This is a genomic window from Kistimonas ophiarachnellae, from assembly GCF_057552235.1.
This window is the reverse complement of sequence record NZ_BAAJPA010000003.1, coordinates 230,687-346,029: the sequence shown is the minus strand read 5'-3', so window position 1 is coordinate 346,029 and position 115,343 is coordinate 230,687. Positions and strand designations below refer to the sequence as shown.

95 protein-coding genes (2 of these 95 running past the window's edge) are annotated in these 115,343 nt (G+C 50.2%); 26 read left to right on the top strand and 69 right to left on the bottom strand.

What is annotated here, in order from left to right:
• Positions 1 to 161, bottom strand: the 5' portion of a protein-coding gene (locus AC27K1_RS05560; protein WP_487148928.1) for a bacteriohemerythrin. It extends 337 nt beyond the left edge of the window; the window shows 161 of its 498 coding nt (coding positions 1-161); it begins with the start codon at positions 159 to 161; its stop codon lies off the left edge, out of view.
• Positions 162 to 379: 218 nt separating this feature from the next.
• Between AC27K1_RS05560 and nfsA the strand changes: the two genes are divergently transcribed.
• Both nfsA and AC27K1_RS05550 read left to right on the top strand, forming a co-directional pair.
• Complete coding sequence (gene nfsA / locus AC27K1_RS05555) at positions 380 to 1,135, top strand: oxygen-insensitive NADPH nitroreductase (protein WP_487148926.1); 756 nt, start codon at positions 380 to 382, stop codon at positions 1,133 to 1,135.
• Between the two features lie 268 nt (positions 1,136 to 1,403).
• Positions 1,404 to 2,072 carry a hypothetical protein gene (locus AC27K1_RS05550; protein WP_487148925.1) on the top strand — a complete coding sequence of 223 codons (669 nt, stop codon included), beginning with the start codon at positions 1,404 to 1,406 and terminating at the stop codon, positions 2,070 to 2,072.
• Between the two features lie 304 nt (positions 2,073 to 2,376).
• On the opposite strand, the gene AC27K1_RS05545 is transcribed toward AC27K1_RS05550, so the two are convergent.
• From AC27K1_RS05545 to AC27K1_RS05535, 3 genes are all read right to left on the bottom strand, one after another.
• Positions 2,377 to 2,655, bottom strand: coding sequence for a hypothetical protein (locus AC27K1_RS05545; protein WP_487148924.1), 279 nt, complete (start codon positions 2,653 to 2,655; stop codon positions 2,377 to 2,379).
• Positions 2,656 to 2,765: 110 nt separating this feature from the next.
• Positions 2,766 to 2,930 (bottom strand): hypothetical protein, encoded by a 165-nt coding sequence (locus tag AC27K1_RS05540; protein WP_487148923.1) that lies wholly within the window; start codon positions 2,928 to 2,930, stop codon positions 2,766 to 2,768.
• 214 nt (positions 2,931 to 3,144) lie between these two features.
• Positions 3,145 to 3,867 (bottom strand): SDR family oxidoreductase, encoded by a 723-nt coding sequence (locus tag AC27K1_RS05535; protein WP_487148922.1) that lies wholly within the window; start codon positions 3,865 to 3,867, stop codon positions 3,145 to 3,147.
• Positions 3,868 to 4,128: 261 nt separating this feature from the next.
• On the opposite strand from AC27K1_RS05535, the gene AC27K1_RS05530 reads away from it, so the two are divergent.
• The gene (locus AC27K1_RS05530) at positions 4,129 to 5,004 is read left to right on the top strand and encodes a LysR family transcriptional regulator (protein ID WP_487148921.1); all 876 of its coding nucleotides are present in this window, start codon (positions 4,129 to 4,131) and stop codon (positions 5,002 to 5,004) included.
• On the opposite strand, the gene AC27K1_RS05525 is transcribed toward AC27K1_RS05530, so the two are convergent.
• From AC27K1_RS05525 to AC27K1_RS05505, 5 genes are all read right to left on the bottom strand, one after another.
• Complete coding sequence (locus AC27K1_RS05525) at positions 4,969 to 5,385, bottom strand: hypothetical protein (RefSeq protein WP_487148919.1); 417 nt, start codon at positions 5,383 to 5,385, stop codon at positions 4,969 to 4,971. The genes AC27K1_RS05530 and AC27K1_RS05525 overlap by 36 nt on opposite strands.
• A gap of 46 nt (positions 5,386 to 5,431) precedes the next feature.
• Positions 5,432 to 5,827, bottom strand: a complete 396-nt coding sequence (gene cueR / locus AC27K1_RS05520) for a Cu(I)-responsive transcriptional regulator (protein ID WP_487148918.1) — start codon at positions 5,825 to 5,827, stop codon at positions 5,432 to 5,434.
• A 141-nt stretch (positions 5,828 to 5,968) separates the two neighbouring features.
• Positions 5,969 to 6,763 carry a hypothetical protein gene (locus tag AC27K1_RS05515; protein ID WP_487148916.1) on the bottom strand — a complete coding sequence of 265 codons (795 nt, stop codon included), beginning with the start codon at positions 6,761 to 6,763 and terminating at the stop codon, positions 5,969 to 5,971.
• Between the two features lie 464 nt (positions 6,764 to 7,227).
• Positions 7,228 to 7,731 (bottom strand): hypothetical protein, encoded by a 504-nt coding sequence (locus AC27K1_RS05510; RefSeq protein WP_487148914.1) that lies wholly within the window; start codon positions 7,729 to 7,731, stop codon positions 7,228 to 7,230.
• 282 nt (positions 7,732 to 8,013) lie between these two features.
• Positions 8,014 to 10,449, bottom strand: coding sequence for a heavy metal translocating P-type ATPase (locus tag AC27K1_RS05505; protein ID WP_487148912.1), 2,436 nt, complete (start codon positions 10,447 to 10,449; stop codon positions 8,014 to 8,016).
• A 245-nt stretch (positions 10,450 to 10,694) separates the two neighbouring features.
• Here AC27K1_RS05505 and AC27K1_RS05500 point away from each other — a divergent pair, with 245 nt between their 5' ends.
• Positions 10,695 to 11,381 (top strand): hypothetical protein, encoded by a 687-nt coding sequence (locus tag AC27K1_RS05500; RefSeq protein ID WP_487148911.1) that lies wholly within the window; start codon positions 10,695 to 10,697, stop codon positions 11,379 to 11,381.
• Between the two features lie 254 nt (positions 11,382 to 11,635).
• Positions 11,636 to 13,027, top strand: coding sequence for an autotransporter outer membrane beta-barrel domain-containing protein (locus AC27K1_RS05495; protein ID WP_487148910.1), 1,392 nt, complete (start codon positions 11,636 to 11,638; stop codon positions 13,025 to 13,027).
• Positions 13,028 to 13,079: 52 nt separating this feature from the next.
• Here the strand turns inward: AC27K1_RS05495 and AC27K1_RS05490 are convergent, their stop codons facing one another.
• Positions 13,080 to 14,462: a cytosine permease gene (locus AC27K1_RS05490; protein ID WP_487148908.1), complete on the bottom strand. Its 1,383-nt coding sequence runs from the start codon at positions 14,460 to 14,462 to the stop codon at positions 13,080 to 13,082.
• A 616-nt stretch (positions 14,463 to 15,078) separates the two neighbouring features.
• Between AC27K1_RS05490 and yddG the strand changes: the two genes are divergently transcribed.
• Positions 15,079 to 15,963, top strand: a complete 885-nt coding sequence (gene yddG / locus AC27K1_RS05485) for an aromatic amino acid DMT transporter YddG (RefSeq protein WP_487148907.1) — start codon at positions 15,079 to 15,081, stop codon at positions 15,961 to 15,963.
• Between the two features lie 38 nt (positions 15,964 to 16,001).
• Here yddG and allB (AC27K1_RS05480) read toward each other — a convergent pair whose 3' ends face one another.
• The 4 genes from allB (AC27K1_RS05480) to AC27K1_RS05465 form a co-directional block, all read right to left on the bottom strand.
• On the bottom strand, positions 16,002 to 17,372 hold the full coding sequence (gene allB / locus AC27K1_RS05480; protein WP_487148906.1) for an allantoinase AllB: 1,371 nt from the start codon (positions 17,370 to 17,372) through the stop codon (positions 16,002 to 16,004).
• 83 nt (positions 17,373 to 17,455) lie between these two features.
• Complete coding sequence (gene allB, locus AC27K1_RS05475; protein ID WP_487148905.1) at positions 17,456 to 18,835, bottom strand: allantoinase AllB; 1,380 nt, start codon at positions 18,833 to 18,835, stop codon at positions 17,456 to 17,458.
• Between the two features lie 69 nt (positions 18,836 to 18,904).
• Positions 18,905 to 20,329 (bottom strand): YfcC family protein, encoded by a 1,425-nt coding sequence (locus AC27K1_RS05470; RefSeq protein ID WP_487148903.1) that lies wholly within the window; start codon positions 20,327 to 20,329, stop codon positions 18,905 to 18,907.
• Between the two features lie 256 nt (positions 20,330 to 20,585).
• On the bottom strand, positions 20,586 to 22,025 hold the full coding sequence (locus AC27K1_RS05465; RefSeq protein WP_487148902.1) for a YfcC family protein: 1,440 nt from the start codon (positions 22,023 to 22,025) through the stop codon (positions 20,586 to 20,588).
• A gap of 530 nt (positions 22,026 to 22,555) precedes the next feature.
• On the opposite strand from AC27K1_RS05465, the gene AC27K1_RS05460 reads away from it, so the two are divergent.
• Positions 22,556 to 23,785: a hydantoinase/carbamoylase family amidase gene (locus AC27K1_RS05460; RefSeq protein WP_487148900.1), complete on the top strand. Its 1,230-nt coding sequence runs from the start codon at positions 22,556 to 22,558 to the stop codon at positions 23,783 to 23,785.
• A gap of 33 nt (positions 23,786 to 23,818) precedes the next feature.
• Here AC27K1_RS05460 and AC27K1_RS05455 read toward each other — a convergent pair whose 3' ends face one another.
• The 7 genes from AC27K1_RS05455 to AC27K1_RS05425 form a co-directional block, all read right to left on the bottom strand.
• On the bottom strand, positions 23,819 to 24,067 hold the full coding sequence (locus tag AC27K1_RS05455) for a ribbon-helix-helix protein, CopG family (RefSeq protein ID WP_487148899.1): 249 nt from the start codon (positions 24,065 to 24,067) through the stop codon (positions 23,819 to 23,821).
• A 200-nt stretch (positions 24,068 to 24,267) separates the two neighbouring features.
• Complete coding sequence (locus tag AC27K1_RS05450; RefSeq protein WP_487148898.1) at positions 24,268 to 24,939, bottom strand: glutathione S-transferase family protein; 672 nt, start codon at positions 24,937 to 24,939, stop codon at positions 24,268 to 24,270.
• Between the two features lie 145 nt (positions 24,940 to 25,084).
• Positions 25,085 to 26,116 (bottom strand): aspartate/ornithine carbamoyltransferase family protein, encoded by a 1,032-nt coding sequence (locus tag AC27K1_RS05445; protein WP_395180670.1) that lies wholly within the window; start codon positions 26,114 to 26,116, stop codon positions 25,085 to 25,087.
• A 100-nt stretch (positions 26,117 to 26,216) separates the two neighbouring features.
• Positions 26,217 to 26,987: a (S)-ureidoglycine aminohydrolase gene (gene allE, locus AC27K1_RS05440; RefSeq protein ID WP_487148897.1), complete on the bottom strand. Its 771-nt coding sequence runs from the start codon at positions 26,985 to 26,987 to the stop codon at positions 26,217 to 26,219.
• Between the two features lie 270 nt (positions 26,988 to 27,257).
• Complete coding sequence (locus AC27K1_RS05435; protein ID WP_487148895.1) at positions 27,258 to 27,941, bottom strand: GntR family transcriptional regulator; 684 nt, start codon at positions 27,939 to 27,941, stop codon at positions 27,258 to 27,260.
• A 145-nt stretch (positions 27,942 to 28,086) separates the two neighbouring features.
• Entirely contained in the window at positions 28,087 to 29,139 is a 1,053-nt protein-coding gene (gene ansB / locus AC27K1_RS05430; RefSeq protein WP_487148994.1) for an L-asparaginase 2, read from the bottom strand.
• A gap of 398 nt (positions 29,140 to 29,537) precedes the next feature.
• Positions 29,538 to 29,678: a hypothetical protein gene (locus tag AC27K1_RS05425; RefSeq protein WP_487148995.1), complete on the bottom strand. Its 141-nt coding sequence runs from the start codon at positions 29,676 to 29,678 to the stop codon at positions 29,538 to 29,540.
• On the opposite strand from AC27K1_RS05425, the gene AC27K1_RS05420 reads away from it, so the two are divergent.
• Complete coding sequence (locus AC27K1_RS05420; protein ID WP_487148993.1) at positions 29,619 to 30,368, top strand: protein kinase domain-containing protein; 750 nt, start codon at positions 29,619 to 29,621, stop codon at positions 30,366 to 30,368. The two genes, AC27K1_RS05425 and AC27K1_RS05420, sit on opposite strands and share 60 nt — an antisense overlap.
• Here the strand turns inward: AC27K1_RS05420 and AC27K1_RS05415 are convergent.
• Complete coding sequence (locus AC27K1_RS05415; protein ID WP_487148894.1) at positions 30,365 to 31,441, bottom strand: potassium channel family protein; 1,077 nt, start codon at positions 31,439 to 31,441, stop codon at positions 30,365 to 30,367. The two genes, AC27K1_RS05420 and AC27K1_RS05415, sit on opposite strands and share 4 nt — an antisense overlap.
• 255 nt (positions 31,442 to 31,696) lie before the next feature.
• Entirely contained in the window at positions 31,697 to 32,362 is a 666-nt protein-coding gene (locus AC27K1_RS05410; RefSeq protein WP_487148893.1) for an SDR family oxidoreductase, read from the bottom strand.
• Between the two features lie 315 nt (positions 32,363 to 32,677).
• Between AC27K1_RS05410 and AC27K1_RS05405 the strand changes: the two genes are divergently transcribed.
• Positions 32,678 to 33,202 (top strand): hypothetical protein, encoded by a 525-nt coding sequence (locus AC27K1_RS05405; protein WP_487148891.1) that lies wholly within the window; start codon positions 32,678 to 32,680, stop codon positions 33,200 to 33,202.
• Positions 33,203 to 33,286: 84 nt separating this feature from the next.
• Here AC27K1_RS05405 and AC27K1_RS05400 read toward each other — a convergent pair whose 3' ends face one another.
• A complete protein-coding gene (locus AC27K1_RS05400) occupies positions 33,287 to 34,522 on the bottom strand; it encodes an OmpP1/FadL family transporter (RefSeq protein WP_487148890.1) in 1,236 nt (411 codons plus the stop codon).
• Between the two features lie 207 nt (positions 34,523 to 34,729).
• On the opposite strand from AC27K1_RS05400, the gene AC27K1_RS05395 reads away from it, so the two are divergent.
• Complete coding sequence (locus AC27K1_RS05395) at positions 34,730 to 35,653, top strand: LysR family transcriptional regulator (protein ID WP_487148889.1); 924 nt, start codon at positions 34,730 to 34,732, stop codon at positions 35,651 to 35,653.
• Positions 35,654 to 35,929: 276 nt separating this feature from the next.
• Here the strand turns inward: AC27K1_RS05395 and AC27K1_RS05390 are convergent, their stop codons facing one another.
• Positions 35,930 to 38,686, bottom strand: coding sequence for a hypothetical protein (locus tag AC27K1_RS05390; protein ID WP_487148888.1), 2,757 nt, complete (start codon positions 38,684 to 38,686; stop codon positions 35,930 to 35,932).
• A 203-nt stretch (positions 38,687 to 38,889) separates the two neighbouring features.
• Here AC27K1_RS05390 and AC27K1_RS05385 point away from each other — a divergent pair, with 203 nt between their 5' ends.
• Positions 38,890 to 39,876 carry a PfkB family carbohydrate kinase gene (locus tag AC27K1_RS05385; protein WP_487148887.1) on the top strand — a complete coding sequence of 329 codons (987 nt, stop codon included), beginning with the start codon at positions 38,890 to 38,892 and terminating at the stop codon, positions 39,874 to 39,876.
• Between the two features lie 93 nt (positions 39,877 to 39,969).
• Here AC27K1_RS05385 and AC27K1_RS05380 read toward each other — a convergent pair whose 3' ends face one another.
• From AC27K1_RS05380 to AC27K1_RS05360, 5 genes are all read right to left on the bottom strand, one after another.
• Positions 39,970 to 40,344, bottom strand: a complete 375-nt coding sequence (locus tag AC27K1_RS05380) for a hypothetical protein (protein ID WP_487148886.1) — start codon at positions 40,342 to 40,344, stop codon at positions 39,970 to 39,972.
• A 229-nt stretch (positions 40,345 to 40,573) separates the two neighbouring features.
• A complete protein-coding gene (locus AC27K1_RS05375; RefSeq protein ID WP_487148884.1) occupies positions 40,574 to 41,251 on the bottom strand; it encodes a condensin complex protein MksE in 678 nt (225 codons plus the stop codon).
• Positions 41,238 to 42,710, bottom strand: a complete 1,473-nt coding sequence (locus AC27K1_RS05370) for a hypothetical protein (RefSeq protein ID WP_487148883.1) — start codon at positions 42,708 to 42,710, stop codon at positions 41,238 to 41,240. The genes AC27K1_RS05375 and AC27K1_RS05370 overlap by 14 nt, the downstream gene beginning before the upstream one ends.
• Positions 42,707 to 45,673, bottom strand: a complete 2,967-nt coding sequence (locus AC27K1_RS05365; RefSeq protein ID WP_487148882.1) for a hypothetical protein — start codon at positions 45,671 to 45,673, stop codon at positions 42,707 to 42,709. Before AC27K1_RS05365 ends, AC27K1_RS05370 begins: the two co-directional genes overlap by 4 nt.
• Positions 45,670 to 46,503 carry a Wadjet anti-phage system protein JetD domain-containing protein gene (locus tag AC27K1_RS05360; protein ID WP_487148881.1) on the bottom strand — a complete coding sequence of 278 codons (834 nt, stop codon included), beginning with the start codon at positions 46,501 to 46,503 and terminating at the stop codon, positions 45,670 to 45,672. The genes AC27K1_RS05365 and AC27K1_RS05360 overlap by 4 nt, the downstream gene beginning before the upstream one ends.
• A gap of 478 nt (positions 46,504 to 46,981) precedes the next feature.
• Here AC27K1_RS05360 and AC27K1_RS05355 point away from each other — a divergent pair, with 478 nt between their 5' ends.
• Positions 46,982 to 48,280 (top strand): SLC5/6 family protein, encoded by a 1,299-nt coding sequence (locus AC27K1_RS05355; RefSeq protein WP_487148880.1) that lies wholly within the window; start codon positions 46,982 to 46,984, stop codon positions 48,278 to 48,280.
• Positions 48,281 to 48,363: 83 nt separating this feature from the next.
• Positions 48,364 to 49,644 carry an L-cysteine desulfidase family protein gene (locus AC27K1_RS05350; RefSeq protein ID WP_487148879.1) on the top strand — a complete coding sequence of 427 codons (1,281 nt, stop codon included), beginning with the start codon at positions 48,364 to 48,366 and terminating at the stop codon, positions 49,642 to 49,644.
• Between the two features lie 216 nt (positions 49,645 to 49,860).
• On the opposite strand, the gene AC27K1_RS05345 is transcribed toward AC27K1_RS05350, so the two are convergent.
• The 3 genes from AC27K1_RS05345 to AC27K1_RS05335 all read right to left on the bottom strand — a co-directional run bounded on the left by AC27K1_RS05345 (position 49,861) and on the right by AC27K1_RS05335 (position 57,593).
• Positions 49,861 to 51,666, bottom strand: coding sequence for an ankyrin repeat domain-containing protein (locus AC27K1_RS05345; RefSeq protein ID WP_487148878.1), 1,806 nt, complete (start codon positions 51,664 to 51,666; stop codon positions 49,861 to 49,863).
• A gap of 189 nt (positions 51,667 to 51,855) precedes the next feature.
• The gene (locus AC27K1_RS05340; protein ID WP_487148877.1) at positions 51,856 to 56,745 is read right to left on the bottom strand and encodes a hypothetical protein; all 4,890 of its coding nucleotides are present in this window, start codon (positions 56,743 to 56,745) and stop codon (positions 51,856 to 51,858) included.
• A gap of 695 nt (positions 56,746 to 57,440) precedes the next feature.
• Entirely contained in the window at positions 57,441 to 57,593 is a 153-nt protein-coding gene (locus tag AC27K1_RS05335) for a hypothetical protein (protein WP_487148876.1), read from the bottom strand.
• Between the two features lie 505 nt (positions 57,594 to 58,098).
• Between AC27K1_RS05335 and AC27K1_RS05330 the strand changes: the two genes are divergently transcribed.
• The gene (locus AC27K1_RS05330) at positions 58,099 to 58,485 is read left to right on the top strand and encodes a RidA family protein (protein WP_487148875.1); all 387 of its coding nucleotides are present in this window, start codon (positions 58,099 to 58,101) and stop codon (positions 58,483 to 58,485) included.
• 50 nt (positions 58,486 to 58,535) lie between these two features.
• On the opposite strand, the gene AC27K1_RS05325 is transcribed toward AC27K1_RS05330, so the two are convergent.
• The 10 genes from AC27K1_RS05325 to sigZ all read right to left on the bottom strand — a co-directional run bounded on the left by AC27K1_RS05325 (position 58,536) and on the right by sigZ (position 73,528).
• The gene (locus tag AC27K1_RS05325; protein ID WP_487148874.1) at positions 58,536 to 59,573 is read right to left on the bottom strand and encodes a C2H2-type zinc finger protein; all 1,038 of its coding nucleotides are present in this window, start codon (positions 59,571 to 59,573) and stop codon (positions 58,536 to 58,538) included.
• Positions 59,574 to 59,726: 153 nt separating this feature from the next.
• The gene (locus tag AC27K1_RS05320) at positions 59,727 to 60,035 is read right to left on the bottom strand and encodes a hypothetical protein (protein WP_487148872.1); all 309 of its coding nucleotides are present in this window, start codon (positions 60,033 to 60,035) and stop codon (positions 59,727 to 59,729) included.
• A 151-nt stretch (positions 60,036 to 60,186) separates the two neighbouring features.
• Complete coding sequence (locus tag AC27K1_RS05315; protein WP_487148871.1) at positions 60,187 to 62,580, bottom strand: hypothetical protein; 2,394 nt, start codon at positions 62,578 to 62,580, stop codon at positions 60,187 to 60,189.
• Between the two features lie 818 nt (positions 62,581 to 63,398).
• A complete protein-coding gene (locus AC27K1_RS05310; protein ID WP_487148869.1) occupies positions 63,399 to 64,850 on the bottom strand; it encodes a restriction endonuclease subunit S in 1,452 nt (483 codons plus the stop codon).
• A 3-nt stretch (positions 64,851 to 64,853) separates the two neighbouring features.
• Positions 64,854 to 66,503 carry a class I SAM-dependent DNA methyltransferase gene (locus tag AC27K1_RS05305; RefSeq protein ID WP_487148868.1) on the bottom strand — a complete coding sequence of 550 codons (1,650 nt, stop codon included), beginning with the start codon at positions 66,501 to 66,503 and terminating at the stop codon, positions 64,854 to 64,856.
• A 101-nt stretch (positions 66,504 to 66,604) separates the two neighbouring features.
• The gene (locus tag AC27K1_RS05300; protein ID WP_487148867.1) at positions 66,605 to 67,057 is read right to left on the bottom strand and encodes a type II toxin-antitoxin system death-on-curing family toxin; all 453 of its coding nucleotides are present in this window, start codon (positions 67,055 to 67,057) and stop codon (positions 66,605 to 66,607) included.
• Position 67,058: 1 nt separating this feature from the next.
• Positions 67,059 to 68,069: a hypothetical protein gene (locus tag AC27K1_RS05295; RefSeq protein WP_487148866.1), complete on the bottom strand. Its 1,011-nt coding sequence runs from the start codon at positions 68,067 to 68,069 to the stop codon at positions 67,059 to 67,061.
• Positions 68,070 to 68,148: 79 nt separating this feature from the next.
• Positions 68,149 to 71,697 carry a type I restriction-modification system endonuclease gene (gene hsdR / locus AC27K1_RS05290; protein ID WP_487148865.1) on the bottom strand — a complete coding sequence of 1,183 codons (3,549 nt, stop codon included), beginning with the start codon at positions 71,695 to 71,697 and terminating at the stop codon, positions 68,149 to 68,151.
• A 394-nt stretch (positions 71,698 to 72,091) separates the two neighbouring features.
• Positions 72,092 to 72,859: a glutathione S-transferase family protein gene (locus AC27K1_RS05285; protein ID WP_487148863.1), complete on the bottom strand. Its 768-nt coding sequence runs from the start codon at positions 72,857 to 72,859 to the stop codon at positions 72,092 to 72,094.
• 129 nt (positions 72,860 to 72,988) lie between these two features.
• A complete protein-coding gene (sigZ, locus tag AC27K1_RS05280; protein WP_487148861.1) occupies positions 72,989 to 73,528 on the bottom strand; it encodes an RNA polymerase sigma factor SigZ in 540 nt (179 codons plus the stop codon).
• A 139-nt stretch (positions 73,529 to 73,667) separates the two neighbouring features.
• Between sigZ and AC27K1_RS05275 the strand changes: the two genes are divergently transcribed.
• On the top strand, positions 73,668 to 74,321 hold the full coding sequence (locus AC27K1_RS05275; RefSeq protein WP_487148860.1) for a glutathione S-transferase family protein: 654 nt from the start codon (positions 73,668 to 73,670) through the stop codon (positions 74,319 to 74,321).
• A gap of 139 nt (positions 74,322 to 74,460) precedes the next feature.
• Here AC27K1_RS05275 and glmS read toward each other — a convergent pair whose 3' ends face one another.
• The gene (gene glmS / locus AC27K1_RS05270) at positions 74,461 to 76,293 is read right to left on the bottom strand and encodes a glutamine--fructose-6-phosphate transaminase (isomerizing) (protein ID WP_487148859.1); all 1,833 of its coding nucleotides are present in this window, start codon (positions 76,291 to 76,293) and stop codon (positions 74,461 to 74,463) included.
• 94 nt (positions 76,294 to 76,387) lie between these two features.
• A complete protein-coding gene (gene glmU / locus AC27K1_RS05265) occupies positions 76,388 to 77,770 on the bottom strand; it encodes a bifunctional UDP-N-acetylglucosamine diphosphorylase/glucosamine-1-phosphate N-acetyltransferase GlmU (RefSeq protein WP_487148857.1) in 1,383 nt (460 codons plus the stop codon).
• Positions 77,771 to 77,994: 224 nt separating this feature from the next.
• On the opposite strand from glmU, the gene AC27K1_RS05260 reads away from it, so the two are divergent.
• On the top strand, positions 77,995 to 78,735 hold the full coding sequence (locus tag AC27K1_RS05260; protein WP_487148856.1) for a TrmB family transcriptional regulator: 741 nt from the start codon (positions 77,995 to 77,997) through the stop codon (positions 78,733 to 78,735).
• An 87-nt stretch (positions 78,736 to 78,822) separates the two neighbouring features.
• On the opposite strand, the gene AC27K1_RS05255 is transcribed toward AC27K1_RS05260, so the two are convergent.
• The 3 genes from AC27K1_RS05255 to AC27K1_RS05245 are packed head-to-tail and all read right to left on the bottom strand — an operon-like array spanning position 78,823 to position 82,756.
• Positions 78,823 to 79,476 carry a hypothetical protein gene (locus tag AC27K1_RS05255; RefSeq protein ID WP_487148855.1) on the bottom strand — a complete coding sequence of 218 codons (654 nt, stop codon included), beginning with the start codon at positions 79,474 to 79,476 and terminating at the stop codon, positions 78,823 to 78,825.
• On the bottom strand, positions 79,473 to 80,804 hold the full coding sequence (locus AC27K1_RS05250) for a hypothetical protein (protein WP_487148854.1): 1,332 nt from the start codon (positions 80,802 to 80,804) through the stop codon (positions 79,473 to 79,475). Before AC27K1_RS05250 ends, AC27K1_RS05255 begins: the two co-directional genes overlap by 4 nt.
• Positions 80,741 to 82,756, bottom strand: a complete 2,016-nt coding sequence (locus AC27K1_RS05245) for a hypothetical protein (RefSeq protein WP_487148853.1) — start codon at positions 82,754 to 82,756, stop codon at positions 80,741 to 80,743. Before AC27K1_RS05245 ends, AC27K1_RS05250 begins: the two co-directional genes overlap by 64 nt.
• A gap of 545 nt (positions 82,757 to 83,301) precedes the next feature.
• Between AC27K1_RS05245 and AC27K1_RS05240 the strand changes: the two genes are divergently transcribed.
• The 3 genes from AC27K1_RS05240 (at position 83,302) to AC27K1_RS05230 (ending at position 87,157) form a co-directional block, all read left to right on the top strand.
• Positions 83,302 to 84,522: a cellulase family glycosylhydrolase gene (locus AC27K1_RS05240; RefSeq protein WP_487148851.1), complete on the top strand. Its 1,221-nt coding sequence runs from the start codon at positions 83,302 to 83,304 to the stop codon at positions 84,520 to 84,522.
• 70 nt (positions 84,523 to 84,592) lie between these two features.
• Positions 84,593 to 85,234, top strand: coding sequence for a DUF4377 domain-containing protein (locus AC27K1_RS05235; protein ID WP_487148850.1), 642 nt, complete (start codon positions 84,593 to 84,595; stop codon positions 85,232 to 85,234).
• Positions 85,235 to 85,732: 498 nt separating this feature from the next.
• The gene (locus AC27K1_RS05230) at positions 85,733 to 87,157 is read left to right on the top strand and encodes a hypothetical protein (RefSeq protein WP_487148848.1); all 1,425 of its coding nucleotides are present in this window, start codon (positions 85,733 to 85,735) and stop codon (positions 87,155 to 87,157) included.
• 220 nt (positions 87,158 to 87,377) lie between these two features.
• Here the strand turns inward: AC27K1_RS05230 and AC27K1_RS05225 are convergent, their stop codons facing one another.
• The 3 genes from AC27K1_RS05225 to AC27K1_RS05215 all read right to left on the bottom strand — a co-directional run bounded on the left by AC27K1_RS05225 (position 87,378) and on the right by AC27K1_RS05215 (position 91,211).
• Positions 87,378 to 88,619: a hypothetical protein gene (locus AC27K1_RS05225; RefSeq protein WP_487148847.1), complete on the bottom strand. Its 1,242-nt coding sequence runs from the start codon at positions 88,617 to 88,619 to the stop codon at positions 87,378 to 87,380.
• Positions 88,620 to 88,962: 343 nt separating this feature from the next.
• Positions 88,963 to 90,210 carry a hypothetical protein gene (locus AC27K1_RS05220; RefSeq protein WP_487148846.1) on the bottom strand — a complete coding sequence of 416 codons (1,248 nt, stop codon included), beginning with the start codon at positions 90,208 to 90,210 and terminating at the stop codon, positions 88,963 to 88,965.
• A 95-nt stretch (positions 90,211 to 90,305) separates the two neighbouring features.
• Positions 90,306 to 91,211, bottom strand: a complete 906-nt coding sequence (locus tag AC27K1_RS05215; protein ID WP_487148845.1) for an oxygenase MpaB family protein — start codon at positions 91,209 to 91,211, stop codon at positions 90,306 to 90,308.
• Between the two features lie 236 nt (positions 91,212 to 91,447).
• Between AC27K1_RS05215 and AC27K1_RS05210 the strand changes: the two genes are divergently transcribed.
• Together AC27K1_RS05210 and AC27K1_RS05205 are read left to right on the top strand one after the other, a co-directional pair.
• Positions 91,448 to 92,920: a DUF945 family protein gene (locus AC27K1_RS05210; RefSeq protein ID WP_487148844.1), complete on the top strand. Its 1,473-nt coding sequence runs from the start codon at positions 91,448 to 91,450 to the stop codon at positions 92,918 to 92,920.
• 121 nt (positions 92,921 to 93,041) lie between these two features.
• A complete protein-coding gene (locus AC27K1_RS05205; RefSeq protein WP_487148843.1) occupies positions 93,042 to 93,440 on the top strand; it encodes a DUF2721 domain-containing protein in 399 nt (132 codons plus the stop codon).
• A 107-nt stretch (positions 93,441 to 93,547) separates the two neighbouring features.
• On the opposite strand, the gene AC27K1_RS05200 is transcribed toward AC27K1_RS05205, so the two are convergent.
• The 5 genes from AC27K1_RS05200 to AC27K1_RS05180 all read right to left on the bottom strand — a co-directional run bounded on the left by AC27K1_RS05200 (position 93,548) and on the right by AC27K1_RS05180 (position 97,423).
• Positions 93,548 to 94,873: a hypothetical protein gene (locus AC27K1_RS05200; RefSeq protein ID WP_487148841.1), complete on the bottom strand. Its 1,326-nt coding sequence runs from the start codon at positions 94,871 to 94,873 to the stop codon at positions 93,548 to 93,550.
• A 138-nt stretch (positions 94,874 to 95,011) separates the two neighbouring features.
• A complete protein-coding gene (locus AC27K1_RS05195) occupies positions 95,012 to 95,413 on the bottom strand; it encodes a hypothetical protein (RefSeq protein WP_487148840.1) in 402 nt (133 codons plus the stop codon).
• A gap of 46 nt (positions 95,414 to 95,459) precedes the next feature.
• Positions 95,460 to 95,966, bottom strand: coding sequence for an ImmA/IrrE family metallo-endopeptidase (locus AC27K1_RS05190; RefSeq protein ID WP_487148839.1), 507 nt, complete (start codon positions 95,964 to 95,966; stop codon positions 95,460 to 95,462).
• A gap of 87 nt (positions 95,967 to 96,053) precedes the next feature.
• Positions 96,054 to 96,326 (bottom strand): PadR family transcriptional regulator, encoded by a 273-nt coding sequence (locus AC27K1_RS05185; protein ID WP_487148838.1) that lies wholly within the window; start codon positions 96,324 to 96,326, stop codon positions 96,054 to 96,056.
• Positions 96,326 to 97,423: an RICIN domain-containing protein gene (locus AC27K1_RS05180; RefSeq protein WP_487148837.1), complete on the bottom strand. Its 1,098-nt coding sequence runs from the start codon at positions 97,421 to 97,423 to the stop codon at positions 96,326 to 96,328. Before AC27K1_RS05180 ends, AC27K1_RS05185 begins: the two co-directional genes overlap by 1 nt.
• Positions 97,424 to 97,739: 316 nt before the next feature.
• Between AC27K1_RS05180 and dsdA the strand changes: the two genes are divergently transcribed.
• Positions 97,740 to 99,095: a D-serine ammonia-lyase gene (gene dsdA, locus AC27K1_RS05175; RefSeq protein ID WP_487148836.1), complete on the top strand. Its 1,356-nt coding sequence runs from the start codon at positions 97,740 to 97,742 to the stop codon at positions 99,093 to 99,095.
• Between the two features lie 82 nt (positions 99,096 to 99,177).
• Here dsdA and AC27K1_RS05170 read toward each other — a convergent pair whose 3' ends face one another.
• The 3 genes from AC27K1_RS05170 to AC27K1_RS05160 all read right to left on the bottom strand — a co-directional run bounded on the left by AC27K1_RS05170 (position 99,178) and on the right by AC27K1_RS05160 (position 101,425).
• Positions 99,178 to 100,410 (bottom strand): BaiN/RdsA family NAD(P)/FAD-dependent oxidoreductase, encoded by a 1,233-nt coding sequence (locus tag AC27K1_RS05170; protein ID WP_487148835.1) that lies wholly within the window; start codon positions 100,408 to 100,410, stop codon positions 99,178 to 99,180.
• A gap of 148 nt (positions 100,411 to 100,558) precedes the next feature.
• The gene (locus tag AC27K1_RS05165) at positions 100,559 to 101,122 is read right to left on the bottom strand and encodes an RBBP9/YdeN family alpha/beta hydrolase (protein WP_487148833.1); all 564 of its coding nucleotides are present in this window, start codon (positions 101,120 to 101,122) and stop codon (positions 100,559 to 100,561) included.
• Between the two features lie 78 nt (positions 101,123 to 101,200).
• On the bottom strand, positions 101,201 to 101,425 hold the full coding sequence (locus tag AC27K1_RS05160) for a hypothetical protein (protein WP_487148832.1): 225 nt from the start codon (positions 101,423 to 101,425) through the stop codon (positions 101,201 to 101,203).
• A 462-nt stretch (positions 101,426 to 101,887) separates the two neighbouring features.
• Here AC27K1_RS05160 and AC27K1_RS05155 point away from each other — a divergent pair, with 462 nt between their 5' ends.
• A complete protein-coding gene (locus AC27K1_RS05155; protein ID WP_487148831.1) occupies positions 101,888 to 102,730 on the top strand; it encodes a hypothetical protein in 843 nt (280 codons plus the stop codon).
• 69 nt (positions 102,731 to 102,799) lie between these two features.
• Here the strand turns inward: AC27K1_RS05155 and AC27K1_RS05150 are convergent, their stop codons facing one another.
• The 9 genes from AC27K1_RS05150 to AC27K1_RS05110 form a co-directional block, all read right to left on the bottom strand.
• The gene (locus AC27K1_RS05150) at positions 102,800 to 103,228 is read right to left on the bottom strand and encodes a F0F1 ATP synthase subunit epsilon (protein ID WP_395180619.1); all 429 of its coding nucleotides are present in this window, start codon (positions 103,226 to 103,228) and stop codon (positions 102,800 to 102,802) included.
• A 108-nt stretch (positions 103,229 to 103,336) separates the two neighbouring features.
• Entirely contained in the window at positions 103,337 to 104,713 is a 1,377-nt protein-coding gene (gene atpD, locus AC27K1_RS05145) for a F0F1 ATP synthase subunit beta (protein WP_395181881.1), read from the bottom strand.
• Positions 104,714 to 104,751: 38 nt separating this feature from the next.
• Positions 104,752 to 105,612, bottom strand: a complete 861-nt coding sequence (gene atpG / locus AC27K1_RS05140; RefSeq protein ID WP_395180618.1) for a F0F1 ATP synthase subunit gamma — start codon at positions 105,610 to 105,612, stop codon at positions 104,752 to 104,754.
• Between the two features lie 60 nt (positions 105,613 to 105,672).
• Complete coding sequence (gene atpA / locus AC27K1_RS05135; protein ID WP_487148830.1) at positions 105,673 to 107,217, bottom strand: F0F1 ATP synthase subunit alpha; 1,545 nt, start codon at positions 107,215 to 107,217, stop codon at positions 105,673 to 105,675.
• 31 nt (positions 107,218 to 107,248) lie between these two features.
• Positions 107,249 to 107,782, bottom strand: a complete 534-nt coding sequence (locus AC27K1_RS05130) for a F0F1 ATP synthase subunit delta (protein ID WP_487148829.1) — start codon at positions 107,780 to 107,782, stop codon at positions 107,249 to 107,251.
• 13 nt (positions 107,783 to 107,795) lie between these two features.
• Positions 107,796 to 108,266, bottom strand: coding sequence for a F0F1 ATP synthase subunit B (locus AC27K1_RS05125; protein WP_487148828.1), 471 nt, complete (start codon positions 108,264 to 108,266; stop codon positions 107,796 to 107,798).
• A gap of 100 nt (positions 108,267 to 108,366) precedes the next feature.
• A complete protein-coding gene (gene atpE, locus AC27K1_RS05120) occupies positions 108,367 to 108,633 on the bottom strand; it encodes a F0F1 ATP synthase subunit C (protein ID WP_487148827.1) in 267 nt (88 codons plus the stop codon).
• Positions 108,634 to 108,753: 120 nt separating this feature from the next.
• Positions 108,754 to 109,629 carry a F0F1 ATP synthase subunit A gene (gene atpB / locus AC27K1_RS05115; RefSeq protein WP_487148825.1) on the bottom strand — a complete coding sequence of 292 codons (876 nt, stop codon included), beginning with the start codon at positions 109,627 to 109,629 and terminating at the stop codon, positions 108,754 to 108,756.
• A 13-nt stretch (positions 109,630 to 109,642) separates the two neighbouring features.
• Entirely contained in the window at positions 109,643 to 110,011 is a 369-nt protein-coding gene (locus tag AC27K1_RS05110; RefSeq protein ID WP_487148823.1) for a F0F1 ATP synthase subunit I, read from the bottom strand.
• Positions 110,012 to 110,413: 402 nt separating this feature from the next.
• Between AC27K1_RS05110 and AC27K1_RS05105 the strand changes: the two genes are divergently transcribed.
• Both AC27K1_RS05105 and AC27K1_RS05100 read left to right on the top strand, forming a co-directional pair.
• Entirely contained in the window at positions 110,414 to 110,560 is a 147-nt protein-coding gene (locus tag AC27K1_RS05105) for a hypothetical protein (protein WP_487148821.1), read from the top strand.
• Between the two features lie 142 nt (positions 110,561 to 110,702).
• A complete protein-coding gene (locus AC27K1_RS05100; RefSeq protein WP_487148819.1) occupies positions 110,703 to 112,715 on the top strand; it encodes a leucine-rich repeat domain-containing protein in 2,013 nt (670 codons plus the stop codon).
• Positions 112,716 to 112,838: 123 nt separating this feature from the next.
• Here AC27K1_RS05100 and AC27K1_RS05095 read toward each other — a convergent pair whose 3' ends face one another.
• Positions 112,839 to 113,750: a LysR substrate-binding domain-containing protein gene (locus tag AC27K1_RS05095; RefSeq protein WP_487148818.1), complete on the bottom strand. Its 912-nt coding sequence runs from the start codon at positions 113,748 to 113,750 to the stop codon at positions 112,839 to 112,841.
• Between the two features lie 270 nt (positions 113,751 to 114,020).
• On the opposite strand from AC27K1_RS05095, the gene AC27K1_RS05090 reads away from it, so the two are divergent.
• Positions 114,021 to 115,343, top strand: the 5' portion of a protein-coding gene (locus AC27K1_RS05090) for a hypothetical protein (protein WP_487148816.1). It continues 255 nt past the right edge of the window; the window shows 1,323 of its 1,578 coding nt (coding positions 1-1,323); its start codon is at positions 114,021 to 114,023; its stop codon lies beyond the right edge, outside the window.

Here is a 115,343-nt window from a genome sequence, read left to right as displayed (position 1 = left end):
TGCCCGGTAATAGCACTGTGCAGCTCGTTGAGCAGATCCACCAGCACCTTGTGCTGTTCATCAATCTCCTGGATACCAACGCTGAGAGAGTCATTCCAGGGTATCAGCACATTGCCGCTTTTATTCTCTGTCCGATGACCGTCTGCAACGGCGTTTTCCATGACAAACCTCGCTATTATGCCAAATGTGTCGCTTTTAAAGGCCTGTGGCCAGGCGACCATTCGGTGTGTTGTGTTTATTGGCAAGTAACCGGTACTTTAGAGACAAACCCGCCGGACAAACATTGACCCAGATCAATATTCAGAGAAAGACCCCACAAACATGCCATAATATGCCGCGATCACACGCGAACTTACGACAACTGGATAACGGAGACCCTATGCAACACGATCCCGCTACCGAGGCCAGCCTGTTGAAGCTGTTGGGCAATCACCGCTCCATCCGGAAGTTCACAGACCAGCCGATGACAGAACAACAACTCCAGAGAATTATTCAGGCGGGACAGGCCGCTGCCACCTCGAGCTTCGTTCAGGCCCGCAGTGTCATTCGCGTACGTAATCCAGAAGCCAGAGAACAACTGGTGACCCTTTCCGGTGGTCAGCCCTATGTGGCGTCTGCCGCCGAATTCCTGGTGTTCTGTGCCGATCTCCGCCGGGCAGAGCAATGTTGTGGACGGCACAATATGACGATGCCGGCAGGCATGACTGAACCCTTTATCATCGCGACCGTCGATGTCGCCCTGATGGCCCAGAACTGCGTCATCGCCGCCGAGGCCATGGGACTGGGCGCCTGTTACATCGGCGGTATTCGCAATAACCCACGCGAGGTCTGCGACCTGCTGCAACTGCCGCAACAGGTCTACCCTGTCTTCGGTCTCTGCCTGGGATATCCGGATCAGAATCCTGAAATAAAACCCCGCCTGTCTGCTGACGTTATTTTAAAAGAGGACGTCTGGTCCGATGATGATCCCGGGACTCTGGAAGCCTATGACGACACCATTCGCGACTATTACCAGACCCGAACCGGCGGCAACAAAACGATCAGCTGGAGTGAGCAGGTCAGTGGCCTGATGTCTGAGAAAACCCGCCCTCATATGCGGGCTTTCCTGGAAGAACAGGGGTTTAAAATGAAATAGTCCGGTATGCCGACTAACCTCCTGCCACAGTGCATCCCTTACAAATAACGGGATGCCATTTCATTCGATCGATATATTCGACTATCTGTCAATTTCCCCCGTTTTTTTTACGCTGAAAGGATTGGATTCAAGAGGCAACCCGAATATTTTTGACTACAAACAAAAAAACATTAATTAATTATCGTTTAGTTTCAGGAAAAAACCCCGCCCCGCCTATAAATGTCTACCCTAAAAAATACAATCCTAAACAATTGAACAGGATTATTGAATGATTAATTCCTCAAAGAAATTTCTGATTCAAACATTAGCGATAATCACCGCCATAATCATTGCTGTTTGCATTGCATTGCATCTTTATATAAACAGCAAAGAGATTGTCTATAAAAAATGGAAAGAAGGTGAGCAACTGCCCTATAGCGGTAAACTCACCCGTTACAGTTATACGGTTGGATTTGATGAACTCGCTTTTGTTTATAACACCCATACGCAGCAATATCGGCTATATAAAGAATCTGAACAAATTCATCGCTCACATACAGATACAGGAAAACGAACCAAAGTTATTATTATCGATACCTCTATGGGCCACCATTCTTACCATAGCCATTACGAGGAAGAAAAAAATGGCCGCCACTTCACAAAAACCATCTATTTTTCCTTTGTACTTGGCATCAATCCTTCAGAAAAATTAGCCGAAGAAGTGAGCCACCTGGTGAATGATGTTCCCCTGAAATCCATGGCTTATTCCGAAAAAATAGCCCTGTATCAATTATCCATGAAAGATATTTTCAGAAACAAAGTGGTACCAAACCTTGATGAAGCATTACATGCAATGGAGCATAAAGAGTCCGCTGATAAAAAGCTGATTGCAAAGAAATGGATATACAGGAATGAAATAAAAAATTGTTGCGGGCATTACGTGAAAGTTTCTGAATAATGAATGTTGAAACTATCGCCTGGTTCAGCATTCACCGGATATTCCCACTACCGCAACAAAACCCGTTCTCACTCATTCATGAAAGTACCTGGTTACCACGATTCCCCAGCTGTCTTGTGAGGCTTCCAGTAACACGCGGCATACCGGATCGATAAGCCTCTTCGTCCTGATGTTTTCAATGTGAATAGACTGGTCTTTTCGTTCGCCTGACAAAGGTGTCAGGCAATGCGTTGCTACAGGGGCTGGGGAATCGCGGTAACCCGGTCAGTTTCAGAGTGTCCGCAATGGTGCATTGAGAGCATTATCAGGAAAAACCGCTATCCAGGCCCAGCAACATACCGACCACAAATCCGATGACCGTGAGGAACGCACTGCCGATGGTGAGGCTGAGCACCACCATTTTCATGTGATCCTCCCGTTCCCGGCGGTTCCATTGCTTGAGACAAAGCATGCGGTCATCATCAAGCTCGGTGGATAATCCACAGCGACGACAGGTTATCTGCCATAACAGGCTGCCGGATACCGGAACATCCACAAACTCGGCTTCAGACTGACAGCAGGGGCACTTACGCAGTATTTCCATGTTACACCGACCTACCGATACCCTGAGACGCCAACCAGACACATCAGGAAGACAAAGACCTGTCTTGTTTTATCGGCAGCCGATGACTGAATTGGAGTGGGAAACGGGGGTCAGGCGGTACGGATATTTGACGATTCCCGGGAAGAATCATCACCGTTTTCCGGCTTGCTGGCTGCACGTCTTCTCAAGCCGCTGAAAGAGAAGAAATGGGCGTTCTTTTTGTCCTGCTTTGAACTGTCGTCCTGTTCAACGTGTTTCGTATCTTTTCTTTTCATTACTTAACCTCATGGTACCTGATTACAATCATTCGCTGGTTATATGACAGTTGTACGTCAGTCAAAGTTCCCGTGACTGGATAACCCCATCATTTTCAAGCGAAACAGTGATATCGGCAGAGGTCGATCATTACTGAGGACAAATGGCATAACCGCCCGAATCTCCGGGCGGTTATTTGAAGCATTTCAATAGATTAAAACGACGTCTCAATCATCAAGGCTGCTGACGGGTTGCTGCAATAACAACCTCACGCACACACACGTTTTGTGGTTGGTTATAGGCATAGCTGATAGCACCTGCAATATCTTCCGGTGCAATAGCGCCGCCGATGCTGTCTTTCCAGGATTCATAGCCCGCCTTGATGTCATCACTGGTGGTATGACCGAGCAGTTCGGTTTCCACCGCACCGGGCGCAATGGTGATCACACGAACATTGTCGTCAGCCACTTCTTCCCGGATATTTTCGCCCATCGCGTGTACGGCAAACTTGGTGCCGCAGTAAGCCGCATGATTGGGGAATGTCTTACGGCCCGCAATGGAGCTGATGTTGATCACAGTGCCGGACTTGCGCTCCCGCATGCCCGCCAGCACCAGGTGGATACCATTCAAAAGACCAAGCACGTTCACATCAAACATGCGCTGCCATTCTACCGGGTCCTGGGTATCCGCATTGCCCAGCAGCATCACACCCGCATTGTTGACCAGGCAGTCCACCGGACCAAACTTGGCCTGGGCTTCTTCCAGTGCCTGGCGGAAGCTTTCCCGGTCCGTGACATCCACCTGGCGACACAGGGTGTCAGGCAGTTCAAGACTTTCCAGTCGCTCAATTCTGCGCGCCAGCAGTAACAGCGAATAGCCTTCTGCCGAGAGTTTACGTGCGGTTGCTTCGCCGATACCGGAACTGGCGCCGGTGATCACTACCAGTGGTTTTGTCATGGTGCTGCCCATTCAATAAAGAGTTTGCACACGTCATACGCCGTGCATTAACAGACGGCACTATAGGCACTCAACCCCGGAAGATAAAATTGTCATTTCTGAGGCTTACCATAAGTCAGACCTATGGATAACCTGTCTGCAACGATGTCGGTACAACGATCAAGCGGCAGTCAGCAAGCATTTTGACCGTAACACTTATAGACGCCCAACCTATAATCGCTATTCTATGCAGCCTTTATTCACTGACACCTCGTTAGAGCTATGGATCTTCGCCTGTTGCGCTGCTTTGTCGCGGTGTATGAAGAAAAGTCCATTACCGCTGCGGCCAGACGCCTGTTTCATTCCCAGCCAGCCATTTCCAGCGCCATCAAATCGCTGGAGGAAATGTTGGGCACAGCGTTATTCCTGCGCCACAAGAAAGGTGTGGACCTGACCGATGAAGCGCACTACCTCTATCCACTGGCGCTGCGCCTGCTGTCAGACGCCGACCGTCTGCCGGGCCTGTTCCAGCAACGGAAACAACAACTGCCCTGCCGGTTGGCGACTTATCCTGACCTGAGCCAGTTATCACTGGCCCGGGTGTTGGCCACGCTGCAGGATGAAAACCCCGAGTTACTGCTGGAACTGGTCGATCCTGCCAGCGCGCCGGATGCCAGCATCACGCTGGACTGTCAGAAAGGGGAAGACGAGATATTCCTGCCGCTGTGGGAGGAAGATTATGTCCTGTGCATGCGGCCTGAGCATCCGCTGGCCCAGCGGCAATCCATCGAGCCGCGCGAGCTGCACCAATACCGCTTTGTGGAATGTCCGCCCTGTGAAGCCCATCAGCAAACCCTGGGGCTGCTGGCCTGCAACGGACTGAGCGTGAACCTGGTCGCCAAGGCGGAATGCAAGACACAGGTCATGCACCTGGCCCAGGCGGGCCTTGGCATCTCCTTCCTGCCGACCGGTGTGCTGGAATCCGCCAGGGAACTGGTGACACGCCCGCTTGTCGGCCCCAGGATGTTCCGACGCATCGGACTTTGTTATCCAGCCAGCAAAAGCCTCAAGCCGGCGCTGAGTGCCGCGATTGCGACACTGGGCCGGTATCAGCAGGATCGCTCAGAAACCGCCGTGGACACCCAGGCCGATGTTTAACCCGGGGCCGCTGGATGCCGGACGCAAGGCTTCGAGTGTCAGCCCTGCCGAGCCGTAAGCGCTGCCTTCATAGATCAGGTAATGCCCCTGCCAGAGGAAAGACAGGGTTTCCCCCTGATCCAGGGTCAGGTCAATGTAGCTGCCGGAACGTACCCAGTGACCGGCACGCACCGCCTTCTCCTTGGGATGGTCCAGGTAGGCTTCCACGAACAGGGCGTCACTGTCCGGAAACAGCATCAGCTCGACAAAGCGACCGGAGCCCGAGGCGCTGGGCAAGGAGGCGGCATACACATGGGTGGCAGGCACCGAGGCACCGCTGATCCCGTTACCGGCACAACCGGTCAGTATTGCCAACACCATCAAAATACCGGGCCAGCGCATGGAAGATGCTCCTGTTATGTAACGTAAAAGGGCAAAAGGTCTGTGATTATTGGTCGGGGCTGGCCAGGTTATCCAGAATGGGACAATCCGGCCGTTCATCCCCGTGGCAGCAGTCAGACAGGGCCATCAGGCTGTCCCGCATGGTTTCCAGTGCACGGATTCTATGGTTGATGTCATCGATCTTTTCCCGGGTCAGGGCTTTGACATCGGCACTCCGGCGGGACGTGTCACGGTAAAGCCCCAGCAGTTCACGACACTCCTCCAGGGTAAACCCCATATCCCGGGCATGGGCGACAAACCGCAATTCCCGCAGATGCTTTTCGCCATAATTCCGGTAACCATTCGCTTGCCGAATGGCTGGCTGAATCAGTCCTATGGATTCGTAATAACGGATCGTCTTGCTGGTCAGCCCGGTTTTCTGTGCCGCCTGGGAGATATTCATGGGTAGTCCGGGGTAACGGCCTGTTGTGCCATTCTAACGGCCATAGCCGTCTTTGAATACGATCGCCGCCCTGTTTCAGGGAGTATTCGACTGGATACCGATGAAAAATACATCAGGCAGGGTGAGACACCGGCCCGATCTCTACAACATGCGAATCAGCAATACAGCCAGTGCCATCGATAAAAGCACACCGGCAACACCCAGGCAGATAAAGCTGCGCAGCTGATAGGAACGGATCAACATGCCCTGGGGTATCGTCGACAGAATAAACGGCTGTTTCCAGCTATTCGGGTCACCCATGACGTTCAATTGCCGAAGGCCGTTCTTATGGCGATATTCGCTCAGCACCGCACGATCAAGGCGTTTCTCAAGATCATGCAAATCGCTATCATCCAGTATCCCGTCATCATTATGGTCAAACTGATCCAGCATCTCGGGATCCTGCTGTGCCATCTGCATTTTGACAACGCCATCAATCACGCCGCCAAAATCCAGCCGACGTAGCGCTTTGCCTGTTTCATCCACAGCCTCTTCCGTCGCCTTTTCCCATCGTTCCTTATAGGCCAGCAGCTTTTCTTTCATCTCCGGCTCATAAGGCAAGTCGCTGGCATCCAGACAATTGAACTGCCCTAACGCATATAAAGCATCATCTTCCCGGATAATTTCTTCGGTATACCGGTATCTTGGAACAAACGGCACATTCGACCAGAACAGTTGTTTCAATCCTGTCAAAATATCAGGGCGGGTATTGCCTTTGGGCGCATCCTTACTCCGGCCAGTAAATCTATGTTTAATTTTGAAAAGCGGTTGATCACCCGTATTAATCACACAGAAACCCGTATGATCTCTCAATAACAGAAATGGATGGCTGGTTTCATACAATATCGTACGCCATTGCGGCCTGGACTTCGATTCCCCGCTTGAGCGGGCGTTCATGTAACGCTCAACCGTGTAGGAATACCAAATACAAGGTTGATCGGTCAGAGGACCTTTATGTCGTTTTTTTTCAAATCTTTCAGGCCGACCGATTAACTCAACATAACCGTTCCTCGCTGCTCCCACCCGTGATGTCGGCATTTTATTGACTGCGTGGTATTCCCTGAAAAAAATAACCCCGAAAACAATAAAAAAATAGAAGGAATAGCAATAAAACCTATCAGGAGGCCAGCGCTATTTTTATCTAACCCCTGAATCAACTGAATAAACTCTTGAACCTCATACATCATTATTATTTATCCTGAAACATCACAAGAATAGATTAAAAAAACAACAATTATTTCCTTCATCTATATCTCACAAAACTGATCCCAATCACTGACACTTAAAATATAAATGATTACATTCATCAGAAATAAAAAAATCCCATACAAAGATGGGATTTTTTAAGTTTTACCTTAGTTTCAAGCAATAAGATTTCCCATTTTAGCTGTCACTACCTCTGTCACTCCGGTTACCTTATCTTTGGCATTAGCACATAGGTTTTTTCCTGCTTCAGCCAGGTCGCCATTTTGCATTTTTTCAACCACAGGCCTACCAGGCTTCATTATTTTTTCCTTACCTTTCCGTTCAAGTATATTGTTATTTAACTTAGTGATATCATGATCAAGTTCTTTAATAGCATCTTGGTCTTTTGTGAAGATGCGATAACCGATACTTACCAAATTCAGAAAACCAATATGAATCCAATCCGCACCATTCTCACAACGCATACAAAATCTTTCAAATAAAGATTTATCTGACGTTTTCTTAGTGGGCTCAATAGATGCCATAACTGCATCATTTACTCTCTGATTAGAAACCTTTCTCCCTTGTCGAAAAAACGACTTCTTTTGTTTCGTTTTATCAGGCTTGGTATTCGTACGATTCCTACCGTGGGTAGTGAATTTTCTGTCTACATTCCTCATGGGATATTCTCCTCTATGAATCTGCTATTTATTGTCTGCATCTACCTCTTGCAATCTTCAAAAACAAAGCAGTTTTCTCCACAACAACAATATAAATAAATCAACAAACAAAAGACATTAGACTTTGGTTTAAACACGCGAATATTTAAATCCAAACCCTATGATTCTTAAATCAGCATTAGAATGAGAAAACAGCTAACCAACGATTATATTTACAGGCAAACTTCACGAGAAAAACAGGGTACAGCCTAATATAGGCTGCACCCAGGCTCAGATTTTCTGTTATTTAGTCCCTGGTTTGAATAACCGTAAACGGTTGGCATTGCTGACCACCGTTACGGAAGAAAAAGCCATGGCTGTCCCTGCAACTACCGGACTCAGCAACAAGCCTGTCAGCGGATAGAGAACCCCTGCCGCAATCGGTATTCCCAGCGTGTTATAAATAAACGCACCAAAAAGATTCTGTTTTATATTCTTTAGTGTTGCCCGGGACAGCTCGACCGCATCCGCGACACTATGGAGCGATGAGCGCATCAACGTAATGTCCGCGGCTTCAATAGCAACATCAGTGCCGGCCCCAATGGCCATTCCCACATCCGCGCGGGCCAATGCAGGTGCATCATTGATACCATCCCCGGTCATGGCCGTGATCTCTCCCTGCTCCTGCAAACGGCGGATATCTGCCTCCTTGTCTTCCGGCAACACTTCAGCATGGAAAGCATCAATGCCGACCTGCCGCGCTACCGCGTCGGCAGTGACGCGATTATCCCCCGTCAGCATCATGACTTTGATCCCCAGGGCATGCAGTCGCTGGATCGCTGCGGCAGAGTCCTCTCGAATCGGATCGGCTACAGAGACGATACCTGCCAGCTGGTTATCCACCGCCAGGTACATGGGTGTCTGCGCTTTGGCTGCCAGATCCGCTGAAATATCAGACAGGGCTGAAATATCAACGCCATGCCCCTGCATCAACCGGGCATTTCCCAACAGGACCGGGCGATTATCCAGAACACCTTTAACACCCGATCCCGTGACCGCTTCAAATTGTTCACAGGACGCGACTGGCAGCCCCTTTTCCCTGGCGGCCATTACGATTGCCTCTGCCAGGGGATGCTCTGACGCCTGTTCCAGTCCGGCAGCCAGTGAGAGCACCTGTGATTCGGTAAACGAAGCCTGGGGTACGACCATGGTGACCTTCGGGCGCCCTTCTGTAATCGTGCCGGTCTTGTCGAGCACGACTGTCGTCAGCCGGCTGGCTTTCTGCAAAGCCTCTCCGCTGCGCACCAGCATGCCGTATTCTGCCGCCTTACCGACTGCCACCATCACCGACATGGGTGTCGCCAGACCCAGTGCACAGGGGCAGGCAATAATCAGAACGGTAACAGCCACCACAAGCGCATGGGCCACCGCCGGTTCAGGCCCCACAAAATACCAGACCATGGCAGCAATCAAGGCAATGACCATCACAACCGGTACAAACACAGAGGCGATGCGATCAGCCAGACGCGCCACCGGCATTTTGGTGCTTTGTGCATGGCGCACCATGGCAATGATCCGGGCCAGCGCCGTATCACGGCCAACATGTTCCGCCCGGAACAGGAGCGCGCCATTCCCGTTCATGGTACCGGCTGACACCGTATCGCCTGGGGCTTTCATGACGGGTACCGGTTCACCGGTCAACATGGACTCATCCACCCGGCTGTTTCCTTCGGTGACCACACCATCAACCGCAATAGCCTCGCCGGGCCGCACACGAATAATGTCCCCGACCTGTACCTGTTCAACAGGTATGTCCACCTCGCCACTGTCCCTGACCACCCGTGCCGTTTTGACCTGCAACCCCAACAGCCTCTGGATCGCCGCCGAGGTTTTTCCCCGGGCACGAATTTCGAGGGCCTGCCCGAGGTTGATCATACCGATGATCATGGCACTGGCTTCAAAGTAAACATGCCGGGCAGCGGCGGGCAGTAATTCCGGAAACAGCACCACCAGCATGGAGTAAAACCAGGCTGCACCGGTACCCAAAGCAACCAGTGAATCCATGGTGGCTGTCCGGTGTTTCAATGCCTGCCAGGCGCCCCGGAAAAAGTGACCACCGGAGAACCATAAAACCAGGAAGGTAATACCCCCGACAATTCCCCAGCCCCATTGCTGGGTCGTGTTATTCACCCCCATTTCCCCGGTGACCATGCCCCAGACCATGAGTGGAATAGCCAGCCCCAGGGCAATGGCCATATGCCTGAGCAAATGGCGGTATTGCTGTTGTTCCTGTTCCTGCCGCTGTTTACGCGCCAGCTCTTCGGAATCGATCACCTCTCCCGGATAACCAATGGCCGAAAGACTGGCCAGCAATGGCGCAACACCCACACTACCGGTGACTGTCACCTCCCGCTCACCCAGGTTTGTCAGCACACGCCGGACACCCGTGACATTGCCCAAAGCCTGTTCAATTTTCCTGACACAGCCTGCACAGCTCATACCCGGTACAGCAATCTGGTGGGCTTCAACCGCGATAAGGCTCGCGCCATAACCGGCCGACTCCACTGCAGACACCAGTGCCGGGCCGCTCACCCCGCCCGTCACCTGTGCCGTTCTTTCTGCCAGGTTAACGGTCACGTCCTCAACGCCTGGCACAGCCTGCAGCGCTTTCTCAATTCTGCCAACACAGCCCGCACAGGATACCCCGGTCAGAGCCAGCTGCTGATGATTGTCAGGCATGGTTGCCTCCTGAAACATGTATTTTTGCCAAGCATAAGCTTTCACCTTACTGGAAGGTCAAGCGTTGGGATTGCCTTAAGGTCTATTGGCAACATAGAGGAGAGAAAGGGAAATAAAGGCACAACCTAACGAAAACGCATATCAAGACTATTTTTCGAAACTTTTCTCCTGACAATTGTCTAATACAGTGACAAAACCGAAAAAATAACGCGGCATAACTATCAATAATGGCTGAGGACTTCTGCATGGCAGCACCAACAGTGGGCAATGGAAACCCAAGTCACGAATTAAGAAGACAAACATCACTTTTGAACCCTGGAGATGCCTCTTTTTCATCCAAAAGAGTAGCCAGCGTAAAACACTCACAGGGGCAAATACCCAGTGGTACCCCTGATTCGGCACCCACACCAAAACCACTCTCGACGGCCAGAAAAATACTGAAAGTTATCCTGTTTCCATTTCAGCTTCTTCTCACCACTGTAACTACCCCTGTTTGTGCGGTTATTTACTCGTTGACCGGGCTGGGTCTGGGTTTCATGGTGGGGAGTGGTGTGATTCTGAAATCGACTTATAAAAAGAGTGGATTAAAGATGGCGGTTGCAACATCTATCCTTGCGATCCCGGCCGGGGTTCTGATTGGTGCAGGGATCTCCGTTATTGGCCTGTTTGTTGGCCTGTGTGTTGGAGGACGACTCCCCTGGGATCAAGGGCAATCACTACTCAGCACGACCAAAGACGTAGAAACATTCGTTGATGACTTCTGTGGTGTCCAACGTGACCAACCCTATGACAGTGCCCAAGACGAATCAACCGACCAGGACATAACGGATGAAACATCATCAAATTGTTCTTCGTACAAAACCGCCAGCCATACACATCAAGACCAGATAGAACAGGATACTGCGGGATCGTCTGTCACAAAAAAGCGCTAGAATATTCCACCATAGAAGCCCTGAGCTTCCACCCTCGTCATCCGTTCTGCCACGGCATCCTGTACTTCTGTAATTAACTGTCCCCCCTCCAAGCCCCCTGCTTGCCAGTTTCATGACGCTTTCAGTCAGGATCCATCCTGAAAAGTGAAGCAATGCACTGGAATTATCACTGCCTTTCCCGGCATTAAAGATTTCTTTCATCTGGACGAAAGTTTCATTTGTAGGATAACGCCGTGCATTAAAGGAGTGGTGCCATGCTGTCGCAGAGAGTTCTGCCGCGGTTATCGGTTCTGGCAGTTTTGCTTACCCCGGTTGTATCTGCTGCGCCCATGGGTGTCAGTCTGAGTCGGGATCTCGTCAAACAGATCATTGCTGACAACCCCGGTCATACGTCTACCGCTTCCCGGGAAGTGGTTCAATCTTCCCCGAAAGCTGATTCCATCGACGCCAATCATCAGGTCGCGCAGTTCAATGCCCTGCGTCAGGCCACGCTGATTGTCAGTGAGATGGTTCAACAGGCGCCGGACAAGGCAGTGGAAACCACGCCGGTTGACGTTGAAACAACAATGGTCGTTGAGGTACAGCAGGCAGCAGTGGATACCGAACAACTGATCGCCGAAGCCAAGTCTGAAGTGGACACGCTCATTGACACTACCGAGCCAACGGCTGCCGGTACAGAACCAACGACCGGACTGGACTTTGCCACACTGCTGGCTGCCAATGATTTCAACGAATCCCCCAAGTATCAGTCCTATGAAGGCCTGGCTTTTGGTGATACCCGTCACCGGGTCAGAAACGGGCTCTGGACCAACATCAAGGCCTTCTCAGCCGAGCGCCGGGATGGGGATACCATGTCCGGTTTTGATGCCAGCGGTGAGTCATTCACGGCCGGTCTGGAGACTGACAACCTGATGTCTGGCGCCATCTTCGGCGCCGCCATGACTCTCAGCAAGAGCCGGATTGATGATGAGCCGAACCGGGAGCGTAACAACATTCGCTCATTCACCGGCTCGCTCTACAGCTCCTGGACGTTTGATAGCGCTTTCCTGGAGGCCGGTTTCTCGCTCGGTCGTGCGCGTAACGAAACCCGTCGCTGGGCGACAGTCGGTGGCGGCACCGGACACCTGGAAAGCAAGTACTACGCGAGCACAACCCATGCCCGCCTGTTAGTCGGTAATGTCTACAACCTGTCCCCCAACTGGACACTGACGCCACTGGCTGAACTGAACTACAACCGGATCTCGTTCGACAGTTATACCGAGGAATGGGACAGAGACTGTACGGGCACCTGTACGGATCCAACCACGCAATACAAGCCGGATTCACAAAGCTCCATGGAAGGTGGTCTGGGCTTCAATCTTGCGGGTAACCTGGGTAATGGCAGAGCACGACTGGTGCCGTTTGTCAGCATCATGGGATACCACAACTTCCGTCGTGATACGTCATCACATCGAGCCATCTATACCACGGGTATCGACCAGGTTGTCATAACAGCGCCTGAGCGCAACCGTGGCCGTGCTCGTTTCAGCTTCGGACTCAGCCTGATTCTGGATCAAAACTTCAGGTTTGACCTTGGCGTGATCCGTAACCAGATGAAAGGTTACAAAAACGACAGCGCCAACCTGAAGATCCGTTATTCCTTCTAAACCGGTTTCATCACCCTTCCAAGGCGGCTGTATAGCCGCCATTTTTTTACCCTCAGTGTGCATTCAGCAGTTTTACTCTACCTTTGTCCTGCCGCTCGTGTCGCATGATGACCGGGTACATGACAACACTCAAAGCGAAGGCGGTATAAAATGAATAACCTATTCCCTGCCCAGGAATCAGCAACACGGTTAACAGCCCCGCGCCTGCACTGACCAACAGGGTCGACATCGCCGGTAGTCGCCACGCGGCCTGTTTCTCCTCATCGTACAGCGCCTCAATATCGATCGTACGACGCCGAACCAGATAATAATCTGCCAGCATGATTCCGATAATTGGCCCAAGCAAGACTGAACAGGCCACCTGAAAGGGAATCAGCTTGTCTGCAAACAACCACGGGCAAATAAGCAGCCCAATGATTGCAGAAATCACTGTCGCACGCCGGAAGGTCAGTTTGGAATGCAATGCCATGACAATATACGTCGCCGGCATAAGATTAGCGGTAGTGTTGGTAGACCACTGGGCAAAGACAATGGTCAGCAAGGCAGCTGCCATAATCGCAGGGCTGGTGTCGTGAAATGTCTTGATGATGACATCAACGGGATTCCACTCCCCTGTCAGGATGCCTGACACCATACCCACCATGATCACCAGTGAACCGACCAGGATCAGCCCAAGAAACTGGCCACCGATTGTCAGCTTCTGCCGATGCCAGAAGTGCTTCTTTTCAAAGCCTGCCGGGCGCCTGATCATTCGCCCCAGATCCGCACTGTTCAGCGCCATGGTAATCCATACACCGGCAATACCGGCAACCGCAAAGGGAAAGCTGTACGTATTCTGGGCGGGTGCTGACAGAATGTCAGTCATCGATGAGTCATGGGTTTTCAGCAACCACATAATGGTACTGGAAAAGAAAATCACCATCAGGGGAATCGCCAGCCAGGCAAACCGTGCCATCGATTTGAGGCCGCCCACCGCATTCCAGACCTGAAGTATCGCAAACAGACCAATCAGCAAATACAGGTTGACGGTAAACTCTGTACCAAACCAGATCACCATCAACTTCTGAACCGCCAGCGCTCCAATCCAGGTCTGGAAACCGAACCAGAAGAAACAGGGAATCGCACGAATCACACCGGGAATGATTGCGCCCTTGATACCAAAACAGGCGCGCAGGTAAATGACGAAAGGTACCCCATACTTCAACCCCATATCGCCATTAAGCACGAGCAGGGCCGAGACGATCGAATAGGCAACAATCACGGCCAGGATAATCGCCACCGGGCTGAGACCGGGATAGAGCTGCCCTCCTACAGCAAAGCCCCCGATGTTAATGGTCATTCCCGCCCAGAGCAGGGTGTAATCCCAGAAGGACAGGTTTCGTTCGACATCAGTCGTCGGTCGTAACGCATCATTGCACAAGGTGTTACATGACATGGCTTTCCCCCTCGGATTGCCAGATTCTGTAATCTTGCGAGGTTCGGTCGTCAGCCAGCGGATCACTGATCCCCGGATGCGGCCGAACACAATCTGTTCAGCAGGCAGGCATTAACCTGACCCATCCGGATGTAACCAGTCAGCGGCGATGCGATAACCGGGGATATCACCGTCATCCCTGTTATCAGTCATGCAATGCACTCTGGTGTGCAGGATCATTACCACGTCCTATGCAGCGATAATGGCAGTGGCGACACTATTCACGATGTTGGGGGAGGAAACCTTGTGGTAGATCAATACACCGCCATGATTGCTAACAATTTACAATGCTGACTTGGTCTTGAATCAAGCTAATACCTCGACATATCGCTTGAATGACGAGAAATCAGGACAAAAACTACAGTTAGCCTTGTAATACGCTGGCTGTTTATATGAAAAGAATTGCTAACAGAAAGATGGATCACCTGCCAATTTGAAATACCCGGGAAATGCCCACTACACTTTGCGCCAGCCTTTTATCCAATAGACGTCATTCATAGCATCATTGTGATTGACAGCCATACCTGTCTGCCTACACGGTAGATTGACTAACCACCCGATGTAAAAAGGGCGAATCTTGGCAGGAACACATAAATATACGCTGGCAGGCTGTCTGGCCATTCTGTTCTGGAGCACCATTGTCGCCTTTGTGCGCAATGTCACCGAGCAGCTGGGGCCGGTTGGCGGTGCAGCGATGATTTATACCGTCAGTTCCCTCTTTCTTGCCGTGTTTATTGGCTTGCCACACCCGAAGTTATTCAAAATCCGATACCTGGTGATAGGTGGTTCATTATTTGTCAGTTATGAGATATTCCTGGTACTGGCGCTGGGACTCGCCAATGACCGCCTGCAGGCCATAGAGATAGGGTTGATCAATTACCTGTGGCCATGCCTGACGGTATTACTCACTGTGATCGTTAACCGACAACGTGTGAGCCTCTGGCTGTACCCTGCACTGATCCTCGCCTTTCTGGGTGTCGCCTGGACGGTCAGTGGTGATGAAGGGTTATCCCTGAACCAACTCGCCGCCAATATAGCGACCAACCCTGCAAGCTATTCCATGGCATTTATCGGTGCCTTTATCTGGGCTGTTTATTGCAACGTCACCAAACTCCTGTCTGGCGGCCACAATGCCATTACCTGGTTTTTTATGGCTACGGCATCTGCGTTGTGGATAAAGTACTTCGTCAGTGATGCGCCTGCCATGGTGTTTTCCACAGGTGCCATAGTTGACCTTCTGCTGGCGGCAGCAGCCATGAGCATGGGTTATGCCCTGTGGAATATCGGCATCATCGGCGGCAACATGGTTTTACTGGCAGTGCTGTCCTATTTCACCCCACTCCTTTCAACACTCTTTGCAGCCATACTGTTGAATGTGTCGCTTAGTGCGACGTTTTGGCAGGGTGTCATTATGGTCACGGCCGCTTCATTAATTTGCTGGTGTTTAACAAAAGAAGCGTAGGCCTCACCTTTCGGGAGGCCTCTCAAGTACAAGAGACACTATCGGCTGCGAATAGTTAAATTCCCGCTACCTGGTTTCGCCAATATTTCACCATGACGATAAACCGTATTACCCCGCACCAACGTTTCTACCACTTTCCCCTTTAATGTTTTCCCTTCATACGGGCTGCGGGTACATTTGGCCTTGGCATAGGAGTTGGCCCAGGTGTATGTCCACTCGGCATCCAGGTCGACCATTACAATATCTGCATCATTGCCCAGGTTAAGTGCACCTTTGTGCGGCAGATCAAACCGTCTGGCGGGCTGTGTGGCCATCAATTTCGCCAGCTGTTCCAGGCTAACGCCCCGCTTGTGATAGCCCTCATCCAGCATTAGTGGCAGCATCATATCCATCCCGCCAATCCCCGGTGGCATCTTCCAGATATTGTCACCATGCTTCAGGCGATCGTCATCGGTATAGGGGGTGTGATCAGTGCCGATCATGTCGAACTCACCAGCCTTCAACATCTCCCACAGCAACTCACGGTTTTCCGGACTTCTGAGCGGCGGGTTGCACTTGGCAAAACCTCCGTGTTTTTCCAGATCCATGGTATCCAGCACCAGGTAGTGTGGACAGGTTTCCACCGTCACATCCACACCTCTTGCCCGTGCCTGCTTAATCAATTCTCTCGCTTTCACTGTGGATAAGTGACAGATATGCAGACGACACCCGGTGTGTTCTGCAAACAGAATGACACGACTGATGGCTTCTACCTCGGCAATTTCCGGTCGCGCCTGTTCATGGGCTGCACCATTGAAGATGCCTTTTTCTTCGAATTCTTTCTGACGGTTAAACAGGATATCCGCATTCTCGGCATGCACGCCGACCAGACCGCCAAAACGACTGATCTCTTCCATCGATTTCAGCAGGGCGTAATCCGGCGTATGTGGATAATCCGGGCTCGCGTAAGGAATAAAGACTTTATAGGCAACACATCCACAGTCGTTCAATTCATCGTAGTGTCCTGTGGATTTTTCCGTCAGCGCTCCCCAGAACGCCACATCAACCACTGTCTTCTTTTCAACAATTTCACGCTTATATTCAAAGGCTTCCCGATTCGTCACCGGCGGAACAGACAGCGGCATTTCAATGAGCGTGGTAATCCCACCTGCCGCTGCTGCCTGCGTACCAGTGAGATAATCTTCCCGTTCCGGATAATGGGTCGGTTCCCAGATATGGGCGTGCGGATCTACCATCCCCGGCATCACCACCAACCCGGTCGCATCTATTTCCCGACGGGCGTCTGGCGCTGATTCATTGGTTGTGATGGCAACAATTTTGCCGTCCTGCAGGGCTATCGCCCCATTGACGACACCGGTTTCCAATACCAGCCGACCATTCCTGATAACTGTGTCTACCTGCTGACTCATAACGAATTCCTATCACTGTCTTCTACGGACAGCGCAGACCAAGACCACCCTGTCCTTCTTTTACGGTTGTTATGTAAGCCCTGTCAGAACACAGGCTTAATCAACTGGCCCGAACCGGGCTCTGCCGTTACCTCACCGTCGCAAAATACGGTACTTCCCCGAACCAGCGTACGGACCACCTGCCCCCGGATTTCCCGTCCTTCCCAGGGAGTGAGTGCACTCTTCTGCTTGCCCACAGAACGTGTGCCGTCATACGTCCAGACATGATCCGGGTCAGCCAGCACGATATCGGCATCCAACCCAACCTGTAGCGATCCCTTGCGGTGTCCCAGTCCAAACCGACGCGCCGGGGCGCCACTCATTAAACGCGCCACCCTTTCCGGGCGAAGGCCCCGCTGGTTCAAACCGGCATCCAGCATCAGCGGCAACATCAGCTCTATACCCGGTAATCCCGGCGGCACAGCCCAGATATCGTCGTTATGTTTCAGACGGTCGTCGTCGGTATAAGGGCAATGATCCGAACCGAGCATGTTGATCTCACCCTTGATCAACATATCCCAGAGAATCGCCTGGTTTTCCCTGCTGCGAATGGGTGGATTGCATTTGGCAAAGACACCCCAGCGATCCAGGTCACTGTCGTCCAGTACCAGGTAACTGGGCAGGGTTTCCACGGTCATGCTGACGCCCCGGGAGCGGGCATGACGAATCACGTCCCGGGCACGGCCACTGGAGAGATGGCAGATATGTACATCGCAGCCGGTTTCTTCTGCGAACAGGGCAATCCGCGATATCGCTTCGACCTCGGCGATATCGGGACGGGACTGCAGGTGCGCCAGCCCACCATTGATACCCGCTTTTTCCATGGCTTCCGCCGTGGAATCGATGATGTCCGGGTTTTCGGCATGAAAGCCGATGAAGCGGTTGAAACGTTTCATCACTTTCATGGCTTCGAGCAGCTTGTAGTCGGTCAGTTTTGGCGCATCGGGATCTGTGGATAAAAACGTCTTGAATGCCACACAACCGATATCCACCAGCTCTTCAATCCGATCCAGATCATCTGCGGGTAACAATCCCCAGAGCGCGTAATCTGTGACGACCTTGCTGTTTGCAGTCTCGTGCTTCAATAAAAAAGCGTCACGTGTCGTTACTAACGGAATACTCAGTGGCATTTCCACTGTTGTCGTGACACCACCGGCGGCTGCCTGACAGGTTCCGCTGTGGAAATCTTCGCGAATATGCCCGGGCCCGGGTTCCTTGAAATGCACATGGGGATCGACGACACCGGGAAACACCATCAGGTTTCTGGCATCAATGGTTTCATTGGCCGGTAAGACAACATCTGTCGCCGTAATCGCGGCAATACGCCCATTTTTGATCGAAATATTGCCTTCTATGCAGCCGGACTCCAGCACCAGGGTGCCGCCGGTAATGGCAACGTCCATTAACTCTGTGTGCAAAGACATAACAGGATTCCCCCCACAGCAACCGTGTTCACAACCGGCATCGGTACGACGCCGGTTATCCACAAGACATCAGAGGCCGAGCCCAATACCCAGGCTCTGCTGCAACACCAGTGCAAGGCTGGAGATAATCCCGAGCACTATCATCAGCGGGAAGTAGAAGCGGATCCATTTCGCGTATTCCACCTTGGCCAGGACCAGGGTGGCGACGAAGAAGCCGGAAGTCGGGAAGAAGATATCAGTCAGCTGACCACCCCAGGCGTTGGCGGAAACAATCACCTGTTGTGGGATATCCAGCAATGATGCGAGCGGTGACAACACCGGCATGGTGAGAACGGTCAGCGCGGTCGCACCGGGCACCAGGAAGTTGAACAGGGACTGGGTCCAGAACACGCCCACAGCAGACAACGCCGGTGGTGTATTGCGCAGGACATATTCGAGGTAGTACACCAGTGTGTCGGTGATCACGCCACGGTCCATCACCACCGCAATGGCGCTGGCCACACCACACAGCAAGGCGGCGACCATCATGTCGCGCATACTGGCATTCAGATCATCACAGATCTGCTGGGGACCTTTGCCGGCAATCGCTGCCGCTGCCAGACCAATGAACAGGAACAGGCCACCAATCGCCTCAAAGCCCAGGTTATTGATCAGGATGGCGGCGATGGCTGCCGGGAACATGATGAAACAGGCGTAACCGGCCAGAACCTGACGACGTGTCGCGTTTATTTCACCTTCCGGTTCCATCTCTGCCAGCTTCTGGCGCATGACGGTATCGGAGTCCCGGGTCAGACTCAGGTGCGGGTTTGTTTTAACTTTCATGGCGTAACGCATGGTGTAGAGCACAGCCACCACGATCACGATCAGCAGCACCAGCGCCCGGAAACCGGAACCGGAGAATATCTCCAGCTGGGCAATCTGCTGTCCGACGCCGACAGAGCCGGGAATGGTCAAACCATAGGTAAAGCCCATGCAGGGACCCAGCAGGGAAACCGCCATGGCGGTCATGCCGTCATAACCCAGCCGGTAAAACAGTGGCAGCAATATCGGCAGATAAGCCAGCGAGAGTTCCGGTACCCCGATAAACGCCCCCAGAATACTAAACAGCAGCATAAGAATCGGGATGATCATAATCGCCTTGTCACCCACGCTGTCTGCCAGCTTGTGGACGCCCAGGTCGATCAGTCCGGCACGCTTGATCAGGCCCATGCCGCCGCCCACCATGAAGGTCAGGAAGACAATGGAGGCAGCCCGCTTAAGCCCGTCCGGTACAGCCGTCACCAGGTCCATGAAGCTGACCGGGCTCTGCTCGACCCGGTGATAGGAGTCCGCCACCACAAACTCCTTAACGCCATGGGCCGTCTGAACGGTTTCCCGCTCATACATACCGGCAGGGATAATGTAGGTCAGTGCCGCCATCACAAGGATGAAGATTGCCAGGACAATGTAGATGTCCGGCATTTTGAAGGATTTCCTGGATTTCAACTCAGACATGGTACGCCCCTCGTATTGCTAACAATAAATTTTATAATTGTTAGCAAATATACGCCGGATGCCGTTCTTAACCTTGAGATAGATCAAACAAAACGACGGATACCATTTGGGGTAATGAAAAACATCGGCAATCGGTTGTCAGCGCAGAAAGCGGCAGGCATCTGATGGCGTGTAAAAACGACAATGGAAGTGAAAATCAACGCTATTCAGGACGTTACGGGTTTCACAGGACCGGAAACCCGTATACCGAAAAATATCAGAAGGGACCGAGCTCAATCATCTGGGCAATCACCAGACCCATCGCAGCGGTAGCGAGAATCGCGAGGAATAACGGGAAATAGAATTTGAGCCATTTCGCCAGACTCACGCGACCAATCACAAGGATGGCAACGAAATAACCCGACGTCGGGAACAGGATATTGGTGATGCCATCACCCCAATGGGTTGCAAGCACTACCACCTGCCGGGTCAGTCCGACCAGGTCAGCCAGTGGAATCAGGATCGGCAGGGTAATCAATGACTGACCACTGCCTGAAGGCACCAGAAAGTTAAATGTCGTCTGGACAAACAATATGCCAACAGCCGTAAATGCCTGTGGCAGATTCCCCACCAGTTCCGCCAGATAGAAGACAATGGTATCCATGATGTTCCCGGCTTCCAGAATCACTGAAACGCCGCGGGCAATACCGCAGATCATCGCGCCTACCAGGATTTCCCGGAACGCTTCATTAAAATTCGCGCAGATTTTGTTGGGCGAAAAACCCACCAGCAATGAGGTCATGACGGCCATCGCCACGAACAGACCCGAGATCTCATCAAAGCCCAGGGCAAACTTCAGGATGGAAGCGATGACACCCACAAACATGATCAAAGTGGCAATGCCGGCGAAACGCTGACGGGATGTAAATGTCTCTTCACTGTCGTCCGTTGTCATGGACTGGCGCAGTTCCTGATCCACCTCAAAATTGCTGCCAGAGGCGGGGTTCGCCTTAACCCGGGCGGCATAACGCATGATGTACCAGGCACACATGCATTGAATCAGGAAATAGAAAATCGCCCGGTACCAGGCACCGGAGAACATCGGTAAATCCGACAGCATATGACCAATGCCGACGGTGGCGGGCGGAGTAATGCCGAAAGCAAACCCGAGTGTGGTGGCGCACAACACCAGTCCTGTGGCTGTCATGGTGTCGTAACCCAGTTTCAACATCAGTGGCAGGACAATGGGCAGATAAGCGATGCCCAGTTCCGGCGTGCCGATGAAGGCGGCAATCAGGGAGAAAATACCCATCAGTACCGGTATCAGTAATTCTGTTCGCCGACCCAGCACCCGCATCATGGCATTGATGCCCATATTGATCACACCGGTTTTACGGATGACGCCCACAGCGCCACCCACCAGCAGGGTCAGAAACACGACGCTGGACGCTTCTCGTAAACCCACGGGAATGGCGGTCACCACATCCATGATACCGACCGGTGTCTGCTCCATAACCTGGTAAGAACCGGGTACAACTGATTCCCGGCCATTCGGCAACACTTGTCGTTCATAGGTACCGGCAGGGACAATCCAGGTAAGAAAGGCCACCAGGACAATAAAACTGAACAAAATGACGTAAATATCCGGGAATTCGAAACGCTTTTTGTTAGGCGAGGTCGTTTTCTGAGCAGGAACGGTGGACGAAATAATCGTCATGGCTATCTCCGTCTACGGCTAGTTTTGGTTAGATACCGCTACCCTTCCCGGCAGTTGTCTGAGGTTTCCTTTCCGCTTCCGGTATCCTGCGAAACCCATGTCAGGCATGTCCCCATTACGTGCCCATGACCTCAGCGCACCGCAGTCACAAATCCAGCATTGCCTGATTCGGCCGGTCAGTGGCACAGGAAGACATACAGCCCTTCATGTTCTGCAACACGCGCCCAAACCTGCTAACAACTATTTTATATTTTGTTAGCATTCTGATAAGCAAGTCGGCAGCAAACCATGAGACAGATCAAGAAACTTACACCTTGTTTCTTGCCAGAATCTACCGATGGAACAATATAAAAAGCACGCACACTTCCACAAAGCCGCTAAAAACAGTGTGTTAAGCAGACCATGATTATTGTTAGCAATTGCTAAAGGCACTCTGGTAAGCCACTTTTAATGCCGCAATTGCCAACAACAGACCGAAACAGACCATTAACCGCTCAAACCGCTTCAGGGCGGACAGGAAGACCATCATCATGGCAGTACCGACAATCAATCCCGGGCGTTTCCTGGACGATCTTCAGGCCCTGCGTCAGTTCGGCAGACAAGGGAATGGCGTGGTCAGGCAAGCCTTCTCTGACGAAGACATGGCGTCCCGTCGCTGGCTGCAGGGGCGGATGGCCGAGGCAGGCCTGACGTCGAAGATTGATGGTGTCGGCAATGTCATCGGCTATTCCCGTAAACCGGGGCGGGCCCTGTTGATGGGATCTCACACCGATACCCAGCCGGAAGGTGGCTGGCTGGACGGCGCCTATGGTGTGATCGCCGCCCTGGAAGCGGCCAGGGCGCTTGATGAATGCCCGGAAACCCGGCACCTGGCGCTGGATATCGCGTCCTGGGCGGACGAAGAGCACACCTATCATGGTTTCCTGGGCAGTCAGGGTTTTCTTGGCCAGCTTGATCAGGCCGTACTCTCAACTGCCACACGCAATGACGGCCATCCCTTATCACAGGCGCTGGCTGATGCTGGTCTGAATGGCCAGCCAGACCAATATGATCCGACACGTTACATCGGCTATCTGGAAGCCCACATTGAGCAGGGCCCACGGCTCGAATTGGCCGGGAAACAGGTCGGTGTTGTGACTGGCATTGTCGGCTGCCGAACCCTGGACATCACGTTTCATGGAGAAGCAAACCACGCCGGCAGTACGCCCATGGACAGACGTCGGGATGCCGGTAAGGCCCTGTTTCGTTTTGCTAATCAGATGGACACCATGCTGGCTGCCATGGCGGCAGAATTCACCGTATGGACGATCGGCCGGGTGCAGTTCTACCCCAGCTCTGCCAGCGTGATTCCCGGCAAAGCCTTTATGCGGCTGCAATACCGGGATACCTGCAGGGATTTACTGGTATCCATGGAAACGGCGGTAAGGGATCTGGCGTCACAAATGGCCCCCGAACTCGGCGTAGACATTCATGTCGAACGACAGCCGGAAACGGAGCCTGTGCTGATGAACGAGGCTATGCAGGAACAGTTAGCTCAGGCAGCAGAACAACACATTGGACAACTCTGGATGAAACTGCCAAGTGCCGCCCTGCACGATGCCAACATGTTCGGGCTGGTTATGCCCAGCGCCATGTTGTTTGTGCCCAGTATTGATGGCATCAGTCACAACTTTGCCGAGGACACCAAGCCGGAAGATCTGGTCGCAGGTTGCCAGGTACTGGCCACGGCAGCCGCGCGCATCATTGCTGCAGGACAATAATCCACAGGCCAGCCATTCGTCAGGAAAAAGCGGTTAATGGCTGGTCCGTGATTCTTCCCCGCCATTGTTGACCGCTTCGACTTTTGCCGCATTCTTTTTCATTTTGGCGATGGCGGACGCCTCGCGGCTGAAACGGACCTGCAGGCGTCGCTTCTGCTGCTGCAGCTTGTAGCACTCCAGGGCCATGCGCAGCAGTTCGCTTTTGCTGACACCTTCCTCTTTAGCCAGCGCGCTGACCTGGTCGATGAATTTCTGGTTCGCGTTAATCGTGATTACTGCCATGTCGTTATTCTCCGTGAATGGGTTTAAGCCCCATTGATATCACGGTATGAAAGGGGAATGCATAACCCCATTGTCAGTATGACTAACTACGACGTTGGTTTAACCATCCACCCGACTTATCCACAACAAAAAAACCCGTGCAGACGGCACGGGCAATTCACATTATCGGGACACTGACAAACGTCAGATTTTACACAGCATCAAAGCGATATCGCCGCTTCCTGTTCGAGCGCCAGCCACTCTTCCGGGGTATGGCCGATGGGAATCATCACGTGTTCACGATAGGCCGGGCGATTGCACAGGTTGTCATACCAGCGGCTGACATGGGGCAGGTCAGGGCGCAGGATATCCAGGTAGAAATACCGGAATGCGGCCGCACCCAGCGGAATATCTCCCATGGTGAACTGATCGCCAGCAACGTACTGGTTATCCGCTAAATGGTTATCCAGAATTTTGAAGCTTTCACCTGATTGGCGGGCCAGGTGGCTGATCAGGTCAGGGTCACGGGCATAGGGTTCAGTTTTGACCGTCGCCATGAACAGGGGACCCAGCTGACGATCAATGGTGCTTAACTGCCAGTCCATCCAGAGATCGGCCTGTGAGCGGACCTGCAGATCACCGGGAAACAGATCACCATAGCCGTAAGCACTGGCGAGATAACGCACCACCGTGTTGGACTCATACAGACAGTGCCCATCATCCTGAATCACCGGCACCTTGCTGTTGGGGTTCATCGTTCGAAATTCCGGTGTATCCAGCTGGCCGAAGGAACCACCGACATCCCGGCGTTCATACGTCAGGCCGAGTTCCCCTATGGCCCACATCACTTTCTGGACATTGCCGGAATTACGGCGCCCCCACACGGTCAGCATTATTTCTCTCCCCTAAAAATCACGGCATACCTCATCAAAGCCCGACGGATACTAACAACGATAGTGACTGGTTAGATGGGCATTTCCGCGGCAAAAAAACGCAGACGGGGAGGCTCTTGACCTCCCCGTTTCGGGTCAGACTGGATTAATTCACACCTACCACTGAAGCCAGCAGTGCCATCCGTACCGCAACGGAGAACTCAATGGCCTTGAAGTAGATTTCGTGGGCGGTCTGGTCGATCACATCATCGAACTCGCCCGGGTTACGTGGCAGGGAGTGGTGGATACCCACGGTCTTGCCGGTCTTGCGCTTGACGTTTTCCAGCATCTCCAGGGAGATGTAGTGATTGTTCAGCTTGCGCATGAAGTCTTCACGGTTCGGGTCGTCTTTCTTCACGGAACAGCCGGGCAGGTAAACCAGGTCGGCATTCACGTCGGCGAACAGTTCTTCGTGTTGTTTGCGATCCAGGTCGAAGTGTTCTTCCCAGCGCGCGCCCATGGCGTTCAACTTACGACGAATGACTTCTGGTGTGCGCAGTTCGCTGGTGCCGGTATAAACAATCTTCGCACCCATATTTGCCAGCGCCAGGGCAAAGGACTGACCGGAACGGGCGCGGGACAAGTCAGGGGAAGAGATGACGACGGTCATATCTTCAAAGTTACCGTCAAAGGCACGGTAGCAGGTGTAGCTGTCCAGCAGACCCTGGGTCGGATGGGTTACGTGACCGTAGCCGCCGGAAATAATCGGGGAGGAATCACTGCCCAGGCGTTCCAGCGTTGGCAGTACTTCACTGTCGTCTGGATGACGCATGACGATGACATCAGCGTACTTGGAAGTTACACGCAAACTGTCGTATAAACTTTCGTTCTTGGCAGCGGACGAGTTGTGCAGCGGATCAGCTTCGGTGATGACCTTACCACCGAGACGGATCATCGCATCTTCATGGCTGCAACGGGTACGGGTGGAAGGCTGGAAGAACAGGGTATACAGCGCCTTACCTTCCAGCAGGTTCAGGCCGGTGCGCATGAACGGTTCCAGCATTTCCGCAGCTTTGAACAGATGGGTGATCTGCTCACGGCTGAAGTCATCAAGGAACGTGATGTTGCGGCCTTTCATGCCGGTAGCGTCGAGGTGGTCACGGATATCCCGGGCTTTGAAATCTGCAGTAATGGCCATGATGAAAACTCCTGAATGGTCAGAACAAATTTGGCGTTATGTGTATTACTGGACTTGCTTCAGCCCGGCGGCCGGCTCCCCACCGGCACCGGGCGGGAAATCAGATATCGACGTCGCGGTTACAGTCCTTGGAGTAGATGTACGTCAGTCGTCCACGACCCGTGGCGTAAACCGCCTGCTGGGTAAAGGGACCGAACCAGATGAAGTCTTCTGCCTGCACCTGTACCCAGTCTTCGCCGAGCAGGTAAATGCCTTCACCTTCGGTCAAATAGGCCCCATGTTCCTGAACATGGGTTTCAACGAATGGATGGCTGCCGGAAGGCTCGAAGCTAAGGATGTGCATGTTCATGTCGAAGCCCATTTCAATGGGCAGCAGGTCGCGGATGAACACGTTTTCCATGTTGTCGTAGAAGACTTCTTCAATGTCATTGGCGTTGCCAAAGATTGTGCGGGCACTGTGTCCTTTCAACGGAATGTAGCGCTGCTTGTAGAGCAGAACACGAAGCGGCTTGTCGCCGATATTCTGGAATGACAGCGCCTTGTCAGCGGGCGCGAAGGCATAGCCGCCCTGTGTCAGGGTCTGTTCTTCGTCGCCTACGCTGACTTTCAGGGAACCCTCACCGTCCATGAAGTAGACAAAGCTTTCGATCATTTCTTCACTGGCAAAAGGCTGGGTGGTACCGCCATCGGGCTGCACACTACCGACATACTGCACAAAGCTGGCGCCCATTTTCGGGGAAGCCACAATGGTCAGTGCACAACCGTCAAAACCGGGGATGGAATTGATCACACGTCCTTCCGGGGCAACCACCGCGTAGACACCGTGCTTAATGACTGAGCGGTTTTTTAACAGACCGTCCGGGTATCCCATGATACTTCTCCACTACTCTGATTTTCGTTGATACACACAGAAGTCTGTAGCGCCCCTCCAGATTGCTAACAATCCTGCGTGCTTTTGTTAGCGACTATACGCCGGAATGGCAGCCAAACCTTGAGACAGGTCAAAACAATGGCCGGAGCTGCGTAAATTTACGGTAAGCAACCCAAGGCAGCCTGACAGATTCCGTGTCTGTCAGGCCTCAACGTGGCGGGTGTGGGAAATGAATAACGACGAAAAGAAAAGGAAATCGGTGTAATGGTGTTAACAGGCGGCCAGCATTTCTGCCAGGTCCAGATGTTTGGCCGGCTTTTCTTCCAGGTGAAGACGGTTACGGATCTCGTCCAGGTGACGCCCCATAAAGTCAGCGGCGGCATCATGCTGACGTTCACTGATCAGTCGAATCAGTTCGTGGTGATCATCCGCTGAGCAGGATGCATCAGCAATGGCCTCATACAGCCCGATAATCAACGAACTTCTGGCCACCAGCTCATCCAGCAGTTTCAACAGGGTGGCATTGTCGGCAATACGGGCAATTTCCAGATGAAATTCACCGGAAAGGCGCACCATGTCAGGCCGGGAACCCTTACGGATGGCTTCATCTTCTTTGGCACTGATTTTTTCCAGTCGCTTGAGTCCCTTGTTATCGATCCGGTCAATGGCCTGGCGTACCAGCCCCGTCTCTATAATACGACGAGCGTCAAATACCTCGCGGGCTTCCTGTTTCCCGGGTTGGGCGACACAGGCGCCTTTATTGGTCTGAATAATCACCACATTGCGGTAGGACAACTCCACCAGCGCATCGCGCACATGGTTGCGATTGGCATTCAGGGTTTCGGCCAGCCGGGTTTCCACCAGGCGAGTGCCTGCCGGCAGGCGTTGTTCGATAATCGCTTTATATATGGTATTGACGATGCGGCTGACTTCGCGCGCTTTGAACGTAGGCATGACTTACTCGTGAACCAGTGAACCAACGGCTTATCAGAGCCGACCAGCTACCGCGCATTGTAGAAAATTGTTAGCAAAAAGTGGAGTGATTCCGCCAAAGTAACAGAGGTTACCCTGGCGGCAATGCATCAACGTGCCCGAGAACTCAGTAGGTCAGGAAATAGTTCTGAATGGTTTCCCGATCGGTGGTCCTGGTCAGCGCCAGTTGCAACAGTACACGGGCTTTCTGCGGGTTCAGGTGCAACGATGCAATAAAGCCGTACTGCTCGTCATTCACTTCACCAGCCATTGTCGTAGAACCACTGCCGGCACGGGAAGAACGCACCACACGAACGCCGTCACGGCTCGCGTTGGCCAGGGCATCCAGCACATCACAGTGAATATTGCCGTTACCCAGGCCTGCATGAACAATGCCCTGGTAACCGGCGCCAACATAGGCGTTGACCGGCAGCGGGGAGCAGTTGGAATAACCGTAGACAATACCGACCTGTGGCAGTTTATCGAGGCTTGCTACATCAAATTCAGAGGTAACAGTGTGATGCAGCTCGGGACGACGCTGGAAGGTCACCACACCATCATGCACATAACCAAGAGGACCAAAATTCGGCGCCCGGAAAGTATCCACACCGGAGGTGTGCATCTTGGTGACATCGCGGGCGCCAAAAACGGTGTCGTTCATGACCACCATCACACCCCGGTCAACCGCTTCGGGTGATGCTGCCGTCACAGCCGCGTTATACAGGTTCAGGGGACCATCGGCACTGCGGGCGGTTGCCGGACGCATGGCGCCTGTCAGCACCACCGGTTTGGTGGAGTGTACGGTCAGATGCAGGAACCACGCAGTCTCTTCCATGGTATCGGTACCATGGGTGATGACGACGCCGTCAATATCATCCTGGGCCAGCACCGCGTTGATACGCTTGGCCAGGGTCAGCCAGACTTCATCGGACATATCCTGGGAGCCGATGCTCACCACTTCCTCGCCGGTAATATCCGCCACGTCGTGCAGCTCCGGCACCGCCTCCAGCAGCTGCTGGACACCGAGCTTGGCCGACGTATAAGCACCACCTGTCTGGGACTGTCCTTCACCGGCAATGGTGCCGCCGGTGGTCAGGATGGCGATCCGGGATCTCTCTGTTTTTTGCATTCCTGGAACCTGAATAACGAATGAATCCTGAAACCTCTGGGCCTGAGTCATCCCGAATGACGGGGCAATCAGGCCGGGTTCCCCCCAATATGCACCGATCATAGGTGAGTAAAACGGCTATTCCTATACGTGATGACTACCCGTATTGCCCCGAAATCTCGCCTTGCTAACCAAGTGACAGCAGATCAAACCCGGTTCTCTGTATTTACGATTAAAAGCCAGGACGATTGTTGAAATAGCTATAAAACTCCAGCGTTCAGCTATCTAGAATTATAAGAAGACTGACACTAAGCACATGATCGTTAATGCTAAAAACCACACGGAAATCGCCGTCATCACGATCCATTATCGATGCGCTTTTATCGATACCGCGCAGCTTATTCAGTCACGGTCAGCATTGTAATAACAAGCATTTAACAAGGAACGACAGAACACCAGCAGATCCTTTTTTACCCCCACCGACGGATCGCTTCCAGTGCATAAAAACCATTGATCAGGGCCAGTTCGGTACGGTTTGGGAAGTGCAGGAAATCCTCACTGGACGCCATCTTGCAGCCAAGTCGGTGCTTGCCATGCCTGATGGGAAGCATCCGGAAACAATGCAAGAACAGAACCTCATGCAAACATTAAGCAACCCGGGTCACCCAAACATTATTTCACTGCATTACACCTACCCGACTGTTGACTGCCATTACCTGGTCATGGATCTGGGGGGTCCCTCGTTGCGTTCAATACTTCAGACAGGAAAACGATTCAGTGCTGCGGAAGTCGCCTGCCTGATGAGACAACTGCTTTCCGGTATCGCCTATATGCAGAGACACGCAATACAGCACCATGACATCACACCCGACAACCTGCTTTGGGATGGTCACTGCCTGAAAATCTGTGATTTTGGACGTGCAACCGTTCAGGGGACACGTCAGGAGGAAGTGCTGTTTGAATACATGCCGCCTGAAATACTGTCAGGCGATAACAGTCACAATGTGGATAGTTGGTCAGCGGCCTGCGTCATGGTAGAGCTTGTGTTGGGTAAAAAATTAATGACCCGCCAGCAGCTTAATCGCAGCAACAGTCTCATCCCCCTGGGCATACACGACAGAAACCGGATGATGCTGAAACAGGTCAAAACCGCCTATCGGGGCATAGCGCACTGTGCTGGTATAGAGGCAGCCCAACTGTTTCGCTGTATGACCCGCCCCCTGACATCCCGCGTGACGCCGGAAGAAGCATTAGCGCATCCCTTTCTCGCCGTCACGTCACCAGGGTTAATTGCCGATTAAACGACTTCTGCCGTTGAATCCATAATGCGATTCCAGTCGATTTCACCGGCATGCAAACGCTGACCCGCCATAAAGTAGAGAATCTGTCCTGGTGTGACCGGGTAATCCGCATCCGGGTTCAATACCAGGTCGTCCCCCGTCGTACTGTTGGCGACACCAAAGAGCAACGCATCATGCTGCTGCTTGAACAACTGTAACAGCGTACTGAAACGGCAAACAGAAAACGACGCTGGTACCGTCATGCTGTACTGAGTCGGCCCGGAGAGGGTATTGAGCAACTGATTCTGTACCCGGGAAGAGCCGGGATCTTGAGAAGAGCGCACCAGCATTTCAATCGAAATGTTGGCATGGGTTTCCACCTGTGGCGCATGGACGGATAACAGGTTAGCCATTTCCCGACTTTCAAAATGGCTGACAACATGGGCCCGGGTGCCATAGCCGGTGACAGCTAACGACACCGTTAGTGTATTGTCATCATTCATACCGTAGATAAGGACACGGTCAGCCTCACGCAGTGCTGAGCGGGTAAAACAGTCCTCAGAGGTCAGGCTCTCGGAACGAACAAAATGTACCTGGCCCGGCATCGGGTTTTCCATATCATCGGATGCACACAGCACCACATCGCGCTTCTGACGTTTACGATCGCCAAAAATCAGCTCCAGCATGCGCCGGGTACGCTCCTGGTGCCAGCCCAGTATCACGATATGTCCCTTCAGCTGATCGCTGAAATCGACTCTCCCCTTCACATTTTTTCTCCAGTAATTAACGACTACCGACGTCAGCTTACCGATAAAGCCGGCAAACAGTACTACACCTCCGGGCACCAGCAGGATACTGGCCAACAGGCGCCCCGTGAAGGTCACCGGCGAATAATCACCGTACCCGACCGTACTGGCTGTCACCAGGTAGTAGTAATAAAACACATCCGGCTGTACCAGCTCATGCTCACCGGCCAGCGCCAGCAATCCCCATGACAGGAAAAAATGGAGCGACAACACGATCAGCAACGCCAGCCAGCTAAGCCTGAGCAGCTGCAGATTGAGAAAACGCACCATGCGACCCACTGTATACATAAATGGCGGAGCCTTTCACAGAAAACGGATAGCGTTACTATCCAAAAATCGGCGGGTTATTACAAATACCTGAAGGGCTGACTGACAACATCATCAAGACATCAATTTCTGCAGCATAAACAGGGAGCACAAAAAAAAACGCCTCCGGGCAAGAGGCGTTGAAGGGGGGTTTACAATGCCTGTCGGGGGGACATGTCGCATTTGTCGGGTCATCTTATCACTGCCAACCTGAACGCCGGCTGAATGGATGACACGTTACCAGGGCAAACTGTCCCCGTTGGCATGCCAGAAAGAACCGCTGTTCTCCAGGCTCAACCTGTCAATCCGCTCAGCCAAACCCTGGGCAGCCTGTTCAGGTGTGACATCACCGGCAAACTTGACCATACGTGTCTGAACGAAGCCCGGGTGCAGCAGCGCAACCGCAACGCCCTGCGACGCCAGATCGTGAGCGAGTGAGACGCCAATAGCATTCAATGCAGCCTTGGAAGCGCGATAACCATAATAGCCACCGGAGCTGTTATCGCCCATCGACCCCATGCGACTGGTGATCATGGCCACCTTACTGCCTGACCCAAGATTACCTGATAACTGCCAGGTCACTCTCAATGGCCCCACCGTGTTGACACGAAATTGCCGCTCAATTTCACTGAAGTCCAAATTCTCCAGGGTTTCAGAGGTTAAAATACCCGCATTGTTGATCAGGATGTCCAGCGTCTGGTCACCGACCGCTTCGCCCAGCCGTGCAACATCTTCAGCCTCAGCAACGTCAATACCACTGATCACCTGATGAGCGATGGTTTCCAGCTCTGCAGAACTGCGCCGACAGACACAGATGACCCGGTCTCCCTGTTCAACATAATGCCGGGTCAACTCAAGCCCAATCCCCCGGTTCGCCCCTGTGATTAGCACTGTACGGTTCATGAAATAAGCTCCGTGTCAGTAAGAAAGTCAGTATTGTTAGTCTAACGGCTAACAGAATTGGACAGAAACACTAATCAAAAACACGGCAAAGAAAAAAATAACTCTTTGTTTTTTAAATAAAAAACCATGAACACGTATTTTATTTACAAATATACTGACTCAATGACAGAACTAAGCGCTTATCTGGCACTCAAATATATTGATCACAGGTAGAGGCAATATAAAGGGATGATCTCCAATGTACCCTTCATTCATTGATGACGATTGGCGCATAACCTATGCCGCTTTCCAGTTGGGTCAACGACAGGAATAGATATGGACAGACCAATATCACCACAACCATCTCCAGCTCATTCGCCCACACCCAGTGTCGCGGATAGTGACCTCGCGAGTGAAGCAACGTCGTCTGCTCATTACTCCGACGCCGAAGAATCGCTCACACCTGATATCTCCCTGAGTGACCGAGCCGTCGAAGTGGTGATAGTCATAGTCAAGGTTATTGCTTCCCCGTTTGTCTTTATACTGGGGTTGGCTGCAGGGTTAATCGGCGGCACGCTGGTAGGACTTTATCAGTGGGGAATTGCCCTGTGTGACCATATTGCCCATTTCCCTAGAAGGGTGAATATTTTCTGTATACCCTGCAGTATTTTCCTTGGCTTAGCATGCAACATGCTGGTACTGGTCGTGAATGTTGTTGTTGGCTCCTGCAGTGGAGCAGGTTTGGGGAGCTGGTGTTCGCCGCGCCATATGTGGCTCAATGACGGATTTAATAGCTGGTATAGTGAATGGTTCAACAAAACACATGGTATTTTGAATTCCATTTCAGCCAATTGCGGCTAGTGAATGGAATGAGATAGCGCCATGTGAAAAAACGGCAAAGACAAGGATATTTTTATCCCTCTTTGCCGTTTTTTATCAGGCTGATCAGAAGCGGTAGTTGTACTGCAGGCTCAGGATGTGAACGTCTGCGGCTTTGACCTCAGCTACCATATTCTGATGTGTTACAGGATTTTCTTCGCTGATATCGACCTTCTTACCCTGAAGATAGGCATAGCCGAAATCAACGCTCTGCGCTTTATCAATCTTGTAGCTTCCACCAACGCTTACCCAGATACGATCAGTATCGGGGATACGGAAAGTACGGTGTTCGTTACGAACCGGGCTGTTATCTTTTGCGATACCTGTGCGCCAGGTCCACTGATCGCTGTACTGATAAGTCATACCCACCGCGTAGCGCCAGCTCTCTTTCCACTCTTCCTTAACCGTTGGGAAGTCGTTGCCATTATCAAGATCGGTTGCCAGCTCATCAAAACTGGACCACCCGGTATGTACGGCACTGGCGTGAATTGCCAGCTTGTCATTGAGCTGATGGTGAACAGACAATTCGGCAATAGAAGGCAGAGTAAGATCAACCGAGCCACCGGTATTCCAGTTCTGATGAACATCAGATGACACTTTTCCTTCCAGAGTCAACTTTACTTCTGAGCGATAACTCAAACCGACTCGTGTCGCATCAGTAGCCTGCCACAGAACACCGGCATTCCAACCATAACCCCAGTCATCACCAGTTAATTTGGACAGCGTCAGTCCACCTGGCATCACATTAGGAATAGCTGTTGACGTCGATGTCAGCGTCGCATCGGCATAAACAAAATTCACACCGAAACCAACACTCAGATCATCATTCACCCGGTAGGCAACCGACGGATTCAGGTTATAGGTTGCCAGATCGGTCTCATCTGCAGCCGGCGTGATTCCGGAAGCACTGCCGTAATGGGTTGCCAGACCAAAATTACTGAAACCACCGATACCGACTGTCCAGCGCTCATCAACCGGACGAACATAATAAAATGTGGGAACTACCGCTTCATCAGCGACATTCTTTGCTGTGTCCTTACCATCCAGCTTCACATCCACTTCCGGCTTGATATAGCTGACAGCAGCCGTAAACATCTGGCTGTCCAGCAGGGACATGCCAGCCGCATTCCGTGCGATGACAGAAGCGTCATCCGCAATGGCAGCCTCACCGGCAAACGCACGACCCAGGCCTGCAGCACTGTGTTCATTCACCTGGAAACCGGCAGCGTTGGCCATCACGGGGAGTGCTGCCAGTACCGCCACTGACAACGATGTACGGCTAAAACGGGGTGTGCGTGACATAGAGAAATGATCTTTGGAATGTGTGTGGGTGTGCCCCTGTTCGGTCTTGGTGCCGATGACAGGATACTTACAAAATGCAGGCACTTTACCCAGCCGGCGGTTTGCTTCCTATTGATTTATCCGGCTACCAGGTTTGCGTTTTATGCATATCACTAACAAAACCCGTTTTGCCTATACTTTCGCTCCCTTTCCAGAGCTGGCCACCTTATGGATATCGAAGAACTCCGACGCTATGACCTGAACCTGCTGGTTCACCTGCATGTTCTGCTCGAAGAGCGCAGCGTCAGCCGGGCAGCCAGGCATCTCAATCTCAGCCAGTCCGCCATCAGCCGTTCCCTCCAGCGCCTGCGTGAACACTTTCAGGACGAACTCTTCATACGCCGTCCCCATGGTTTGCAACCCACAGCGCGGGCGCTGTCATTACAAAGTGATCTGGCGGCCCTGCTCAAACAGCTGTCCCTGCTGGTGCGTCCGGCAGCCTTTGACCCGGCGCTTTGCAAGCGTCGTTTTACCCTCAGCGCCATGGATCATATTGCTGTCCAGCTGATACCGGATCTTCTGGCCTGGCTTGGCCGGGTAGCGCCAGCGGTGCGATTAGGGCTGCATCCCTGGAATAACGACAGTATTCGTGACATGGCATCCGGCCGACTCGACCTGGCCATCAATTTCGTCGCCCAGGATCGGCCCGACCTGTATCAGCGAACACTCTGCCCTGCGACGCCTGTCGGCATGGTCAGCCATGATCATCCGCTTGCCAGTAAAACAGTGCTGACAATGGCAGAGCTACTTTCAGTGCCCCACGTGAAGGTGGATATCGCCGAATTTTCTGAAATGGGTCGTTTTGATCGTGAGTTGGCTCGTAGAGGACTATCAAGAACCATTATCCTGGAAACCAGCGATATCCAGCTTGGCCTGGAAGTGGCGGCGAGTAACCAGGCCCTGATGATCGGCACCCGTGAAATGTCAAAGACCCTGACCAAACGACACAACCTGGTCTTGCTGGAGTTGCCAGCAGGCGTCACCTTTATGCAACTGAACTATCTGCTGACCTGGCACCGTTTACAACACCAGGATCCTGCCCAATGCTGGTTCCGGCAGGTAGTATACGACCACTGCCTATCATTTCGCTGATGCGTGATGCCAGAACATCCCTATACACTGCGCGTAGATGAAAAATAATGAACGGATACCACGCCTGCCGTACCCTGAGGTGCGATGTTTAGTAAAACATATAGCAGTTACACCAGCCTTGCTGAAGACGATATCAGAGGTGGGATGTGATGATATGAATGATGCAATACTGAAAAAAATGTCGTCCCACCTGTCAAAACAAGGTTGGTAACACAGATGCCATATCATGGTAAATTCCAGTGGTGGATCAGCACAATTGATGATAAGTGCCTGCCACTAGTTTAATTTTTTTCTATCCGGATTAATTATATCTGCAATGTCATAAAACTCACCGGCAAGAATATTATTTTCATTAGTTCCGAAAAAAATGTTGGCAGCCGATCTCTTCCTATACCTTTCAAATTCAAAATAATCATCTTCTAATATATGCCCTATACTCGACAAGCATGAGGCTAGTTGTCGACGTAGACGCTCACTTCCATTATCCAGACAGTATTGCATTTTTTCGCATTCTAAAAGGATTTCTGGATTTACCTTCCATCCGTCAGGTAACGTTTCACCCATTGCTTCAAATAGTTTTTCAACAGCACTATAAAGATAAGACAGCGCCCTTTTTCGGATACCATCTTTTAATTGAATGGGTAAATCACCTTCACGTCTTGATATATCAAATAGACAATAATCATCAATAGCCCGCAATCGCTCCACCCATCCGTTCCATTGCATTAAGTTTGCGGTAAGAACAGGATTTTCTTCGGTAATAACAGGATGTTTTTTGATACGCTCAGGATCTGTTATTTGCAATATCAGGGCATTGATATGCTCAATGACTTCATCATAATTATCATTGACGTTATACAAGGGATCCATTTTATCGTGTATATCGATCCTTTCTTGTTTTGTATTTTTAAAGGCTTGATCCACGCTCTCAGTCTGTAACACTTCAGGCACTGTTAACGCCTGAACTTGTGCGGTCTGCATGGGTTGTTCGACTGGCATGGATTGCTCGACGGGCATGGATTGCTCGACTTTCCTGGGCTGAGATGATTGTCTCTTTTCTGACTTAGAAGAATCGGCACCTTTTACCTGATGTATTCGCTTCCCGAAGCCTTCTGCTTGTGGATGATATCCCCCCCGCTTCTTTCCCTTTCCTTTCCCTTTCCCTTTCCCTTTCCCTTTCCTCGAGGATGTACTGGTATCTGGTTCTTCCGGCTTATCAAAATATTCTGGCGCACGCTCCTTTATCGCATCCATCCATAAAACTACCTGTTCCACTCGAATATCGCTCTCGTTAAGCCCAATCTTCTTTAGAAGGTATGTCCGATAAGAACAAAGACTTTTATGAGCATCCTCCATATTTCCAAGCTTTTCCTGAATTCTTGCCAAATGAACATACAGCTCCTTGAATGTACTCGCTGATAGTTTCAGGTGTTCACAAGCCTTCTCAAGATTCACTTTTTTCTCGTCTGCCGGACAACTTTCAGCTTGCATTTCATAGAGTAAACCAAGAATTCTTTTCAGTTTTCCTTTTATAGCTATCGAACGCTCAATATTCTGGATTGCCTTTTTAACATTATTACTGGCAATTTCACCTAATACGCTAAAGAGCTTCTTATCCTGAACAGTCTTTTCAAGAATTTCATTGGCCTTGACTTGATCACCAACAGCATAATAATAGAGTGCAAGCTGAGTTGAAAATGCCTTCATTCGAGGCAACTCATTTTTATCAATCTCCATCACCCTGTCATAGTTATTACGCATATCATCACACCACTCAGCAGGCTTTTTACTTAGTGATTGTAAATATTGAATAGCGCGTAATGGATCCCTTATATGTTTGACATCAAAGTAAGCCGTATCTGAAAGATTTAGATCCCGGCATATCAATATCAGCAAAGGCATGACAGTATAATTAGATGCTTCTGTAACAAGATTTTCAACAGCAGTAATATCACCTAGATGATCATAAAGAATCAAAATATTATCAAAGGCCAGTCTTTTTTGTTCTCTATTTACAGCTTTATTAAATAGCTCAGACGCTAAACCTCTCCACACTTTCACCATTTCTTTCTCGCTCTTTATTTCTATACAGTTTTCTAACACATATTTATAATGGGTTTGCAATATATAAAAATCAGATAATTTATAAATGTCATTTTCTAAAATCCATTTTATTTCTGAATAACAACAGGTCATAAAATTATCAAGTGAACTCTTACCAACAGCTATCCCTCTAGGGAGGGAATCTTTTGAAATATGCACAGCCCTCGCCCGTCTCACATAAAAATCCACCAGATTCAGCCACGTGAAGAATAATTGCTGTGCATCATGCGGACTAATCTTACCTTTCTTCAATTCAGAGAAAATACGCTCACGCTCGATCGTTAACGCTTCTTCAGGTGGATAAGTAACAGGTTGATCATATGATTCTTTCAAAAGAAAGCATAGAATATTCATTCTTTCAAAATCACTAATCGACAATTCAACATCTTGACTTCGCGTCGAATCAAATAGAGAAGGCAGTGTATTCCCTACCGCCCTCCATACCTCATAAGCTTTTTCTTGAGGTTGTTGAAAACCTGCTGCCTGTAATATTAAACCCTTTACACTATTTTGAATTACATCTATTTCATCCGTATTGGAAAGCTCCCCAACCATTCTTCTCAAATTACATTCCTGCAAAATCAGCGCTGCTTTTTTAAGCATTACATTTACATTTTCTGAATGATCGCCATAACGCTGTGTTAGCTCATTCAAACGTGTTCTGACTGTTAACAGAATCGTGCTGAGTTCGTCGGTGGGAGCATCAAAAATTTTAACAGGGGCTTTACGCAGCATTTGAGATGGGTTTGTTAACGTGACCGGTACCTCAGGTCCTTGCGAAACAAGGCTGGCTGTTCTTGCACCCAGAAGGGTTCCTTCATAATGCCTGCCCGTTCGAGGGATTTGCCCCGCTGGAGATTCCTCACTGGAGGATTCACTGAAAGAACCAGCTCCACTCATTTTTGAGGTACCGGCTACTGGAGTTGCCATAGTCATACATGCCTGAATTTTCCGAATATGAAGTTAGGCAAATCGCTAAATACAAAGTTCCCGCCAATGCTTACGGTTTGTCCATATAGCTAACATCCTGTTAGATTCCTGCCCCAATCGCTTTATCCGGAAAAAAGAAACCGCTAAGGTTACGCTCCGAGAAATGTCCTGCTTTCAGCTGTATTCAGGAATCTGTCGTCTCCATGAAAAGCAATGAACAACGCGTCCTGGAACTGATCCAACAAAACCCGGCCATATCGCAAAAAGAGCTGGCAGAGAAACTGGAATTATCCCGTTCTGCCGTCGCCGGATACATTTCCCAGCTTACCCGCAAAGGCAAAATCCTCGGACGCGCCTACGTTTTACCGGCGCAAAAACGGATTACCGGTATCGGCGCACTGACCCTGAACCGAACGCTCTCCATCTTTGGCGCCATGGACAATGAGCGCACAGCCAACGCCAAAACCTCCTATGCCGCGGATGGCATGGCGCGCCGGGTGGTCGAACACCTGGTTCAGCTGGGCAGCCAGACGTCACTCATTGGCTGGATTGGGGACGACTATAAAGGGGAATGGCTGCTGGAAGATGCCCGCAAGGCCGGCATTGAGACCGATCAGTGCGTTATCCTCAAACAAATGCAGAGTGGCTCGCGCACCCGGGTTATTGAACGCAGTGGTAAACGTCTTATGACGTTAAATGACATGGATATCTATAACCATGTCACGTTCGGGCACCTGAAGAGTCGGTGGCCCCACATCGCTAATTCCCGGCTGGTATTCATGGACAGTGACCTCCCTGAAGAGGCCATCAGCTATATCATCCGTAATTGCCGGGATGAAAAGATTGACCTTTTCTTATCACCGTCGTCTATATCAAAAACACGACGATTGCCTTATGAGTTGCAGGGTATCAAACTTCTGTTCCTTACTCTGGCGCAACTGGAAGAGTTGATCGCAGAACCCGTGACTGAAAAGACCATGCTTGAGGCAGCTCGTAACGTTCTGGCCCGCGGTTGTACCATGATTTGCCTGGTGAGGCAGGATACCCACCCGTTGCTGATAGGCTCTGACGGAGAAAGACCGCTGAATATCCAGTTGCAGCACTCACTCCACCAGGCAGGTGACAGTGCAGGCCTGTTTGCGGCAGTTATTCATGAATACCTTGAAACCGGTGAAGCCTTTCTTGCCTGATAAGGGCAATGGCAGCGTCAGATACCGCTCCCTGATTTTTAAAATCAGGGAGCGTAGCCAATGAATTGAGTCTGCCCCTTCCTGACCGTCCGTTCACAGATGGAAATAAACGTTTACGAGAAAAACGGCAATAATGGTACTGATCAAACCACCGAAGGTAATCAGGTACTGACGGTTCATACTCGCCATATCTGTCCTGATACCTGCCATTTCATTCCTGATACCGGCAAATTCGCTATGCATTTCTGATTTCACAGCTTCAATCTTGTTATTGAGCTCGTGATATCGGTTTTCAGCCTGAGACTGCACCTGCATGGTTTTCATCTGAACCTGCATAATCGCCTCCTGCATCACCAGAATATCTTTCTTGCTGGCGTTATATTCAGGATCCAGTGAAGCACTGACTTTCGCAGCCAGCTCTTCATTGATGCCAATGCGCTTCAACTCATTGAACAGACTCTCTGCCATACCACCTCCGGCCACTCAGGCGAACCAAGCCTAGGACAGATCCCGCGACCGTCAAGCGACTCCGGGGCAAAAGGCTTCCATGACTGATTCTGAAACCCTCTGACTGATTTATAAAAAATCCGTCATTCGCAGAAAAATCGACAAATAATCGGCAGAGGAACCCGGCAAACACGGTAAGCCTATTGATCCTGCCTGCCGTGACATCCTGTCCAGAAGAGCGACGTTGCCTTTATGCATCCTCCGTCACAACTTCCGGTATCTCCGCAGAATGGCCGCTTTCACTTTCCTTGCGTGCAGCATAGGCATCAACGAGGTTATTGAGGAACGCCATACCGGCATCGCTCAGAACAATGGCACCGCCCCCCAGGTCAAAGGCAACATGTCGGCGGGTAAGAAACTCCATTTCCTCGGAAAAGCGACGCTGAAAGCGGCCTGCCAGCAGCAAATCAGCGGTCAGCGGCTGCGCTTCTATTGCCTCGATATCATCACGCCCCAAACCAATGACCGGGTTCCCAAGATCGGCAAGGCTACGGGCTGAAGCCGCATAGTACCGCCCGATCATCAACAGCAGAATCTGGACCTTGGTCTCGTTGGCATTGGTTTCACTGCTTTCGTCGTCATTGGGATCACGCAGGTGATAAAAATCACCGCACTCCGCCAGTATCAGCTCGTAGCCCATATGGGCGAAGAAATCCCGGAAATGCGCCTGGTTGTCAAACACGACATTGAACAGGGGATTATCCTGCATACCACCATTGACCAGCACATGCTTGACCAGCAGCTTCCCTTCCGTCAGCTGTGCATAAATCGCCGTACTTTCCCTGACGTTTATTCGGTCAAATGTTGATACGACCCTGACGGTGGATTCATGCCCCGGGGTATCGTTTACGTATTCATTGTCCGTCATGTGTTCTCTCTGGCTCATTGTCCGCAGACTGTGCGTCCCCGTTATCCTGTAGCAGCAGGCTTTTGCGATAGATATGGAACTCATCGCGCTCCCGCAGGTAGCGCCGATGGTTGGTGGTAATGATCCGCATACCCGGCGGCGTGGACTGCTGCAGGTACATGAACGCCGTCAGCAGATCAACAAAGGTGTAGCCTTCCACCCAGTCCTGCAGGCGGTAGTGCAGTGCGGCCACGATATCCCGGCTGGGCCGCAGATGGCATTGCCGTAACCAGCCATACAGTCTTTCGGCGCGTTGCTGACGCTGTGCCGCCGCATCCGAAAACCCGATTTCTCCCGTCTGGATAATCGGTCGGTACAATTGCCGGGCGTCTTCGATACGGGCCTCCATCTCCGAGAGCAGCGTATCGTAATAGGCCTTGGTATCCGACAGCAGGTAGCTCTTCGGGCGCTGACGCCGCTTTAACCCTTCGAACAGGTTGAGCCGCTCCGGGACACCACGGATATATTTTCCGCGCATGTCCGACTGCACATTTTCCCGCAGGTCCTTCACCAGCTCTCCATAGAACGATTCCATGGCATTCTGCTCGAGAATGGCACGACGGGTTTTGTGCAGATAACGTGACGTCTGTCCTGCAACCTGCTGGATCGGGCGAAACATACCGGACAGACTGAGGGCAACCTTTGCCACGTTGTCACTGTCCGGCTGTCGTCCGTTAATGCTGAAAGCCCGGGCAATTTCATCCAGCGTCTGGAACAGGTTGGAACCGTCTTTTAACGCCTGACGATGATCCAGGAAGTTCATGACCGGAATGACCTGCCGGTTATAGATATGCGCAATCTGCTCAAACAGGGTCTGGCGATAGACGTCAAAATCTGTGTTTTTCCGGCTGGCGTCGGCGGACATGGCTTCCAGGTTCCGCCCCATATCCTCCAGCTTGAGGATATTGCTGCGCATCAGGCCCACAAGGCCTGACAACTGTTCAAACAGGTCTTCAACAAACTCGGTGTAATCGGGGTCAGTGTCCACGAAACTGAGCGCGGACATGGGCGCCTTTTGTCCTGTCAGCCGATCCCTGGATTCCCGAAGGCCGGTCAACAGACGAATCAGCTTTACATCAGTCACCGCCTCATAGAGCCCGACATGGGTAAGACGGAAAGCGGCAATCACACTGTCCTGGAAATAGAGCCGCGACTCATTGCGTCGATGCTCCCGGTCCGATACCACGTTGCAGCGATAGAGATTCTCCGCATCAAACGCGATACGCAGTCGTTTACTCTCTTTGGACGACAACTTTGCACTATACGCCCGAACATAACCGGTCAAAGCCAGTTCGCGGATAAACCGTTCACCCTGCTGATCCATTTCCCGGATGCAGGCGTACATCACCTCCGGGTGACTGAACAGAATCCGCAGGGTTTCCAGGGCATTGAAGCGCTGCAGTGCTGAGTCGGTACTCATACAACGGCCTCGGCTTCATGCTCCAGCAGACCCAGCTGGTCATCATCCGTGAGCTGCAATGCCTCGGCTTCGGCGCCATCCTGGACAAAACTGTCCGGCCCACCCCAAAACACCCAGCGACGCTCAGGATGATAGGGATGATCGGTCTTCATCCGGCCCAGTTCATAACGGTTGCCAATCTTGTAAATCAGGTCGGCTGACGTACTGTACGTTCCGGCCGCCATCAGGCTGTATCCCCGCTGCTCAAGGTGTGGCAGCAGCCAGTCAAATTGCGACACATTGACGGTGGAAACCTCGTCCAGAATCATTGGCAGTTTCAGCGACGTGCCCGCTTTCTGGAGCCTGCCAAGCAACGACTGCACCAGTTCCAGGGTAATCAGCGCCGTGGTGGAATTGGACTGCGCCTTGGTTTCCCACTGCTGGCTGTCACCCTTTTTGTAGCGGTAGGACATGTCCCGAATGATCTGCGCCATGGTCAGGCGGGGAACACCATCCTTGAAGAATTCGGTAACAAACGCTTTCAGCCGGTCATAGAACTGCCGGGTCAGCAGTTCACCGCCGTAAACATCCTGTTTTTCCAGGTCTCGCAGCAGGTTCTTGAAGGTCGGGTGCAGATGAATCTGCAGTTCAATCGTGCTGAGGTCATTAATCCGCGCGGTTTTAAACGCATCATTTACCTGAGACTGGAACCGGCTGATATGGTCGCTGTGGCGCTGGATGAAATGGATGTATCCCGCAACGCCCTGGTTATGCTGCTCCACATCATTGCGGTGCTGATCCAGGTTCTGGGGCAGGTTCTCATACGCCTGACGAATACGTTTCAGGGTCTGGTTGATGGCGCGCCCATCCGGCGCCTCAGTCAATACATGGTCTTCATCGTCGACGATACGGTCGTCACGAACGAAGGCCTGTACGGCGTGGAGAATATCCAGACGCAACTGGTCATATTCCCGCATTTCCGCCTGTATGTTTCGGAGAAAATCCTCTTCAGGCGTTGTTTTGACAAAGCGTTCATGATCAGGCTTCAGCTGGTTTCGTGCACGCTGCAGTCGTGGCCAGTTGAGGGCAATATTACTGCACAGTTCCTCGCGGCTTTTCAGTTCGCCAAGCATCCGGTTGAAATCATTGCGCTGGTTTTCCAACGCCGCAAGGGCGCTGCGTTTTTCATCCAGAACAACGCCTTCCCGCTCAATCGAACCCTTTTCAATTGCCAGCTGTTCCCTGGCTTCCGAGATTTCTGCTTCCAGTCTCGGCATCTGTCGCGAGACGGACGCATATTCCTCCAGGTCTTCTATGGCCTGCCTGGCCGCGGCGAGCTTTTCCTGTTCATGGGTGATTTTCTTTTGCCGCTGGGTGGGGTCATCTGTCGAGCGCAGGGTTTTCTTTTCCTGTTCACACTTGACGACGATGGCCCGTTTATCCTCGATCTGACGGGTGTAGTCTGCTTCCAGGGCTGCCATATCGGGGCGACGGAACATCTGGTGGAACAGGATAAAGTCTTTACTGGCTTCCTGTACTTCCAAAAGTTCAGCGAATCCAGTCAGCGTCGATTTCTGTTGATCAGTCAGACCAACATCGGAGTGCATGCGGGAGAACGCCGGGTTAATAGCCACCAGCCGCTGCATCACATAATCCGGCAACTGCCGCGACAGACGATTAAGCTTTTGCTGATCCTGCGCTACCAGATCATCAATCTCCCGGTTCGTCTGCCGGATCATTTCATCCAAACGGGCACGGCGCTCTGCCGCCAGCCCTTCATCATTCAGGGCTTCCAGGGTCTGTGTCGCACTGTCCTTTTCTTCCTGAAGAATGCTGAGCATTTCATCCCGGGAAAATCCTTCCGGGTAGGAATGGATCAGTGTCTCCGCCCGGTTATAAATATCACTGCAGCGCTTGAGATCTTTTGTGCGCAGTCGGATGGTGGAGTCCAGCTCTTTCTTCTGGCTGGTGTGCTTGCGCAGAATCTCTTCTGTCAGAGTTACCGCTGATTTGGCATCAGAAATCTGCGGCAACACTGCATCGCGTTTTGCCGCGACATCGTTATAGCGATCTTCCAGCCAGGATGCGTAATCCACGAAATCCTGCTCAGTTTGATCCAGCTGGCAATAACGCTGATGCTGTTTCAGCAACTGGTTAAAACGACCACGCCCCTTTTCAATCCGGTTCAGCCGGATGCCATTGGCTTCCAGTTCCTCGTGCCGGGCAAAGAAGGCATCAATATCCCAGTCCAGCGCATCGTCCTGGTGGCGGTTATCCGATTCAATAATGCTGGCCAGCGCCTGGGCCACGGTTTCTGAATCCGCTCCGGTCTCAAACAACAGCAACAGCAGGGTACGCAGCGATTCAACCCGGGCAGGATCATTGTTCATCAACGGGAACAGGCAATAGCGGGAGCGTTCCGGATGGGTCAGGTCACAGGTATACAGTTTCGTGACCAGCTGTTCCCGGGTATTTGCGGTTTCAAACTGCACACCCAGCTTCTTCAGCTGTGTCGTGATATGACGGTGAGACAAGTCAGGCACTGCCTGACCAATGCCGTATTCATCCCCTTCGCCATTCCAGAACAAATGCCGTATACGGTCATAAGGACAAGCGGCAAAAATACGCCCATAACCCAGGTGGCTGCCGGACCGGTGCAAAATCTGACAGTGGACGCCTTCCGTGTTTTCCACTTCCAGGACCAGGTGTGAACGGGTGCTGGGCAGATAGTGGTTGTAACACTCGTCATTGGAGTAAAACTTGTTTTTCTCCTTGGGTACCCGGTACGCAAACTTGATGCGGCTCTTGTGAAAATTCACTTCCGGCATCAGGAACAGGCGCAGGGCATTGAGCGCCGAGCTTTTTCCGAGATTCCCGTCGCCCAGCAGAATGCTGTGACGGTTGATCTGCATTTCGTTGTAGGCAAAACCTGCGCTGTCCACCAGTACCAGGCGGCGTATTTCGTAATTAAAATCCAGGCTCACTGGCTACAGTCCTCCAGACTGTCAGACGCATTAACGGAGTCCAGGGACAACAAGGCCTCCTGTTCCATAAACTTTCGACATTTTTTCAGGGTTTCCGCCAGGGCGTCAAAACCCAGTGACCGGGCCTTTGCCACGGCCTGCATGAAATCCTTATCCTTTTCAGGGACACGTTGAAACAATGCTTCATACACGTCCGGCTGTTCAGGCTGCACCAGTCGTACTTTATCACCCAACCGGTTTGAAAGGCTTTCAAACATGGTGAGTCCGCCCAGGTCCAGGTCAGCGGCAAAATAGATAGCGCCATACTGATCCAGCCAGTCCATCACCAGTTCAGAGGTACACTTCTTCCCCTGCGCAAAGGCGACATCGGTATCATTCAGTGAGAGCGAAACACCCATCATGACGTCCATTGCCCTGAACATGGCCGGGTAACCAAAGAAGTTCTTTTCATTTTCCAGCAACAGCAGCGTTCGCTGGTTCCTGAACCGCTGCAGGCTGCCCTGTTGCTGCGACAGGTAAACAACATCCGGTATCTTTCCGGGACATAACGCATGGAAAGCCAGAACAAAGGTTTCATCCAGCCTGGCGCGGTGGCTGTCACCCAGAATCGCCGCTTGAATACGGTTTGCCGGTTGTACTGCCTGCTTTTTTAATTCTGCCCAGACCACCTCGTCTATAACAGTGACGATATGCCCCCTGCCAACCTTGCGGGATGTGAAATACCGGGATGGCTGTGACCGATACACATCAGGCACACTCTCCAAAAAGAGCCTGAAATTAATCGGCTTACCCTTCGCAATATTGTTGAGATAGTTACCGAGGCGCGTCATTCAGGTAGCCCAATACGAAATCCATTCACCAAAACCGGTATTGTATCTTTTTTCAGCACAACGTCTGTCCGTCATATCCGGCATCATCCTGTCCTGTTCTGACCAACCTGCTGTGTGAAACCCATACCGTCACACGAAAACAGCCGCCAAAACCGGACCCCTGACTGAATGTAAAACCGCCTGACTGATTTCTTAAAAATCACTGATTTTTCAAAAATTTGCCAAATTATCGGCTGATCAGAAAACCCTTGCTGCAATTTTGTTTTGACCCCCATCGACGGTATGACGGATTCACCTGGCCCAACCAATACCCACCACAAAGCTACGGTCTTTATTGATAAGCATCAATAAGCCCGGAACTGGTTATCTCTAGGATACGCACCACCAACAAAAGTTTGTCGCGAAAACATTTGTTTACTCTTTTGAAGACCAACGCCGACGGACGGGGGAACGAAAGTCGGCCCAGGGAGTGAATGCAATGACCGTTAATGCTGCTGTAGCTGCTCCGGCGACGGGGACAGCCGTAGAAACAGGCCGGAAAGTGGCCTTTGGCCAGCTCGACTGGGGCTGGGTTGTGATGAGTATCGGCATGGCCATCGGCGCCGGTATCGTGTTCCTGCCGGTGCAGGTGGGGATGATGGGAATCTGGGTATTCCTGCTGTCATCCCTGATCGGCTATCCGGCCATGTACATGTTCCAGAAGCTGTTCATCAACACGCTGGCAGAGTCCGACAGCTGTAAGGATTACACCAGCATCATCACCGAATACCTGGGCAAGAACTGGGGTATGGCGCTGGGCATCCTGTATTTCATCATGCTGGTGATCTGGGTGTTTGTTTACAGCCTGGCCATCACCAACGACAGTGCTTCTTATCTTCGTACCTTTGGTATTACCGACACGCTGCTGTCTGAAAATCCGCTGTACAGCCTGGGCCTGATCGCCGGCATGGTGTTCATCGCCTCCTACAGCGAAAAGATCCTGTTCCGCATTTCCGGCTTCATGGCGGTTTCCGTACTGGCCATCGTGCTGGTGCTGGGCCTGATCATGGTGCCGCAGTGGGACCTGGCCAACGTCAGCGCCGTGCCGCCGTCCGGAGAGCTGTTCAAGAACGCCATCATCACGCTGCCGTTCACCCTGACCTCCATCCTGTTCATCCAGTCCCTGAGCCCGATGACCATCGCGTTCCGGGAACACAGCCAGAACGTGGAAGAGGCCCGGTACCGCTCTCAGCGCGCCATGAAAGTCGCCTTCGCCCTGCTGTTCTGCATCGTGTTCTTCTACGCCGTCTCCTTCACCCTGACCATCAGCCAGGCGCAGGCGGTGGATGCGTTCAACCAGAATATTTCTTCGCTGGCGATCATTGCACAATATATGTCCGGTTCCGTGACCACCGGCCTGGGCATCATGATCAACATTTTCGCGGTGGCCACTTCGTTCCTGGCAATCTTCCTGGCCTTCCGTGAGTCCTGCACCGGCATCGTGATGAACAGCCTGCGCCGCCGCTACAGCGACGACCAGATCAACCACGGCAAGATCCGCAAGGGCGTGACCGCGTTCATCATCCTGATCTCCTGGGCCGCGGTGGTGACCAACGTACCAATCCTGTACTTCACCTCCCTGTGCAGCCCGATCTTCGGCCTGGTGGGCTGCCTGATCCCGGCTTACCTGGTGTACAAAATTGACCGCCTGGCCAAGTACCGCGGCCTGGCCACCAACATCATCATCGTCGTGGGCATTCTGCTGGTGATCTCTCCGCTGCTGGCCTTCATCGGCTAAAGCGACAGCAACTACGACCTGACGACTGAACAAAACAACGGGCAGCCCACGGGCTGCCCGGCAGATTGACGAGGAATTTACCTATGTGGCGTCCTGAGTGGGAACAATTCATCCGCATCATCAATGACAAAGTCGTGCCGTCCCTGGGCTGCACCGAACCCATCTCCACCGCGTATGCCACCGCGCTGGCCGTGGAACTGCTGAACCGCACACCGGAACAGATCACCGTGCTGGTCAGCGGCAACCTGATGAAGAACGGCATGGGTGTGGGCGTACCGGGTACCGGCATGGTGGGTCTGCCGATTGCGGCGGCCGTCGGTGCGATCGGTGGTGACCCGGAAGCCGGGCTGGAAGTATTGAAAGACATCACCAGCGAACACGTCAGTAAGGCCAAGCAGATGGTGGAAACCGGCCACGTGTCCGTCGCCATCAAGGATGTCCCCAACGTTCTCTACACCGAAGTTCTGGTCAGCGCTGGCGATGACAACGCCCGTGTCATCATCAAGGATCACCACACCCAGGTGGTGCTGAAGGAACTGAACGGCAAGCCGGTTTTCGAAGCGAACAGCGATACCGTTGCCACTGAAGAAGAAGCCGCACCGGTTCAACTGACCGTTGCCGATATCTACGAATTCGCCACCCAGGCGCCGTTCGACCGGATTCGCTTCATCCTCGAATCCGCCCGCCTGAACAAGTCTATTTCCGCTGAAGGGCTGGAAGGCGAGTACGGCCTGAAAGTCGGCAAGACCCTGAAGAAAAACATCACCCGCGGCTACCTGTCAGAAGACCTGGCGGTGCTGGCGATGATGCGTTCTTCCGCCGCCTCTGACGCCCGTATGGACGGCGTCATGCTGCCTGCCATGAGCAACTCCGGCAGTGGCAACCAGGGCATCGCCGCCACCATGCCGGTGGTGGCCGTGGCTGAGCGCCTTAACGTCAACGAGGAAACCCTGGCCCGTGCGCTGATCCTCAGCCACCTGACCGCCATTCATATCAAGAGCCACCTGGATACCCTGTCCGCCCTGTGCGGCGCGACCACTGCCGGTACCGGCGCCAGTGCGGCCATCACCTGGCTGCTGGGTGGTGACCGGGAACAGATCCAGTACGCCATCTTCAACATGGTGGGCGATATCACCGGTATCTTCTGTGACGGCGCCAAGACCAGCTGCTCCCTGAAAGTGTCCACGGCCGCCAACGCCGCCGTGAAAGCCGCCATGCTGGCGATGGATAATATCCGGGTCACGCGCCACGAAGGCATCATCGAGGAAGATGTGGAAAAGACCATCGCCAACCTCGGCATGCTCGGCAACCAGGGCATGAAGGAAACCGACCGCATGATCCTGAAGATCATGACCGCGAAGTAACCACGCCCATGACGTACACGGCAGTCGGCTTATTGCCGCTGCCGTGTACGATGCCTGCATTCAAAGACGCAACCGGCCAGCCAAGAAAACCGCACAAATTTCTGCAGGCCATAAAGAACAGGCCAGATGAAACCGTAGTTGGAAAAAACGATGGGTATAACAGGTAGAAACCCGATTTTACTGCGGCAGTAAACGATCGAACAATGAAAACCGGCATTAATCAAAAGTAAAATTATTCTGCCAATCTGGCCATAGCTCATTAATGATTGGGAAATTTTTGTGATTGTGAAGGAAACATTGGATATCTTTGTTTGACAGGTTAAACCGGAAAATTAAATCTTCCTGAAAGCCCTTTTTTTTGACACATTCTATAAAATAAGGATAGCTGGCAACATAATAACTTAACTTTTCACGCAATGCATTAGGGGTATTCTTATAGCCACATTCTTTTCCACAGAGGTCTGCCAACTGTTGCATCCTGTTCTTATAAATAATAAATGCACCAGCATCCTCTCTATTATCCCAGTGAATACAGGGATTGTTTTTTTTTGCCAACTCCTTTGACAGGAAATCAAAAAGCTTGACCCATTTAGAAGGTTTGCCGGGTATATCATCCAGTTTAATGCGTTTTTCAGCGGCTTTATCTTCCTCGTTTCGACGTTTTATGGCCTTCTGATTCCCTGATAATGATGAAACCGTATCCAGTACCGCCATCCCTGGCACAGCCGGATTCTTTGTTTCCACCATGGTGCCAATATACAGATCCGGAGCTGATGCACCCGGTTGTAAACGCACCTGAATAAAAGCAGGCGGTTCAGGTGTATCTTCTTCGCTCTGTTCGGCTGACGGTACCTGATGACTCGGTTCTGTTTCCGGCGGCCTGGACGCTGTATGGGGAATGCCGAATGTTGCTGTCTCACCGATGGTTTCTGCAGAAGACTCACCCCCCGTCTCACACTCCACATCCAACAGGGTCTCGCTGGATACAGATGTGGAAATGGACTCAAGGTCAATCACTTCTACTTCAGAATGCCTTGCCTCTATGGCTCTTATCACTATTTCCTTTTGCTTTTGCTTTTGTGTTGACGGTTTTACCTGGCCGATGATTTCATTAAATTCATCCTCTTTCAGGGCGTTAAGCAGTTCTGGCAGGATCATTGAATCCTCAAATTTTTCATACAAAAATGCCAGGTCAATGGGCGTAAGAGTCATGGAATTTTTAATGGCAGGTTTTGCGCCATAGGATAACAACAACCTGACGATATTCTCAGCCTCATCAATCGAAAAATTAAGATTGTCCAGTACATTATGAAGAACCGTATTTCCCTGTTGTATACTTCCTTTCTGCAACGTGGCAATAGAATACTCAGGAAAAATACCGGGTAGCGTAGTGATCTTGAAAACAGGCTTGTTAACAACGGCTCCCAGTGTATTCGGGTTGGTTTTCTTTATTTTTTCAAGCATTGTCTCCAGCATGACGTAAGAAGTAATGTTATAACGCACCCTGCAATCCAGGGCCAGATGTAATGAGGTTATGCCGGTTTCCTGTAGCGGGCTTGCTCCTCCTTCCATTAATAATTCAACCAGTCCCCTGAACCCTTGCCGTACTGCGTGTTTTAATGGTGTATATCCATAGGTATCACCCTGGTTTAACCATTCCTGCAATACTTGTTGATCGTGAATATTGCCTGTTTTGACTCTGTCTACCAGGTTTTTCAGGCGAGGAAAGAACACGGCTTCCAACTGCCACAGGGTTGGTTGATTTTCTACGCCACTCGGACCTATTGACTTCACTATGTAATTTGAAAGTTCGCATTTCCGTTCAGGATGATGTTCTGTGTCCAGAAAATCCGGTACCAAATAGCGTTTAACCCTGGCTGGCGGAATATCAACCGGTTTGACGCTTTCGGTTCCCGGCGAAGAAAGGGGTTGATAAAGAACCCCGGGGCTGATGTCTGCCGGTGCTGACGTTGTTGCTGTGTAACTGGCCTGTGAGGCTATGGGGACTGCCTGTTGATCCATAGGCTGAAAATTCATCGCTGTAATAACCAGACGCTGCCTGACAAATCATTAACCATGACATGAAAAAAATAGCCACACCCCAAAGATGCAGCTATTGAAACACTTGTCCCATGGTGCCGACTGAAGAATGCTTTATGGCCTTCCATGCAGTCATCCTGGTTATGACATATTGCTATCCAGACTCCATTTTTATACCGCGCTTTCTGCCACGCCGCTTATTTCCCCACCTTCTTCAATGTGCGCCATGGGAGGATAAGCCGCACTCATCAGGGGTATGCTCTCCTCTCCAGGAGGGGCCACCGCAACGCTACCCGGCATCAATGCAAATCTTCCCCCCATGCCCATGCCCATGCCCATGGCGCTGACAGCAGCAACGGACGGCGTTTCCCGTTGGGCAGGCAAGCCGTTGCTGATAAATTCACGCCTTAACTTCTCTATGCGCTTCTTTATTTTCTCATCGGGGTTGAAAACCTGTACGGGCCTGAGGATTTTTTTCGCCAGGCAGGCATGCATAACATGCGCAGGCGTGTCCCTGGTCAGCTCAATCAGCAGATTCAACAAGTCCAGTCCGTTCGAATAATCCAGCCCTGTGTGCTTGCCTCGTATGCTCTCCAGGCGGGACTCAAGCTCAGCCAGTTGCTCCTCCTCAGCGGTGGTCAAGGGTTTACCATGGAACACCGAATGATCCTTCAACAATTCCAGGAACTTTATCCGCAACTGCTCCAGGCTCGTGGGAGGCCTGCTGAGGGCGACATCATCCTCATAAAACGTATTCGCCTGCAGTTGTGCATCATGCTGTTCGGCCCAGGGCTTCAGCTTTTCCTCCAGGATTCCCTTCACCACCGCTTCCTCAACCTGTGCTGCCTGGAGAACCGCATCAAGACTGGTTTTTTTCACCTGGTCCAGGTAGTCGGCAAGAATCATGTGTATCTCAACCACGTCCCCCCCGAATTGATCATACAGGTCATTGATGGTGGATTCCGTCATGTTCAGAAGATGCTGGGAGACATGCAGTCCATAGCTGCCGATCTTGTATATCAGCCATTCCGCCAGGGGAGAGTCCACCTTGTCGACCAACCCCAGGATGGTCCTCAGTTCTTCCTGCTCAAATAACAGCGCCACCCTTGCCGCCATGCCGGTCGAGTCTTTGGCCAGGTAGGCCACTGCGCTGCCAAACAGGGACCAGTTCATACTGGTGAGTCCCATGCCGCGCTCTGCCGCCGTGCCATTGAGATACATGGAGATATTGATGATTTCCTTGATCGCCCAGTGCAAAAATGAAGCTTCTGTTTTACTCATGCTTCTGCCGGCACTGAGGTAATGCCAGATAATCTGCTGATGGCTCAGGCTGGCGGGATCCCGTTCCCGTTTGATCGTTTTCGCCGCCTTGGCGATCACTCTTTGATAAACAGCTTCTGCAGCCGGATTGCTGCTGGCTTCCCCGTCACCCAGGAAATACCCTGCCGCCTTCACTGCAATGCCATACGGCGAAAAGGTATAGAGGAACTTGTTCGCCGCTTCGGAGGCGATCACAAAACCGACGCCGGACAATCCCAGCATTCGATAAAACCACTTGCCGCCGCGGATCTTTGTCTGCCCTTCCAGCCGCGCAAGTTCCCGGTTTTCACCCACCAGGCCGTCAATAACCTCCTTGCCATAGATAGTGTCGAGATAGGATTTCTGGAAATAATCGAGCTTGTCGCCACTGGCAATGGCTCCCAGGCACCCAATGAGTTTCTCGTGCATGGCCTGCGCCACAATATAGTTGGTGATGCCGGCTTTCTCGGCAAATGCGATGGGGATGTCAATCTCTTTCAGCACCGTGAGAAATAACAGGGTGCTGCCCACGGTTTTGACAACATCCATAAACTCCTTGGAAAAATTGAACGGCACCATTCTGATGCGTGTGCCCCATTTCCTTTGCGTCGCGCTCCTGAGCAACCGGGCCTGCATCTCCTGGAGGGAATGAACCCGGTGTGGCAAGGCCATTGAACATCCCTGCACCATGGAGAAGTAGCGCAACACATCCATAAAGCGGGCTGACAGGTAAGCGAAAGGCTCGCATGTCACACAGGCAATTTCCTGATGGCACGTCATATCCAGGCAATCCAGGGTCCTGTCCTTCAGGGAGGACGCGCTATAAAGGGCGTCGCGGTTGCGGACGGGCTCTGCCTCCAGGTGCTTCCTGGCCTCGTCCATCAACTGTTCAGTGACCTCGGGCGAGAACTCCATGGCCACATTGGGCAATGGTGAATAGCGGATTGCCTCGCGGTTGAAGGTATCGACCGCAGCACTCCACCCCCGCATGGTAAAAATCCCCGTGGTGATGCTGGCAAGTGTGAGCAATAAATTACCCGGATTAACAAACCTGCCGGGAATAAAGGATTCCTGCCCGCCCATGGGACACCCTTCAAGGGAATAAAAGAGTGTCGAGAACAACGCCACAAAATGGTTTTCCATCATAGTGAACGCTTCGGATAACGGGATATCCAACACCGAACCATGACGCTCGAAAATGTCGGCAAAACAGGAATTATTACCCCCCAGGGACCCCACCGCTTCACTGGAAATGTTCCGCAGAGCAGTGAATGCCGCTCCCAGCTCCGGGCACGTGGCGATGAGCTGCTCATACCGGTCTTGCAGGGTACCGAATGCATCCAGCAGGTTACCGCCCTCCTGCTGCACAGTGCGCATCAGATTGGTTGCCTCGAGCTGGTAAATGAAAATCGTGATCACGCCAAGTACAAAACCGCCGGTGACAAACTCTTCGTGCTGCACACAGATATCGGATAACCTGTGAAAGAACGCGAGCATGTTACGCTTGGCCGGATTCAGAAACCGGTTATAAATACCGGATTTCTCAATAGCTTGTGCAGCCTTGTGCATCTCTGCCAGCAGCTGTTTCCCTTCAGCGCTTGTACTGACGTTGTCAAGGCCACTGACGACCTCCCGTACCGTCTGGTCCCTGATGATCGCCATCGCTGACTGATACGCCTGATCCAGGTTGCCACCGGTCTTGCCTCCCTGCATGGAGGTATGGTTGATAAAATCAGCGACATGTTCAGTCATTGACTGCCGATGCTCATTGTAGTCCCTGACGAATCTATCGAGTTTTTTATAATGGTTGATGGCACCTTTAGTTCGATCCAAAATGCCTGAATGCAGGGCAAAAGCCCTGCTTTGAAGGGCGACCACTTCCATGGCAGGCGGCAACATTCGTGCCTTCGGTGATTCAAACGCGGCGATGAAATGCCTGGCAAAGATTTCAATCGCAGTACCCAGGTGTTGCGCCTTTTCATCACCGCCTGATGCCTTGTCTAATATTTCACTGAAAGTCGATTCCCTGTTAAAAAATGTGTGCGCCCGTGATGCCCATTTCTGACTGCTTTTACCCTGGTAGTTACTGTCAAGAAACTCATTCCAACGCTGAATATTGTTTTGATAAGCTTCAACGATACAGTTAATCCAGCTTCCCCGTTCCGGATGACATGCTGCTTTCAGCGCAATACAGAAATAATTGAAGGGGTTTAATGCGTGAACGTTAACTGCCTTATCAATATTTTGAATATAGTTATCAATCGTGTCCCGGAATTTTTGCTGATCAAACCCCTCAAATTTTACCTTTTCAACAACCTCAAGTTTTGCTTTTTGCATTGCCCCCTGGCATAGCATTCTTAATACTTTAATTTGTTCATCATTGATGGCAATAAGATTTTTTTGTCGTATCTTCTCTGTGGGAGTCAGCGTCGGTTCGTCAACAGAATAACTCAACACCTTTTTTTGCACCGCGTGTGATGCTCGCGTATACAAGCCCACACCCAGCGCAGCATCCACCTGACGTGATGACATCTTTGATATCTCTTCACCGCGACAAGACAATGCTTTTTTGTCTCTGTCGACATCCGTCACCATTTCAGTCAGTGTTTGATCATTGTCAGACGCCTCCGGGCCATGGGTGGCTAACATAATCTGAAGCATTTCTTTAGCGGATTTAAGGTTTTCCACGGATAGTCCGCTATTCCCTTGAGCACTCGAACAGGCCTTGATGAATGCCTTAATCGTTTCTGTTTCCGTTGCCCCGGGTTCCTCCGCCCCCATGGGCACACCACGTTGTAATGTGGTGGATTCTTTTTTATCAGTCTGTTGCGCCAGGTAATTGATGCTTGCAGCAAGCGACAAGGCAAACTCTTCCTGAACATTCGCAATTTCCGCTTCAATCTCATCTTTGCATTCATTGAAAATAGATTTCAATTCATCTTCAATGCTATCTTTTTCAAAATTCTCCACCGCATCAGTCTTTTCCTTAATTTTATGTGTCAGGTTATCCAGTAATTTGATCATCAGAGGCTGATACAATAATTCCTGCTGCGTGTTTTTGACAGATTCGCTGGCGGCCTCTCCCAATGCGTGTATGTGTGAAATCAGGGCGATTCTCAGTTGTACTTTTTCGTCAAACTTCTCTGATGCCTTGACACCCCCTTCAACACCGTCAACGGCACGATCACTCTTTCCCAGGTAGTTTCCAATCGCGTCTTTCCATGTTTGCTGTTTTTGTTCCGCTTCCACTACCGGAACCCCAAAAAAACACACTTCCTGAAAGCTGTCTCCCAGTGTGATGGAGAGATCGGCGTAGATTTTTAAGGCCTTCTCATAGATGGATTCCTTAAGATCATCCATCAACGTGTTGATTGTGTCTTTTCCCTCTGCTTTAGCCGCTTTAATTTCCTGCTGTGTTTTCGCGTCTTTCGCTTTTTTAGCTGAAACAACATGTTCTGTCTTTGATAGACTGCTTACTAATTCATCGGGTAATTCATGGAAACAGCTGATCAACCGGGTGGCAGCCATCTTCCTGTGATAATGATCCTGGATACTGTTCGCAAATTGGTTAAGAGAACCGCCGAACAATTCATCAATCGCGCCTTTTGTATAACTGTAGTCTGCATCCTGCAACAATAATCCCGCATTCGACAAACGCACTGTGAACCGGGCAGCACTGTTGATTATTGCCTGCTGCTTGTCCATTGACAGTTTTTTGAAGTCACCACCATCCCCTTCTATCACGGAATAAGCATGTTTCATAAGATCTATCATTTTTTCAACGACGCCATCAAAACGCCTGATTTGTTTCCTGATAGCATGATCTTTTCCGGAAACATCAATACCAAGACAGTGCAACATACAAGCCACATTCGGGAAATCGTAGGTATATCTTAACTCCCGTTTTTCAGCACGGCTTGATTTTGCCTTATCTAATGGTGCAGCAAATACGCTTTCCTTCTCGCTTTGGAGAACCTGGTTAAAAAATTGTTCATAGATATTATCAAACCGGTGACTTTCATTGAGCCCTGCTTTTGTTTCCAACCGCAGGAAACCGTCCAGTATGATCGAATCGCAGGCCTCCGGGCAAAGGTATAACAACAGTGTCTCAACCTTGATTTCATGTATTATATTGCCTTCTTTTAACAAACCAATTCTGCTTACCCCTTCAATTGACTTTTTGAGTAACTCAATCCCCTTTTTATATTTCTGACGGGCATTACTGTTTTTTCCATCGTAATACGTCATTTTTCTTTGTAATATGCTGAACAATATTTTTAGTTGACGCTGAACATTCGGATTGTTTAATACTGTGTTTTTATCAACAAACCGGTTATAAATTCCCTGCAACTCAGTTAACAGGATGTTACCTTCTTCAGTGTTCAAATAACCCGGTATACTGAGCGTATAATCACCCAGCTTAACACCTTGATCTGTCGATCCCCTGACAGTCGGTGTCACATTTCGCGCCCTTCCATGGCTGGCATATCCTTGAAATCTATCCGTTCCTCTACTCGCCGTTTTTCTTTCGTTTTTTCTTTTTCAGCATCAACACTAAAAAATTGTTTAAAAACACTTTCGCTGCGTTCTTGCTTACCTGAATGAATCATGCCAACCCCCTATAAAACAACAGGCCAAAAATAATAACCATAAAGAAAGCGATCCTGTTTATCTGCCGATGACGACTTCAACCTGCGTAACCCATGGTGCGCTGTTAAATCATCGTCAGACAGACTTATCTGTGGAATTCAAGGCTAGATGTGTTGAATAGAATTAGCACTATCTATTAAGCGCAGATATCCTGACAATATTTCCTGAAAGCAACCTGTAAAAATAAAAAGATTTTCAAATACTCCGTTTATATCAATCACCTTTTTCATCGATTCCCTGTTACGCCGCCAGGCGGGTGTTCAAACGCACCCGGACACCGGACTCACCTGATGAGAGCGGCGGTCTGCTCTATCTTCTACAGGATGCCATGGCGACTCGCCGCGATGGTCTGTGACACCGCCACCGAGGTGACGGCGATAACGTCATGACTGACCATTACCGGCGCCGTCATCCGATTTATGGCGACCGGAACCGGTCGCCTGCACACACTCACAGGAAATGACGATGTCAGATACTATCGCCACAGAAAAAGCTCCCGCCGCCATTGGTCCTTATGTACAGGGCGTTGACCTGGGTAACCTGGTCTTCACCTCCGGCCAGCTGCCTATTGATCCTGCCACCGGTGACATGCCCGCAGACGTTGCAGCACAGGCGCTGCAGTCCCTGAAGAACGTGCAGGCGATTGTTGAAGCATCCGGCCTGTCCGTACGTAACATCTTCAAGATGACCGTTTTCGTGAAAGACCTGAATACCTTCGTTACCGTAAACGAGGTTTACCAGACGTTCTTTGAAGAGAATGACGCGCCATTCCCGGCCCGTTCCTGTGTAGAAGTCGCACGCCTGCCGAAAGATGCGCTGGTTGAAATTGAAGCGATTGCACTGCGTAAATAACACGAACTGAATACTTTCATTTCAACAAAACAGGCACGTTTATCCCGGCTTCAGCTACGTTCACTTTCTGTGCTCGGGCCGGGAGTTTCACTTATGTGAGTTAACTTGTGTACCTCAAGATCGCCTGAACGGGTAGCGATGTATTCACATTGATCACATTGCAGGGATTCCTTATTTTCATGGACTTTCATGTGCTGTGTCAGGTATTTCCTCTCGGGATAGAATTTTGGACAATACCTGCACAGATAAAGGTTCTCCGGGTTGTGTGTATTCATATGCGCTTTCAGTTCGGATTGATCGACGCAGAAGCGTTTACACACGGTGCACTCGTAATCTGTATAATCGGCATGACGTTTCTTATGCCTTACAAGGTGATCTTTTCGATTGAATTCACTTCCACAATTTTCACAGAAATAACGTTGTTGTTTTTTTTTATGCACTGATTGAATGTGCCTTTTACAACCCTCCTTTGTGGTAAAAACCTTGCTGCACACTTCGCATACGGCTTGCTCATTTTTGCCCTTCTGCTGGCTGGTCTCACCAGGCTCAACGGTTTTTCTTATCCGCTCCATCTTGTGTATGTTTTTTTGATGTGCGTACAGTGTTTTCTTGTTTTTGTAAAACTTTCCACACGACTCGCATAGTAAGCCTTCCTCACTACTGCCCAACGGCTTTTCCGGTGCCTGTAAGCGGTCTGACTCATCAGCCGCACCGGCTTGACCGGATGATGTCAGGGCGGACTCAACCTCCCTGCTACCTAACGATATGTCAGGGGTGCTTGCCGGTTCGCTACCGGCAACCGGTGCTGTTGGAGCATCGGCCGATACTCCAGTTATTGCAGGAAACAACTCGTCTAAAGCCCCGTGTGTAGAAGAAGGGTTTACTGTAGAGGAGAGACCTGTATCCGTGGAACCAATCCAAATATAGCTTGTTCTCATCCTTGCATTTAACTCTGAATGACCAGACTGACGTAATAACAACAGTGCAACTCTCGCTGACAGCCGGCAACCAGTCAGCCAGCAAGACTGACACTTGCAAGGAACATCACCATCAATACTGACAGGCACAATATATTGATGCGATTGCACTGCGTAAGTATCCGAAAAACAGCGTTTGTTTTTCGGATGATCTGACCGTTTTACCTGTCATCACCAGGGACAGGGTGACAGGTAAAACAGGCAATGAGCCTGAACGTGCTTTGACAGGAAACTCTCTGCCGAAACGAGTGCTTATCCACAGCCCTAATGAAGGACTTTTTCACCCGTGGGCTCAGGGATGTTATCTACCACCGTTTCCCTGACCGGCTTTGCAGCTTCCCTGGATTGCGGGCGAATCTTGATTTCCACCACCATACCCATCAGCGTGGCCGCGCGGGACAGGGTTCTGAGATCCAGTTCATAAGGACGTTCCATATCCATGAGATCGGCCAGTTGCTCATCCGTAAAGCCCAGCCGGGCGGCGAATTCCGAAGGGGTCTGCTTGCTTTTTTCCAGGTAATTGGTGATATGGGTCACCAGCAGGTAACGCAGGGGGTATAAGTCGTCAGCCATGACATCCTGTTTTTATTGTCTGTTATTTGTGCCCCCCAGAGTATCCCCCCTTACCCCGGATTACCAGTCAGCGCCAGGCTGTCACCGGTTCAAACAGCAGGGCATTGACGCGGGATGCCATCAGTCCGTCCCACCACTCCCGGTTATTGTTTCACCGCGCAGGCCATCTCATACCGCTGGCCAGACTCGTCGCCGCGGGTTCATCACGCAGTAATTCTTGCCTGTAAAAATCCCCTAGTAATGCCTGCCATACCCGCGGCTGCCCGCCAGCAAATTCCTGCTCACATAAACTGACGGCCATCAGATCAAGAAGAGACTTGTTATTCCTGCTAAACGCATTGGCACACAGACACTTTAAAACCAGATTTCTGATGAATAACGCGTCAGGTATAAACAGCTTCATCCTGACATCCGTACGATAGTCGCAATAGATATGATCACCGAGCACTAAATAAGGCTGCCAGTTTATTTCATCGATAAAATGATTAAACATTTCATTATTATCAACATGATTAATATTTAACTTGAAATTAGCATTGCAATATTCAAACACATAGCTTGTGCACATCATACAACCCATCTCAGGGATGACAAACATCATTTCATTTCTATAGACAGTGACTTTTTCATGTAACGCCTCCGTTATTGTTATCAATCTTTGCCCCAGCACTAATTTGTCCTCTTCATTTTCAACGAAAAAATCAATGTCGTTTGCATGTACACAAAAAGGAGACAATAGATAACTGTTAAGATCATCACCATAAAAATTTTTTACGCAATAATTGACAAAAAGTTCCGAACCATACAATCCTACTTTCTTTATGTAACCCTGTCGGTTTCTTTCTGACTGAAACGTCTTAATGACATTGGAAAAATGACTGACCAGATCCTGGCAAATAGCATATTGCTCCCTGCACGTTACATCAAAACATCGTTCAATAGCGAGATTCTTTCGTGGAGACCTGGCCTTTTTCCAGTCTATGATAAAATTTAATACGTCAAGTTTTTTTATAATTTTGTCCCCCGAAAACATCTCTACAAAGCAATCATAAGCCTTACCTATAAACCTTTTAAAATATTGATCACCATACTTTCTCATCAACGCATCAACATTCCAGTTAACATTGATGATTAAATGCGTCAAATACTCCAGCCAGTTGTAAAGCAGACAATGATTCCAGTCAGACTGTTTTAATAGATCGTTTTTAAAACCGGGCTTATTTTTCAAAAAAACGTCAAACATCCATTTATTCATATGATCTAAACGCCTGCCTGCTTCAAACTCACCATGATGCAAGCGTTTATTAAGCACTGAAAAAACATACAGATACATACGGTTACTACCACTGCAGGTAGCCATCTTATCCAGTATTTTTGCTAATTTAAGGATTAACAACTGATCCATGAAACCAATACTGACAATGGTTTCAAGTTCGCTTTCTAGCTCGACCAGCAGTGATTCGTATTGTGGCTGTAACGCTAGCTGCTCTTGCCATGTCAGTATTTCCACCAACGTCATCAGGGATTGCAGGATATCCCATAGCTTTATTTTGTCACGACTCAAGCGCGCCGAGGTTACAGCAGCGAAAACCAGTTTGTGTATGAACCGTTTGAGTTGTTCATTCGTGCAATAAGTAAATCGACCATCAGGCATCCTGATATTGACCAACGCATTAAACAACTGGTCAATATCATCCAATCCAAAATGATCACCGGGTATCTTTTCCGTAGCGTGAGCCAGCAAAGCATCAACAAACACTTTTATTTGTTCTGATCTCGATATATTACCCGCCACCTTCATCCTGTCACAAAAACAATGAATCATAGTATTAAATGAATAAAATTCAAATGATTCAACATGACCTTTAAATGATTTGGCAACAGGATCAAAAAAATATATAAACTCCATTTGCTCGATAAATCCCAACTCCCTCCCATAACAAATAGCTCTACACAGATTTGACATGGATATGGCTTTGCTGCATCCCTCGCTATTTTTTGCCCACTCGGGAACATGGCCAGAAACATTGGCAAAAAACTTTTTCATCCGAACAATATCATCCGGATAGTTTTCATGTGACAAACCAGAATCCCTTTCTCTTTTTAGCCTTTTAGTGATACCCAACAAAATCACTGAAACTTCTTCCAGGGAGAAATAACCGGGGCATGATAACACCGAAAAAACAACAAACCTGATAACTCCATAATCAAGACATGACATTGAATATTGATCGCCAGCCTGTGCACAAAGTACGTCGATTCGTTGAAAAGCCAATACCCACAACCATCTATCCTTTGCGTCAACATTCCATCGATTCCCGTTAGCGACATATTGCGCGTTAAGGGCAGCATCGACGTCTGCCAGAGAGCGGCACTGCGCGAATAAGTCACCCTCCGGTTGTCTCTGAACCATCTCCGGCCTTGATCCATGTAACGGAGATAAATCACCAGCACTCACCCTTCCCGGAGAATCGGCTGCCACTGCAGTATCGGGCGACGGCAACATATAACATTTTGCGTTGTCATCCCAAAATACTGTTGTCACTGCGCCGTGCGGTCGAACTAAATGTGGAGAAGGAGGGGTAAGGGGGGGGAACCACAAGTGCGGCCTGACCAATGATGATGCAACCTCGACGCCACGCCCCTCCCAAAATGACGCACTTGCCGTAGCCCTGCCGCTGGGCAGGGGTTGTCGATACCGGTATCCAGACGCTTGCGGCAGGGTAGGCGGCACTGGCCTCAAGACGTTTTCGGCAGTGGGGGGAGTGTACCTGTGCACAGGCATTTGAGGCCTGGGGATATTTCTATCGGGTGATCCGTGAGGTTTTTGCATATTGTCGCTTTTACCGTAGCGTCATGGAGATGTGGATGAGTGCTGTCGTTTTGCGATACCGCAGGGAAACTCTCAAAATAAATGACCTTGCCGCAATATGGACGACTTACTAAACCATGACCTGTCTTCGCATCATTTAGTTCCCCATGGGTTAGTCAGCATCGCAGCACGCGGATCACCGTGGCAATCATTGTGCGTCTTGTCAGTGAAATACCGGTCACATGGGGCAACAGGCCGGTTAGCCATTTCCCTGACCGGACCGTTTCTGAAGCAGGGAGACACATCGGGATTAACGTCAGTAACGATGAACAAAAGCAAAAGCAGAAATGGGTGCGATTTCCGTAGGTCGGTTTCCGAAGGAAGCCGACGTCGTCTGCCGGTGAAACGTCGGCTCGCAAGCGATCCGACCTACGTTAACGCCACACCAGAAAAAACCAGGACAGTCTGTTTATACACAGGCGGACAATCCGGATTGTTTGCTTACCCAGACGACCTGGCGGGCCGGGCGACCCGCTATTGACGTTATTATCTCAGCCCTTTTCGGCTACACCCTTGCGCTGGACGCGTGTTTTATGGGCTTTCCGGGGCGGCTGCGCCGCGCGCGCTGCCTGAATCCGGGCCAGCAGCGCCTCAGCGGAATTTTCGCCGCTGATCAGTTCGGGGTTTTCCGCCCGCCAGTCGGCGGTCAGCTCACCCCGGAAGGCTTTGGCGAGGATGGACTGGGTGAGGTGGTTGACCCGCGCCAGGGCGGCTTCGGTTTGCTTTTCTATGGTGTCGGCGTGGGCGAAGAGTTGTTTTACACGGTGGACGATTTCGGTTTGTTCTTCTTCAGGAGGTTTAGGTAAATCAATATCCATTAGAGCTTTTTGTCCAATGTTACGCATGGATTGTTGATTTCCAGTAGAGCGAGACTCAATTTCCTTTCGACCATTAACGGAACGCAAGAAAATACTTACCCACGGCTTATCTTTCTCGCTCATCTGTAGCCGTAATACCTTATCGCTCAGCATCAGGTTTTTGGTCACTTGATGTACGATCACGGGACTACCTAATAGCTCAATGGTGTTTGCTCTGGAAATTAGGAAATCGCCAATCTTAATTCTACGTGACTCAAGAAACAGCTCTTTCGATGGCAATGTTTTACTTTGCTCCTCATCATAAATCCCCCAAGTTACGGCACTTATTTTGATGATGCCGAACTCGTCACTAGCTGGAGGAATTTCCGCACATTTTAGATTTTTACCAGCTTCAATTGATTCAACGATCTCTCCAAGCTTTGTGACTCTCCAACCCCTGAACTCTGATGTTCCCCGCCACTCCTCCGTCAACTTCCCACTCACCGCCGCAGCCAGTACCGACTGCCGAAAACGCTTCAGGGTTTTACGGGTACGCTCAAGGCGGGCTTTGGTGCTTTCTACCTGTGCCAGCAGGGTATCGAGTTTTTGGGCGATGATTTTTTGTTCGGCGAGAGGGGGGATAGGAACAGGAGCCTCCCTCAGCAACCCCAATGATGCAAATTTTTGATTTCCCCCTTTAAGTAAGGGTTTTATCCAAGTTTTATGAGCTGGCGAACAAAGCCAGTAAAACAGGAACTGGGGATATAAAAGTGACTCATTTTTCCTGAACAGCCCAACATTTTTTATGCTGAACTCTTTCTCTGTATTTACAATGGACACGTTTCCTACAGTGCCAATCATGGAATACAAAACATCACCGTTCTGAACACCTGAACGTTTAGATATCTCTGCATGCACATCCGGGGAAATAAATTTGGCGGTATTGAAATCAATGCCATCCGCTTTAAGATTTTTTGATGTGACTAAGGGAATACCTTCTTCATAATAAACAGGCGTATCATGCGTTCCATCTCTTACCTCATTGCAGGCGAATTGAGCATGTTCCAGAAGCCATGAGGAAGGCACATTGAATAGAGAAATCAACTCTCCAACTGTGTCACAGTTCATTGGACAGAGCTTGGCCATAATTTACACAACCTCCCCCATAACCTCACGCAACAACGCCTTCTGCCCATCAGCCGCTTCCGCTTCCCCAAGCGCCCGCATCAAACCATCCAGCTCCCCCAACGCCTGCACCAGCTCACTCATCGCTTCCCCGGCCAGCACACCCGGCTCCGGCAGATTGGCGGCATCGACGCTATCGGCATCTTTCAGCCAGCTGATATCGAGGGAGTCGGATTTGTGTTCAGCAATCCACTGTCGGCTAAAGCAGCGCCAGCGGCTATGGGCCAGCTTATCGCTGACACCGGCGTTCTCGTCGCTCTCGGCCACCTGGTCGATCTCGGTGGCGTTAAAGCTCCACTCGCCCTCGGTACGGGCGCTGACGCCAGCGGGATCATCGCCGTACACCGTCTCAAAAGGTGTCAGGTGACTTTCACCAAACGGGGTGCGCTTGCCGAAGCCGGGCATATTGGTCCGCAGGTCGTAGACCCAGACGTTTTCGGTGCAGTGCTCGTCCTGGCGCTTGTCGGTGGCGGAACCCCTGGTAAAGAACAGCACGTTGGTCTTCACACCCTGGGCGTAGAAAATACCCGTCGGCAGTCGCAGGATGGTGTGCAGGTTGCACTTGTTCATCAGGTCCCGGCGAATCTCGGTGCCGACACCCGCTTCAAACAGCACGTTATCGGGCAGCACCACCGCGGCCCGGCCACCGGGTTTCAGGTTGCGGTAGATATGCTGCAGGAAGGCCAGCTGCTTGTTGCTGGTCGGGTAGGTGAGGTCGGTACGGGTAATCGACGCCTCGCCGCCCTTGCTGGTGCCGAAGGGCGGATTGGCGAGGATAATATCCGCCGCCCACAGTTCGGCGCCCACCTGGCCCAGCGCGTTGCCGAGGTGCACGACCCCGTCATCATCCCCTTCCATCCCGTGGAGCAGACAGTTCATCAGCGCCAGGCGACGGGTTGAGGGCACCAGCTCGATGCCGACAAAGGCCTCGTTCTTCTGGAAGCGCACCTCACGGTCGGAGAGATCGAACATATCGTCGGTCTGTTCCTTGATATAGCGATCCGCGGCGATCAGGAAGCCCGCCGTTCCCGCCGCCGGGTCCTGGATCACTTCACCGGGCCGGGGCTTGATACAGCGCACCATGGAATCAATCAGCGCGCGGGGCGTAAAGTACTGCCCGGCGCCGGACTTGGTTTCGTTGGCGTTCTTCTGCAACAGACCTTCATACAGGTTGCCAAGGCCGTCTTTCCGGGCGTCAAACCAGTCGATCTGGTCCAGGGACTTGATCAGCTGTTCCAGGTGGCGGGGCTCACGGAGACGGGTCTGGGCGTCCGCATAAATGGCGGTAATCAGCGGGTCGTTGTGAACCCGCATCTCGGTGGTCTTGCCCGGATCATTGAGGTCCGCCACGGTGCGCCTGCCGGTGGAGAGGGTGAGCAGTATCTGGCGATAGTCGTTCATCAGGTTAATGCCGGACTTGCTGTTCAGATCGGTCCAGCGGCAGCCTTCCGGCAGCGGGTGGCGTTCCAGCGTGCCGGCTTCGGTGTTCTCATGCACCATCTTGATAAACAGCAACAACACCAGCTCGGTGACGTAATCCGAATAGTTGATGCCGTCGTCACGGAGGACATCACAGAGATTCCAGAGTTTCTGGACGATATTATCGCTGGTCATGGTTGAACTCTCTTTTGACTTGCTGGCTGGCGCCGGACGCCGCCGGAAACACGATCGCCATCACGCTCGATGGAGGGCGGTAAAAAAAACAGGGGCGACGTTTAGCGGCTGATGGCCCGGACAATGCGTAACTTCAGGGCTTCCGGGTAGTCATCGTCATTGATCAGTGCGGTGATTATATCGCCCAGCAGTGCTTTGTCGATCAGCCCTTCAGCTAACCAAACGGCGATGTTTTCCATTTCAAAAACAAATTTTCGCACACAAAAGTCGAACCCGTTCAGCTCAAGAAAATAGGCGCCCAGGGCGATGCTGGAACGCTTGTTACCATCCACAAAAGCATGAAACTTGTTGATGCCGAATACCAGATGGGTCAACTTTTCTTCAAAAACGGGGTAGTAATGATCGTTCTGAATATGCTCCAGTACGCTCTCCAGGGTACCTAAATCCCGGATACCTGACCGACCACCCGAATGGTCGATAATCCAGTCATGTGTTTGGATAGCGTGGGCGGTATCAAAGTAGAACAGCGGCAGCTTCTCATCATCGCCATCCATATCAACGATCCTTCAGCCGCTTGAAGACCTCAAGGGTTCGCGGATCGGAAAGTCGATCCTCCAGTGTTTTACTGGTCTCCCCCATAAACCGTTCAAAGTCTGTACCGGGCACCGCCTGCACATAGGCTTTCAGTTTTTCATGGAGAGCATCCCGAAAACAGAGGTCGCGACTGGCCATACGGATACGGGCCTGTTCAATTGTCGGCCTGAGATACGGGTTCTGCTCTGCCCGGGCGAAGATCTCATCCAGCTCTTTCGGTTTCAGCTTGCGTCCCAGCGCTTCACTGCGAGCCTGCAGCTCATGGGCAATACCATTTTCAAAACTGGCAATGGCCTGTAACACCTCAGCGTACATAGTCTCTCTGGGATTTTCTTTTTCAGCCAGTTTGAGGATCTGCCGGTACTCTTTGGCGTTCTCATGGAACACCGCCTGATAGACCTTGTTGGTGTAGACGCCATACTTGAAGTTGCCCATATCCAGGTAGTCCCGCAGGGCATTGGTAAACACCTGGCGATAGCTGAATTCCTGGTAAGCGGCGGGCAGGTAGGCTTCATCACGCTGGTTAATAAACCGGGTATGCCCACCGGAACGCTCGGCCATAACATCGATAACAATATCGAGAATACGGCTGCGGATCGCCCTGGCCTTTTCGCTTTCAGTCAGCAACATGGCCAGGTTTAGAAAGGCCCGGAAGGAAAATACGCCCAAAACCGATGTTTTGGTACCGACATCAATGTCGGTACCATGGCTTTCTCTCAATGATTTCAAGGCCTTACCACGAAGCACTCGATAACCATTCCTGGCTAATTCCTCACCATGACTGCTCAGATAACGTTCAACCGTTCGAACATCAATTTCAAGCAATTGCACTATGAGCGCTTTGGTAAACCATAATTCCCCTTCCCAGTGAAGCCCACCCAGTTCCAGATGCTCTTCAATCTTTGCAAGCGCATAGGGATTATTCAGCACATTTTGCCGATCAATGGTGGAGGAGGTCAGGTCATTCAGCATTCAAGTGTTCCGGTTATCAAGATTTCTCAGGCAGATACAGATAGAGTGGTTACGCAAGCAAACACCATTATCGAGCCGATCACCCATTAGCCGCCCCGGGCGGCTCCCAGAGGCTTTCGCCGAGCAGTTCCAGCACATTATCGAGCTGGTCATCCAATACCCGGTTGAACTGCCTGACGCCACCCTGTTGGGCAAAACGGTCATTGATAAATTGTCGGTCCACCACCACTTCAAACACCAGCTGTTTAGCCAGCCTGTCGAGCCATTTACGCTGGTTTGGGTTCCACTTCTGTCTCGTGTAGATACGGTCCATCGCCATCGTAACACGCTGCTCAAACGGCATCAGCGCCTCACCCAGGGCCGCACGACGGATATGACCAATAATGCTGGCGGCAATATCCCGGTTGCTCTGTTCACGCACCGCGGCCTGCAAACCCGCTTCGTTATAACCGGCGCCATCCAGCAATAACTTAACTTCCCTGAGTTGTTCACGGGTGAGCGCTTTCGGACGGTTGACCACCACACCCAGGGCAGCGGATTCGTTGAGCTGGTTCTTGATAAAGTGGTTGAAGCTATCCAGGTAATCTTCCGGGCGCTGGTGCGTTCCATAGCTCTGTACCCGTTCACGGAATGCATCCTGATGTTCGGAGATAACCGGGTGGTATTCACTGCCGATCAGCGTTTTGACATCGTTGACCTGGCTGACCAGGCCCGCGTGTTTCCGGATAAAATCTGCGGCCTGTCTTGGCCCCAGCCCGTGCAGGTGAGCATGCAGCTTTTTCGGTTCCACGCCCCATAGCGCTTCCAGCTGTTGCAGCTTTTCTTTCAGGGGTTGGTTGCGCTCTCCCCCCTGCCGGGCTTTGTGTTCTGCCTTTCGCAGCACCCGCATCAGTTTTTGCCCAAGCTGGCTGAGTACGGCATCAGCCTGGGTTTCCTGTTCCGTTTCGCCGGGGCTGTTCAGCGCCTGTTCCAGTTTGACCGGATCGGTCAGTTCTTCAACCAGTTGCTCAATGGTCACATTGGGATTTTTGACCATCGGCTTCATGCCGTTTTTATCGTCTATCGCGGCAAAAATATCGACCGGGTCATAGATGCGGAAGACGGTTTTGCCGATCTCATCGCAACGGCGGGTGGCGCGGCCAATCATCTGTTCAAACAGAATGCGGGACTTGACCCGGCGCATAAACACCAGGTTACAGATTTTCGGGACATCAATGCCGGTGGTGAGCAGATCCACGGTGATGGCGATATTGGGGTAACGCTCATTTTTGTACTGCTTGATCAGGTCGGCCTGGTTGGGGCTCTGGCCGGTGATTTTTTCAACCGACGCCTGTTGATACGCCTCCCCATACACCGCTTCAAATGCTTTATCCAGCATCTCCTTCACAATATCTGCATGCCGGTCGGTGGCACAGAAGATCATCGTTTTCTCGTCGCCAAACGGGTCCAGTTCCTTAGCCAGTTCGTTGCAGATCACCTGGTTAAAACTCTCGTTGATAACCCGGCGGTTGAAGGCCTCGATCTCGAAATCCAACTCATCGTCCAGCTCTTCCAGCGCCACTTCGCCGGTCCGGGTGTTGACCACGGAGACGGTTTCACCCTTGTCGAAATGGATACCCTGCTCAGCCAGTTGAGTGATGTAACGGATCGGTGGTTCGTAGTCGATCAGCCAGTCATCAGCGACCGCTTCCCGGTAGGAATAGGTGTAAACCGGATGCCCGAAAATCTCGCTGGTGTGTTTGGCTGGTGTGGCGGTCAGGCCGATCTTGACGGCGTCAAAATAGTCCAGCACCCGGCGATAGCTGGAGAGGTATTGCGCCGCATCCCGCGTAGCCAGTTCGCCTTCGGTCATCTCCTGGTCAAGGGTGTAGCCCCGGTGCGCCTCATCAATAATGATGCAGTCGTACTGGTCGATCGGTGGCGGGTTATCGGAAGCAAACACCCTCTGTACCATAGCCTGTACGGTAGCAACCTGAACGCGCGTTTCTTCCTCTACAGTCAGGCCCTTCATATCAACCACACCGTATATCTGGGTCAGCGACTGATTCTGCTCCAGTTTGGCTTCCATAAAGGTATCGTTGGCCTGCTTGCCGAGCGCCGTACGATCCACCAGGAACAGGATGCGCTTAAAACGTTCGGCCTTCAGGAAGCGATACATCAACCCCAGGATAGTGCGGGTTTTGCCTGTGCCGGTGGCCATAGCCAGCAATGCGGTACGAATATCCCGGGCCAGGGTACTTTCTACGGCGCGAATGGCCTTTTCCTGGTAATCACGAAGATTGAGGTAATCGTAACTTTCATTGCCCAGGGCCTTTTCAGCCTCTTCCCGGCTGCGTTCCAGCAGGTTTAATAAACCCTGTGGCGTGTGAAATTTAGGAAGCGCCCGCCGGAGATTACTCGGCAGACGTACATCCCGAAACCAGATGCCGGATTGCTCTTTCAGCTGTGGCACATAGGGACGGCCATTGCAGGAATAGACGAACGGAACGGTGTAATGGCGACCTTGTTCGGCGGCCCAGGCTTCCCTGCGTCCGGCCAGCGCCCAGGCGCTTTTTAACGGCGTCTCAACCTGGAAGCCCCGGCTGTAACCTTCGGCCTGGGGAATTTTCCCGGAGACGTTGACGTTTTCACGCTTGGCTTCCACCACGGCAATCGGCGTGAGGCCACAGAACAGAACATAATCCGCCCAGCCTCGTTTTCCGTTGTCTTTCGTTGTCGGCCACTCGGCGATGGCTTTATTTTTCCCGCGTTCAGGGCGTGCGCCTTTTTTCCAGGTGAGTGCCTGGGTATCCGTTTCCCAACCGGCTTCGATAAGCAGGTTATCAATGAGGATTCGGGTCATCTCTTCATCGAGAGTGACCTGCTGGCCGGCGGTAGTTGTCTGGCAGGCAATACTCTGCCGCTCGCTGACCCGTTCCCTGTCGGTTAATGCCTTGACTCTGTCTTCAGCCTCGGCCAGTTTGGCTTCGTAGGATTTGCGCAGGTCGGCCAGGGTCTGATCGTGTTGTTTGACCTGCGCCTGTAACTGCCGGGCCTCTTTGTCCATCTCAAAGGCGAGAGCCTGGTATTCCGCTTTCTCCTGTTCAGACAGTTGCTTGAGTTGCTGGCTGGAACCGAGTTCAACATTGGCGGCGCTGAGATCGGTTTTCAGCTTTTCAATCTGTTCATGCAATTCACGCAGTTGCTGGCTTGGATCGGGCGGCGGCAGGAAAGGGCCTGGATGAAAGTTTGCATTTTTTGTCAGGGAACGATGAAACCAGACAGCCAGCTCACGGGCTACCCGAAGACCTCTGATCGCTTCCCGGTGACTGGTCTGGAACTGGTGCGTGGCCTTGTTACCTTCCTTGCGGAGAATATGAAACATCTCCCGCACTTTCGGGTCCAGGTTCAGTTCCCGGTTCAGGCGATAGAGAAGATCGTTCTGGCTGAGAGCCTCGTCCGACTCAATACCACAGAGTGAAGCAATATGCCGGGCCAGGGCTTCGCCAAGCTGACGCAACTTGATCAGGGTCGTGTTGGGATCGCTTGAAAAAGAACGCTCAGCCGCAGTGGCCAGCGCTATAAACAGAGAATCGTGCTCTGCCAGAAAGTGGAAATTTGAAGGTTGGGCGCCGGGTTCTGCCGCCATGTCGCTCGCTTCCTGAATAGGCTTTAAGCCCAAAAGGGCTAATTGGCCTTTCCTTTGCTGCCCGCAGGGAAAGGTTATCAGTCACGCTGAATTTTACGACATTGGTCATTTATGTAACATCACCCCTGACAAATGATGTTTATCGAATGGCACGTTCAGAAGGCTTAACGCCTCGGACTCGTCGCGGGAGTTTGTGGGTGTGATACCCCTTGATATCGACCTTTACCACAAACCCTCTTGAATCTATCCAATGGCCAACACAAGGACTGTCCAGCCGTTTACGCGGAACGGTCTGGTTGCCAACTTTATGACCCGCCCACAACAAACGGGGCTTTCGAGAGTGTGTAAACACACTCTCTTATGGCGTCTTCTTAACGGTTCACCAGGTCGATGATCAGCATTCACAGCCGCCGCTATTGCCGCTGCTGCAACTGGCTTTTTCTTCAGGGTCACAGCATCCGGATGCTACACAAGATTCCATAAGGTTCGCCGAGTTACACTCACACGGCTGTTTGCAACGTCCCAGGAAGGTGTCTTCAGACAGGTAGTAGCGGCTGAAGTGTTCCATGAAATCGTCAGAGACTGTTTGCTCCGCCAGCCCCGTTTCCATCAGGGCCGCCTGCCATGCCTGAACTTTCGGGAATCCTGCCAGAAAGTCATAGCCCGTTTTTTCATGGATTATGTGAGCACGGTGCAACACGGGCAACCATGCCAGGTCCACCATACCCAGGGTATCGCTGTTGAAGAATCGATGTTCACCCAGCACTTTTTCTACTTTGGCAAAAGCTGTCGCCAGTTTTTCAGTGCGCTCTTTCAGGGTTTGAGCATCGGTACTCCTTTGCGCCGGACACTGAACCAGGTATTGCTTGCTGCCCAGATAGCTCCAGGCACGGTTCAACGCTTTCTGCTCTGCGGTCAAACCTGCCTGCAAGGCGGGATAAGCGTCCTCCAGGTACTCTGCAATCGCATCAGATTCAAACAGGGCAGTGCCATTATCCGTCACCAGCACGGGGACCTGGCCATTGGGGGAGATATCCAGGAACCACTGCGGCTTATTGCTCAGGCTGATGTACTCAATCTCATAAGGGATGTTCTTCGCTTCCAGCATACCGGTGATGCGTTGAACAAATGGGCAGATTTTAAAACTGATCACTTTTAACATGATGAATGCCTCTATAGTTGACACAACCGGTCAGGGCTGGCCGTTTCGTGTTCGTACCGATAGAGACGCCATGGGTTAAAAAAGGACGCAAAAAAATCATCAACCATCGTATTTATTGCACAGAACGTTTCAGTCGCAGCCCTTGCAACGCTCGTTTTTAGGCCGAAAATCAGTCACCCCGCCTTGCCCGACTTCAATATCGCAACAGGCGGTAAAGCGCTCTCGCAGTTGTCCCCGACCTCTCTGAATCCGACTCTTTGCACCCGACAATGATAAGCCCAGCTTATCTGCCACCTGCTGTTGGCTCATGCCTTCCAGCTCTGCCATCTTCAAAGGCACACGGTATTTTTCCGGCAGTTCTTCCATGAGTGGAAGCAGGCATTCTGCCAGTTTCTGATGTGCCAGTTCAGCGTCATCATCAGCCGGTGCCTCAAGCGTATCGGATAATTCCTCCCAGGTTTTTTGCTGACGGAAATGATCCATAATGGCGTTATAAGCAATACGGTATAACCAGGCGCCAATGCTGCCCTCTGATTTCAGCGTGTGCAGTTGGGTATGTGCCTTGATATACACTTCCTGCAGGATGTCATCCACGGCGGCATCATTGCCTGCCTGTTTCACGATGTAATGTCTGAGTCGCGCTTTATGCACTGGCCAGTGAGACTCCATGATGACTCCGGTAACCGCAAAAAAACGCTATTCAACCGCCAGCGCATTGTCTGTTGCAAGCGTAAAGGCAGATTTGCATCTTTTTTGATGCTGCTTCGTCTGTATCAGCAACCGGATTCTGAACAGTCGGAGACATGCCATGCTAACGCTCATCAGTTTTAAAATCTGCCCGTTTTTCCAGCAGGTAAAAGCCACCCTGGCTGCTAAAAATATTCCTTACGTCATGCGGTACGCTGATTTTGATAACTGCCTGTTTGACGTGTCTCCCAACGGCAAGGCGCCAGTACTGATCACGGAGTCAGGGGCGGTATTGTTTGATTCTGACGCGATCATCGGCTACCTCGAAACCCGCTATCCAGACAAAATGCCGACAACCGATGTTGAGCAGGCAGCGTTAAGCAAAGCCTGGGCATTACAGGCTTCAAAAAACTATGTGGCGCAATGCAGCGCCATGCGCAGCGAGTCAAAAGAAGTGTTTGAGCGGTTATCTGAGACCTTTAAAAAGTCCCTGGTAAAGATGGAAGCTAAAATGGAGAACACGCCCTTTTTCAGTGGGCATCAAGTCAGCCAGGTTGATATTGCATGGTTACCGTTACTGCACCGTGCTGCTCTCGTTGAAACGCATACTGGCTATGACTTCTTTGCCGACCTGCCCAAAATCAAGGCATGGCAAACGTCTGTTCTGGCTTTGGAGTTGGTGAAAAAATCAGTCTCTGAGGACTTTGAAAACGTATTTACCGATTTTTACCTGTCAGAGAAACGTTATCTTGGTTCTCTTCGAAAAGGTACTTAAGCGGTAACCACTGTGCCACCGATCTATGGCATCCGTACTCAGGGTTAAATTACCGCTATTAGTTGATCGATACACCCAGAATAATATCCCGGTCATGCCGGCAGAAAGCCGGTATGACCGGGCATAAAGCCCTGCTTGATTATTCAACCGTCACTGACTTCGCCAGGTTCCTCGGCTGATCCACATCCGTGCCTTTAATGATGGCCACGTAGTAGGACAGCAGCTGCAGCGGGATGGTGTACAGGATAGGCGCCACGATATCGTGTACCTTCTCCAGCGGAATCACCTGGATACCGTCACCGGCCACCAGCCGCGCATGACGGTCCGCAAACACATACAATTGTCCGCCGCGGGCCCGTACTTCTTCCATGTTGGATTTCAGCTTTTCCAGCAACTCATTGTTGGGTGCGACCACAACCACCGGCATATCACTGTCGATCAGCGCCAGCGGGCCGTGCTTGAGTTCACCGGCTGCATAGGCCTCTGCGTGGATATAGGAAATTTCCTTCAGCTTCAGTGCCCCTTCCATGGCGATGGGGTACATGGTGCCCCGCCCCAGGAACAGGCTGTGGTGCTTGTCCGCAAAGGCTTCTGAAAGCTGCTGGATAGAATCATCCAGCGTCAGCACATTGCGAATCATGTGGGGCAGTTCACGCAGCTCACGAACAATTTCTGCTTCCTGTCCGGCATCAATCCGACCGGTTGCCCGTGCGGTGGCGGTCACCAGCATCAGCAATGCTGTCAACTGGGTAGTAAACGCCTTGGTGGACGCAACACCAATTTCTGCACCGGCACGGGTCATAAACGCCATATCTGATTCACGGACCAGGGACGAACCGGGCACATTGCAAATGGTCATGCTGCTCATGAATCCCTGCTCCTTGGCCATGCGCAGCGCCGCCAGCGTATCCGCAGTTTCGCCGGACTGGGAAATGGTCAGGAACAGGCAGTCATCGGGAACAAACGCCTTGCGATAACGGAATTCAGAGGCGATCTCCACACGGCAGGCGATGCCGTAGGTTTCAAACCAGTAACGGGCGACCATTGCGGCATGATAGCTGGTACCACAGGCGATGATCTGTACCGCACGTACCCGGCGCAGGATTTCCACGGCACGGTGTCCGAAGGATTCAAGCACAATCGTATCTGCGGTCATGCGATCTTCCAGCGTGCTGGCAATGGCGTCAGGCTGCTCGAAGATTTCCTTCAGCATGAAGTGGCGGTAAGGTCCCTTGTCTCCGGCTTCATGGTCCAGGTCACTGTCCACGACCTCACGCTCAACCGGCAAACCGGCACTGTCGAAGATACGAACACCTTCGCGGGTAATTTCCGCGACATCCCCTTCCTCCAGGAAGATGAACCGGTGGGTCACCGGCAGCAGCGCCAGCTGGTCAGACGCCACAAAGTATTCGCCAATCCCTACACCAATCACCAGCGGGCTGCCGGAACGGGCCACGACCAGGTGCTCCGGATCATTCCGATCCATCACAACCGTACCGTAGGCACCTTCGAGCTGATGCACCGCTTTTTGCAGCGCTTCCAACAGGGAAAGCCCCTGCTTCTGCTCGTGGTGCACCAGGTGGGCAATGACCTCGGTATCGGTTTCAGACACAAAGGTATACCCCTGCTCCTGCAGGTAATTGCGCAGCAGTTCGTGGTTTTCGATAATACCGTTGTGCACCAGCGCAATATTGTCGCCGGAGATATGGGGATGGGCATTCGCCTCACTGGGCGCGCCGTGGGTTGCCCAGCGGGTATGGGCGATACCGGTTCCGCCAGTGGCCGGATCCTGCTGCAGCGCTTCTTCCAGTGCACGCACCTTACCCAAGCGACGCAGACGGGCAATATTGCCTTCTGCATCAATCACCGCCAGACCGGCGGAGTCATAACCCCGGTACTCCAACCGCTTCAATCCTTCCACGAGGATCTGAGCTACGTCCCTTTGCGCAACTGCGCCCACAATGCCGCACATAAATTCTGTTCCTGTACTCTAAACGACAGTATTCGTTTGTTGGCTGAAAGAAGTAATCTGTCGTTTTCTTTCAGCCCCATCGGTTAGTTGGCCTTCAGGCCTTTTTTTCCGGGCGTTTCCAGCCCTCTATGTTTTTCTGCCGTCCCCGGGCCACACCCAGGTTTTGCCCCGGAATATCACGGGTAATGGTGGAACCGGCGCCGACCGTCGCACCTTCACCCACGGTGACCGGCGCCACCAGCGAGGAATTGGAACCAATAAAGGCGCCGTCACCAATCACCGTGCGGAACTTGTTCACACCGTCGTAATTACAGGTAATGGTACCTGCACCAACATTCACCCCCGCACCGACGTCCGCATCTCCAACATAGCTCAGATGGTTTACTTTGCTACCGGCGCCAATCACCGCTTTCTTGGTTTCAACAAAGTTGCCGACCTTGGCGTTATCCTCAAGATGGGTGCCGGGACGGAGACGGGCAAACGGCCCGATATCACAATTGGCTGCCACCACGGACTCTTCAATGATGCTGTTGGCCTTGATACGGGTACCCGCGCCGATCATTGCATTACTGATCACACAGCCGGGGCCGATTTCCACGCCATCTTCCAGCACGACTGCGCCCTCAAACACGCAGTTAATGTCGATCACAACATCGTTACCTGCCTGCAGGGTACCGCGGATATCCAGACGACCCGGGTCAAGCAGTGTGACACCGTCTGCCATCAGTTTTTCCGCCTGCTGGCGCTGCAGCTGACGCTCAAGGGTGGCCTGCTGGGCACGGTTATTCACACCCTGAACCTCTGTCGCGCTCTGTGGCTGGGCGTGCACCACGGCGGTTCCTTCTGCTACTGCCATGGCAACGATGTCGGTCAGGTAATATTCGCCCTGGGCGTTTTCACAGGAGAGTTTATCCAGCCAGGTGTTCAGACGCTTGCCGGGAATCGCCATGATGCCGGTATTGATTTCAGTGATGGCGTGCTGTTCCGGCGAGGCATCCTTGTCTTCCACAATGGCCTGGATAGCACCAGTGGCATCCCTCACGATACGTCCATAGCCGCTGGGGTTGGGCAGGTTAATGGTCAGCAGCGCCAGGCGGTCACCGTTGCAGGCCGCTGCCAGGGATTCCAGTGTCGCAGACTGAATCAGGGGCACATCGCCGTACAACACCAGTACAATATCCGCCTCACCACAGGCCGGCGCCGCCTGCATGACCGCATGGCCGGTGCCCAGCTGTTCCGTCTGTTCCACCCAGTTAACGGCGTAGTTGCCCAGGCGTTCGCGTACCTGGTCCGCCCCGTGGCCAATCACTACATGCAGACCACCCTCGGCAGCTGCCTGTTTCGCCTGCAGTTTCTGGGCAGACAAAATGACATGTTCCAGCATGGGACGACCGGCAATGGGATGAAGGACTTTGGGCAATGCGGATTTCATCCGGCTGCCCTGGCCGGCGGCCAGAATAATAGTTTCGATTTTCATGACAATTCACATAATCCGGTAATGGCATCCAGCCAGCCCGGACAACGCTTACCGGAAACCACTGGACGCACAGATGCTGTACCACAGCAAAGAGCCCGCCACGCAGGCAGGCCCCGAAAATTCAATCACTCTGTCAATGTTTCATTGACAGTAATACTAGCTTAATGCCATGTTATGCCGTTTTATATTCGACACAATAGGCTTTGTCATACATTTTTTGACAAATGAATCTCGATACCCTCAAACAACTTGACCTGGATGACCGCGAGATCAGCATCTACATGACGCTGTTCCGCCTGGGGCCAGCCTCCATCCGTGACATTGCCGGGCAGACAGGCGTCAACCGCGGCACCACCTATGAAACCCTGAAGCGGCTTGCCGCCCGGGGTATTGTCAGTTATTTCCCGAAAGGCAAGCGCCGGGTATTCCGGGCGGAAGATCCCGAACGGCTGCTACAGCTGGCGGAAGAAAAACAGAACGCCCTGAAACACACCATTGAACAGCTGAAAACGGACATTATTCCCGGACTTCACCACCTGAAACCCGATTTCAGCAGTGGCAATGTCAGCTTTTATGAAGGGGATGACGGCATTGAACTGGTGTTGAAAGACATCCTCGCGACGGTTGCCGCTCAACCCGAAAAAACCTATTCGGTGTTTTCCTCCAAATCCCTGCGTCAGCATCTGTACCGCCCGTTTCCCAACTACACGACGCAGCGCATACGGCAGAAGATCAGCGTTAAGGTAATAGCCCTGGGAGAAGGGGGCGAAGACGCAGAATATTCCGAACGGAAATGGATTCGCACCCAGGGCCAGCCGGATGCCAGCTATATCGCGATTTATCCCCCGAAAGTGGCGATGATCTCCCTGGCTTCAGAGAACTACCCGGTAGCCACCGTCATTGATTCATCAGAAATTGCCACAGCCCAGAAGGTCATTTTCGATACGCTCTGGCAACTGCTCTGAAATAGCCAAAAGCCTTTCTTGCAATGACCTGTGAATACGGCTGTCACTGACCCCTATCCTCTCACGATAACTCACCGCTGTGATGCTCTATCTTTTCAGTTTACTCTGACATGATTCAATATGAAGTCTGCATCTTTTAAGTTCCATGACTATTTCTTCATTTTGTGATGCCTGGATAGCTGAATATTTTTTCTGCATGGTTTCAACACACTTGTGTAACAGCTTTAAGACTGCTGAATTTTTGGTATTCGTTGCGGTTTCATGGCAATAACTTGCCAACTGCACAAAAAAGGGCGCAAACAGCCCACGTTTCCATGCTTTAGTCGCTTCGCCTGACGGAGCAGGCTCATCTGCAATAATCACATTATCAATCAACACACTGGATAATCGTACATAATCTACGATTGTGACCGAATCGGAAAGACTATCAAAAGGAACGATAAAACCTGAACGCTTATAACTCTCAAGATCTGAGTCCTCTTTCATCGCCTTTAATTTAAACATGGTATGCTTATCAAAATTTATCCGAGCTGTCTCTTTCATTATATCAACGACATTTTCAATCAGAATTCTATCCTGCTTATCGTTGTTTTTTTCTGTAATGAGATAATATTCAGACTTATATGTAGTTGCATAAAAAAGACAACAACAAATTTTAATAAACACCTTTTTATTCAACTTACGACGAACAAACTCACATTCAGTCTTTTTTTCAATTACATCTATTAAACACAAAATCAAAAAAGCAAACCCAGATTGTAATCAGACTTATAATCATAAAATTTTTTAATCATCGGCTTATCCATTTCACTAAAACACGCTCTCCTGATTAATCTGAATCTGTTTTCCTGCATATTAAAAAGGTCAGAAATCTCATGAAAAACCTGCCAGAAAGCATCATCAAATTCAGGATTTAATTCTGTCTCATCATGGAATTTTTTAGCCAAATCATAAAAATATTTAGAGATTAAACCAAGTAGTGGTAACGCAGCATCCAAATCCCCAATCGCAACCATTTTTTCTAAATCTCTACTCTTCTCCATTCCTACATCAATTAATTCTTTCCAATTCTTATCACCAACATCCAACATCTCTATTTCTTTAACTTCTGTAGCCCTTGAAACTGACAAGGCTAAACTTTTTTCTTCTTTACTTTCTGTCCTTTTTGTTTTAGCTGGCTGTCGTGAAGATTTTTTTTTGCCATGCACGCGCTTGCTCAAACCAGTTTTATCGTCAACTAAACCATATTGCTGATTAGTCTTTTCTTCATGAACTTCTTTCAAGCATTTAACAATCGATTGCATCACCTCATATTCACTACATTTCTCACCCAGATATTTCTCCTTATAAATACGTGTCAAACATGACAAAAAATTGACGTAATCGCCGATATCCTTTAATGATTTATTGGTATAATCCTTTCCTTTAAACTGATCACCTAGCGTTTGAAAAAATTTATTAACAACCTCTATTTGATAATGACAACTGTCGTCAATAGGTTCTTCTTTCTTTTCTACTGAACACAATCTTATTTTTTCAATATCAGATAAAAATACATAAAACTCCTCGACAAAATCACTATTTTGCAGCATATCATGGGGGAATAAAGCAAGCTTTTCCATTGATTTAGTAAATTGATCTTTTCGCGATGGAACCATAAAAACTTTACCTGTAATGCTTTCTGGCTCTTGCAGAAGTACACGAAGCATTTTCAGGTGCTCCATTACTATTTTAGAATCTTCTCTATCATATTGCCCTCTCAACAAAATCAATACCTTCCACATTTCAGCCACGTACTCATGTAAATTTTCTTTATCCTTTGGCATTTCTATTTTTCCATACATTTCATCAAAATATTTACGAGAGTGAGTTGAAAATATACTCCTGATAAATCTTGAAAAAAGTAATAGATCATCTCTGCCAACATCCTTCTTCTTCAAAAACTCTTCTAAAACCTCTTTTGATTCTTTAATACTGTCTAACCAGACTTGATACATTTCTTTATTTACTGGATGACACTTTTCCAACTCATTACACTTATTCTGAGCTTTGTTAACCAGCCTGTACACCCACTGCCCCCCTTTTCCCTTAGCTTTCTTTTTTTCTTTTTTGTTTTTGTTGGCCTATCAGCCAATACTGCAGAATCTTCCTTTTGTTGCTCATGTGCCACATGTGTTGATGGTAAAGTCAGTGCTTCGGTCTCATCTGTGACTTCTGCCCCAGTACTGAATATACTCCCTCCAGCCTCTGCCAACGGTTGTGAATCGCCACCCTCTTGTTCTGCTGCTGTTATCTGCTGATCCAGCTTTTCAGAATGAACAACCTCTAATTGGTCAATGATACTTTTTAATTGCGTTACGGCTTGATCATCTTGTTTGAATACATCGGAGCACACTCGAAAAATATCCTTATAGATATTGAGGTATCGTAATAGTTTAGAAACATCGTTACACTCAGAAAGTGGTGTAATATCCCTGTTGATGACCATTTCCAGCATGGGTTTTATTGCATTTCTTTTAAATAATAACTTATGCGCGTGTCCTGATTCTTTTGTCAGCGCACCTTTGGCCAGGGAAGTCAGTCTCCGATTGTCCCATGTAACCGTCAGGTAGTGTGTATTTCCAATATGCCTGATGATTTCACGGGTTTTTTCCATTATCTGCTCATCATTGACATTGGGGACCTTTTTAAGATATCCGGGTAGGTTTATAAAACTGGCCTGAATTTCACTATTGACAAAATCAATAACCATTCCCCTATGTGCAATACCTCCCGTACTATTGATCAACAAATCAATATACAGGCAAATACTGTCAATACTCGCACACAATCTTTCTTCTTGTTTTTCTATATTTTTTAGAAGATCGTATAGTTTTTTATTAACAACTTTCTCATTTAATGCTATTTCTTTTGAGTGTTCCTCATCATCTGACTTGTATTTTTCTACCAGCATCAAAAAAACCGCATGTGACAATTTAAGTTTTTCAATAAAATGAAACCACTCATCGCCATTTAGCTTACGAAAATTAGATATTTCATCCATTAGATGATGGATCAGCGATGAATACCTCTTAACAGCAAATTCATCACACTTTTCTTTCTCATAAACTGACAAGAGATAATCCCCCATAGACAAAACATCATCTAACCAGATTTCGATTTTTCTTTTATTAAAGTTAAACTCTGTGCGTTCATCATAATTGCCTTCAGCCATTTTTTGACTGGCATCCGCAACCCTTGCGCCAGAATCTGAACCAACAGATTCCGATGACAGCACTTCTTCCTGCTGTTGGTGTAGTAGTGACTGTCCACAATCAACCAAAGCCTTTTGAGCCTCGCTGGAACAGGAAAGAAAAAGTATTTTATCCGGTCTCCTTTCCTGTGCTGTTTGCTCTATCGCCGCGAATAAATCACGCATAAAATCACTGTATTGGCGCCCCAGAAAAACACCCGAATATTCAGGAACAACCAGTACTTTATTCAAAACTTCTGTTTGATAAGGTTTACTCCTTGATTGCCGGTCAAGCTTTATCATCATATCCTTTAATGAGCCAATAACGGGCATATCCTTCTCTACAACACAATGCATGAATCCCTCATAATGCTCATATCCGCCAGGCGTTTTACTGGCAACGACCTGCCCTGGTTTAAGTTCCGATATCGCACAGGCAGGCCCTTTCCATTCCCTCTTACGGAAATGGGACATAACGGCTCGTCCAGTATCTGAATCTACTCTCAGGTCAGGACAGGTAACATACCGGTTATTTGTTTGATCCTGACGGACTTCTACCGCATTGACCATTACACTTTTTTGCAAAGGTATGCGAACAAAGTTCCATATGTTCTCAGACTTGTTGTAAGTGCCTGTCGGGACTATTGGCGCAACCGCCGACTCCAAATCTATATTCCCTATGGTACAGATTTTTCGAAAACCCAGCCGGGCCTGACCTGCAACCTCTCTTTCTCCGGCATACTGCGGTGCATGCAATCCCTGATGGTCTTTTTGTGTTCCTTTGATCATATTCAATATCCTGTTGAATTATCCTCATACAAACTTCATTGATCTTGCAGGATTACCACCATTCATCAAACGCCCACAAGAAATCCAAAACACCTTGGATTCAACCTTTGATATGTATTTCCTTCGAAAAGACTTAACACATGTTTTGGCCTATAAATAATGTATTCAGGGGGCAACGTATTTAGTCTCTACTGGCTGATTTAGAGTGATAAACCTGATAAGAATAAAATATTGAAGCAAATATATACCTAACTATTCTGTGATCTTTACTTACTGACTTACTGACTCCTTAATTTTTTAAGTAACTCTCAAATGCGCTTCATCTTAAAAATAATCAGGTTTCTTTTTAAAATTCGAGATTAAATCTGAAGATTAATATTCATAGAATTCAGATAAATTAACCTGATGCAGATTCAAAAATGTTTACTTATCTATAACCCGATCTATTCGGGTTGCTGTTATTGTTTGAATTTTACATAACATTGCCTACATTAGGTCGTGATATACGACGCTCCCCGTACCTTCCGCAACCTGGCCAAGCCACTATGCTGTTCCCAACGATAAGTGCATTGACTCGACACCTGATACGTCGACGGGTTTCGGCTGTCATTCTCCTGGTGGCAATAAGCCTGACTGGCATGCTCTATGGTCAGGATAAGCCGATTCCAGCCGAAGAATACCAGCAGATGATCGGCACCGGTTTTGCCACCAGCTGGTTCAAAAAACCTCTCCCACAAACCGTAGAACTTCCCGATAGCAAGCTGATTAAAACCATGACGGACCTTCGTCAGGCCGGCTTCAGTAATCTCCGGTTAAGGGTCAGGGCTGATATTTACGGTTTTCCTGACATCACTACAGACACAGGCACTGAACCAGCGAAGCAGCTTGATAACGCCTCCATGGATCGCTTCCTGAATGAACTTGAGCGTGTCGTCACCATTGCCAATGATCACGGCATTACTCCCATCCTGTCATGGATTCATCACGAAGCGGAAAGCCGGGCCAGCACACAGGATTGTGAAAACTATGTCGCCTGGTGGACAGTCGTCGCGGAACACTTCAGGGCGTTTCCTCATTCACTGAGTTTTAACCTGATGACCGAAATAGGCATTCATGGCTTTGGCGGTCTGCGTGTTGATCCCTCCCTTTCCAATGACTGGATGCACCAGGCGATGCTCGCCATCCGTGCAACCGGCGACAATAACTCAACACGAAACCTTATCCTGACCTCGCCCCTGAAAACCGAAAGAGGGCTGACAAGGCTCAAGACCGACGCTTTCAAAGGGCCCTATCTTCTGGCGGAGTGGCATCGCTATGCCTCCGGCCCGAACCAGAAGGGAGGCAGTAAAGACTGGCATAATGACGGATCACAAGAAGAACGTCGTATATTGCTGGATGCCGTTGATACCGCGCTCCGATTCCAACAGGGCAGAGGCATACCCACCTGGCTGGGTGCCTGGATGCCCTGGGATAACGCCGGTGCCTCGCTTGATCAGGCAGAAATTGAATCATTTGCCACATTTTTCACCGCGACCCTGGCCAGCCATCGCCTTCCCTGGACCATGAATGAGCTGAGTGCGGTTTACAGCATCAGTAAAAACCAATGGCATCAAACGGTCAGAACCGGACGGGAGCAATCCCGCCTGGTTACTATGCAGGATGTACTGAAAGCGATTGAAAAAGGCCAGAAGAAAGGGGAAACATTGGCCTCAGGTGACATTTCCGCTGCCGAAGAATCTATTGACTGTTTCGGTTGTTACGACTGATGTCGTTTATAGGGATCATTACACTATAAACGACAAATGACATATTAATACGTACTTTCGGGAGCACCGAATGAACATGACACGCCTTGGCCTCACCGCCACCCTGCTCACAACATTGACGGCCTGCAGCAGCCTGCCGGAAGGTCGCTGGCAGGAAAGCACGCCTGCAGCCGGCACCAGGGCCATGACCCTGGATATCCAGAAAGACCGCCTCTCGGCCTATGCCGGCTGTAACCGCATGATGGGCAAGGTGCAGATGGAAGGTGACCACCTGGTGGTCGATAACATGGCCAGCACCCTGATGATGTGCCATGGCAAAAGCGCCAACCGGGAAGAAGCCCTGAAGCAACTGCTGGCCAGCAAGCCTGTCGTAGAACAACATGGCGACCAGCTGACCCTCTCTTCAGGGGATGAAACCTACACCTTTACCAAACAACCCGCTATGGAAGAAGGTAAAACCCGCTTCGTTTACGTCGCACCGGAAAAAGCGCCCTGTGTTGGTGTAGCCCCCATGGAGTGCCTGCAGATTCGCGAAGACAAGAACCAGCCCTGGACACTCTACTACGGCGCCATCGAAGGGTTTTCGCCGGAGCCCGGCATTGCCTATCGCCTGCGAATCAAGGAATTCGATGTCCCCAATCCGCCGGCTGACGCCTCCAGCAAGCGCTGGATTCTCGATATGATCGTTGAGCAGGAAGTCGTCACGCCCTGATCACTTACCGTGCAGGGATTGTGGTCAAAAACCCATTCTCTGCACGGTAACCGGGAAAATTTCACTGTCGTCCATATGGCTGCACCCGGACAACCGACATCTGCAAAGCAGACCATCCAGAGCGATGGGGAAGTCGTAAAACACGGAATTGGTCATTACCATTGGGCGTCTGGCGTAATCCGGATCAATCAACTTATAAGCCGACCAAAACGAAAGTTTCCTGGAAGAGCACTCTGTCAGAGAAAGATACGCTGGATACTGGCGCTACCAACGGCAAAGGGTAACTTAACCCTGAGGGCTGGTGCGCTGAGAAAAATCAGGTTCAGGTACTCACGTGAGGAACTTTTGATTCATCCTACAGTCAGAGTATATGAATCATCATCTAAATAACTGTACAAAGACAATCTTATATTTTTTCGTCTTTACCCCGCACTTCTTAGACTGGTGCACTGAAAAAACCTGCGCCTAAGTATTTCTTTTAAGGATTAATAAGCAGATATGAGGAAAAATGCGGCTGGTACTGGATGTTCTGACAATCTTTCAACAGAAACCGGTTTGGCTAAAAAGAGTGAAGATAATCTCGAAAGGGCTACTGTATTTATCAATAAGTGCCTGGTTCAGAAAGCAACAGGCACCCAAGTTCCCCTTTATAAAATTTTGATTTCACAAAAAACTGCATTTACAAGAGAACTGCTCGAAAGAATGCCTAAGGCATCTGCTGGAAACATTCCGGTTTATTTCTTTAATGACAATATTGTTCTTAAGGAAGAAGGATCACGAACGGGAAGTAGTCATTTGAGTCAAATGAATGAAGTCAGAAAAATCATCAAAGAGCGTGATCTCTCTCATCTGGCTTTACCGGAAAGCTTTTTAAATGGATGTATTTTGGTACAAGAGCGGCTACCTGTAAATCCGGATCATTTTCATAATATGGCCGTTTATCTTTCAGAACAGGCTTCGTTTGATGGTGCCGTTCGCGACATGGTCTCTCTCTTCACGATAAAATATTTAACTGATTTGATCACAATATATGGGCCTCTCAGCTATATTCCGGAAGTGGATAACAGCGTCAGATATGACAATATACCTCTTTATATCATTGAAAAAAATGGTAAGAAAGAAGGTCGCATCGGATTGATTGATATTGGGCATCTTTATGATCTGGCTTTTTACCAGGAAATTTACGGATTAAAAAGTGGTGAGCAGTTAAATTGTCTGGCAAGAATATTTCCTTACCATGTCGATATCATAAAAGATCAAGCTTTGTGCCTGAACATGGATTATGATAGTGACGCTCTGGACAGAGAGGCCGATAAAGGCAGGAAATATCTTAAGGTATGTTATAGCGATCATGCGGAGTGGTTAAGAAAAAATAATGTTTCAAACAATGCTGATGATTATGCCTTACAGTTCAGCAATGAAAGAGTAGCGTCTCTTGCCAAACTTGTCGCAGAAACATTGAGCCGGCTGAATCAGGGAGAGAATGACTTGCAGGAAATTACAAGCCATACACAAACTTTTCCAAGTGATTTCCTGAAAGATGTTAGTGATCTATCAGTAAAAGAGCTGGCGGAGAAAATAGTTCCCGTTGTGATTATGAATATAAAAACGCAAATGGAAGAATATATAAAATTAAAAAGTGACGGCATGTCGCTTTCAGATCTGAATGAGCCTCAAAAAATCAGGTTAAGATCGGTTGTGACAAAACGTGGAGAACTTCTCAAAGGTCTATATGAGATACTTCTTGACCATCCTGGCACGCGCAAACAACACAATGGTGATAGTTGGTATCTTGACAGGGGTGACGTGATAGCAGAGGCATTAACCTGTGTCCTGATCGATGATTTGGTTAAAAAAGGGGAGTTTCTTGATTATGATTTCGGGTTAGGTAGATCTGATGATATATGCTGGTTACGCTATTAAATAGTCTAACCTTGCCCACCCTGATTGCCTGAACAAACGTCATCCTGTTTTGTCACCTTCAGCAAGCGCTGGATTCTCGATATGCTCATTGAGCAGGAAGTCGCCACGCCCTGATCACTTACTGTGCAGAGAATGAATGTTTTTTTACACAACCTCTGCACGGTAACCGAAAAATTTCACAGTCGCCTGCATTGCTGGACGCCGCATGGCAACAACGGAATTATTCACTACCCCCTTCTTTCCCATGAGGGTTAAGTTTTTCGGATAGGGCAATATTGACAATATTCATAAAGATAATAGCTTGATCTTTTGTAATTCGAGTATTGCTACTTAAAGCCTGCTCAATCTCTAGTTTCTTTTTCTTCAATTCATGGGCATCAGAATCTGATAATTGCGACAAACTAAGACGCAATAATGGTTCAATCTCGCAATAGCCACTTTTTGACTCCGCTAGAGCAAGGCATCTATGAACAGGCTCGGTCAATGAACCATGTAATGAAGAGTTTCCCTTAATTAAATCATTTATTATTTTATCTGCATGTCTTTGGGCTGCATGATGTAACTCTTTTCGATAATCTTGTTTATGGCAATATCTTGTATATCGTGGTGCCACTCGTAACGAGCTGAGCGCACATAGTGCGTTATCTTCCAGTGGAAAACTTTCAACACATAGACTTGGGTCTATTCCTGAAACCTTTCCTGAAAATTGGTTTTTTGAGAAAAAACCATGGAAATAATCAGTAACATTAGATAGATTAATATAAACAACTGAGAGATGATAATCTTTTATCAACTTAGCCAACGTTGCCATTTCATCCTGATTATAAAAATCTGCACTGACTGGAATTATTGTACATGTCTTACATGCCGCTTTCGTTTCATTAAACCTATGTTCTGTTGAAAAACAATGATATTTACCCATACCTTGCTTGTTAGAAAAGTAAGAAGATCGTATTGCATCATCCAGACATCTTGGAGGCCTTTCCATAGAACCTTCCAGTTTTTTTACTACTTGCTCTAACCAAAGAGACTCAGATTCTTCAGAAAATTTCCTTTTTGAAGAGGTTAAACCCTCAAACAATATCCGAACCAAATAGAGTAAAACAGGGTCATAATCTACCTGTAAAACGATACTACACACTCTCGAAAGCTCAGGTAAGCATGAGAGCAGACCTCCCTCTCCAGTGATTATTGCAACACGTCTTTCTCTATGCTCGGTTGGGAGTTTAGTTAATTCTTCTATTGTTCTTTTAAGATCAACATCTTGATTTTCTCGGTCAGGAACCTCATTGCTAATCAAAAAAGAATCCGAACCAGACTCAAGATCACCCACCCTGGGAAGAGGGAAGACGGCTTCAACCTGTCTCGCAAAAGCTGAAGCACTCAATTTTGATAGTGTTGTTGATATTGCCTGCGACCCAGCACCATATAGTGCTCCAGCAGCATCTCTCAAATATTCCATTGTATAAAACTCCTTTGCGATTACTATCTGTCCATATGACCCTTACCAAATAATTTGGTTCAAGTCTTTCAAGAACTTAAATTCTTAATGCAGCTAATACAGCCCTTTTTCCAGAAAGTACTGGATGATCGGTCAGATAAAAGCATACACACTATCAGATTGTTATCTATTCACCAGCACTGAACCTGATAAAACTATTAATGGAGACAGTTAAGTATTGCCGGGTATATTTGTTAATCTACGTAACACTCACTCCCAATAAAATGAAGTGGTTTGAGTATTGGTTGACAACAGCACCAAATATATAATCATTATTTATTTAGAGTGACACATAGTGAAAAAATCATTCACCCCCCCCTTTTCCGTGAAGGTTAGGTTTTTCTTTGATAGCTGTATTAACTATGGCCATGAAGCTAGTAGCTTGATCTCTTGAAACCTCATTATTATTGCTTAAAAATTGCTCAACAAGTGATTTATGTTTATTAAGTTCAAAAGCCTCGGAGTCTGATAATTGCGACAAGCTAAGGCGCAACAATGCTTCAATCTTGCTATAGGCCTCTTTTTTAACTTGCGCAAGAGCAAAACATTTCCGAAAGGGATAGGTCAATGGTAGATATAATGAAGTATAACTTTTAGCCAAATCGTTTATAATTTTATCTGCACACCGTTGGGATGCATCATGTAGTTCATTTCGATAATCTTTTTTTTGGCAACATTTTGTATATCGTGGCGCCACCTTAGATGAACTGAGGGCACATAGCGCATTATTTTCCAGAGGCAAGCTTTCAATAGACAAACCCGGGTCTATTCCTGAAACCCTTCCTGAAAATTTGTTTTGTGAGAAAAAACCATGAAAATAATCAGTTACGTTAGATAGATTAATATAAACAACCGAGAGATGATGGTCTTTTATCATCCCACCCAGTTTTACCATTTCATCCTGATTATAGAAATCTGCACTGACTGGAATTATTTTACATAATTCGTATGCTTTTTTTGTTTCCTCAAGCCTCTCTGCGGAATAGAAACAATGGTACTTTTCCATACCACTCTTGTTTTTATAGTAGAAACCACGAATAGGATCGCTTTTACACTGGGCACTATTCCCAATGCCATCCTTCAGTGTTGTCATTGCCTGTTCCAGCCAATTATCTTCCTCATTAAAGTCATAACCTCTGTCTGAAGAGGTTAACGCTTCAAACAATATCTGAATAAAATGAAGAAGCTTAGGGTTATGATCAACATGCAAAACCATGCAGCAGACTCTCGAAAGCTCAGGCAAGCATGACAGCATTCCTCCCTCTCCAGTGATTATGGCAACATGCCTGTCCCTGAGATCGGTTGGAAGCCTGGCTAATTCCCTGATTGTATTTTTAAGATCAAGATCCTTATTTTCTGAAGTGGGAACTTCATTACTGAACCAGTAAGCGTCTGAATCAGCATCTAACGTATCCAGCGCAGGTAGAGGAAAGGCGCGTTGCACCTCCCTCGTAAAAGCAGAAACACTCAATGCTGAGGATTTCTCAGAACCCTGTGGTGATATTAACTGCGGTCTGACACTGGCTTGTGCAGCATCGGCAGAACTTGCCATTCTGTCTCAATTCCTTGGTACTTTGCTGTTTTGTGACCTCCGCGAATGTATTTAGTTCACAGCCCGGTGAAAAACTGACATGTCCGGTTAAGGTTTCAGGTCACTTCACTGGATTTGTTACGTGCATAAATCCGGTCTACCAACACCTTGGGGCCGAGGCGCATCCGCTGGTAGCCATCCGGGTAGTGGATATAGTGATTAACAATGTGACTGTCGGCAAAAGACCGATTTTCCCAGGGATTTAAATAACGACCACACCATGCCCTGGTTTTCATCAGCCCAATAATGCCGCGCTTCTGCCATGCATTCGGTGCTTTCAGCCCCAGGGCTTCAAGCAATTGATCATCATTAATGAGTGTTGCCACCAGTGTTGGGGTAAACGGCCTGAGCCAGGCAGGCAGCAGGGCGGCAAGGCCTTTCAATATACCGGCTGTGACTTTCTCCGCTTCCGGCGTATACGCCTGATGCGTTTGTTCATACGCGGTTTTCCATTGCTCAAACGCCTCGTAGGAGGACGGAATATCCTGAATATTCATCGCCTCGCCCAGGCCACAAAACTCCCGGTAAAACGCTTCCTTTTCATTCCGGGTCATGGCACGCCAGCCAAAGGCGTCATTCCATCGCACAGCTTCAAAGACAAACAGGGAAAGGGTATACAGAAACTCATGATTGGGAATTTTATAGAAACCATGGATATGGTTCAGATGCTCTGCCATCTCCCGGCCTTCCGTGCTGTTGGGCCCGGGCTGCATGATCTCGCGCAAAATAGCCTTGGTATCATCCAGCCGTTTGGTGCTCTCTTTTTCGTAGCGTCCGGTCTGGTGCAGTAGCCGGGCAATTCCCGGAATGCCAAAGGTTTTCAGCTGGGCCAGTTCACCGGCGATCAATGTATCCAGCGGGAACTCATGTTCGGCCATCACCCGCACCATTTCATGGTGGTCTTTTTCAGGATCAAGGGTCGCCAGCCGTTGGGTATGCTTGCCGGTTCGCAGCTTCAACATGGTTTATTCGCTTCCTTACGTATTTTTATTTTTTAAATCAGGAACGATGAAATAACGCTTATGATCGCGATGCAACACGTTAACATGAAGATCGTGATGGCACATCCTCCGGCTGAAGTGGTACAACCCGTGACCTTCTGTATAGTATTGATAATGAATGCCTGAAAACCGCTCCACCTCCGTGACCGGCCGCTGTGCTTCAGGACTCCATCCATGCTCAGGGAAAACACGCAGCAATGAGCCAAATAAAAAAACTCGTCCTGTCACTGGGACTGATTGCCGGCGTCGCCGGTGCGACTGCCTTACTGTTACCCGCGGTCAGCGGAAAGATCATCAATGACCAACTCAGCCGCCAGATCCAGACGATCGCTGAGACGAACCACTATACCGTCAGTCAGCTGGAACTGGACAAGGGCTATACCCAGACCCATCTCACGGCCCGCCTGGAAGGGACGGGGCTACGTGAGCTCAATGGTGAAAGCATCACCCTTGAGGGCGTCGTCCACCACGGTACGCTGCTATCCCTGCCAACGATGGCATCTGCATCACTGGACATGCACTATGCCATGGACCAGGTGGGTATGGAGCTTGATGTCCCCGGCAAGATTGAACTTTCCCAGGGGTGGGACGGACACACCACGGTGACAGTTGAAGCGTCTGAATACAGTATTCCACTGGATCCTGTGAGTGATCTGCAACTGCAACTGGACGGCACCCGTGCAACGTATGACAGCAGCAACCGGCAGGGAACAGACATCATCCTTAACCTGACGCCTGCAGACTGGAAGATCGTGGAAAGCGGTGAAGTCGCAGGCGTTATTCGTTTCTCCGACGGTGTGCTCACCCTTCAAAACGGCTTTAATCAGTGGCGCATGACGATGCCCGAGATGACACTCAGTGGCGTCACCCCCATCGGCTTACAAACCCTGCTCAAGGTGACTGACCTGAACATCAGCAGCAATGAGCAGCTGGAAGAAGACCTGCTGTCATCCACGGTACAGGTGAAAACCGGGGAAATCCTCATTCCCATGGTGCCCATTCCCGATGGCCAGAACTTTATTCAAAACCTCGATATTCAGTTTTCGGCGGAGAATCTCAGTGTTTCGGCCATGAAAAAACTGATCAGTATTGGCCAGTCCATGGATTCCGTGGAAGCCGAAAAGGGACGGGAAGAGTTACTGGATGTTGCGGTTGAATTCACCCGGCATCTGCCTCGTTTCGCCATCGACAACATTGACCTGAAAACCGTTCATGGTGACGTATCTCTCGGGTTCAGCCTGCAGGGCAACCAGCATACAGGCGAACTTCTGACCCAATACCTGAACAACCCTCCTGTCACCGAGGCGGACAGCCAGGCCATGAGCAAGCAGGCCCTGAATGCCATTAACAGCACCGTTTCTTTCTCGGCAACGGACGCCATGATCAACTGGGGTTGTGAGCACTTTGGCAGCGCTTCTGCCATGGCCGACGGTAACCCGCCAAGCCATGCCAAACAAATGGCCGCCCTGTGTCAGAACATGGCGATCTCCGGCGATTTCCTGTTGATGGCCTGCGACACGGAAGTGGACATAGCGCGCAAGCAGCTCTGCCTGCAGGCAATGGAAGACGTCCGCAAACCCTGGGTGGAAGAACGGAAATTGATGTTCCGCCTGGAAGAAGGCATTTTCAGCATCAACGATGTGCCGGTTGAACTGCCTGTCGGCCACTAACCTGAACATCGTGCATCACGGCCATTTCTGTTAGTGATGCCCGTTATGATTCCATGATAAATTACACACCGGCTGCTGGGACTTTCTGCAGCCGGTGTACCATCCAGCCCAGGCATTTACCGTGGAACTGACGCTTACTACCCCAGCCCTGTTTTTCCCTGCGATATCCCTGCTGTTTCTTGCCTATACCAACAAATACCTGTCGCTGGCGGCACTGGTTCGAAACCTGCACCAGTCGTTTCGGGAAAACCCACAGCGCAAATCCCTGTCAGGGCAGATCGACAACCTGCGAATACGGATGAACTACATCAAGCAGATGCAGCAACTTGGCATCATCAGCTTCATTCTGTGTGGTGGATATGTTCCTGCTGTTCCTGAATATGGAAGCTGCGGCGATGGTGGTTTTCGGGTTGTGTTTGTTGTTTCTGCTGGCGTCGCTGGTCGTTTGTGCGCTGGAGATCCGTATTTCCGGTGCGGCCCTGGATTTACAGCTCAGAGCGATGGAATAAAGCACCGCTAAAAACGTATCACCGCAGATAGATCATAGGATTGCCATCGTGGCAGATCGTCGTAAATGCATGCCTCTCTTCTCAGTGGGCTGCATTTCTGTCATACCGTGCAGATTGATTATTCTGCCTCTTCAGGTCCGGTCTGGATATAATTCAAAACGGTCTGATCCATTCGCTGAATCGTTTCATGAACCACTTCATTCATGCTTCCGATGTGTCCTGTTTCTCCAGCCATTTCATCGCAGCCAATACGCCGTTTTACGCTCTGAAACACTGCATCTTCCAAATGATCTGGTAGCCATGCTGACAAAAAATCGGGTAACAATTCCAGAATGTGGCTTTTTGCAACTTCTGCAGCTTCCTGCAACATTCTTTCACGAGCATCAAGCAATTGACGAAAGTCGCCCATAGATGTGCGGTCAGCTCTTAAGTACGCCTGTCGACAGCTTTCGGTCCGATTGAAACTTACCCATGTCTGAAAATCAACATCATCTATGATAGTGGGTATATTCATTCTTTGACAAAATAGAAGCACTCCATCTGGCAATAAATCAGGCAATAAGTTCATCATGAAACAACACACTCTATTGTGACAATAATCATAAAGTAATGGTGCAATCTCTTTAGGTAAATTAATCAACAAGTATTCCTGAGCAAGGTAATAGATTAATGTGGAATCAAACACTTCATCCATATCAAATTCGCTATAACGACCATTGACGTCAAGACAAAAAAAATCATCAAGGATATTTGGATTTTTTTGCAAAAACAATTCTAAAACGTTAAGGTCAAAATAAGGGTTGAAATTAATAGTTAAATCATGATCATTTACTCTACATACCATTTGACTATCATTCATAAACCTTTTTATTTCTCTATCAAATTCAACCCCAAACACACTAATAATGGCTGGTTTAATAAGCTTCCTGATTTTGTCCTGCTCTTTTAAAATTGTTTCAATATTGAATCCCAGAAAAGTAATAAATAGACAACTGTTTTCGCATAGTATTTTATCCTTGTCATTTATCTGGTCCGATAAAAAAACAATAAATGTCAAAGTGTATTGATGCAAGAATTCATTTTTAAGCAGATGGGTATCGTCAACCCTTGTCATTTTCAGATAGTTTGCATAAGCAACTTTGAAATAAATAAAAAAATCGTCAATTAAAGAATCAAAACTATCTTTGTCCATTTCAGCTTTCAAACGAAAGACAATGTCTTTAAATTTCTCCACACAAAAGACAGCTCTTGAAAAAATAAATTTACCCGAGTGACATAATAAATTGATATCATCATTATTTTTAAGGACATTATAATCCACATTGTCTTCAGAACTTACAGTCCGCAAGCTAAATAAAGCACCAGAAGAAAGGTTCGTTTCAGATTGTGTTCTCCTTAGAGCAAAACCTTTATAGGTTACTGAAAGATTCTCGTTTAGTTCCATTTCTTCTCCTGATTATCCCTTTGTGTAAAATTGAGCGCTATCACCAAATGGAAAATTCTATCCAATTGTTGACTATTTCTGAATAACTACTTAGTCAGGGTTTCTGAATAAATAGATTGAGTTCCTACATGCCAGCGTTCATGGTTTTTCCAGTAGGCTTTTATCCTGATGAATTTTCAGCAAATCATGCCGCCCATTAAATAAATCGGATGCGATATAGCGAATGATGGCGTAGGTATAGATCAGGCTGCCGTTGACGAAAATACCGAATACCCACTCATCCAGGTGAAATCCAAACGGTTTGAAGCCCTGTAGAAGGATAATCCCTGCCAGGAAAACCACCTGAATCCGTAACAGGGTGAAGGTTTTGCTGTCAAACTGCTTGCGGTGCTTCCGGCGGGCGCGGATTTCCTGCATCCGCTCCAATAACAGCTGATGGTTGGTTTCCCGCAGCGCCTGTTCACTGACCGTACCGGCACGCTCCGGGCGCTTCTGGCTCCGGGATGCGATACGCTCCAGCAGTGCTTCATCATTCGCCACGTCGGTTGCCTCTTATTATTCTTTTTGATCATCCATGACCGGAAGTTCAGGCCAGCTGCAGAATATCCGCCCGGACTCGCACGGCCTCGGCGCTGACACCGTAGGTAGCGGCCACCAGCTCAGGCTCCCCTTCCCAGGTGATCCACGTGTGCCGGAAATGGTTCTCCGGCATCAGCAGTTCCGCCGCAAAATGGTTGGCCTCCTGCTCCCGGGGCGTTAGGGCGCCATCCCGGTAATCAATATGGCTGCCTTCCAGCTCACGGTGCAGGAAGATATGGCCAATCTCGTGGGCCAGGGTAAACATCTGCCGGCGCGAGGAATCCTGATGATTGATGTAGATGGTCTTATGGCGGTGATTCACCGCCCCCGAGACTCGATCCGTGTCTTCATCCGGCTCGAATTCCTCGACGGTATAACCGAGGTAATGGATGATTTCCTCCAGCGGTGTCGGAAACTGTTCGCGCACACCCACGTTGATCAGCAACTCCGTTGCCAAGTCCCGAATCTGCTGGCGGTTATACCGCTGTTCTTCTGCCTGTATCTGAGCGGACATCTTATGATTTCCTGTTATTTATGGCAGCTCGTGGGATGAACCTTACCCTGTTTCCGGTGACCATGACCACCCATCCCGATAAACCGGTCAGTCATTCAGCTTCTGGGCCAGTTCACCAATCTTGCTGTTGGCTTCTTCCAATACCTCCTGGCCCAGCTCAGTGATGCCGTAAAACTTGCGCTGCCGCCCCTCTGTCACCCGGGTCTCTTTCACGATCAATCCATCTTCCCCCATCTTGTGCAGCAAGGGGTACAGCGTACCGGGGCTGATCTTGTAACCGTGATCCTGCAGGTGCTCCATCAGCACTGTCATCTCTACGGTACTGCCCCTGATGCTAAGCCTGAAGGCAGGTTTTGACATTAGTCGCCAGCTTTTTCTGGTATTACCTGCTTTATTTGCCATAAGCCTGCTTTACCAGAACACTCCCTCTGCCAGTTGGAGAGCCGCCCTTCATCCTGCTGTAAACATCTCGCATCAAAGGCATCAATAATCCGGTAGGCATCACCATCAGGCTCAATACTCCAGTGCAGGCTCTCTTTTTTTCTGCAACTGAAAGAACACACATCACTTTCAGGCGGTTCAACATACTGCGTGTCGTCACAGGGCCAGAGATAAATCATCGGCCATTCATTCACAGCCAGACACCGCTGGTTGGCGCGATTAATCAGCCTGTAAAAACGATTGTCGATCTTATCAAAACGCCAGTGCTGCCTTTTGTCATTCTCTGCACACGCTTCGATTGTGACAAAATCCTCAGTGGCACTCATACGACGAGTGTCCTTTGATAAACAGGTTTGAAAATCCGCATTCACGATGACATAGGTGCCATCCCCAAATTCACTCGCTGTCTTGTGGGAAGGCGGGTACAACTCATCAATGCGTCTGACCTTTTGTATCGTCTGATCAGGCAAAATATCATACAGGTCATCGTAGATTTCCTTGAATCGGTAAACGCCATTTTCATGACCCGATTTCAAAAACTGCAGTGATGCGAAGCTTTTATACCGGGAAGGAATCTCTACGGCTTGATACGGTTTACTCTTCAGATCAATAACGTAAATTCTGAATCCTGAGAACCGGCCCGGCGAATTAATCGCTATACGCCGCCCGAGCCACTCTAACAGATTGCTGTCTGCATCCCGCCCAGACTGGGCAAAATAAATGACATCCCGATGCTTATTGTAAATAACATCAGAAATCCTCTGTTTCTGGCTGGTTATCTGAACCCGCTCTCCGGATGTCAGGTCCCTGATAAATAATTCATTGGGGCCCTTCTTATCCTCATAGAAAAAGGCGCCAATTTCGAGTCCGCTGTCGGGAAGAACAATCTTTTTCCCATTATGTGCAGGTGAAAGCTCCATAGTACTGGGAGAACACCCAATGAGTATCCCGATCAGTGAAAGAAGCGACATCAGCCAATAGCTGCGAGCGTGACGCAATGGTTTCCACAGGTTCATTCAAACACCTCTGCAAATCCGTTCACACGGGGCAGCCTAGCGCTTCTGTCCGAGTAATGACACTGACTTTTGCTATATAACAGTTTTGCTCCCCATCAACAGATGCATCGTTTTTATCCCGGGACTGCCAATATATCGATTGTCACTGAACACACCTTTGCTTAGATTGCCCTCTGCAACCACCCACTTCCAAGCTGATACCGGTCGGGCTGATTATCCGTATTGCTGTGTAGGTATATACCGCCGCTTTACTGAATTGACTACCCTCACTTCACGGTTGCTGAACTCAAGGCCAAACGGATTAACGAGACACTTCATGAGCAATACCATCGCGCAATGGATCAACGAACATCCGCTGATCCAGGACATGGTTGAACTGAAGGAAACCCAGTGGTTCAACCCCAATATCACTACGCTGGAAGAAGCGCTGCCTTACGTGGGCCTGAACCAGGACGATATCCACGATGCCAGTGCCCGTCTGGATCGCTTTGCACCGTTTATCAAGACGATGTTCCCGGAGACCGAATCATCCAATGGCATTATCGAGTCACCGGTACGCGCTATTCCTGTCATGCAGTCTGTCATTGCCAGCCGTTATGGTGTGGAACTGCCCGGCCAGCTACTGCTGAAACTCGACAGCCAGCTACCGATCTCCGGCTCAATCAAAGCCCGCGGCGGTATTTATGAAGTACTCAAACACGCGGAAACACTGGCAATCAACGCCGGCCTGCTGAGCGTGCAGGACGATTACACAAAACTGGCCAGTGATGAATTCCGCCAGTTCTTTAACCAGTATTCCGTGGCGGTGGGTTCTACCGGCAACCTGGGTCTTTCCATCGGCATCATGAGTGCCTGCCTGGGCTTTAAGGCGTCTGTGCATATGTCTGCCGATGCCCGCCAGTGGAAGAAGGATATGCTGCGTGCGCACGGCGTTGAGGTGGTGGAATATGAATATGACTACAGTATTGCCGTAGAAGAAGGCCGCCGTCAGGCTCAATCCGATCCAACCTGCTACTTCGTCGATGACGAGAACTCCACCAATCTGTTCCTCGGTTATGCCGTTGCCGCAGAACGCCTGAAAAAGCAGCTGGATGACATGGATGTTGTGGTGGATAAGGATCATCCCCTGTTCGTCTACCTGCCTTGCGGTGTTGGCGGCGGTCCCGGCGGTGTCGCCTTCGGCCTGAAGATGGCATTCGGTGATAACGTGCACTGTATTTTTGCCGAGCCGACCCACTCTCCCTGCATGATGCTGGGTGTCTACACCGGCCTGCATGACCAGGTCTCGGTTCAGGATGTCGGTATTGATAACATCACCGCCGCCGATGGCCTCGCCGTAGGCCGTGCCTCCGGTTTCGTCGGCAAGGCCATGGAGCGTCTTCTGGATGGTTACTTCACGGTGACAGATGAAGAAATGTACTGCCTGCTGGCTCTGATGAATCGCCATGAGAATATCCGTCTGGAGCCGTCTGCCCTGGCGGGTGTACCCGGTATCGCCCGGGTAATGGCTGAAAATCAGGATTACACAGTACGCATGGGATTCAGTGAAGAACAGCTGAACCATGCGACCCACATTGCCTGGGCAACCGGAGGAAACATGGTGCCGATGGAAGAAATGCGCCGCTACATCCGCAAGGGACAGGATTATCTTGCAGCAGAGATGAATGGCTGACGTTTCAGGTGGCGCCAGCCAGTAGAATACCCTCAGGACTGGCCGGGATTATGTTTATCAACCGCAACACGGCGTTCAGGTGTTACACATAATGCCCGGCACAATGCCCGGACGCCCAGGCCCACTGAAAGTTGAAACCACCGAGGTGACCCGTCACATCCAGTACTTCCCCGACAAAAAACAGACCCGGCTGGCGCTGGCTCTCCAGGGTCTTTGAAGAGACTTCATCGGTTGCCACACCACCGAGCGTGACTTCCGCCTTTTTGTAGCCTTCTGTGCCAGAGGGGGTTAATGCCCAGTTTTCGAGACTATCAGCCAGTACATTTAATTCTGCATCCGTATACTGGTTGATCGGCTTATGGCCTTTGTCGGTCAAACGGGCCAGGTTCCCGTTTTCGCACAGTGCCAGCGCCAGACGGCGTGTCAGGTATTCTGACAACACGGTTCGCGTCTCGGCCTTCGGACGCTCCTGCTGCATGGTGCGCAACCAGGATTCAATCTCAATCCCGGGCAACCAGTTGATTGAAACCGTCTCACCTTCCTGCCAGTAAGAAGAAATCTGTAAAATCGCAGGGCCGCTCACGCCCCGGTGGGTAAACAGCAGTTTTTCCCTGAAGGATTGATTGCCACAGCTCGCCACCACTTCAGCACTCACCCCCGCCAGCTCACCAAACTGACGCAACCATTCAGCCGGCAGGGTAAACGGCACCAGCCCCGGACGCCGAACAATCAACTGGTGTCCGAACTGGCGACCAATGTCGTATCCAAGGCCGGTCGCACCCATCGTGGGAAACGACAATCCACCGGTTGCAATGACCAGGGACTGAGCGCTGAATTCCCCAAGGGAACTGGTAATACGATAACGACAGGCTTCGCCATTGGTCACCGGCCTGATCTTTTCTATCTGCGCTTTCAGCTGAATAGTAACGCCTGCATCCCGGCATTCATCCACCAGCATATTCACAATGTCACCGGAACGGTTATCGCAAAACAGCTGGCCGAGGGTTTTCTCATGCCAGGCGATACCGTATTTATTCACCAGCGCCTGGAAATCCCACTGGGTATAGCGCCGTAACGCAGAAATACAGAAATGCCGGTTTTCAGAAAGGTAATTCGCAGGCTCGGTATAAAGGTTGGTGAAGTTACAGCGACCACCACCGGAAATCAGGATTTTCTTGCCGATCTTATTGGCATGATCAAGGATCAGCACCTTGCGCCCCCGTTGTCCGGCGGTTAATGCGCACATCAAACCTGCTGCACCGGCTCCGATAATAATAACGTCATAATCCGGTAACAGGGGACGGGAAAGCGGCATAGGGCAAGAAGTCCTGATCAGTCGTGTATTCAAAGTGGCGGATTGTTTCGCGCACTATAAACCACGGACTCCCGCTGAACCAATGCGTAGTTCACCGCCCGGAAGCGGCCTTTTCGATAGCGGCTTTTCGTATTTTGCGCGATTGCTATCAACGGCCCGGTTGGATCTGACACTTTTCAAGTACTGCATTCGCCAGTTCGGGAAAGCTTGTCTTGCGTTTCCCCCCGCCGCCAAAATGATTTTCATCGGTATATTCATGGTATTCCGTCTGCAGCTGCTCATGCACATGGCGCGCTTCAGCGATCGGGATAAACGGATCATCCACCGATGCATACTGAATAATCCACTGCTGATTGCGACGAATCGCTTCCCAGTCCCAGGGGGCATCAAACCAACCGCCTTCCCGTTCATCAGGCACATCCAGGTCGGTATGGTAACCCGCCACAATCACCGAGCCGATAATGGGAAACTGTTGTGCAAAGCGCATGGCGGCGATGGCGCCGGACGAATGGCCGATAAGAATACTGTCTTCACCGGCCTGTAACTCATTGCGAAGAAAGGGAAGCCATATGGCCTGATGGGCAATCTCATTGTCAGGAAATGTTGTTAAAACAACCTGCAGCCCCTGTTGTTCCAGTGTTTCTGCAACCTGGGGGTACCAGTGCATATCTGCCGAACAGCCCCCGTTACCATGAATGAAAACCACCTTCATGTCTGGACTCCTGTCATCAGATTCACGGCATTATAGACAAGATACCGGGATCAGCAGTGCCAGCGGCAATCGCACTGATTACCTGACCGGACACTCACCTTCGGTGTAACCGACAACCTCTGGATCAGAGCAGGCCGAACAGGCATTGCTTTCTGTTCTTAGCGTTCCCGTTTTTGTCTCTGCACACACTGGCGCATACTGAAAAGTGCAGACTTCAGGGCGAGGGTCCGGACAGTTACCCTGGGTTGCACAACCGGTTAGAAGCACTGACAAACCAACCAATACCGCTTGATATTTGAACACCGTCTGACTCCTGAAAAATAGGGGTTTGGCCATTCGGAACGAATATACCTTATCCGGGGTGATATCCAGAGCTTACTTGCATCAAAAAAACCTAACATATTGGTTATTCATTATTTATTGAGAAGAAACGCTATCGTCTGACTTTTGCGACGATGCCAGAGACAGGCATGAATGTCTGGACAGACACTCTCATAATCGTCCTTATATTACCGGATAAACCAGAGTTGGTTCACTAATAAGGGAACTGATTGACAGGCTGCTTCAATACCAGGACAAATGCCCCCTGCCAAGGCCACACTTTCCAATATTCCATGTTATTTTTCGACGGTCAGGGAACTTTTAATTCACGATATTTTCAAAGCTAACAATATAGATACTACAGCCTGCGTAACGTGCGGAATACTGACCAGGTCGCTAACCATTACACGTTTCACCAGCTGTCACAAATGCAAGGAATGCTTAATGGAAAACAATGTTACAACGGCGCCCACCACAACTAAAAAAACTACCGGCTTCTGTTCCAAGGTAAAAAACTTCTTCGCCATTCTCTTCTGTTGCTTTTGGGTAAAGAAAGCATCACCTGTTACACCAACAATGACGGAATCCTCTGGTCTGAACAGAACGGGCACAACTCCCTTGAGTGCACGAACCTTATCCGAACAAACAGCTATAGAAAGTACACGACTAACCACTGAATCTACGACCGCACAAAATGCGGCCAGATCATTAACTGAAATGACTGATGAGGCAGAACGTTTATTGGAAGCAGCACTTGAAGCGCTCGCCAAAAATCGTCCGGGACATAATATTCTTGCGCTATTGTCGAAAGCTAATACAACAATCGGGGCAATCTGCCATCCTAATGGTGATGGGCATTATCAATTGAGAGTAGAATTCTACAACAAACATATTAAGGAGTTTCTACAACAAAATGATAATATTAGAGAAGACTTGGTGAGAGCAATAAAAGACAATAATTGCATTACCTATAAACACTTAGTACTCATTAATCAACTGAAAGAAACCGCACAAGACTTCCCAACGCCAGAGGCTGTAGCATTACTTCAGGAATGCAGTATATTTGTTAGCCAGCTCCTCACGATTTTAAATGATTACGATGATATCACTGAAAACATAGAGGAAATTCAAGCTAGCAGGGAAGATGAAGATTCACTTGATTCATTCAAATCGTTACTTAAAGATGCATCTCAACACATATCTTCAGAAGAAGATTCGCCCCGTTCTTTTTCGAGTAAAGTAATGGATAAAATAAAATCATTCAGACCATTTCGACAATATTTTTAAAAAAAACAGCTTATTTGAAATATAAAAAAACCCGCAAAATAGCGGGTTTTTTTATACGACGATTTATTATTACTTCTTGCCAAGCTTCTTGCGGATTGCCTGCAGCGTACGCAGCTGGGCCGCCGCTTCCGCCAGCTGGGTTGCCGCACGGGAGTAGTCAAACTCGCCCTGCTGGTTGGCCAGCGCCTGCTCAGCCTGCTTCTGGGCTTCCAGGGCGGCGGCTTCGTCCATATCGCCGGCGCGCATGGCGGTATCCGCCAGTACTTTCACCTGGCTCGGCTGCACTTCCAGGAAGCCGCCGGAGATGTAATACACTTCTTCTTCCCCGTCCTGTTTCAGGACACGGATCGGGCCGGGCTTGAGCGCCGTCAGCAATGGCGCGTGCCCCGGCGAGATGCCGAGATCACCCTCGGAACCGGTCGCAACAATCTGCTCCACCAGTCCTGAGAAAATCTCTTCTTCGGCACTAACGATGTCACAGTGCACGGTTATCGCCATATTCTGCCTCACAGACATTCCAGTTTAGGCCAGTTTCCCCAGAGGGTTGGGTTGTTTGATCAACCCTTCCCTCTGTCGATTCACCTGTGTTTACAGTGAGTCTACTGATTACAGGCTCTTCGCTTTCTCGACGGCTTCGTCGATGGAACCCACCATGTAGAACGCCTGCTCCGGCAGGGCATCGTATTCACCGTCCAGGATGCCCTTGAAGCCACGGATGGTGTCTTTCAGGGAAACATACTTACCCGGTGCACCGGTGAAGACTTCCGCCACGAAGAAGGGCTGGGACAGGAAACGCTCGATCTTACGGGCGCGGCTGACGGTCTGCTTGTCTTCTTCGGACAGTTCGTCCATACCGAGGATGGCGATGATGTCCTTCAGTTCCTTATAACGCTGCAGAACCGTCTGAACGCCACGGGCCACATCGTAATGCTCCTGGCCAATGACCAGCGGATCCAGCTGACGGGAGGTGGAATCCAGCGGGTCGATCGCCGGGTAGATACCCTTGGCGGCGATGTCACGGCTCAGTACCACGGTCGCGTCCAGGTGGGAGAAGGTGGTCGCCGGCGACGGGTCGGTCAAGTCATCCGCAGGCACGTATACGGCCTGGATGGACGTGATGGAACCGGTCTTGGTGGAGGTAATACGCTCCTGCAGAACCCCCATCTCTTCCGCCAGGGTCGGCTGGTAACCTACCGCGGACGGCATCCGGCCCAGCAGTGCCGATACCTCGGTACCCGCCAGGGTGTAACGGTAGATGTTGTCGATGAACAACAGTACGTCACGGCCTTCGTCACGGAACTTCTCGGCCATGGTCAGGCCGGTCAGCGCCACACGCAGACGGTTGCCGGGCGGCTCGTTCATCTGGCCGTACACCAGCGAAACCTTGCCCAGTACGTCGGACTCCATCATTTCGTGATAGAAGTCGTTACCTTCCCGAGTCCGCTCACCCACACCGGCGAATACGGAGAAGCCGGAGTGCTCGATGGCGATGTTACGGATCAGCTCCATCATGTTAACGGTCTTGCCCACGCCTGCGCCGCCGAACAAGCCGACCTTACCGCCTTTCGCGAACGGGCAGACCAGGTCGATAACCTTGATGCCGGTTTCCAGCAGCTCGTTGGTGGCTGCCTGGTCGGCATAGCTGGGCGCCTCACGGTGAATCGGGGAACGCTCTTCCTCACCGATGGGGCCTTTCTCGTCGATGGGGTTACCCAGGACGTCCATGATCCGGCCGAGGGTCTTGGTGCCCACGGGAACCATGACCGGGTTGCCGGTGTTGTTTACTGCCAGTCCACGGGCCACACCTTCGGTGGATCCCATGGCGATGGTACGGACCACCCCGTCGCCCAGCTGCTGCTGGACCTCGAGGGTCAGATCTTTGCCGTCGACGGTCAGCGCGTCGTATACCTGGGGTACGTTTTCGCGCGGAAATTCTACGTCGATAACGGCGCCGATGATTTGTGCGATACGACCGCTACTCATAGATTCATCCTCACCCTGAAATAATGTCTTGGCTACGGTCATACCGCAGCAGCGCCACTTACGATCTCGGAGATTTCCTGCGTAATCGCCGCCTGACGCGCCTTGTTGTAAACCAGCTGCAGTTCGTTGATCAGCTCACCGGCGTTGTCGGTCGCGCTCTTCATCGCGATCATCCGGGCCGCCTGCTCACAGGCGTTGTTCTCAACCACAGCCTGATACACCTGGGACTCGATGTAGCGCACCAGGAGTCCATCGAGCAGCGCCTTGGCGTCCGGCTCGTAGATGTAGTCCCAGTGGTGCTTGAGTTCGGTGTCTTCATCCGGCTTCAGTGGAAGCAGCTGAATGTTGATCGGCTTCTGGGTCATGGTGTTCACAAAGCGGTTGTACACCACGAACAGCCGATCAATGCGTCCTTCGTCGTAAGCATCCAGCATGACCTTGATACCGCCGATCAGGTCAGCAATGTTCGGCTCATCACCCAGCTGGCTGATGGCTGCGGAAACATTCCCCCCGAAACTGCGGAAGAAGGACGCCGCCTTGCTGCCGATCAGGCAGAGGTCGATGTCGATCTCCTGGTCATGCCACTCCTTCATGGACTGCACGGTGGACTTGAACAGGTTGGTGTTCAGGCCGCCACACAGGCCCCGATCACTGGCCACCACGATGAAACCGACCCGCTTCACGTCACGTTCCAGCATGTAGGCGTGACGGTACTCCGGGTTAGCGTTGGCCACATGGCCAACCACCTGGCGAATGCGGTCCGCGTAGGGGCGGGAATGCTCCATACGCTGCTGCGCCTTGCGCATCTTGGACGCCGCCACCATCTCCATGGCACTGGTGATCTTTTGCGTGCTGTTAATGCTCGCAATTTGCGTGCGTATTTCTTTTGCGCCTGCCATATGCGTTCCTCAGCATTCGGTTGCAGGCGAACCTGCAACCGTCGCTATTTACCAGGTCCTTTACCAGGTCTGAGTGGCCTTGAACTTCTCGATGGCCTCTTTGATGCCGGCCTCGATCTCACCGTTGAAATCACCGGATTCGTTCACCTTGGCCATCAGCTCGGCGTACTCCGCATTGGCGAAGGACAGCAGGGCCGCTTCAAACGCGCCGATCTTCTTCAGTTCAACGTCGTCCAGGAAGCCCTTGTCAGCGGCATACAGCACCACACCCATCTCGGCGACGGACATGGGAGCATACTGCTTCTGCTTCATCAGTTCTGTGACGCGCTGACCGTGTTCCAGCTGCTTACGGGTCGCATCATCCAGGTCCGAGGCGAACTGGGCGAACGCCGCCAGTTCACGGTACTGGGCCAGGGCCAGACGCACACCACCACCGAGTTTCTTGATGATCTTGGTCTGGGCGGCACCACCGACTCGGGATACCGAGATACCGGCGTTCATCGCAGGACGGATACCCGCGTTGAACAGGTCGGTTTCCAGGAAGATCTGACCGTCGGTGATGGAGATAACGTTGGTCGGTACGAACGCAGAAACGTCACCGGCCTGGGTTTCGATGATCGGCAGGGCCGTCAGGGAACCGGTCTGGCCTTTCACTTCACCGTTGGTCAGCTTCTCAACGTGGTCGGCGTTAACACGGGCCGCACGCTCCAGCAGACGGGAGTGGAGGTAGAAAACGTCACCGGGATAGGCTTCACGGCCCGGCGGACGACGCAGCAGCAGAGAGATCTGGCGGTAGGCCCAGGCCTGCTTGGTCAGGTCGTCATAGATGATCAGGGCGTCTTCACCGATATCACGGAAATATTCACCCATGGAGCAACCGGAGAACGGCGCCAGGAACTGCATGGAGGCCGGGTCAGCGGCGGCGGCAGCAACGATGATGGTGTGATCCATCGCACCGTGCTCTTCCAGCTTGCGCACCACGTTGGCGATGGACGACTGCTTCTGGCCGATCGCGACATAGACACACTTAATGCCCGTGCCCTTCTGGTTGATAATGGCGTCGATAGCCAGGGCGGTCTTACCGGTCTGACGGTCACCGATGATCAGCTCACGCTGGCCTCGGCCAACGGGAACCATGGCGTCAACCGCCTTATAACCGGTCTGAACCGGCTGGTCGACTGATTGACGGGCGATAACGCCGGGTGCCACTTTCTCTACCGGAGAAGACAGCTCGGTCTCAATCGAACCCTTGCCGTCAATGGGATTACCCAGGGCGTCAACCACGCGACCCAGCAGCTGCGGGCCAACCGGCACTTCCAGGATACGACCGGTACACTGCACAGTCTGGCCTTCCGCCAGATGCTTGTAGTCCCCCAGTACGACCGCACCGACAGAGTCCTGCTCCAGGTTCAGGGCCATGCCGTAGACACCGCCCTGGAATTCGATCATCTCACCGTACATAACGTCGGCGAGACCATGGATACGTACGATACCGTCAGAAACGCTGACGATAGTGCCCTCGTTGCGGGCTTCGCTGGACACCTCAAGGCTGTCGATACGGCTCTTGATGATGTCGCTGATTTCAGATGGATTCAGTTGCTGCATGTCCTGCCTCTTAACCGTCAGCTTTTATAAGCTAGGAATTCATCGCGTCTGCCAGCTTCGCCAGCCTGGCGCGGACACTGCCGTCGATGACCATGTCGTCCGCCCGGATAACCACGCCGCCGATCAGGCTTTTATCCACAATCACGCGCAGCTTCACCTCGCGGCCAAGCCGGTTGTGCAGTTTTTCCGCCAGACGATCCAGCTGTTCCTGGCTCAGCGCGAAAGCCGAAATGACTTCCACATCAGCAGTGCGCTCCTGCTCGGCCTTGAACCGGTCAAAGAGGTCAGCAATCTGTGGCAGCAGGGTGATTCGCTTGTTGTCCGCCAGGGTACGGATGAAGTTCTGCCCCTTCTCGTCCAGGCTGTCGCCACACACGCGGATAAACTCATCCGCCTGTTCACGGCTGGTCAGCACCGGCGAGGAAAGCACCCGGCGAATCTTGTCATTTTCACTTACGGCTGCGCTTGTCCGCAGCATGTCTGACCATGACTGCAGGGCGCTGTTTTCGCTGGCCACTTCATACGCCGCTTTTGCGTAAGGCCGGGCACAGGTGGTCAGTTCCATAACACGCCCCCTGTCAGAGTTCAGCGACCAGCTGGTCAACCAGCTTGTCGTTGGCACCGTTATCGATATGCGAACCCAGAATTTTCTCGGCGCCGGCTACTGCCAGGGTCGCCACTTCGGCTCGCAGTACTTCGCGGGCACGATTCACTTCCTGTTCGATATCTGCCTGGGCTGCCACTTTCAGACGCTCGCCTTCGGCGCGGGCCTGTTCTTTCGATTCATCGATAAGTTGGGTGGCACGCTTGGTGGCCTGCTCGATGATGGCCTGGGCCTGTTCCTTCGCTTCACGCAGGTTGTCGGTGGCCTTCTGCTGGGCCAGTTCGAGATCCTGGGCGGCGCGGGTAGCGGCTTCCAGCCCTTCGGCAATCTTCTTCTGCCGTTCAGACAGCGCCTGCATGATCGGCGGCCAAACGTACTTCATGCAAAACCACACGAAGACGAGGAAGGCTATCGATTGACCGATGATTGTCGCATTGATGTTCACGCCAATACCTCTCGCTTCAGTTAATGTCCTGGTCGTTGAGTCGCTTGCGTGACCCCGGTGGCCGGGGCCGGCGCGCACTCACACAATCATTAACCGCAGCTTATTGCAGGACGGCAGCCGCCTGACCGATGAAGGGGTTGGCAAAGGTGAAGAACAGCGCGATACCAACACCGATCATGGTAACGGCGTCCAGCAGACCTGCCACGATGAACATTTTGACCTGGAGCATCGGTACCATCTCCGGCTGACGTGCAGCGCCTTCCAGGAACTTGCCGCCCAGCAGACCAAAGCCGATAGCAGTGCCCAGGGCGCCGAAGCCGATCAGCAGTGCAACTGCGATAGCGGTCATACCTACTACTAATGCCATTAGATTTTCTCCCGACTGTGTCGTTGTGTGTGAGTAAAGTTGGAACAACGGTTTTTAGTTAAATCCCTGAGTGTCTGTACAGGGCGCACCCCCTTCGCCCTGCTCTCCTCTGGAGACGAATCAGTGATCCTCATGGGCCATGCTGAGGTACACAATGGTCAGCATCATGAAGATAAAGGCCTGCAGCGTGATGACCAGAATATGGAATACCGCCCAGAGGAAGTGCATGGGCAGCTGGAACCAGCCCACCAGCGCAATCAGGATGAACAGCAGTTCACCGGCATACAGGTTACCGAACAGTCGCAGCGCCAGAGAGATGGGCTTGGCGATCAGGGTGACGGATTCCAGCAGGAAGTTCACCGGTATAAACAGTGCCTGTACCGCTTTGTTCGGGCTGTTGAACGGATGCAGCGTCAGCTCTCCGATAAAGCCGCCAATGCCTTTCACCTTGATGGAATAGAAAATAATCAGGGCAAACACACTGAGAGAGAGTCCCAGGGTGATGTTCGGATCCGTGGAAGGCACAATTTTCATATACGGGATGCCAACCAGCATCGCCAGACCCGGTATCCAGTCAACCGGCACCAGGTCCATGAGGTTCATCAGGAACACCCAGACAAAGATGGTCAACGCCAGCGGGGCGATCACCTTGCTCTTGCCGTGGAAGGTATCCTTCACACTGCCGTCAACGAACTCAACAATGGTTTCCACCAGGTTCTGCAACCCGCCGGGCACGCCGCTGGTTGCTTTTTTGGCAACGTAACGGAACAAGCCAATAAAGATCAGGCCAAGAAAGACCGACCAGAACAGACTGTCCACATGAAAGGCCCAGAAACCCATGGCCTTCGCTTCCTCGGCGCCGTGGGCGATGGTCCAGGTGGCTTCGCTCAAGACGCTGCCGTCGTAACGCTCAAAGCCTGCGGGGAGCTGACCATAGGTCAGGTTCTGCAGGTGATGAACGATGTATTCCGATGATGTTTGTCCACTACTCGCCATAATCGTGCTCTCGTCAACTCACCCTGCTTTTAAGAATGACCGGGGTAAACCAGTTTACCGCCTGTACTACCGCAAAAGCCCCCAACAGCGCCAGCGGATGCAGGGGACGAACCCAGGCAAACACCAGAGCAAAACCACAAACGGTTAACAGGAATTTTCCGGCTTCACCTTTATAGAAACTGTTGACTATGCGCCGGGCAGAACGTGCGCCACTGTGGGCAAAGGCCTTGCGCACCAGCCAGGCATTGGGAAGGAGGCAGATCAGTCCACCGAGCAGGGCGGACAGCGCCATCACCCGGTCAACGGCCAGCAGCGCCAGCGCCAGTACTGCCGTCACCACGGCCTGGGCGATGATCACCCGGTAAACCGGTGGCCGGGGCATACCCGCCGCACCTTTACCGCGTCTGGAACTGTGCCTGTACGTTGCCTGCATGTATCGAGAGAATCCCCAGCCCGTTGATCATGTACTGCATCGTCAAATGTCTCGCTGGCGATGCAATAACCGGCCGCTTCCCAGCATTATTATCCGTACACTTCCCGGTCATTACTGTGCTTATGCCGTAATGACGCTAAGGCGGCTGCGATTATATGGGTATTAATACTTAGGTTCAACCACGTACGCACCAGAACGGAGCGACCTGCCTGATCCGACCCGTCGAGACAGAAAAATCGTCTGGAATGCCGGTTTCCGGCAGATGCTTCCGCTTGAACAAAAGTTCGGAAAAGGAGACAGAAACGGACCCTCACCTGCAAAAAACGCGCTTTGTACAAGCAGGTGTTGCCCATGCAAAACATTCGGGCCCTGAAAAACCCGGCACTGAACAAGCGTCCTGCGCACAGCGCCACCCGCGCGGCGCATCCTGACAGGCAAACAACATGGGCGGGGAGTCATAACAAGCTGAATAGTTTTATTGCTGACGATTTTAGTTAGTCCCTATTCTATTATCAGCATTTTGTTGTCAGATATGTGACCGGGTTATTTGATAGGCTGCCTGAATAACTATCTGCTTAGGTAGCAAAACCATCAGCCTCATGAATCATTCTTTAACTATCACTGGATTAAGGCATCTATCATGATACGTTTAGCACTCATCAGTCCTACTATGGCACCCGGCATTTCAAATCAAGAAAAGACACAACAAGAAAAAGCAGTCAAGAAAACCCAAGCGATACTTGAACAGCTAGATACTCATGAACGACAATTCATTACCACTGCAACAATGCATAAAATAAACGCAAGAAAAATAAGCGAAATAATGTCAATCAGCGACAAGATTGATTTGTATCTATGGGTAAATAAAGCGCATGGTGAAAATATTGCTGAAGTTTACCAAATGCACATGGGAGCCTATAACCGAATTAACGCTTCAATCAGGAAAAAAAAACATGTTTTAGATCTGCAGGAACACCTGTTATCAAACCTGCCAAATGTAATAAAATCCATGACCCACATTACGTCTATCAAACTAAACAACAACATTTTTTACACAATACCAGAACAAATACTCGAATTAAAACTCACCTCACTCTATATATCAGGAAACATTATCAACGCGATTCCAAAAGCGCTATTTTCAATGAAAACGCTTGAAAAACTGGACATTGCAAACAATCAAATTAACGAAATCCCGGCAGCACTCTGCACATTGAAAAATCTGACCCATTTATTACTTGGCAGAAATGCGATTACGGAAATACCCAACAGCCTTAACTCATTAAAAAAACTTAAAAAATTAGCGCTTAACGATAATAAAATTACAGCCATCAATGAAAGATTAAAAATGAAAGGAACCTGTATTTACCTGCAAAACAATCCGATAGCAGAATCTGAACGCATAAAGCACCTCTCAGACAAAAACCCCGAATACCTATTTACTCAAAGTACAGCATCTGACATGAGATCAGCCTATATATTGCCTTGTGAAGATGATGTCAGTGAGACTTCAGCATCCAGCGATGATCAAGATAATCTTAGTGATACTTCAGAATCCAGCTATGATAAAACTGAACATCTACTCAAAGAAGAGTCTATTGTATCACTGAAAGAATTGATCACCGACACGCCTGCCAAAACAAAAGACAGCCTTTTAACTTATATAAAAAAAGATACTATTGAAAACATAAGAATCATTTTAAAAATTTATGAAGTCTTAAGTAAAGAAAACGTATCTATAAAGAAAGACAAGATAGAACCGCTTAAAAAAATGTTCACTAAAACATTAACATCACTCTACATGAATTATGACACGCCACAGAAAACATCATACACATTTTTTCCACAGATTGAAGATCCAACATTTATTGAATGTATCGATATCATCAATAAACTCCAGGACAAAGAAAGACGCAACGCCATTATTAAAGAGAAGACCCACATCAATACATTATTCAGAGACCTGACAATTTCCAAACAACTGAAAAAACTGCAAAAAATAACCAGATCCCATACCAGTAAAAGCAAAACGAAAAAAGCATCAAAAATTGATCCCCTTTCAAAATCAGAAACTGCCCCCCTTTCAACATCAAAAACTGACCTCCCTTCAACATCAAAAACTGCCCCCCTTTCAACATCAAAAACCGAAAATGATACGTATTCAATTTTTCTGCACTACAAAAACAGGCTTAAGCATACATTTACATTCCATGAATACTTATCCGACACTCTTTTTTATATTGACAACATTGCCAGCGAATCCGATAAAGAGAAGGATTACACGCAAACCCTGCAATCAGTCAGGCTTGACACTGATGAGCTATTTGAGTCAGAAGAACTCGTGACGTTTCTGTGTGAAATTGAATCTATCAACAGAAAGCATATCGATTTAATGACATTTAACAAGAAAATCCAACCCTACTTCGATAGGTATTTAAAAACAGATTTTGCCCCGGAACCGATGCCAGGCACCTCATCACCCCGGCGCGAAACCACTGAAACGAAACCCGCAGCCAGAAAGACAACGGTCTCTTCAAAAAAGCGCGGACTGACAGCGCCAAAGCGCAAAACCGTTACGGAACCCGCTGAAGAACAGGGACCACGAAGGTCGAAACGAACAAAGCAACAACGAACACCCTATCAAGCCCCTTGATCAATGGGTTTCAGGCTGGCGGACAATGCCTTGGCAGCACGTCCCATCACCTGACGTATTTTTTTAAACAAACCCGGCGCGTTACGAGACATGCGCCGTGCCTGATTCAACAGGACGATACGGCTACCGTAAAGTAGCAGCGTTTCCGTGCGCTCCGCTGCGGACGTAATCAATAAAGCGCTGAAGCATCCGTCCCCTGAACTTCTTCCTGTGGATAGCAATATAGAAATAACGCTCCAGCACCAGGTCGCTGACCGGCAACACCACCAGGTCGCCACGTCGCAGGTCGATGTCCGCTGCCAGCCGGGACAGGCAGGCCACGCCCAGTCCGGCCCGCACAGCCTGCTTAACCGCTTCCGACCGGTTCAGTGACATGCCTATCCGGGGCGAACCCAACCGGCTGGCGATCAATTCATCAAACAGGGAGCGGGTGCCGGACCCTTCTTCCCGCAGAACCCAGGATTCATTTTCCAGGTCCCGAAGTTGCAAATCCTCCCTACCTGCCAAGGGATGATTGGCACTCGCGATAATCAGCAGTTCATCCTTACGCCACTCAATGGTTTCAATATCGGGATGAAGGCAAATACCCTCGACAAACCCAATATCAATTTCAAAGCTCAGCAGCCGCTCGGCAATGATGCCCGTGTTATCGATAGACAGGGCAATCTGAATTCCTGGAAAATCCCGGTTGAAATGGCCGATCAGTGAAGGCATCAGGTTATTGCCGATAGTCGAGCTGGCATTCACCTTTAATGTGCCTTCCAGGTAATCCGTCTTGCCGGTGAAATGCTGCTCAATCTCCGCCGACCGGGTCAGCACCTCATTTGCCATAGGCAGCAGAACACGTCCCCGTTCACTCAGTACCATACGATGACCCTGCTGCCGGTCGAACAGGAAACCCAGTTGTTTTTCCAGCTCGCCCAACGCCATACTGGCTGCCGGCTGGGAGATATGCAGTCGCTCTGCTGCGGCAGTGACGTTTCGGTTCAGCGCTACAGCCCGGAAAATCTCCAGCTGTCGTAGGGTGATGTGCATGGTGGCTATGGCCGGTCAGGGGTTTGGGGTCAAGCAGATGGGCGCAGATGATATTCTACGGACAGAAACATTACCATAAACTCATCAACAAGAAACTGAATAGTCATTCTCTAATATGTCCATTTACAGCACCATTGATTTAAAGCCTGAAATAGTTTTAAACCACTATTTACAAAAATAACAGAGTCTAAATAACACTTTCGTTATTTATAGATCGAAGCAGGAGTTATATAGTAACTATTTAGCGGATTTATATTAGCGGATTTATATATGGATAGTCATACTGTCAGAGGTGGTCAACATTCTCTCACTCCAACCACAACAGAACAAAAACTAAATGAGCCAAGACTAGAATCTATTCAAGCCATTATAGCCAAACGGAAATCCAAAGAATTTTTATTCTATAAAAACCAATTTAAAGCATTAGCAGGGCGGATAATTACAAATTCAGATCTTAATCAGGAAGAAAAACTGATGCTTTATAAATGGGTACAGGTAGTTCAGGATGATACGCTTCGAAAAAACAGAAGTACCGCTATTGTGTGGATGGATGAATGTTTCGAAAATCAGGGCATTGATAATAGCTTAAACCTTCAGGACCTCTGCCAGGTAGACCTTCCCTTCTTCATAGAGCGAATGACCTGGTTAAATTTTTTAAATCTTAGATCATGTAGCCTGTGTTTCTTCCCAGTTGCGCTATGCTCCCTGACCAACCTTCTGGAGTTAAATCTTATTGATAATTTCCTAATGTATTTACCTGGTGAGGTTATTCAACTTACTAAGGCAATTATTTACCTCAGGGGTAATCCAATCGATAACAACTGGAAAATGAATGAAGCAAAGCAAATCAATTTGAGAAACAATGCACCCTTGCTGGATTTCGATGAAGAACCTGAAAACGAGTCACCATCACAGAGTGAAGACGAAAGTTCATTTTGGGATGTTGCTTCAACCTCAGAAGAATCTTTTGCGACGTTTAAAGATTGTGTTGCCTGCCTCGAAGATTTCACGAACGGGAAACGGTTAGAAGAAGTTTCTAAAAACCAATTGAAATTAAGACAACCTAATATGTTTGGCAGAATAGTAAAATTTATTGACTACCACAGGAATTTATTAATATCAGAAAATTTCACCCTCACTCCCGAATTCAAATTTGCACTTTCAAAATTAATACAAAAATCTGCCACAGTAAATCCTATCTTTGATAGTGTATACCTGCATCCTATTTTAGAACAAAAAAAATCAGCATATGAACTAATAACAAACATAGAAACAATCGAAAACAGCCTAACAATGACTTACAAACTGCATAAAGAGCATACTACCTCTGAATTTATTCATATGAAACAAGTTGAAAAACAGTTGAAAAAACTTAAACAGTTAATCAAAACGTCAACTAAAGGAAAAGGAAAAGGAAAGAGTCAATCAAGTAAAGAAACGAGCAATCTCGGACTTTTATATAAATTTCATTATTACAAGTCCATATTTGGAGAATTATTTCAATTACCACAAAACACTACAGATCATCTTTTCACAAGATTTCCTCAATACTTACAGTCTGAACATGATTGCATACTTGATGCGTTAACTGAA

Bases quoted from the DNA above. Each gene is read 5' to 3' on its own strand.
- AC27K1_RS05230 (WP_487148848.1), top strand. From the start codon at position 85,733: ATGAGGAAAAATGCGGCTGGTACTGGATGTTCTGACAATCTTTCAACA.
- AC27K1_RS05460 (WP_487148900.1), top strand. From the start codon at position 22,556: ATGGCAGTACCGACAATCAATCCCGGGCGTTTCCTGGACGATCTTCAG.
- AC27K1_RS05225 (WP_487148847.1), bottom strand. From the start codon at position 88,619: ATGGAATATTTGAGAGATGCTGCTGGAGCACTATATGGTGCTGGGTCG.
- AC27K1_RS05105 (WP_487148821.1), top strand. From the start codon at position 110,414: ATGCAAAACATTCGGGCCCTGAAAAACCCGGCACTGAACAAGCGTCCT.
- AC27K1_RS05535 (WP_487148922.1), bottom strand. From the start codon at position 3,867: ATGACAAAACCACTGGTAGTGATCACCGGCGCCAGTTCCGGTATCGGC.
- AC27K1_RS05405 (WP_487148891.1), top strand. From the start codon at position 32,678: ATGGACAGACCAATATCACCACAACCATCTCCAGCTCATTCGCCCACA.
- AC27K1_RS05530 (WP_487148921.1), top strand. From the start codon at position 4,129: ATGGATCTTCGCCTGTTGCGCTGCTTTGTCGCGGTGTATGAAGAAAAG.
- AC27K1_RS05240 (WP_487148851.1), top strand. From the start codon at position 83,302: ATGCTGTTCCCAACGATAAGTGCATTGACTCGACACCTGATACGTCGA.
- hsdR (WP_487148865.1), bottom strand. From the start codon at position 71,697: ATGGCGGCAGAACCCGGCGCCCAACCTTCAAATTTCCACTTTCTGGCA.
- AC27K1_RS05100 (WP_487148819.1), top strand. From the start codon at position 110,703: ATGATACGTTTAGCACTCATCAGTCCTACTATGGCACCCGGCATTTCA.
- glmS (WP_487148859.1), bottom strand. From the start codon at position 76,293: ATGTGCGGCATTGTGGGCGCAGTTGCGCAAAGGGACGTAGCTCAGATC.
- AC27K1_RS05200 (WP_487148841.1), bottom strand. From the start codon at position 94,873: ATGGAACTAAACGAGAATCTTTCAGTAACCTATAAAGGTTTTGCTCTA.
- AC27K1_RS05505 (WP_487148912.1), bottom strand. From the start codon at position 10,449: ATGCCTGACAATCATCAGCAGCTGGCTCTGACCGGGGTATCCTGTGCG.
- AC27K1_RS05305 (WP_487148868.1), bottom strand. From the start codon at position 66,503: ATGACCAGCGATAATATCGTCCAGAAACTCTGGAATCTCTGTGATGTC.
- AC27K1_RS05345 (WP_487148878.1), bottom strand. From the start codon at position 51,666: ATGGATCAACAGGCAGTCCCCATAGCCTCACAGGCCAGTTACACAGCA.
- AC27K1_RS05210 (WP_487148844.1), top strand. From the start codon at position 91,448: ATGAGCCAAATAAAAAAACTCGTCCTGTCACTGGGACTGATTGCCGGC.
- atpB (WP_487148825.1), bottom strand. From the start codon at position 109,629: ATGGCGAGTAGTGGACAAACATCATCGGAATACATCGTTCATCACCTG.
- cueR (WP_487148918.1), bottom strand. From the start codon at position 5,827: ATGAATATCTCCCAGGCGGCACAGAAAACCGGGCTGACCAGCAAGACG.
- AC27K1_RS05370 (WP_487148883.1), bottom strand. From the start codon at position 42,710: ATGAGTACCGACTCAGCACTGCAGCGCTTCAATGCCCTGGAAACCCTG.
- AC27K1_RS05180 (WP_487148837.1), bottom strand. From the start codon at position 97,423: ATGAACCTGTGGAAACCATTGCGTCACGCTCGCAGCTATTGGCTGATG.
- AC27K1_RS05155 (WP_487148831.1), top strand. From the start codon at position 101,888: ATGGAAAACAATGTTACAACGGCGCCCACCACAACTAAAAAAACTACC.
- AC27K1_RS05510 (WP_487148914.1), bottom strand. From the start codon at position 7,731: ATGAGGAATGTAGACAGAAAATTCACTACCCACGGTAGGAATCGTACG.
- AC27K1_RS05380 (WP_487148886.1), bottom strand. From the start codon at position 40,344: ATGGCAGAGAGTCTGTTCAATGAGTTGAAGCGCATTGGCATCAATGAA.
- AC27K1_RS05400 (WP_487148890.1), bottom strand. From the start codon at position 34,522: ATGTCACGCACACCCCGTTTTAGCCGTACATCGTTGTCAGTGGCGGTA.
- AC27K1_RS05330 (WP_487148875.1), top strand. From the start codon at position 58,099: ATGTCAGATACTATCGCCACAGAAAAAGCTCCCGCCGCCATTGGTCCT.
- atpD (WP_395181881.1), bottom strand. From the start codon at position 104,713: ATGAGTAGCGGTCGTATCGCACAAATCATCGGCGCCGTTATCGACGTA.
- glmU (WP_487148857.1), bottom strand. From the start codon at position 77,770: ATGAAAATCGAAACTATTATTCTGGCCGCCGGCCAGGGCAGCCGGATG.
- AC27K1_RS05490 (WP_487148908.1), bottom strand. From the start codon at position 14,462: ATGTCATGTAACACCTTGTGCAATGATGCGTTACGACCGACGACTGAT.
- AC27K1_RS05500 (WP_487148911.1), top strand. From the start codon at position 10,695: ATGGCAGCACCAACAGTGGGCAATGGAAACCCAAGTCACGAATTAAGA.
- AC27K1_RS05540 (WP_487148923.1), bottom strand. From the start codon at position 2,930: ATGAAAAGAAAAGATACGAAACACGTTGAACAGGACGACAGTTCAAAG.
- AC27K1_RS05110 (WP_487148823.1), bottom strand. From the start codon at position 110,011: ATGCCCCGGCCACCGGTTTACCGGGTGATCATCGCCCAGGCCGTGGTG.
- dsdA (WP_487148836.1), top strand. From the start codon at position 97,740: ATGAGCAATACCATCGCGCAATGGATCAACGAACATCCGCTGATCCAG.
- AC27K1_RS05095 (WP_487148818.1), bottom strand. From the start codon at position 113,750: ATGCACATCACCCTACGACAGCTGGAGATTTTCCGGGCTGTAGCGCTG.
- sigZ (WP_487148861.1), bottom strand. From the start codon at position 73,528: ATGGAGTCTCACTGGCCAGTGCATAAAGCGCGACTCAGACATTACATC.
- AC27K1_RS05410 (WP_487148893.1), bottom strand. From the start codon at position 32,362: ATGAACCGTACAGTGCTAATCACAGGGGCGAACCGGGGGATTGGGCTT.
- AC27K1_RS05425 (WP_487148995.1), bottom strand. From the start codon at position 29,678: ATGCTTCCCATCAGGCATGGCAAGCACCGACTTGGCTGCAAGATGGCG.
- AC27K1_RS05435 (WP_487148895.1), bottom strand. From the start codon at position 27,941: ATGCCTACGTTCAAAGCGCGCGAAGTCAGCCGCATCGTCAATACCATA.
- nfsA (WP_487148926.1), top strand. From the start codon at position 380: ATGCAACACGATCCCGCTACCGAGGCCAGCCTGTTGAAGCTGTTGGGC.
- AC27K1_RS05415 (WP_487148894.1), bottom strand. From the start codon at position 31,441: ATGTATACAGTGGGTCGCATGGTGCGTTTTCTCAATCTGCAGCTGCTC.
- AC27K1_RS05295 (WP_487148866.1), bottom strand. From the start codon at position 68,069: ATGCTGAATGACCTGACCTCCTCCACCATTGATCGGCAAAATGTGCTG.
- AC27K1_RS05275 (WP_487148860.1), top strand. From the start codon at position 73,668: ATGCTAACGCTCATCAGTTTTAAAATCTGCCCGTTTTTCCAGCAGGTA.
- AC27K1_RS05310 (WP_487148869.1), bottom strand. From the start codon at position 64,850: ATGGCCAAGCTCTGTCCAATGAACTGTGACACAGTTGGAGAGTTGATT.
- atpA (WP_487148830.1), bottom strand. From the start codon at position 107,217: ATGCAGCAACTGAATCCATCTGAAATCAGCGACATCATCAAGAGCCGT.
- AC27K1_RS05390 (WP_487148888.1), bottom strand. From the start codon at position 38,686: ATGGCAACTCCAGTAGCCGGTACCTCAAAAATGAGTGGAGCTGGTTCT.
- AC27K1_RS05235 (WP_487148850.1), top strand. From the start codon at position 84,593: ATGAACATGACACGCCTTGGCCTCACCGCCACCCTGCTCACAACATTG.
- AC27K1_RS05340 (WP_487148877.1), bottom strand. From the start codon at position 56,745: ATGAAACATGCTTATTCCGTGATAGAAGGGGATGGTGGTGACTTCAAA.
- ansB (WP_487148994.1), bottom strand. From the start codon at position 29,139: ATGACTCAGGCCCAGAGGTTTCAGGATTCATTCGTTATTCAGGTTCCA.
- AC27K1_RS05395 (WP_487148889.1), top strand. From the start codon at position 34,730: ATGGATATCGAAGAACTCCGACGCTATGACCTGAACCTGCTGGTTCAC.
- allE (WP_487148897.1), bottom strand. From the start codon at position 26,987: ATGGGATACCCGGACGGTCTGTTAAAAAACCGCTCAGTCATTAAGCAC.
- AC27K1_RS05525 (WP_487148919.1), bottom strand. From the start codon at position 5,385: ATGCGCTGGCCCGGTATTTTGATGGTGTTGGCAATACTGACCGGTTGT.
- AC27K1_RS05360 (WP_487148881.1), bottom strand. From the start codon at position 46,503: ATGACGCGCCTCGGTAACTATCTCAACAATATTGCGAAGGGTAAGCCG.
- AC27K1_RS05465 (WP_487148902.1), bottom strand. From the start codon at position 22,025: ATGACGATTATTTCGTCCACCGTTCCTGCTCAGAAAACGACCTCGCCT.
- AC27K1_RS05150 (WP_395180619.1), bottom strand. From the start codon at position 103,228: ATGGCGATAACCGTGCACTGTGACATCGTTAGTGCCGAAGAAGAGATT.
- AC27K1_RS05385 (WP_487148887.1), top strand. From the start codon at position 38,890: ATGAAAAGCAATGAACAACGCGTCCTGGAACTGATCCAACAAAACCCG.
- AC27K1_RS05215 (WP_487148845.1), bottom strand. From the start codon at position 91,211: ATGTTGAAGCTGCGAACCGGCAAGCATACCCAACGGCTGGCGACCCTT.
- AC27K1_RS05545 (WP_487148924.1), bottom strand. From the start codon at position 2,655: ATGGAAATACTGCGTAAGTGCCCCTGCTGTCAGTCTGAAGCCGAGTTT.
- AC27K1_RS05285 (WP_487148863.1), bottom strand. From the start codon at position 72,859: ATGTTAAAAGTGATCAGTTTTAAAATCTGCCCATTTGTTCAACGCATC.
- atpG (WP_395180618.1), bottom strand. From the start codon at position 105,612: ATGGCAGGCGCAAAAGAAATACGCACGCAAATTGCGAGCATTAACAGC.
- AC27K1_RS05375 (WP_487148884.1), bottom strand. From the start codon at position 41,251: ATGACGGACAATGAATACGTAAACGATACCCCGGGGCATGAATCCACC.
- atpE (WP_487148827.1), bottom strand. From the start codon at position 108,633: ATGGCATTAGTAGTAGGTATGACCGCTATCGCAGTTGCACTGCTGATC.
- AC27K1_RS05300 (WP_487148867.1), bottom strand. From the start codon at position 67,057: ATGGATGGCGATGATGAGAAGCTGCCGCTGTTCTACTTTGATACCGCC.
- AC27K1_RS05470 (WP_487148903.1), bottom strand. From the start codon at position 20,329: ATGTCTGAGTTGAAATCCAGGAAATCCTTCAAAATGCCGGACATCTAC.
- AC27K1_RS05335 (WP_487148876.1), bottom strand. From the start codon at position 57,593: ATGATTCATTCAGGTAAGCAAGAACGCAGCGAAAGTGTTTTTAAACAA.
- allB (WP_487148905.1), bottom strand. From the start codon at position 18,835: ATGTCTTTGCACACAGAGTTAATGGACGTTGCCATTACCGGCGGCACC.
- AC27K1_RS05355 (WP_487148880.1), top strand. From the start codon at position 46,982: ATGACCGTTAATGCTGCTGTAGCTGCTCCGGCGACGGGGACAGCCGTA.
- AC27K1_RS05170 (WP_487148835.1), bottom strand. From the start codon at position 100,410: ATGCCGCTTTCCCGTCCCCTGTTACCGGATTATGACGTTATTATTATC.
- AC27K1_RS05245 (WP_487148853.1), bottom strand. From the start codon at position 82,756: ATGATCAAAGGAACACAAAAAGACCATCAGGGATTGCATGCACCGCAG.
- AC27K1_RS05455 (WP_487148899.1), bottom strand. From the start codon at position 24,067: ATGGCAGTAATCACGATTAACGCGAACCAGAAATTCATCGACCAGGTC.
- AC27K1_RS05130 (WP_487148829.1), bottom strand. From the start codon at position 107,782: ATGGAACTGACCACCTGTGCCCGGCCTTACGCAAAAGCGGCGTATGAA.
- AC27K1_RS05260 (WP_487148856.1), top strand. From the start codon at position 77,995: ATGAATCTCGATACCCTCAAACAACTTGACCTGGATGACCGCGAGATC.
- AC27K1_RS05495 (WP_487148910.1), top strand. From the start codon at position 11,636: ATGCTGTCGCAGAGAGTTCTGCCGCGGTTATCGGTTCTGGCAGTTTTG.
- AC27K1_RS05350 (WP_487148879.1), top strand. From the start codon at position 48,364: ATGTGGCGTCCTGAGTGGGAACAATTCATCCGCATCATCAATGACAAA.
- AC27K1_RS05185 (WP_487148838.1), bottom strand. From the start codon at position 96,326: ATGTCAAAACCTGCCTTCAGGCTTAGCATCAGGGGCAGTACCGTAGAG.
- AC27K1_RS05445 (WP_395180670.1), bottom strand. From the start codon at position 26,116: ATGGCCATTACTGCAGATTTCAAAGCCCGGGATATCCGTGACCACCTC.
- AC27K1_RS05190 (WP_487148839.1), bottom strand. From the start codon at position 95,966: ATGTCCGCTCAGATACAGGCAGAAGAACAGCGGTATAACCGCCAGCAG.
- AC27K1_RS05320 (WP_487148872.1), bottom strand. From the start codon at position 60,035: ATGGCTGACGACTTATACCCCCTGCGTTACCTGCTGGTGACCCATATC.
- AC27K1_RS05515 (WP_487148916.1), bottom strand. From the start codon at position 6,763: ATGAACGCCCGCTCAAGCGGGGAATCGAAGTCCAGGCCGCAATGGCGT.
- allB (WP_487148906.1), bottom strand. From the start codon at position 17,372: ATGAGTCAGCAGGTAGACACAGTTATCAGGAATGGTCGGCTGGTATTG.
- AC27K1_RS05220 (WP_487148846.1), bottom strand. From the start codon at position 90,210: ATGGCAAGTTCTGCCGATGCTGCACAAGCCAGTGTCAGACCGCAGTTA.
- AC27K1_RS05165 (WP_487148833.1), bottom strand. From the start codon at position 101,122: ATGAAGGTGGTTTTCATTCATGGTAACGGGGGCTGTTCGGCAGATATG.
- AC27K1_RS05450 (WP_487148898.1), bottom strand. From the start codon at position 24,939: ATGCTGACCGTGTGGGGGCGCCGTAATTCCGGCAATGTCCAGAAAGTG.
- AC27K1_RS05550 (WP_487148925.1), top strand. From the start codon at position 1,404: ATGATTAATTCCTCAAAGAAATTTCTGATTCAAACATTAGCGATAATC.